112 protein-coding genes (1 of these 112 running past the window's edge) are annotated in these 115,343 nt (G+C 43.6%); 55 read left to right on the top strand and 57 right to left on the bottom strand.

Annotated features, from left to right (window positions below):
- Positions 1 to 470, bottom strand: the 5' portion of a protein-coding gene (locus tag ACLJRH_RS22295; protein ID WP_000254137.1) for a tellurium resistance-associated protein TerZ. Its footprint begins 112 nt before the window's first position; only the first 470 of its 582 coding nucleotides appear in the window; its start codon is at positions 468 to 470; the stop codon falls past the left edge of the window.
- 320 nt (positions 471 to 790) lie between these two features.
- Here ACLJRH_RS22295 and ACLJRH_RS22290 point away from each other — a divergent pair, with 320 nt between their 5' ends.
- The 13 genes from ACLJRH_RS22290 (at position 791) to ACLJRH_RS22230 (ending at position 14,198) form a co-directional block, all read left to right on the top strand.
- The gene (locus tag ACLJRH_RS22290) at positions 791 to 1,849 is read left to right on the top strand and encodes an ATP-grasp domain-containing protein (RefSeq protein ID WP_012477371.1); all 1,059 of its coding nucleotides are present in this window, start codon (positions 791 to 793) and stop codon (positions 1,847 to 1,849) included.
- A 9-nt stretch (positions 1,850 to 1,858) separates the two neighbouring features.
- The gene (locus tag ACLJRH_RS22285; RefSeq protein WP_001280115.1) at positions 1,859 to 3,001 is read left to right on the top strand and encodes a phosphoribosyltransferase domain-containing protein; all 1,143 of its coding nucleotides are present in this window, start codon (positions 1,859 to 1,861) and stop codon (positions 2,999 to 3,001) included.
- Positions 2,994 to 3,767, top strand: a complete 774-nt coding sequence (locus ACLJRH_RS22280) for a hypothetical protein (protein ID WP_001040058.1) — start codon at positions 2,994 to 2,996, stop codon at positions 3,765 to 3,767. The genes ACLJRH_RS22285 and ACLJRH_RS22280 overlap by 8 nt, the downstream gene beginning before the upstream one ends.
- 1 nt (position 3,768) lies before the next feature.
- Positions 3,769 to 4,848 (top strand): cysteine protease StiP family protein, encoded by a 1,080-nt coding sequence (locus ACLJRH_RS22275; RefSeq protein ID WP_001585166.1) that lies wholly within the window; start codon positions 3,769 to 3,771, stop codon positions 4,846 to 4,848.
- On the top strand, positions 4,848 to 5,804 hold the full coding sequence (locus ACLJRH_RS22270; protein ID WP_011152965.1) for an HpcH/HpaI aldolase/citrate lyase family protein: 957 nt from the start codon (positions 4,848 to 4,850) through the stop codon (positions 5,802 to 5,804). The genes ACLJRH_RS22275 and ACLJRH_RS22270 overlap by 1 nt, the downstream gene beginning before the upstream one ends.
- A gap of 10 nt (positions 5,805 to 5,814) precedes the next feature.
- The gene (locus ACLJRH_RS22265; protein WP_011152964.1) at positions 5,815 to 7,023 is read left to right on the top strand and encodes a DUF4236 domain-containing protein; all 1,209 of its coding nucleotides are present in this window, start codon (positions 5,815 to 5,817) and stop codon (positions 7,021 to 7,023) included.
- A gap of 17 nt (positions 7,024 to 7,040) precedes the next feature.
- Entirely contained in the window at positions 7,041 to 7,508 is a 468-nt protein-coding gene (terW, locus tag ACLJRH_RS22260) for a tellurium resistance protein TerW (RefSeq protein ID WP_001176767.1), read from the top strand.
- A 462-nt stretch (positions 7,509 to 7,970) separates the two neighbouring features.
- Entirely contained in the window at positions 7,971 to 8,609 is a 639-nt protein-coding gene (locus ACLJRH_RS22255; protein ID WP_001253657.1) for a vWA domain-containing protein, read from the top strand.
- 22 nt (positions 8,610 to 8,631) lie between these two features.
- A complete protein-coding gene (locus ACLJRH_RS22250; RefSeq protein WP_000116681.1) occupies positions 8,632 to 9,273 on the top strand; it encodes a TerD family protein in 642 nt (213 codons plus the stop codon).
- On the top strand, positions 9,273 to 9,911 hold the full coding sequence (locus ACLJRH_RS22245; protein ID WP_001253658.1) for a vWA domain-containing protein: 639 nt from the start codon (positions 9,273 to 9,275) through the stop codon (positions 9,909 to 9,911). Before ACLJRH_RS22250 ends, ACLJRH_RS22245 begins: the two co-directional genes overlap by 1 nt.
- A gap of 84 nt (positions 9,912 to 9,995) precedes the next feature.
- Positions 9,996 to 11,036, top strand: a complete 1,041-nt coding sequence (locus tag ACLJRH_RS22240) for a TerY-C metal binding domain-containing protein (protein ID WP_001253656.1) — start codon at positions 9,996 to 9,998, stop codon at positions 11,034 to 11,036.
- The gene (locus tag ACLJRH_RS22235; protein WP_000081059.1) at positions 11,036 to 12,673 is read left to right on the top strand and encodes a PP2C family serine/threonine-protein phosphatase; all 1,638 of its coding nucleotides are present in this window, start codon (positions 11,036 to 11,038) and stop codon (positions 12,671 to 12,673) included. Before ACLJRH_RS22240 ends, ACLJRH_RS22235 begins: the two co-directional genes overlap by 1 nt.
- Before the next feature lie 25 nt (positions 12,674 to 12,698).
- Positions 12,699 to 14,198 (top strand): helix-hairpin-helix domain-containing protein, encoded by a 1,500-nt coding sequence (locus ACLJRH_RS22230; protein WP_001284315.1) that lies wholly within the window; start codon positions 12,699 to 12,701, stop codon positions 14,196 to 14,198.
- A 165-nt stretch (positions 14,199 to 14,363) separates the two neighbouring features.
- Here the strand turns inward: ACLJRH_RS22230 and ACLJRH_RS22225 are convergent, their stop codons facing one another.
- Positions 14,364 to 15,446 (bottom strand): hypothetical protein, encoded by a 1,083-nt coding sequence (locus tag ACLJRH_RS22225; protein ID WP_001232447.1) that lies wholly within the window; start codon positions 15,444 to 15,446, stop codon positions 14,364 to 14,366.
- A 360-nt stretch (positions 15,447 to 15,806) separates the two neighbouring features.
- Positions 15,807 to 16,019 (bottom strand): Hha/YmoA family nucleoid-associated regulatory protein, encoded by a 213-nt coding sequence (locus tag ACLJRH_RS22220; protein ID WP_001285422.1) that lies wholly within the window; start codon positions 16,017 to 16,019, stop codon positions 15,807 to 15,809.
- Between the two features lie 169 nt (positions 16,020 to 16,188).
- Here ACLJRH_RS22220 and ACLJRH_RS22215 point away from each other — a divergent pair, with 169 nt between their 5' ends.
- Positions 16,189 to 17,364 carry a tyrosine-type recombinase/integrase gene (locus ACLJRH_RS22215; protein WP_000795949.1) on the top strand — a complete coding sequence of 392 codons (1,176 nt, stop codon included), beginning with the start codon at positions 16,189 to 16,191 and terminating at the stop codon, positions 17,362 to 17,364.
- A 301-nt stretch (positions 17,365 to 17,665) separates the two neighbouring features.
- Here ACLJRH_RS22215 and ACLJRH_RS22210 read toward each other — a convergent pair whose 3' ends face one another.
- From ACLJRH_RS22210 to trhI, 23 genes are all read right to left on the bottom strand, one after another.
- Entirely contained in the window at positions 17,666 to 18,571 is a 906-nt protein-coding gene (locus tag ACLJRH_RS22210; protein WP_001198595.1) for a hypothetical protein, read from the bottom strand.
- A 9-nt stretch (positions 18,572 to 18,580) separates the two neighbouring features.
- Positions 18,581 to 19,543, bottom strand: a complete 963-nt coding sequence (locus tag ACLJRH_RS22205) for a DNA replication terminus site-binding protein (protein WP_000119428.1) — start codon at positions 19,541 to 19,543, stop codon at positions 18,581 to 18,583.
- A gap of 90 nt (positions 19,544 to 19,633) precedes the next feature.
- On the bottom strand, positions 19,634 to 20,080 hold the full coding sequence (locus ACLJRH_RS22200) for a hypothetical protein (RefSeq protein ID WP_000549069.1): 447 nt from the start codon (positions 20,078 to 20,080) through the stop codon (positions 19,634 to 19,636).
- Between the two features lie 16 nt (positions 20,081 to 20,096).
- Positions 20,097 to 20,633 carry a hypothetical protein gene (locus ACLJRH_RS22195; RefSeq protein WP_000107167.1) on the bottom strand — a complete coding sequence of 179 codons (537 nt, stop codon included), beginning with the start codon at positions 20,631 to 20,633 and terminating at the stop codon, positions 20,097 to 20,099.
- Between the two features lie 73 nt (positions 20,634 to 20,706).
- Positions 20,707 to 20,964, bottom strand: a complete 258-nt coding sequence (locus ACLJRH_RS22190) for a hypothetical protein (RefSeq protein WP_001371933.1) — start codon at positions 20,962 to 20,964, stop codon at positions 20,707 to 20,709.
- 7 nt (positions 20,965 to 20,971) lie between these two features.
- Positions 20,972 to 21,562: a hypothetical protein gene (locus ACLJRH_RS22185; RefSeq protein WP_000578891.1), complete on the bottom strand. Its 591-nt coding sequence runs from the start codon at positions 21,560 to 21,562 to the stop codon at positions 20,972 to 20,974.
- Between the two features lie 44 nt (positions 21,563 to 21,606).
- Positions 21,607 to 21,882, bottom strand: coding sequence for a hypothetical protein (locus tag ACLJRH_RS22180; RefSeq protein ID WP_001004201.1), 276 nt, complete (start codon positions 21,880 to 21,882; stop codon positions 21,607 to 21,609).
- Between the two features lie 263 nt (positions 21,883 to 22,145).
- Positions 22,146 to 23,102 (bottom strand): hypothetical protein, encoded by a 957-nt coding sequence (locus tag ACLJRH_RS22175; protein WP_000149830.1) that lies wholly within the window; start codon positions 23,100 to 23,102, stop codon positions 22,146 to 22,148.
- A 171-nt stretch (positions 23,103 to 23,273) separates the two neighbouring features.
- Entirely contained in the window at positions 23,274 to 24,212 is a 939-nt protein-coding gene (locus tag ACLJRH_RS22170) for a hypothetical protein (RefSeq protein ID WP_000472041.1), read from the bottom strand.
- Positions 24,213 to 24,278: 66 nt separating this feature from the next.
- Complete coding sequence (locus tag ACLJRH_RS22165; RefSeq protein WP_000991697.1) at positions 24,279 to 25,199, bottom strand: hypothetical protein; 921 nt, start codon at positions 25,197 to 25,199, stop codon at positions 24,279 to 24,281.
- Between the two features lie 68 nt (positions 25,200 to 25,267).
- Complete coding sequence (locus ACLJRH_RS22160) at positions 25,268 to 26,203, bottom strand: hypothetical protein (protein ID WP_000691119.1); 936 nt, start codon at positions 26,201 to 26,203, stop codon at positions 25,268 to 25,270.
- A 69-nt stretch (positions 26,204 to 26,272) separates the two neighbouring features.
- A complete protein-coding gene (locus ACLJRH_RS22155) occupies positions 26,273 to 27,151 on the bottom strand; it encodes a hypothetical protein (protein WP_000762003.1) in 879 nt (292 codons plus the stop codon).
- A gap of 78 nt (positions 27,152 to 27,229) precedes the next feature.
- Positions 27,230 to 27,751, bottom strand: a complete 522-nt coding sequence (locus ACLJRH_RS22150) for a hypothetical protein (RefSeq protein WP_001011130.1) — start codon at positions 27,749 to 27,751, stop codon at positions 27,230 to 27,232.
- 269 nt (positions 27,752 to 28,020) lie between these two features.
- Positions 28,021 to 29,253 carry a toprim domain-containing protein gene (locus ACLJRH_RS22145; RefSeq protein WP_000220379.1) on the bottom strand — a complete coding sequence of 411 codons (1,233 nt, stop codon included), beginning with the start codon at positions 29,251 to 29,253 and terminating at the stop codon, positions 28,021 to 28,023.
- A 113-nt stretch (positions 29,254 to 29,366) separates the two neighbouring features.
- Positions 29,367 to 29,588: a hypothetical protein gene (locus ACLJRH_RS22140; RefSeq protein ID WP_000192120.1), complete on the bottom strand. Its 222-nt coding sequence runs from the start codon at positions 29,586 to 29,588 to the stop codon at positions 29,367 to 29,369.
- 72 nt (positions 29,589 to 29,660) lie between these two features.
- Complete coding sequence (locus tag ACLJRH_RS22135) at positions 29,661 to 31,667, bottom strand: VWA domain-containing protein (protein WP_000762700.1); 2,007 nt, start codon at positions 31,665 to 31,667, stop codon at positions 29,661 to 29,663.
- Positions 31,668 to 31,744: 77 nt separating this feature from the next.
- On the bottom strand, positions 31,745 to 32,872 hold the full coding sequence (locus tag ACLJRH_RS22130; RefSeq protein WP_001447808.1) for a DUF3150 domain-containing protein: 1,128 nt from the start codon (positions 32,870 to 32,872) through the stop codon (positions 31,745 to 31,747).
- A 63-nt stretch (positions 32,873 to 32,935) separates the two neighbouring features.
- Positions 32,936 to 33,109 (bottom strand): hypothetical protein, encoded by a 174-nt coding sequence (locus ACLJRH_RS22125; RefSeq protein ID WP_001176645.1) that lies wholly within the window; start codon positions 33,107 to 33,109, stop codon positions 32,936 to 32,938.
- A 131-nt stretch (positions 33,110 to 33,240) separates the two neighbouring features.
- Positions 33,241 to 34,299: an ATP-binding protein gene (locus tag ACLJRH_RS22120; protein ID WP_000063335.1), complete on the bottom strand. Its 1,059-nt coding sequence runs from the start codon at positions 34,297 to 34,299 to the stop codon at positions 33,241 to 33,243.
- Between the two features lie 57 nt (positions 34,300 to 34,356).
- Positions 34,357 to 35,334 carry a hypothetical protein gene (locus ACLJRH_RS22115; RefSeq protein WP_000810361.1) on the bottom strand — a complete coding sequence of 326 codons (978 nt, stop codon included), beginning with the start codon at positions 35,332 to 35,334 and terminating at the stop codon, positions 34,357 to 34,359.
- Between the two features lie 60 nt (positions 35,335 to 35,394).
- The gene (locus ACLJRH_RS22110) at positions 35,395 to 35,772 is read right to left on the bottom strand and encodes a hypothetical protein (RefSeq protein WP_000120822.1); all 378 of its coding nucleotides are present in this window, start codon (positions 35,770 to 35,772) and stop codon (positions 35,395 to 35,397) included.
- Positions 35,773 to 35,829: 57 nt separating this feature from the next.
- On the bottom strand, positions 35,830 to 36,702 hold the full coding sequence (locus tag ACLJRH_RS22105) for a hypothetical protein (protein WP_000041927.1): 873 nt from the start codon (positions 36,700 to 36,702) through the stop codon (positions 35,830 to 35,832).
- A 394-nt stretch (positions 36,703 to 37,096) separates the two neighbouring features.
- Positions 37,097 to 38,881, bottom strand: a complete 1,785-nt coding sequence (trhI, locus tag ACLJRH_RS22100) for an IncHI-type conjugal transfer helicase TrhI (RefSeq protein WP_410958104.1) — start codon at positions 38,879 to 38,881, stop codon at positions 37,097 to 37,099.
- A gap of 179 nt (positions 38,882 to 39,060) precedes the next feature.
- Here trhI and ACLJRH_RS22095 point away from each other — a divergent pair, with 179 nt between their 5' ends.
- Complete coding sequence (locus ACLJRH_RS22095; protein ID WP_000771834.1) at positions 39,061 to 39,933, top strand: hypothetical protein; 873 nt, start codon at positions 39,061 to 39,063, stop codon at positions 39,931 to 39,933.
- Positions 39,934 to 39,961: 28 nt separating this feature from the next.
- Here the strand turns inward: ACLJRH_RS22095 and trhN are convergent, their stop codons facing one another.
- The 10 genes from trhN to parM form a co-directional block, all read right to left on the bottom strand.
- Positions 39,962 to 43,150 carry an IncHI-type conjugal transfer protein TrhN gene (trhN, locus tag ACLJRH_RS22090; RefSeq protein ID WP_000776701.1) on the bottom strand — a complete coding sequence of 1,063 codons (3,189 nt, stop codon included), beginning with the start codon at positions 43,148 to 43,150 and terminating at the stop codon, positions 39,962 to 39,964.
- An 18-nt stretch (positions 43,151 to 43,168) separates the two neighbouring features.
- Positions 43,169 to 44,224 (bottom strand): IncHI-type conjugal transfer protein TrhU, encoded by a 1,056-nt coding sequence (gene trhU / locus ACLJRH_RS22085; RefSeq protein ID WP_181231580.1) that lies wholly within the window; start codon positions 44,222 to 44,224, stop codon positions 43,169 to 43,171.
- Positions 44,225 to 44,368: 144 nt separating this feature from the next.
- A complete protein-coding gene (locus tag ACLJRH_RS22080; protein WP_001256132.1) occupies positions 44,369 to 45,880 on the bottom strand; it encodes a TrbC family F-type conjugative pilus assembly protein in 1,512 nt (503 codons plus the stop codon).
- The gene (gene trhF / locus ACLJRH_RS22075; RefSeq protein WP_001286760.1) at positions 45,867 to 46,379 is read right to left on the bottom strand and encodes an IncHI-type conjugal transfer protein TrhF; all 513 of its coding nucleotides are present in this window, start codon (positions 46,377 to 46,379) and stop codon (positions 45,867 to 45,869) included. The genes ACLJRH_RS22080 and trhF overlap by 14 nt, the downstream gene beginning before the upstream one ends.
- Before the next feature lie 277 nt (positions 46,380 to 46,656).
- The gene (gene rsp, locus ACLJRH_RS22070) at positions 46,657 to 50,961 is read right to left on the bottom strand and encodes an IncHI-type conjugal transfer protein RSP (RefSeq protein WP_001232109.1); all 4,305 of its coding nucleotides are present in this window, start codon (positions 50,959 to 50,961) and stop codon (positions 46,657 to 46,659) included.
- A gap of 119 nt (positions 50,962 to 51,080) precedes the next feature.
- Complete coding sequence (locus ACLJRH_RS22065; RefSeq protein WP_000235773.1) at positions 51,081 to 51,635, bottom strand: plasmid transfer protein; 555 nt, start codon at positions 51,633 to 51,635, stop codon at positions 51,081 to 51,083.
- Between the two features lie 8 nt (positions 51,636 to 51,643).
- Positions 51,644 to 52,069, bottom strand: coding sequence for a hypothetical protein (locus ACLJRH_RS22060; protein ID WP_000836981.1), 426 nt, complete (start codon positions 52,067 to 52,069; stop codon positions 51,644 to 51,646).
- The gene (hdtA, locus tag ACLJRH_RS22055) at positions 52,059 to 52,511 is read right to left on the bottom strand and encodes a H transfer determinant A (protein ID WP_000952689.1); all 453 of its coding nucleotides are present in this window, start codon (positions 52,509 to 52,511) and stop codon (positions 52,059 to 52,061) included. Before hdtA ends, ACLJRH_RS22060 begins: the two co-directional genes overlap by 11 nt.
- 402 nt (positions 52,512 to 52,913) lie before the next feature.
- Positions 52,914 to 53,552 carry a hypothetical protein gene (locus tag ACLJRH_RS22050; protein WP_001107538.1) on the bottom strand — a complete coding sequence of 213 codons (639 nt, stop codon included), beginning with the start codon at positions 53,550 to 53,552 and terminating at the stop codon, positions 52,914 to 52,916.
- An 11-nt stretch (positions 53,553 to 53,563) separates the two neighbouring features.
- The gene (gene parM / locus ACLJRH_RS22045; protein WP_000818954.1) at positions 53,564 to 54,601 is read right to left on the bottom strand and encodes a plasmid segregation protein ParM domain-containing protein; all 1,038 of its coding nucleotides are present in this window, start codon (positions 54,599 to 54,601) and stop codon (positions 53,564 to 53,566) included.
- Between the two features lie 363 nt (positions 54,602 to 54,964).
- On the opposite strand from parM, the gene ACLJRH_RS22040 reads away from it, so the two are divergent.
- From ACLJRH_RS22040 to ACLJRH_RS22025, 4 genes are read left to right on the top strand one after another with little or no spacing between them, the layout of a single operon-like run.
- Positions 54,965 to 55,912 (top strand): metallophosphoesterase, encoded by a 948-nt coding sequence (locus ACLJRH_RS22040; protein ID WP_000718595.1) that lies wholly within the window; start codon positions 54,965 to 54,967, stop codon positions 55,910 to 55,912.
- Entirely contained in the window at positions 55,909 to 56,745 is an 837-nt protein-coding gene (locus tag ACLJRH_RS22035) for a hypothetical protein (protein ID WP_000700976.1), read from the top strand. The genes ACLJRH_RS22040 and ACLJRH_RS22035 overlap by 4 nt, the downstream gene beginning before the upstream one ends.
- Entirely contained in the window at positions 56,738 to 57,259 is a 522-nt protein-coding gene (locus tag ACLJRH_RS22030) for a hypothetical protein (protein ID WP_000598517.1), read from the top strand. The genes ACLJRH_RS22035 and ACLJRH_RS22030 overlap by 8 nt, the downstream gene beginning before the upstream one ends.
- Positions 57,256 to 57,645 carry a hypothetical protein gene (locus ACLJRH_RS22025; RefSeq protein WP_000815011.1) on the top strand — a complete coding sequence of 130 codons (390 nt, stop codon included), beginning with the start codon at positions 57,256 to 57,258 and terminating at the stop codon, positions 57,643 to 57,645. The genes ACLJRH_RS22030 and ACLJRH_RS22025 overlap by 4 nt, the downstream gene beginning before the upstream one ends.
- A gap of 61 nt (positions 57,646 to 57,706) precedes the next feature.
- On the opposite strand, the gene ACLJRH_RS22020 is transcribed toward ACLJRH_RS22025, so the two are convergent.
- The 14 genes from ACLJRH_RS22020 to ACLJRH_RS21955 all read right to left on the bottom strand — a co-directional run bounded on the left by ACLJRH_RS22020 (position 57,707) and on the right by ACLJRH_RS21955 (position 75,186).
- Complete coding sequence (locus ACLJRH_RS22020; protein ID WP_001278838.1) at positions 57,707 to 58,711, bottom strand: ParB family protein; 1,005 nt, start codon at positions 58,709 to 58,711, stop codon at positions 57,707 to 57,709.
- Positions 58,708 to 59,961 (bottom strand): ParA family protein, encoded by a 1,254-nt coding sequence (locus tag ACLJRH_RS22015; protein WP_001050364.1) that lies wholly within the window; start codon positions 59,959 to 59,961, stop codon positions 58,708 to 58,710. The genes ACLJRH_RS22020 and ACLJRH_RS22015 overlap by 4 nt, the downstream gene beginning before the upstream one ends.
- Before the next feature lie 1,128 nt (positions 59,962 to 61,089).
- Positions 61,090 to 61,251, bottom strand: coding sequence for a hypothetical protein (locus ACLJRH_RS22010; RefSeq protein ID WP_001371949.1), 162 nt, complete (start codon positions 61,249 to 61,251; stop codon positions 61,090 to 61,092).
- A gap of 2,299 nt (positions 61,252 to 63,550) precedes the next feature.
- Positions 63,551 to 66,232, bottom strand: a complete 2,682-nt coding sequence (locus tag ACLJRH_RS22005; RefSeq protein WP_000387412.1) for a TraC family protein — start codon at positions 66,230 to 66,232, stop codon at positions 63,551 to 63,553.
- An 8-nt stretch (positions 66,233 to 66,240) separates the two neighbouring features.
- Entirely contained in the window at positions 66,241 to 67,191 is a 951-nt protein-coding gene (gene trhV / locus ACLJRH_RS22000; RefSeq protein ID WP_001022588.1) for an IncHI-type conjugal transfer lipoprotein TrhV, read from the bottom strand.
- A gap of 9 nt (positions 67,192 to 67,200) precedes the next feature.
- Complete coding sequence (gene htdT, locus ACLJRH_RS21995) at positions 67,201 to 67,953, bottom strand: protein-disulfide isomerase HtdT (protein WP_182911723.1); 753 nt, start codon at positions 67,951 to 67,953, stop codon at positions 67,201 to 67,203.
- 118 nt (positions 67,954 to 68,071) lie between these two features.
- Entirely contained in the window at positions 68,072 to 68,554 is a 483-nt protein-coding gene (locus ACLJRH_RS21990) for a hypothetical protein (RefSeq protein ID WP_000377632.1), read from the bottom strand.
- A gap of 7 nt (positions 68,555 to 68,561) precedes the next feature.
- Complete coding sequence (trhB, locus tag ACLJRH_RS21985; RefSeq protein ID WP_000351841.1) at positions 68,562 to 69,917, bottom strand: IncHI-type conjugal transfer protein TrhB; 1,356 nt, start codon at positions 69,915 to 69,917, stop codon at positions 68,562 to 68,564.
- On the bottom strand, positions 69,907 to 70,368 hold the full coding sequence (htdO, locus tag ACLJRH_RS21980; protein ID WP_000521242.1) for a plasmid transfer protein HtdO: 462 nt from the start codon (positions 70,366 to 70,368) through the stop codon (positions 69,907 to 69,909). The genes trhB and htdO overlap by 11 nt, the downstream gene beginning before the upstream one ends.
- 1 nt (position 70,369) lies before the next feature.
- A complete protein-coding gene (locus tag ACLJRH_RS21975) occupies positions 70,370 to 71,641 on the bottom strand; it encodes a type-F conjugative transfer system secretin TraK (protein ID WP_000592092.1) in 1,272 nt (423 codons plus the stop codon).
- Complete coding sequence (locus ACLJRH_RS21970) at positions 71,641 to 72,429, bottom strand: TraE/TraK family type IV conjugative transfer system protein (protein WP_000783153.1); 789 nt, start codon at positions 72,427 to 72,429, stop codon at positions 71,641 to 71,643. Before ACLJRH_RS21970 ends, ACLJRH_RS21975 begins: the two co-directional genes overlap by 1 nt.
- Positions 72,430 to 72,440: 11 nt before the next feature.
- The gene (locus ACLJRH_RS21965; protein ID WP_001447770.1) at positions 72,441 to 72,791 is read right to left on the bottom strand and encodes a type IV conjugative transfer system protein TraL; all 351 of its coding nucleotides are present in this window, start codon (positions 72,789 to 72,791) and stop codon (positions 72,441 to 72,443) included.
- 17 nt (positions 72,792 to 72,808) lie between these two features.
- Positions 72,809 to 73,162, bottom strand: coding sequence for a hypothetical protein (locus ACLJRH_RS21960; protein WP_000423602.1), 354 nt, complete (start codon positions 73,160 to 73,162; stop codon positions 72,809 to 72,811).
- A gap of 1,148 nt (positions 73,163 to 74,310) precedes the next feature.
- Positions 74,311 to 75,186: a RepB family plasmid replication initiator protein gene (locus tag ACLJRH_RS21955; protein WP_000594611.1), complete on the bottom strand. Its 876-nt coding sequence runs from the start codon at positions 75,184 to 75,186 to the stop codon at positions 74,311 to 74,313.
- A gap of 476 nt (positions 75,187 to 75,662) precedes the next feature.
- Here ACLJRH_RS21955 and ACLJRH_RS21950 point away from each other — a divergent pair, with 476 nt between their 5' ends.
- The 4 genes from ACLJRH_RS21950 to ACLJRH_RS21935 all read left to right on the top strand — a co-directional run bounded on the left by ACLJRH_RS21950 (position 75,663) and on the right by ACLJRH_RS21935 (position 78,737).
- Positions 75,663 to 76,715, top strand: a complete 1,053-nt coding sequence (locus tag ACLJRH_RS21950; RefSeq protein ID WP_001065778.1) for a hypothetical protein — start codon at positions 75,663 to 75,665, stop codon at positions 76,713 to 76,715.
- Between the two features lie 19 nt (positions 76,716 to 76,734).
- Complete coding sequence (locus ACLJRH_RS21945; protein WP_000594930.1) at positions 76,735 to 76,935, top strand: hypothetical protein; 201 nt, start codon at positions 76,735 to 76,737, stop codon at positions 76,933 to 76,935.
- Positions 76,932 to 77,648: a zinc finger-like domain-containing protein gene (locus ACLJRH_RS21940; RefSeq protein WP_000838219.1), complete on the top strand. Its 717-nt coding sequence runs from the start codon at positions 76,932 to 76,934 to the stop codon at positions 77,646 to 77,648. Before ACLJRH_RS21945 ends, ACLJRH_RS21940 begins: the two co-directional genes overlap by 4 nt.
- A gap of 234 nt (positions 77,649 to 77,882) precedes the next feature.
- The gene (locus ACLJRH_RS21935; RefSeq protein ID WP_000970401.1) at positions 77,883 to 78,737 is read left to right on the top strand and encodes a hypothetical protein; all 855 of its coding nucleotides are present in this window, start codon (positions 77,883 to 77,885) and stop codon (positions 78,735 to 78,737) included.
- An 8-nt stretch (positions 78,738 to 78,745) separates the two neighbouring features.
- On the opposite strand, the gene ACLJRH_RS21930 is transcribed toward ACLJRH_RS21935, so the two are convergent.
- Entirely contained in the window at positions 78,746 to 79,558 is an 813-nt protein-coding gene (locus ACLJRH_RS21930) for a DNA adenine methylase (protein WP_001121574.1), read from the bottom strand.
- Between the two features lie 369 nt (positions 79,559 to 79,927).
- Between ACLJRH_RS21930 and ACLJRH_RS21925 the strand changes: the two genes are divergently transcribed.
- From ACLJRH_RS21925 to ACLJRH_RS21905, 5 genes are all read left to right on the top strand, one after another.
- Positions 79,928 to 81,091, top strand: a complete 1,164-nt coding sequence (locus ACLJRH_RS21925; protein WP_000114860.1) for a hypothetical protein — start codon at positions 79,928 to 79,930, stop codon at positions 81,089 to 81,091.
- A gap of 247 nt (positions 81,092 to 81,338) precedes the next feature.
- A complete protein-coding gene (locus ACLJRH_RS21920; protein WP_000096325.1) occupies positions 81,339 to 83,030 on the top strand; it encodes a DUF4942 domain-containing protein in 1,692 nt (563 codons plus the stop codon).
- Complete coding sequence (locus ACLJRH_RS21915; protein ID WP_000070862.1) at positions 83,027 to 83,203, top strand: hypothetical protein; 177 nt, start codon at positions 83,027 to 83,029, stop codon at positions 83,201 to 83,203. Before ACLJRH_RS21920 ends, ACLJRH_RS21915 begins: the two co-directional genes overlap by 4 nt.
- 60 nt (positions 83,204 to 83,263) lie before the next feature.
- The gene (locus ACLJRH_RS21910; protein ID WP_001805248.1) at positions 83,264 to 83,707 is read left to right on the top strand and encodes a hypothetical protein; all 444 of its coding nucleotides are present in this window, start codon (positions 83,264 to 83,266) and stop codon (positions 83,705 to 83,707) included.
- Positions 83,694 to 83,975 (top strand): hypothetical protein, encoded by a 282-nt coding sequence (locus ACLJRH_RS21905; protein WP_000535423.1) that lies wholly within the window; start codon positions 83,694 to 83,696, stop codon positions 83,973 to 83,975. Before ACLJRH_RS21910 ends, ACLJRH_RS21905 begins: the two co-directional genes overlap by 14 nt.
- 57 nt (positions 83,976 to 84,032) lie before the next feature.
- On the opposite strand, the gene ACLJRH_RS21900 is transcribed toward ACLJRH_RS21905, so the two are convergent.
- A complete protein-coding gene (locus ACLJRH_RS21900) occupies positions 84,033 to 84,659 on the bottom strand; it encodes a hypothetical protein (RefSeq protein WP_000966518.1) in 627 nt (208 codons plus the stop codon).
- A gap of 372 nt (positions 84,660 to 85,031) precedes the next feature.
- Here ACLJRH_RS21900 and ACLJRH_RS21895 point away from each other — a divergent pair, with 372 nt between their 5' ends.
- Together ACLJRH_RS21895 and repHI2 are read left to right on the top strand one after the other, a co-directional pair.
- Positions 85,032 to 87,488, top strand: a complete 2,457-nt coding sequence (locus ACLJRH_RS21895; protein WP_001232713.1) for an Ig-like domain-containing protein — start codon at positions 85,032 to 85,034, stop codon at positions 87,486 to 87,488.
- 1,107 nt (positions 87,489 to 88,595) lie between these two features.
- On the top strand, positions 88,596 to 89,684 hold the full coding sequence (gene repHI2, locus ACLJRH_RS21890; protein WP_000159528.1) for an IncHI-type plasmid replication initiator protein RepHI2: 1,089 nt from the start codon (positions 88,596 to 88,598) through the stop codon (positions 89,682 to 89,684).
- Between the two features lie 2,077 nt (positions 89,685 to 91,761).
- Here repHI2 and ACLJRH_RS21885 read toward each other — a convergent pair.
- From ACLJRH_RS21885 to ACLJRH_RS21865, 5 genes are all read right to left on the bottom strand, one after another.
- The gene (locus tag ACLJRH_RS21885; protein WP_000681217.1) at positions 91,762 to 94,182 is read right to left on the bottom strand and encodes an Ig-like domain-containing protein; all 2,421 of its coding nucleotides are present in this window, start codon (positions 94,180 to 94,182) and stop codon (positions 91,762 to 91,764) included.
- Positions 94,183 to 94,415: 233 nt separating this feature from the next.
- Positions 94,416 to 94,859 (bottom strand): hypothetical protein, encoded by a 444-nt coding sequence (locus ACLJRH_RS21880; protein ID WP_000491821.1) that lies wholly within the window; start codon positions 94,857 to 94,859, stop codon positions 94,416 to 94,418.
- A 43-nt stretch (positions 94,860 to 94,902) separates the two neighbouring features.
- Positions 94,903 to 95,166, bottom strand: a complete 264-nt coding sequence (locus ACLJRH_RS21875; RefSeq protein WP_000149862.1) for a hypothetical protein — start codon at positions 95,164 to 95,166, stop codon at positions 94,903 to 94,905.
- 93 nt (positions 95,167 to 95,259) lie between these two features.
- Entirely contained in the window at positions 95,260 to 96,021 is a 762-nt protein-coding gene (locus ACLJRH_RS21870) for a methyltransferase (RefSeq protein WP_001447802.1), read from the bottom strand.
- 80 nt (positions 96,022 to 96,101) lie between these two features.
- Positions 96,102 to 96,866, bottom strand: a complete 765-nt coding sequence (locus ACLJRH_RS21865; RefSeq protein ID WP_000277498.1) for a hypothetical protein — start codon at positions 96,864 to 96,866, stop codon at positions 96,102 to 96,104.
- A 331-nt stretch (positions 96,867 to 97,197) separates the two neighbouring features.
- Here ACLJRH_RS21865 and ACLJRH_RS21860 point away from each other — a divergent pair, with 331 nt between their 5' ends.
- The 25 genes from ACLJRH_RS21860 to ACLJRH_RS21740 all read left to right on the top strand — a co-directional run bounded on the left by ACLJRH_RS21860 (position 97,198) and on the right by ACLJRH_RS21740 (position 115,318).
- Complete coding sequence (locus tag ACLJRH_RS21860) at positions 97,198 to 97,713, top strand: hypothetical protein (RefSeq protein ID WP_012695482.1); 516 nt, start codon at positions 97,198 to 97,200, stop codon at positions 97,711 to 97,713.
- 103 nt (positions 97,714 to 97,816) lie between these two features.
- Entirely contained in the window at positions 97,817 to 98,248 is a 432-nt protein-coding gene (locus tag ACLJRH_RS21855; protein WP_001251242.1) for a hypothetical protein, read from the top strand.
- A gap of 236 nt (positions 98,249 to 98,484) precedes the next feature.
- On the top strand, positions 98,485 to 98,673 hold the full coding sequence (locus tag ACLJRH_RS21850; RefSeq protein ID WP_001107529.1) for a hypothetical protein: 189 nt from the start codon (positions 98,485 to 98,487) through the stop codon (positions 98,671 to 98,673).
- A gap of 32 nt (positions 98,674 to 98,705) precedes the next feature.
- The gene (locus tag ACLJRH_RS21845) at positions 98,706 to 98,957 is read left to right on the top strand and encodes a hypothetical protein (protein ID WP_000115760.1); all 252 of its coding nucleotides are present in this window, start codon (positions 98,706 to 98,708) and stop codon (positions 98,955 to 98,957) included.
- A 401-nt stretch (positions 98,958 to 99,358) separates the two neighbouring features.
- Positions 99,359 to 101,749, top strand: a complete 2,391-nt coding sequence (locus ACLJRH_RS21840) for an Ig-like domain-containing protein (protein WP_000694552.1) — start codon at positions 99,359 to 99,361, stop codon at positions 101,747 to 101,749.
- A 433-nt stretch (positions 101,750 to 102,182) separates the two neighbouring features.
- The gene (locus tag ACLJRH_RS21835; RefSeq protein WP_000170639.1) at positions 102,183 to 102,653 is read left to right on the top strand and encodes a hypothetical protein; all 471 of its coding nucleotides are present in this window, start codon (positions 102,183 to 102,185) and stop codon (positions 102,651 to 102,653) included.
- A 49-nt stretch (positions 102,654 to 102,702) separates the two neighbouring features.
- On the top strand, positions 102,703 to 102,999 hold the full coding sequence (locus ACLJRH_RS21830; RefSeq protein ID WP_172692814.1) for a type II toxin-antitoxin system RelE/ParE family toxin: 297 nt from the start codon (positions 102,703 to 102,705) through the stop codon (positions 102,997 to 102,999).
- A 44-nt stretch (positions 103,000 to 103,043) separates the two neighbouring features.
- The gene (locus tag ACLJRH_RS21825; RefSeq protein ID WP_000339750.1) at positions 103,044 to 104,189 is read left to right on the top strand and encodes a hypothetical protein; all 1,146 of its coding nucleotides are present in this window, start codon (positions 103,044 to 103,046) and stop codon (positions 104,187 to 104,189) included.
- Positions 104,190 to 104,594: 405 nt separating this feature from the next.
- On the top strand, positions 104,595 to 104,972 hold the full coding sequence (locus ACLJRH_RS21820) for a hypothetical protein (protein ID WP_000645320.1): 378 nt from the start codon (positions 104,595 to 104,597) through the stop codon (positions 104,970 to 104,972).
- Positions 104,973 to 105,063: 91 nt separating this feature from the next.
- Positions 105,064 to 105,492, top strand: a complete 429-nt coding sequence (locus ACLJRH_RS21815) for a hypothetical protein (protein ID WP_000069824.1) — start codon at positions 105,064 to 105,066, stop codon at positions 105,490 to 105,492.
- A 64-nt stretch (positions 105,493 to 105,556) separates the two neighbouring features.
- The gene (locus tag ACLJRH_RS21810; RefSeq protein ID WP_001290639.1) at positions 105,557 to 105,814 is read left to right on the top strand and encodes a hypothetical protein; all 258 of its coding nucleotides are present in this window, start codon (positions 105,557 to 105,559) and stop codon (positions 105,812 to 105,814) included.
- A 155-nt stretch (positions 105,815 to 105,969) separates the two neighbouring features.
- A complete protein-coding gene (locus ACLJRH_RS21805; RefSeq protein ID WP_000833775.1) occupies positions 105,970 to 106,578 on the top strand; it encodes a hypothetical protein in 609 nt (202 codons plus the stop codon).
- A 170-nt stretch (positions 106,579 to 106,748) separates the two neighbouring features.
- Positions 106,749 to 107,999, top strand: coding sequence for a site-specific DNA-methyltransferase (locus ACLJRH_RS21800; RefSeq protein WP_000104394.1), 1,251 nt, complete (start codon positions 106,749 to 106,751; stop codon positions 107,997 to 107,999).
- Positions 108,000 to 108,293: 294 nt separating this feature from the next.
- Positions 108,294 to 108,614, top strand: a complete 321-nt coding sequence (locus tag ACLJRH_RS21795; RefSeq protein ID WP_000834113.1) for a hypothetical protein — start codon at positions 108,294 to 108,296, stop codon at positions 108,612 to 108,614.
- A gap of 242 nt (positions 108,615 to 108,856) precedes the next feature.
- Complete coding sequence (locus ACLJRH_RS21790) at positions 108,857 to 109,183, top strand: hypothetical protein (protein WP_000556023.1); 327 nt, start codon at positions 108,857 to 108,859, stop codon at positions 109,181 to 109,183.
- Positions 109,184 to 109,248: 65 nt separating this feature from the next.
- Positions 109,249 to 109,506, top strand: a complete 258-nt coding sequence (locus ACLJRH_RS21785; protein ID WP_001052325.1) for a hypothetical protein — start codon at positions 109,249 to 109,251, stop codon at positions 109,504 to 109,506.
- Positions 109,507 to 109,735: 229 nt separating this feature from the next.
- A complete protein-coding gene (locus ACLJRH_RS21780; RefSeq protein WP_000774871.1) occupies positions 109,736 to 110,527 on the top strand; it encodes a hypothetical protein in 792 nt (263 codons plus the stop codon).
- A 50-nt stretch (positions 110,528 to 110,577) separates the two neighbouring features.
- Positions 110,578 to 110,778 (top strand): hypothetical protein, encoded by a 201-nt coding sequence (locus ACLJRH_RS21775; protein WP_022646497.1) that lies wholly within the window; start codon positions 110,578 to 110,580, stop codon positions 110,776 to 110,778.
- 1 nt (position 110,779) lies between these two features.
- Complete coding sequence (locus ACLJRH_RS21770) at positions 110,780 to 111,748, top strand: IS5-like element IS903B family transposase (RefSeq protein WP_072223036.1); 969 nt, start codon at positions 110,780 to 110,782, stop codon at positions 111,746 to 111,748.
- A 116-nt stretch (positions 111,749 to 111,864) separates the two neighbouring features.
- Complete coding sequence (locus ACLJRH_RS21765; protein WP_000140246.1) at positions 111,865 to 112,194, top strand: hypothetical protein; 330 nt, start codon at positions 111,865 to 111,867, stop codon at positions 112,192 to 112,194.
- 153 nt (positions 112,195 to 112,347) lie between these two features.
- Positions 112,348 to 113,760 (top strand): hypothetical protein, encoded by a 1,413-nt coding sequence (locus tag ACLJRH_RS21760; RefSeq protein WP_022646499.1) that lies wholly within the window; start codon positions 112,348 to 112,350, stop codon positions 113,758 to 113,760.
- A gap of 249 nt (positions 113,761 to 114,009) precedes the next feature.
- The gene (locus ACLJRH_RS21755) at positions 114,010 to 114,249 is read left to right on the top strand and encodes a hypothetical protein (RefSeq protein WP_001180999.1); all 240 of its coding nucleotides are present in this window, start codon (positions 114,010 to 114,012) and stop codon (positions 114,247 to 114,249) included.
- 62 nt (positions 114,250 to 114,311) lie between these two features.
- On the top strand, positions 114,312 to 114,623 hold the full coding sequence (locus ACLJRH_RS21750) for a hypothetical protein (RefSeq protein WP_000172888.1): 312 nt from the start codon (positions 114,312 to 114,314) through the stop codon (positions 114,621 to 114,623).
- Positions 114,620 to 114,814: a hypothetical protein gene (locus ACLJRH_RS21745; protein ID WP_000159617.1), complete on the top strand. Its 195-nt coding sequence runs from the start codon at positions 114,620 to 114,622 to the stop codon at positions 114,812 to 114,814. The genes ACLJRH_RS21750 and ACLJRH_RS21745 overlap by 4 nt, the downstream gene beginning before the upstream one ends.
- Before the next feature lie 54 nt (positions 114,815 to 114,868).
- Complete coding sequence (locus ACLJRH_RS21740; RefSeq protein ID WP_000241453.1) at positions 114,869 to 115,318, top strand: HNH endonuclease; 450 nt, start codon at positions 114,869 to 114,871, stop codon at positions 115,316 to 115,318.
- Positions 115,319 to 115,343 lie beyond the last annotated feature (25 nt).

The raw sequence follows: 115,343 nt of genomic DNA, 5'->3' as shown, positions 1-115,343 counted from the left end.
GAAATAACGATCCCGGTATGTGAGCCCTGCTCAGTCAGCTTGTAGCGAGCCAGCTCTTTGCCGGTTTGATCGACAACGCGGCAGAACGCGTTTTCGACGTCATTGAACGACTGACCACGGAAGCTGTTTACCGTAAACGCCAGGTATTCAACGTTTGCAGGCAGTCGGGAGAGGTTGACATTAATCACCTCATCGTCACCGTCACCTTCACCGGTCAGGTTATCGCCACTGTGCACAACAGCGCCGCAGGTGGATTCCAGTTTGCGGAACCAGATGGTGTCAATTGTTTTACCGGTGCTGTCCATTAATACGCAGCCAGCATCGAGATCGATTGAGTCGTTGCCTCCAAACAATCCTCCAAGAAGACCTTTTTTCTTAACCGGATCCCAACCGAGACCGAAATGAAGCTGGCTTAATGCAGATGATTCTTTGCTGAGTGATACCGTCTGGTTCTTAACTAATGAAACCATGTTTTATTCCTTAAAATGGTAATGACCGAGACAATCAAAGGTATATTTAGTAACTGACGAAGAAAATCATATCATGATGAAGTTCTCTGACAAGGGAAATTTTGGTAGTTTTCTGTAAAAACACAAAAAGAAATCCTTTTCAGGGTGTTAATTTTCTAAGTTTAATTTAAATATCAATGTGTTATCAGGAATCCAAAAAACCTGACGCACTCCATAACCACAGGAGTTATTAATCATATTATGATTGACATGTAGCTTAGACACTCATAGACTCACTTCTCAATCATAAATTTGCATGGCGTTCCGGATAATTAAAAAAAATGAACAAGAAAATTTGGTTTATGGAAGGTTTATCCTCCCAGCGAGATATTATTCAGGGGGTAAAATCATTTGCAAAAAAAAATAATTTTGCCATTACCGTTTTTGCCTCCCACCGTAACGAAAGAAATGAAATCCTTTCCGTTGCCGACTATTCTTTGACTGAACCTGAAGATCCTCAAAAACGTCTTCAGTTTATCCAGGAAACCATTCAGTCCTACGGCATCCACCATATTCATACTGGCCGTAACAGCCAGTGGTTTGAAGAACACCGTTCAGCCATTGAATCGACCGGTGCCACCCTTACTACCGGTGCAACGGGCGTCGACTGGTTAACTCTGGCTGACGAAAAAGTTACTTTTGCTCAGTTTATGGAGCAAAAGGGTCTCCCGGTCGTACCATCCTGGCGGGTGAATACGCTGACAGAATTAAAAACACACCTCGCGGCCCCGCCGTTCACTGACAGCCCGGTATGCGTGAAGCCGGTGACGGGTATCTATGGCATGGGATTCTGGCGCTTTGATGACAGTGCTTCGCCTATGGCCGTCTTTAATCATCCCGAACATCGTCTGGTCAGTCCGCAACAGTATATTGCAGCAGCATCAGCTGCTGAGTCGTTTAAACCCCTTGTTTTGATGCCGTACCTGCCAGGCCCGGAATTTTCCGTCGATATCCTCGCGGATAAGGGCGAAATACTCGCAGCCGTGGGACGCCGTAAGGAAGGGGTTATCCAGTATCTGGTAAACGAAGGAAGCGCCTGGGAACTGGCGTGTGACTGCGCCAGGGTTATGAAGGCCGACGGGCTGGTGAATGTTCAGACGCGAAACGATGTGAATGGCAACCCGGTGCTGCTTGAAACCAACATGCGTCCGTCAGGGGGGGTGGGTTATACCCTTCACAGCGGGGTGAACCTTCCTGGGTTATTTGCTGCCTTTAAGCTCGGTCTGATGTCTGAAGATATGGTGCGCCAGAGCGCTAAAAACACCTTTTCTCCGGTTGCGGTGAGATCCATTACGGATGTAATTGCATACCCGGAATCACTCTCTAACCTTCTGAATTAAGGCGTATTTATGTCTGATATCCTCGAAGATATGATTTATCGCCGTACCCTCTCATGCGGTACGATTCAGGTAACCCGCGACCAGGGTGAAGTTTCGCTCGATGACCTGTTTGACATCGCTGAAAGACGTAACCCGAAACGCGCCTTTCTGTTTGTCAGCAAAGTACTCGGCAGGCACATTCCCGTGCCACCCTCAGTCATGCGGCAGGCCTACAGACAGCTTGCCAGCCAGTTCCCCTCGACACTGACAGGACCCGTACTGTTTATCGGTATGGCTGAAACCGCCGTTGGGCTTGGGGCCGGTGTATTTGATGAAGTGCGCCACCAGCATCCTGAATCTGTCTATCTGACCTCTACCCGTCACCCGGTTGATGGCACGTTGCTTTGCGAGTTCAAGGAAGAACACAGCCACGCCACCGATCATCTGATCTATCTGCCAGATGATGAAGAGAAAAGACGTCGTGTTACCAACGCACGAACGCTGGTTTTGATTGATGACGAGGCAACCACCGGTAATACCTTTATTAACCTGCTTTCAGCCCTGCGTAATACCGGCAAGCTTCAACATATTGAACAGGTTATAGCCGTTACGCTTACCGACTGGAGTGGCAAAGCCTTGTCCGAGCGCAGCACCTTACCAGTCACTTCGGTTTCTCTTGTAAGCGGTAAGTGGGGATGGACCCCATTACCTGATGCACCTGTCCCGGACATGCCGAAAGTCAACGTAACTTCACGAGGAGAATGGGACATCCAGGGAAAACAGTCCTGGGGCCGACTGGGGATGCTCGCACCTGCGGCCGATCTCGGCCATGAGGTCTCCGTCCACAAGGGGGAACGTATTCTGGTTCTCGGGACCGGGGAATTCGTCTGGGAGCCGTTCCTGCTTGCTGAACGGCTCGAAGCTGCCGGAGCACAGGCATTTTATGGATCGACCACCCGCTCCCCTATCGCCGTTGGTTATGCCATTGAGTCCGCCATTTCCTTTACGGATAACTACGGGCTGGGCATCCCCAATTTTGTCTATAACGTCGCCCACCAGCAGTTTGACCGCATTCTTGTGTGTACTGAGACACCCGCAGAAAGTATTGACACGCAGCTTCTTAAAGCGCTGGCTGAGGTTGCGGCCGTCGTGGAGATTGTTACCTATGAATAAACCCGTTGTTCTGAGCGACCTTGACGACACGCTCTTTCAGACCCGTCGTAAAATGGTGGACGAGCTGGCCCTGGAGCCATTCCGTACCGGTGCCGTTGATCGCACCCTGAATCCACGAAGCTTTATGACGGAAGAACAGTCCATGTTGGTGGACTGGCTCCTGGAGCAGGCTGAACTCATACCCGTTACCGCACGGGGAACTGAAGAAATCAGCCGCGTACGGATCCCTTTCCACTCCTGGGCAATCACCACTCACGGGGCCGTCATTCTCACGCCAGAAGGCAAACCCGACGAGGAGTGGAAGGCCCATATGCTCGGCCAGCTGGCTCCCTATCAGGAAAAGCTGACATCGATGCAGCGTCTGATCACTGAAATGATGGACGCAAAAGGGATCAATGCCTGGGCAAGGCTGAACTTCGAATACGGTGAAACGGCGGTTTATATGGTGATGAAGCACCGCGACAGCACCCGCCTTGACGAGCTCAATGCCATTGCAGATGAGATAGAAACGGTGTTTCCGACCGAGGGCTTCTACATCCACCGCAACAGTAATAACGTGGCCTGGCTTCCCACCGCGGTTGAGAAAGGGCTGGCAGTCAGATGGCTGCTTGAAAAACTTCGGGCTGAACGCGGAGTCTTCCCCGTAATTGGTCTGGGCGACAGCCTGAGCGATCATCGTTTTATGAAACTGTGCAGCTGGTTTGGCATCCCGCGTCAGAGTCAGTTTGCAGATGCCATTTCACAGCGAATTTTTGGAGAAAATTAAAATGCAGCCACATGACACATTTACCGGCTCATACCAGCCCGGTGACGTGGAATTTCTGCTAAAGCCGGTAGTCATTGAGATGACGCCGGTTGAGCAAAAAGAAGAGCTGATTCAGTCAGGGAAGAAACATTATTCGGACATGCTCAGTCAGGAGCCAGCGCCAACACAATGGCATCTTGATTTGTTTCACCGGGCGCTGGATCGGGGCGCAGAGAGACTTGCAAAAGAAGTCACACAGCTCGCTATTGCTCTGGCCGAACGCTTCGGTGATGAGCCCATTGTACTGGCCAGTCTCGTCAGAGCTGGCGTGCCGCTCGGCGTTATGCTGCACCAGGCCCTGCGTGACATGGGGAAAACCTCATGGCATTACGGTATCAGCATTATCCGGGATCGTGGAATTGACGGTGCAGCCCTCGACGTCATTGAAGAGCGCCATGGTACCAGCGGTATTGTCTTTGTTGACGGATGGACAGGTAAAGGCGCAATTACCGGAGAGCTTGTACGCGCACTGAAAGATCGCCCGGGCTATCCTGAGCAGCCGCGACTGGTTGTCCTGGCCGATCCCTGTGGCTGCTCCTGGCTTGCAGCCAGTGATGATGACTGGCTCATTCCTTTTGGCATCATGGGTGCGCCGGTATCAGGCCTGATCTCCCGGTCAGTATGGTCCTCTGAAGGATTACATGGGTGCATGGTTTGCGAGCATCTCAGTGAATTCGAATGCAGCCGGATGCTTGTCGATACCGTCGCCCATTTCCGTAAGAAGTTAACCCCGTCATCCCTCGCTACCCTGAGCTGGAATATGGAGTCAGCCCGGGTCTTATGGCAGACAAGTCGCGACGTTATCGCGTTCCTGGCCGATGAATTTAAAGTGGACAGCGTCAATCGTATTAAACCCGGTATTGCTGAAGCAACCCGGGCTGTATTACGTCGGGTACCGGACCATGTATTTGTGCGTTCTATTGACGACCCGGACGTTGCCTTGCTTGTAGGGCTTGCTCGTGAAAAGGGAATAGTTGTTACAGAAATGGGGGGAACCCTCGGCCAGTATCGGGCTGTAACCATTATCAAGAAGGTACTCTGATGAAAAATCGTCTTTCTCCCTGGAATCTGGGAGCCACGCTATACATGCCTGCAACACGGGAAGATATTGCTGATGCCGTCCTGCACGGGAAAATCCCGGGTTTGCGCTCTCTGGTGATTTGCCTGGAGGATGCTGTCAGTGAAGCAGACATCCCCATCGCCCTCAAAAATCTGGAGCACCTGCTGCACGAGCTCAGTAACAGCATGCGTAGCCTGGGTAAAAATGACTGGCCTCTGGTGTTCATTCGCCCTCGGCATGCCGAAATGGGCAGATGGTTAAAAGCGCATTATGATCTTTCCGCTGTCGATGGGTTTGTGTTGCCGAAATTTACCCTCAGTTCGTTAGCTGAATGGTGGGATATCATGGGCGGGACTCACCTGTGCATGATGCCAACGCTGGAAACAGAAGACGTCTTTGACGTGGTTCAGATGCGCGAGCTGGCCACTCGCCTGGTGGAACATCCCTGCCACGACCGCATTATTGCGCTTCGAATCGGCGGCAACGATCTTATGAACGTTGTGTCGCTTCGCCGCCCCCGGGACCTGACGCTGTATGACAGCCCGATGGGCTACGTCATCAAAATGCTCGTTTCAGTCTTCGGCCCGCGTGATTTTGCCCTGACCGCGCCCGTATGTGAGCATATTGACGATCATGCCGTTATGGCCAGAGAGCTGGCTCTTGATATGGCACATGGGCTTGTTGGGAAAACGGCCATTCACCCGGGTCAGATAGAGGTCATTCAAAACGCGCTGATGGTCACTCAGGGTGAGTATTCTGACGCTCTGCGGATCCTGAACTCTACCCAGGCCGTGTTTAAGTCGCAGGGAGCAATGTGTGAACCCGCCACACATCGCCGCTGGGCGGCTGGCATTCTGGACAGAGCTCGTTTTTATGGGTTACAGAACGAGCAAAGCGCTGATGGAATCAGATTACTTACCGTGACCCAGCATCATTAAGGAAATCATAATGGGGTTCAGGTTCAGAAAGTCGATCAACATTATTCCTGGCGTTCGCCTCAACCTGAGTAACGGTGCACCGAGCCTGAGTGTCGGGCCGAGAGGTGCTTCCGTTTCTTTTGGTAGCCGGGGGACCTATGCCAATCTGGGCTTGCCCGGTACCGGGCTGAGTTACCGTACCCGGCTTGACCGGGCCGCGCGTTCCGGAGGTGGAAACCGGACGGCAACCGACCCGGGGCTCAGACAGGCGCTTGAGCAGGAAGCCGCTGAACTCATGTCAGCGGTAACCGCAATCCGTAATATTCACGAGCTGACGCCGGATCCAAAAACAGGCATCAGCTGGGCAGAGCTGGAAGCAGTATACCTGCATAACAGAACGTCGCCTTTTCAGGTTCCGGCACCGGTGCGTCCAGAAAAGCCAGACTACCTTGCATTGCCGGAAAAGCCTGCCGAGAGCGAAGGCATTAGTTTTCTGGGTAAATGGTTTGAATCGGAATCAGCTAAAGCTGAGCGCCACGCCGAAAATCTTCGCCGGTGGCAGCAGGAGCTGATTGATGTGGAGCGTGAGAATACCCTTCGACAGCACCGGTACCAGCAACAACGGACGGCCTGGGCCGAACAGTATGCAAACTGGAAGTTTGAAGCAGAAGAACATGAAAAACGGCTCGCCACGGCTCAGGCAGATGCCCGGCAGCAGTTCCGGACAGACGCCGCGTTTTTCGAATCATACCTGGCGGGTGTGCTGGCAGAAACTGAATGGCCGCGTGAAACGATTGTTGCATTTGAAGTAAAGCCGGAGCTATCAGCAGTCCTGCTGGACGTTGATTTAGCTGAGATTGAAGATTTCCCTGATAAGATTTACGGCGTTAATGCCCGGGGCACGGAGCTGACGGAAAAAGCCATGACGCAAAAAGCCGTACGCGAAAACTATGCCCGCCACGTCCATGGCTGCTTGTTCCGCCTGGTCGGTATCGTTTTACATACGCTACCTTTCGACAACGTGATTGTGTCAGGCTTTACGCAACGGGTCAGTAAGCGGACCGGCTATCTGGAGGATGAGTATATCCTGTCCTGCAAATGCACTCGCAGCCAGATGTCGTCAGTAAATTTTGCAGGCATAGAACACATTGATCCGGTTGAAGCGTTAGGCGATCACCCGGTTATTCGAAAGATGAGCAGTACCTTCATTTTTCAGCCTATTGAACCACTAACCCTTTAAGCAGGCTAAATCTTACGATGCAATTAAATACCAGACAGGCCCGGATTTTTAAGCTTGCCAACTTACTGGGCACCGGCAAGCCCGTTTCCGCTGCCGACATTATAACCAGTCTGGAATGCTCAGAGCCGACATTAACCCGGGCCCTCAAAGAGCTACGCGAGTCATATTCTGCGGAGATCAAATACAGCAAGGCAGGTCATTCCTACCATCTCGTTAATCCGGGCCAGCTGGATAAAAAGACCCTTCGCCGGATGAATGAAGCGCTCGCACAGAATGCTGAACTGAAAACCGGTGAGTCTACAGGGAAGGTCGTACTCGATAAGGATAAAAAAACAGCCGTGTCCTTATCGCTACGCATGCGGATCTTAAGAAAAATTGACCGTCTGGCTGCGCTGAGTGGCTCGACCCGAAGTGAAGCGGTAGAGAAGCTGGCTCTGCACTCCGTTGACGAACTGATAAAAGAATACAGCGCTAAAAAGTCCTGACGCTAAATCTCAGACCGGGGTGAAAACCCCGGTTTTGTCATATTTTACCTCTGTATTGGCGTGACGTAGTTTTGATCTATTCTCCTCCCGCAATGCCAGCAGCGCCTTACTGACTACAAAACCTGGTGTCTTGACATCCTCTTGTGCTACACATCAATCTTTGGGCGTTTTACACTCCATTCATGCAGATCTGTGATGTATGATGAATTTCATACATAAGACAGTTTATTTGTCCGAGTTTTTTCAGAAATCTTATATTCCAGTCCGGTCTGAATTATTTTTCTGTTGATAAGAGGCCATTCACATGTCGGTAATTCTATGGTGGTTAACTTATTTCTTTAATGCCGCTTCTGAGTATTTAATCTCCACCCGACAGATGTCGTGCCGTTTTATCAAATCAACAAACCCTGGCCTCTTCCTGAAACTACTCTCCTCTTCCGATCTCTTAAGAAGGAATTACATTTGAGACGCTTACCCGTATATCTGCTACTCGACACGTCCGGCTCTATGCACGGAGAGCCTATCGAAGCGGTTAAAAATGGCGTTCAGACGCTGCTTACCACGCTGAAACAGGATCCGTATGCACTCGAAACGGCTCACGTGTCAGTGATCACCTTTGATTCTTCAGCCCGACAGGCAGTCCCCCTGACAGACCTCCTGAGTTTCCAGATGCCAGCACTAACAGCCAGCGGCACCACGTCTCTTGGCGAAGCGCTTTCCCTCACGGCCAGCTCCATTGCCAAAGAAGTACAGAAAACGACGGCTGACACTAAAGGTGACTGGCGTCCCCTTGTATTCCTGATGACGGATGGAAGTCCGAATGATGACTGGCGTAAAGGCCTGAATGACTTTAAAGCGGCCAGAACCGGCGTTGTTGTGGCATGTGCAGCCGGGCATGATGCCGATACCAGCGTCCTCAAAGAAATCACTGAAATCGTGGTTCAGCTCGATACAGCTGACAGTTCGACGATTAAAGCTTTCTTTAAATGGGTCAGTGCGAGCATTTCGGTAGGCAGTCAGAAAGTGGAGTCCAGCAAAAAAGAAGTGATCGGTCTTGAAGACCTGCCACCGCCGCCGCCAGAAGTAAATGTGGTCTTATAATTTTATTGATTAAGGGGATATCATGTCTGTCAGTCTGAGCAAAGGCCAGGGCGTAAGCCTGAAAAAAAATGAATACGATCTCTCGTCCGTTACTATCGGCCTCGGTTGGGATATTAATGAGGAAAAGAAAGGTTTTCTCGGCGGGATCTTTGGTAAAAAAGAAGAAGAATACGACCTTGATGTGATCGCTTTCCTGTGTAATTCAGCCGGAAAGGTGACCGATCTCGGCAATGTGGAAAATGGTAAACCAACGCTTGTGAATGGCGATATCATCTTTTTCAACAGCCTTCGCCATAAGTCAGGCAATATCTGGCTGACGGGCGATAACCGAACCGGAGCCGGTGACGGTGACGATGAGCAAATTATTGTGCGCCTGAATTCCCTTGACGCTCAGTACGAGAAAATTGTGTTCATCGTTCAGATCTACAATGGTGAAAAGCTCCAGCAGCACTTTGGTAAAGTTCAGAATGCCTTCATCCGGGCAGTAGATGCCCGTAATATTGAAATGGCACGATTCGATCTTTCTGGCGGACCCGCCTTCGCCAGCCAGCGCTCCATGGTCTTTGCCGAGCTGATACGCGAGGCTACAGGCTGGAAACTCAGGGCAATTGGTGAGCCTTCAGAATCAGATTCGTTTGTCTCGCACCTGAGGAATTACATGTGATGCGCCGCCTGCCTGTTTACCTTGTTATCGACACATCCGGCTCGATGCGCGGTGAGTCAATCCATTCCGTTAACGTTGGAATTCAGGCGATGCTTAGCGCTCTTCGCCAGGATCCCTACGCCCTCGAAAGCGTTCATATCTCCATTATCACCTATGACAATGAGGCGCGTGAGTTCATTCCTCTCACGCCGCTGGAAGACTTCCAGTTTTCTGACATCGTTGTGCCAAGCGCAGGCGGGACGTTCACCGGTGCTGCCCTTGAATGTCTGATGCAGTGTGTTGAACGGGATGTACGTCGCTCAGATGGTGATACCAAAGGAGACTGGCGTCCTCTGGTATTCCTGATGACTGATGGAACCCCTTCTGATGCCCTGGCGTACGGTGAAGCGGTAAAAGCGATTCGCGGCCGGGGATTCGGATCCATCATTGCCTGCGCCGTTGGTCCTAAAGCAGGCCATGAGCACTTAAAACAGCTCACCGATAAGGTTGTGTCTCTGGAGACGCTAGATTCAACCGCGTTTGCAGGTTTCTTTAAATGGGTATCGGCCAGCGTGTCTTCCGGCAGCACAAGCGCGGGGATCAATAACGGAACTGATACCCTTCCCCCTCCTCCACCAGAAATCCAGCTGGTGCTCTGACAGACAGAAAGGTGCTGTTTCCGGGCAGCACCTTTCTGTACAGCAACGTTTTCTGCTGGCCGTACCAGCCGTACGAGGAAAATTATGAGACGCCTTCCCGTGTTTTTTGTCCTGGACTGTTCAGAGTCCATGATTGGTGAAAACCTGAAAAAAATGACTGATGGTCTGCAAATGATCGTCGGAGATTTAAGAAAGGATCCACACGCACTTGAAACAGCCTGGGTCTCGGTAATCGCATTTGCCGGTGTAGCCCGTACGATTGTACCTCTTCACGAAATTGCCTCGTTCTACCCTCCCCGCCTTCCCGTTGGCGGCGGTACGAGCCTTGGAGCTGCATTGCGTGAGCTGACCGTGCAAATTGATACCCAGGTCAGAAAAACCACTCATGAGGCTAAAGGCGACTGGAAACCCGTCGTGTATCTCCTTACCGACGGACGTCCGACTGACGACACAACCGCAGAAGTGAAGCGCTGGAAGGATCACTACGCGAGTAAAGTGAATCTCATTGCCGTTGGCCTGGGGCCGTCAGCGGACCTGAATATCCTGCGGCAACTGACAGAGAATGTCATGCTGTTCACCGAATCTCAGGAAGGGGACTTTACCCGCTTCATCAAATGGATCACGGCCTCGGTTACGGCGCACAGCCGCAGCGTCGGGGACGACAAACAACCTGAGCTCAGCCAGACTGAATACATAGTCCGGCTGGCCAAGGACGAGCCAGTAAAAGCGTACGACGAAAACTGCGTTACGCTTACCGGCCGTTGCAGCAAGACCCGTCGTCCGTACCTGATGAAGTATGAACGGCCACCAGCAAGGGTTTCCGGGCTCGATTTCAGTCTGAACCTGAACAGCTTTAATATTGCCGGATGCTATCCCATCGATGAGGACTATTTTGCGTGGTCAGATGCCACCGCTACCGGTTTGCAGGTAAATACCAGCGAACTGCATGGCGTACCGGGTTGCCCCCACTGCGGTAATGCCAGTGCGTTTGCCCTGTGCTCATGCGGAAAGTTGCTGTGTATTGACGGCCCGGATGACGTGATCTGCCCGTGGTGTGAAACAGGCCTGTCATTCAGCAATGATGGCGGAAACACTAACTTCGACGTAAACAGAGGGAGAGGTTGATGTCGCAAAATGCTTTACTTGAAGAGAAGATTATCCGCTTAGTTCTGTCTGAGCTGGGCCACCCTGTTGAAGGTGAGCGGCTTTTACTTCTATCGCAGGACCCATCCCTTACCGAAGAAATTATGCGGCTTAAAGAGCGGATTGAGAGCCTTGCACAGGGTTTATCTGCGCGGGTTAGCGAAGGTGATAACGACGCAGAGATTGCCGCCTCGTCAGCATCCAGTCTTTCCGATCAGCAACAAACGGTCGTAAGTGTTGCTGATAACCCGGGCATTGACGCTACCGATACATCAGCACTGCAACCCCTGCCAGAAAATGAGCCTCATCCTCCGTTCTGGAAGCTGATGCCTTATTACGAATTTGATAAACCAGCACAGAGGGAAGACGAAAACCTGTCTTCCCTGGTATTAAAACCCGGGCAGATACCGACAGGCCAGCAGCGGGCCAGCTTAGCTGTGCCACCTGCCGTTCCCCCGAGAGCTAAAATAACGATCCCCAACGCCCGCGCAGGCGAACGTTTCTCTTCGCCGGTTGCTATCGTTCTGGGTGAGGGCCAGCAGGCTACTGTCAGGGACGTTGTCTTTCCCCGGAACATTGGCCTGTCTTTTGACAAAGAACAGGAGTTGCTGACAGGTACTCCCACCGAAAGCGGCGATATAGAGCTTTCAGTAATCTGGTCATGCACGTCGCACGACGAATGTGAAACAAAACAGCTATTTATAATCAATCCCGATCCGAGAAGCCTGTGGAAGGTGGTAGAGCCACCAGCAGACGCTCCCTACCCTAAGTCCCATCTGGACGCTGCTGGCCTGGTCAGGGGTGATATACGTATTGCTGCCGCCAGTCGCCGGGGACGCTCTCATGAGCATGCCGGAAGCTTCAGAGATGACGACTTCTACATCAACCACTGCCAGGAAACAGGATGGTCTGTCATGCTGGTCGCAGACGGAGCCGGTAGTGCGGTAAATTCCCGGGAAGGCTCCCGGATTGCAGTCAAAACGGCTGGCGATTACCTTTTAAATCAGCTCAGTGGTGTGAAAGGCGTCCATTTAAAGCAGCACATCACGGCGTGGGAAGGGAGCGATCAGCAGGCAACAATAAACGCCATGCTTCATCATTTTAAACAGGCAGCTACGCTCGCGGTCAACAGTATCCAGAACGAAGCCATTTGTGCAGAACAACCTGTGAAATCCTATTCAACAACCCTTCTGGCAACTGTAGCGCTACGAACTGATAACGAGCTGTTTGCGGCTGCATTCTGGCTTGGTGATGGTGCGATAGGTGCATACAGCCCTTCCGGTAAAGTCAGGATACTGGGAAATCCCGATAGCGGAGAATACGCAGGACAAACCCGTTTCCTTGACCAGAGCATTATCGCAGACCCCTCGTTTAGCGGCCGCATCAGCGTGGGTAAATGGAATGATGTATCTCACTTGATCCTCATGACAGACGGCGTCTCAGACCCTCTGTTTGAGACGGATAATGGGCTTCGCAGTGACGAAAAATGGACCCGTCTCGTTGATGAGCTCAACCCTGTCCTTACAGACGCCAGTATTGCGCCTGAGAGGTTAGGCGACTGGCTTAACTTTTTCTCCACAGGGAACCATGATGACCGCACTATTGCGGTGTTGTGGTAAGGGATACGCTTTTTCGGTGATCAATATGGCAAATATCGTTACGTGCAAAACAAAGGACGGCGAAACAGTCCAGTATGTTGACGAGGTAATTGGTTCGGGCTCGATGAAGGATGTTTACTTTTCGCCTGATAAATCATACGTCGTCGCTTTTTATCATAAACCGCAGAACGAGCAGGCCCGGGATCGGATTGATATGATCACCGGACGCTACAGGCAAAACATTTTTGGCCAGTCCGGAGGTGAATACTGGAAGGACCTGTTTTGCTGGCCGACCCATGTTGTTGAGCATGGGGATAAAATCGGCATCGTGGTTCCAACCTACAAAAGCTACTTTTTCTTTAAATACGGCTCTAAAAACGATGATTTTCTTGGCATAAAAGGTCGTGAAAAGGAAGGCAAATGGTTTGCCAGCGCCAGCAACCAGAACAAATTTCTCGACCCACGTGAACGAGGCAATACGCTTACCTATCTCAAGGTCTGTCTGCTGCTGACAAGAGCCGTCAGAAGGATGCATGCGGCAGGTCTCTGTCACAGCGATCTAAGCTATAAAAACGTGCTTATCGATCCAGAAATGGGACATGCCTGCATCATTGACGTAGACGGCCTGGTTGTCCCTGGAAAGTATCCTCCCGACGTGGTGGGCACCCCGGATTTTATCGCTCCGGAAGTGGTGAAAACCAGTCATCTTTCCAAAGAGGATCCGAACCGCGTATTGCCAAGCATTACTACTGACCGTCATGCGCTGTCGGTGCTTATCTACATGTATCTGTTCTTCCGTCATCCGCTACGTGGCGGAAAAATACATGACATGTCGGATGAAGTACGTGATGAGACCTTATCTATGGGTGAGAAGGCACTCTTCATTGAACATCCGACAGACAAAAGCAATGCAGTCAAAGTCAGTCAGCTATCGTCCTTTTCACTGCCCTGGGCTGACCCGGAGAAAATTCCTTACACCATCATGGGCCCTTATCTGACACCTTTGTTTGAGCGCGCCTTTATAGATGGCTTACACGATGCCACTAAACGCCCGACCGCCGATGAGTGGGAAAGCGCCCTGGTTAAAACAGTCGATCTGATACAGCCCTGCCAGAACAAGGCGTGTGAACAGAAATGGTACGTTTTCTCGGGTAAGACAAAGCCGGTTTGTCCCTACTGCGGTACGCCATACAAGGGTAAATTACCGGTTCTAAATTTATATTCTTCCCGAAAGGAAGGCAGTTATCGTCCTGACGACCACCGGTTGATGGTGTGGAGCGGGCAGTCAATCTATGCGTGGCATGTGAATCGCCTCATTGCGCCAAATGAGCGTACAACCGATTTGCAAAGGAAACGAGTTGGGTATTTTGTTTTCCATAACGATCAGTGGTGGTTAGTAAATGAAGGCATAAATGGGCTTATGTCATTACCGGATAAACGACAGATTGCCATTGGGGAAAAAATTGAACTGACGAATAACGCTCAGTTTGTTCTGTCAAAGGAGGAAGGCGGCAGGCTGGTCGTCGTTCAGTTAGTAGAAAACTAACGGACGCCCATAACGACTAAAACGTTCTGGCAGCATACTGAACCTGTTTAATGAATCACTATATTAAGCTGTGTCAAATTTAAGCTGCCAGAAAAACTGACTGTCTGTGCCGGATATGCGGTACACCTCCTGCGGCAAGGGTTTAATGCGCAAAGCCCAATTTATTTATAAGAGTGAATAGTTTTGTGGCTCTACCCTGCCGCTCTCCTTTCCTGTGTCATGGTTTTTAACATCTGAAATACTGACATTGTTAAGCCGGTGATTGTATAAGGCGATGCGGACAATCTCATGAAGATATTCAAGTTCGTTTTGTGTCAAGGACTGGCCTTCCTGGGTTTTTGAAATCATTTCCTGCCAGCAGATCAGTCTTTCGTAACTGACATGTTCGCTGTTTTCCAGGCAGTGCAACCTGAAATAGCGAAGGAACAAAGGAAATTCATCGGTCTGAGCGATGTCATAAGCCCGAACCGTTAACCGACACAGACATACAATCGTATCCTGCTGTAACCTGACTAACGCGTTATGACTGCCCGGAAGGATATCAGGCAATTTCATCTTACAGTCAGCAAGGCGCTGAAGAAGAGGCCCTTCCTCTGAAGGCTCCCGTCCCCGATACTCCTGAAGAGGTTCAGATTCAAGTTCATGCATTAATGGATGATATAGCCATTCCCGGGAACTGGTCTCATCAATGATCAGGCTTTCAATGCACTCACTGTATGTTGTTTTACGTCGCCCGAGCTGCACCTGACTGATTTCATATTCAATATCTGGAAGATCGATACGCAATGCGGCAACTCTTTCGGAAGGATGAAGGTGGTCAAAGGTTAACTTCGCAGAAATGCTACGATCCCTGTCCAGAAAGACGGCCACACATAAATCATTAACCTTTACGAACAGATCAGCTGTGCCTCCGAACATACTGCCGCTTCCAATAACCTCATTCAGTGAAACCGGCCCACCATCGTCGCCAGCGAGAAGATTTGGGAAACCAAGAACCTGGTGCTCGTTGATGACTTCAATAATTTTTCCCCGGATGGCTTCCATCAGACCATCACAGTCACCGGCTACAGCAGTACTGTGTGAGAAATGCCAAAGCTTGACCTCCCCCTGCTTTGCTAACAGATCAGTTTTGCAAGCGGGGCAGATGCAGTTACAGTCGATACCCCGGCTGACCTCTGTAATATCTAAAAAGAGTCCTGATTCTCTCTGGAGTCCAAATGGAATACCAAATGTGTAACTCTTACGCATGGCTGCACCCCGTTTTTGATAATTATTCAAACTATATCCGAAATAACGGAGGAGGATTTCTGTAAAACGAATTAAAAGAAATGATTTTTTAGTTTTCCAGATTAATGTTTGACAAGAATCAAATGAGAGCCTTACAAATATGGAGAGAGAAGTTTAGGTAAAGTAACTTTTATCACAACTTCTAAAATTAAGGAGAATATCGGATGTATTTAGCAGTGGGCTTGGCTTATGATTAAAGTCTTTCTCCGAACTTAATAAGAAAGTTAAAAAGACAGGCTATTACAGTGCCTTTAGCCCCGAAAGGGGCATAAACTATTTTCAAATCCAGACACAGTCTTTTTGTTGTGCCAATATCAATAATTACTCGCGAACAAAGGTCCACACACTCGCAGGAACTTTGTCATATAACTTTTTCATTGTCAGTTCAGCTTTACGATGATCATAAGCACCAGAAATTTCAAGAGAGGCGACACCCGAGTTTTTTTCACATAACCTTTCAAATACTTTTTCGAGCGTTTCGAACGAACTACACTTACGGAATTTCATTAAATAAGACTGCTTTGTGTCAGACATAATCAACCTTCTTTAGACAGGCCTCAACTGGCCAGGGATAATCTTAATATCATTTTTCACTTAAGCCTAACGATTTCACAACCTTTTTCGTTGTTTCCACCCTGTTCATAACCAGGTACATGAGTGCTAAAATGACTGTAAATAAAACCAGTGTATCCCGGTGAGCAGGATGAAGAATCAATCAGTGATCAGACAGTTTTCGGAAAGCGAATTGCATCAGCAGCTGGAAACGTTCGGCAACCATGATAAACAGCTTTCACGCTTGATCCGTTACTTTTCCCATCTGAGATACAACACAGCTAAAACCTATCTGCACTGGCTACGAGTATGGAACGAATGGTATCAGGCGAATGCCCGGTTGCATACAGACTGGCCAGTAAGTTCGCTCCCCGTGTCTGAGGAAGCTCTGCTGGCGTTTATGGGGCATCTTGAAGGCAAATTGTCACGAAGCAGCATAAACAGCTGTCTTCAGGCCTTAAACAGTATCCATAAAAAAGGGCTTAACCTGCCCGGGATTATTACGTCTGAAGCATGGTACATGCTGGAAGCCTTAAAACAATCGGAAGCCCGGAAGCGAAAGACGACTAAACAGGCAACTCCCTTTCTTATTGGCGATCTCAAGGCTCTGATAAAGTTACGCAGTACTACAAACTCAGTTCGTAAGCTTCGTGACCTGTGCCTGATCTGGACAGGCTTTGAAACACTGCTCCGTTCATCCGAAATTCGCCGTATACGTCTGAAAGATCTGTCTCTGGATAGTATGACCGGTGAATTTAACCTGACGGTATACCGTACAAAAACGAACATCAGTACACTTCTTACCTACCGGCTGACACGTCAGTTAACTAACTGCCTCTTGAGATTGATGAACCTTGTGAAAATGGATCAGCACAGTCATCCGGATGAATACCTTTTCCAGGCCGTAAATTTCCATGATACAGGCTATATGCCACCCGGCTGGAAGCTTCGGAGTAAAGGGAATGAGCTATCTGAGCTTCTTAAACGGCATAACCTGCCCTACCGTGCTAAACAAAGTCTTCTGAACGATGAAGATGAGGAAGACACTGTGGACGATGCCGGTATGCTCAGCAAAAATTCCCTTTTACGGGCATTTAAAGAAATGTGGAATGAGCTTTATCCAAATGAGACTAAAACCCGTTACTGGACAGGGCACAGCGTTCGTGTAGGCGGTGCGATACAGCTGGATATTGAAGGTTACTCGCTACCACAGATTATGGAAATGGGGAACTGGTCGAATGAAGAAATGGTTATGCGCTACATTCGCAATATTGAAGCTGGTAAAAAAGCCATGATCAAGCTTATGCGAAATGCCTTTGATGAATAGCGCCCTCACGGGCGCATAACTTTATTTTTTCTTGAACGGGTTAAGTCTGGTGAGATTAGAGAGTGCCCCTCCCGGAGGCAAAATTCCCGTCCTTTTATATTTGTACACGCCATTTAATTTCATTGTCTGGATTCCAAGATTAATAAGCGTGACAAGTTTAAGGGTATACAGGAGTGTAAATTGGGGAGCAACCTGAATAAAAACTAATAACAAGCCTGCACACATTACACGTAGCCATGCCGCGTACTCCATGCTCAGCGGACGCTTGAAATAGAATCTTTCGAGCAAATCAACTGTCTTATTACTGATCCACGCCGCCGCCACTGAGAGTAACAACACGATGCACACCATAATGCCCAGTTCCATTTTCACTCCCTTCTCTTTTAGTCTGTTTAAGTTGAGGCTTAGCCACAGTAGTTTTGTTTTTTGCTTTTTTCTTAGGTTTGGTATGGTGAAACAGAAAACAATCCACCATTACCCAACCATTTTTATATCGAGCCACCAGCATCTTCTGGCTGGGGTAATGAGCATGAAACAGCATTTTCACGTCCATGGTGCCCATCAACGACTGTTTGCGCTTTAGCTCATCCTCAGCCATCTGAAATTCTTGTAAGAATTCTGAAGACAGACGCTGACGCAGAATTCTTATGGCACTGGAGTTTTCATCATTCTTTGCCAGGTGCCCGAAGCGTACAAGTGCCTTGTGGGTTATCTGGATGGGTCCCAGATGAGAGCTGAGCTGTTCGTACTGCCAGAAGTAGGTCAAATCCACCTTAACCCAGCTGATGCTGTCCAGCAGAGCCTCGTTCATGATGGTTCCGGACATAGGTACCATTGTCAGCCTGGCCAGACGCATATGTATGTAGTCCGTAAGCAACCTCAGCGACTCAGGAACGTTTTTATTGAGTAGGAGATGCTGAAGCACCGGGGTTGCGGTCTGCCAACACAGATTGCGCCCGTCAGGCAGGAAAGCAAACTTTTGATCGTCAGGCGCAGAGTTCGAAGCGTTTTCCTTACGAAGCAAAAAATAATGGCCGCACAGCAGCTCTGCTCTTACCTGGTCCTCGTCAGGGTCATGTCGGGCTTTACTTAGATCAACGGTTAGCACAACGCGGTTAATCGCATCAGCGTGATATTTTTTTACCCAGACGCAGACACGATAGAGACGCTCATCGATTTTCTGGCTGGCTGTGGAAATCCATTGCATTGTTGTTCCTTAATTTTCGGGGCTGACAATGAAAATGCCCAGCTCAGCCCCCGGCACGAGTTCTGTATATTTCAGGCTCAGCTTCCGTTGGTTGGACGGACCCTGGCTGTTTTCAGGAGCCCAGTCAGAGAGCGTTTTTAATTGAGGTATGTTGCCTGCTGCGAAAATGGGCAAGGATGCTTTTACTACTGAATAATCAGTCTCAGCATATTTATTCCCGTTTCGTTCCTGCCCTTCAGGCCTAAATGCAAAAATGTGAGCAATCGGAACAGGGAAAGAGTTAGTTCGACAAAGGCGATAAGATTCGCCCTGCTTCAGTGGGTGAAATTCAAGACGGTGTAAAGCCTTATCGATATTAGACACGACATTCAAATTGGTAGTTGCTACATTTTTTACTTCTGAGGCTCTCCTGCGCTCCAACAAACTCACAAGTTGCTCTGCTGTTTTAACTTCCTGGTTTCGGTTTAGCCGCCATGAAAAAGTAACTTTTTTAAGCTGGGACTTGATGAAAAGGATATTTCTTGTTGAGTGCATAGCGACAAGGCCCGGGAGCTTCTTGTGCACTTTATCAAAACGGACATTCTTTTTATTATCGATACGCCTCATTGCCGCAGCAAAATCATTTTTTGCTTCGTTTATAGAAGTGATCAAGCTTTCGAGAAGATCTGCTCTTTCGGGGACAATGATTAGACCCGGGTATTTAGTGGTTACTTTGGTGGAATCATGACTTAATGACTCTATGTCATCCACACAGATGTCAGTAAGTGCCTGAATAATTTCCTCAACCGAAGCATCGTCTTTAATACTAACCCTGATGGGTTTAACCTGCTTCAAGCGCTCTTCTGTTCTAGATACGGTGGAGACAGTCATCAGGTTTGCCATCATCGGGGGGGTGTTCGAAAGAAAACACTTGAGCGAGTCGATGCGTTCCAGAATCTGGTCACGAAAATAGGGCAAATCGTCATAACTCATACGTTTCTCCAGGCTCATGTTATTTCCAATCAATTTTGCTGCCCAGGCTGACCTTGCAGAACATAAATGTCATGTAAACCTCTAAAGAAGTCATTTTGAAACAGCTTTCACAGCATGCGATTTATGTTCGATAGGGCTCATGAACAAAGGATGATAATGGAGACGCCATGGATAGTGGATAGTCTTACCCACCTGGGTGATCCGATTGAGGCGAAAACGACCATTTATACAGTCAACTGACCAAAGCCCGGGAGAAACTAACCTCTTCCAGCGGTAAAAAGAGAAACCTGCAACACAGAGGTCATGCTCCAGGAAATGTTGAGTTTCGACGACGCGAACTTTTATCAAAAACCCCAGCATTGGCGAAAACCAGATCAACAACCATGTTGGCGGCAGGATGACTTTGTTCAGGAGATGATCTGTCATAAGCAAGGCAGATAACATCAGAAAACTGATAGTCAACCACAGGGCCATCCAACCGGCCCATACGCGGCTCTGACAGGGTTTCCATTCGAGAAGAAAAAGTTTTTTATGCATTCTGCCCCGCCTAATTTTAATGTATTGCCGAAGTATGCTGCATCATGATGGTGGTGCGGGGAAAGATTTCAAACTTCCACAATTCTGAAGCCGTGTTCCAACCATGAAAGATCCCGTCTCCACAGCGAGTGTTAAAAGCAAGAATTTCATCCCTGACCTGGTAAGCGAGCACTTCTGGCATATCAATAAACTCAGGTAAGGAAAGAAGAATTCCATGGATAACTTCTCCGGTTAACTTACTCATAACCTCTTCCTCAGACAGGGCAGCGTCCGGGAACAAACACAACGGAAGTGAAAAACAACATAGGTCAAGACCAATAGCAGCCCTTCCTGCGTCGTAGCCTTCTTCATTAACGACAAAACGAAAGAATTTTTCTGTCTCACCCCGTAATGATGACGGTCCTTCAGACGGAACTTCAATACCACTGAAGACTTTATCGGTCCAGTTGGTAAAAGGACTGGTGAAAACCCAACAAATTAAGGATAACGCCAGCTCTTCCTTAAACATACGTTCAGTGCCGGTAGTTCTGGAAAGTTGCTTTTGAGTACTCATGTTTTACCTGTTGCATGAAATTATTGATGTTATATAAACACAACCGGCATTTTATCTAATAGGTTTGAAAACACTAAAAATCGCAAATGCTGGTACCTTTCTGTTTTAAGAGATTTTCAAGGTAAAGTGAGGCTAGATCAATTGGCTGGTTCTCTTCAAGACAGGCTCGAACAAGATCTTCAATAGAGACCGAATCAACCCCCCTTCCCTGTAAAATTTCTTTAGCAGATGCCAGCGTTTTATGAACGCTTCGACTTAGTTGTAATCTGACTTGTGTGCGGGTATCAAAAAGACAATCTTCTGTGACACTTTGTGAAACGGTTCTACTCATTGAAAAATCACTCCATTTCTGGGATCGAATGAAAATTAACAGCTATAGATGTATCAGGTTTCCCATTTTCTACGATACTCAACCACGTACGCGCTGAGATTTGTTGTTCACAGACGAGTATGTAACCTGTTCCCTGTTGATGATGTAGCTCAAGAGCTTTTAGGATAGGCTCTGAATGAGGTCCGAGAGCATCACGCGTGTGAATAAGCGTTTGCTCTGGCAATACGTTGCTAAGCATAGACAGCAGAACATTACGCTCATCCTCATTATCCGACAAAACAAGAATTATACGAAAACCCGTTTTTATACGAAATCTGATTTCTGAAACTAACTTTCTTAATCTTAATTTATATATGACCAGGCGGAATCGAGTCATCAGTAAAGAGACCACTGTGAAGATAACGATTACTGCGCCATATTTTGACCTGTAGAACCACCAGTTAAGGCCTCCAGCAACTATCAGGATTAACATTAAAATTAAACTCCCATAGAAAAAAAGTGCTGGGTAGCGAGTTGTCTTTCCTTCAATTAGTGCTGAGGCAAATATCAAAATGGATATTCCGTAAATTACCCAGTCAAAAATACTTTCTCCAATCATTCTTTAGTGAACATCCTTAAAAGTGGAAATGTAGGTTTATGGGTTTATGCATTTTCCTGATGGCCTTGACAACCAAGGATTTCACAGAAATTGTCACAGTGTGAAGCTGTAACAAAGCGCTCTCCACGTTCGAATCGCTCAACCAAATCCTTTCTTACTTCACTTCCAGGTTTCTGGAAGATGTACTCAAGCTGGAGATCCTCGGCCGTTGAAAGTAGTCGTTCTATGCTGAAATCAACATGGTAAAAGCAAAACTGATTATCAACCGGGGGAAAGTTGCTTTTGGTACTGTTCTCGTTTTTGGATTTTAGTTCATTCATGAGCTCTCCTTGGTTGAGAACAGTATACAAATCTCTTTAGGGATTTTTTTTCGTTAATAGCACTTTTTTGAGTTTAAAGAGTATGTTCATACCAGAGCATTAGAGGCTACGAAAAGGATAATGGAATTAGAAAGATAGATTTTAAGTGGTGATGTAAGGTGGGATAGGTAGAAGAGGAGTAGACGCTTGTAAGCGAGGCAAAAAAAAGGCACGGAAACCGTGCCATAAGAGTATGTGAGAAAAAATCAAAATCAGGGAAAGAATCAAGCAGCTTGTGAAACTGAATCTCCAACTGCAAGATTTAAATTTCTTAGGTTATCGAAAACTTCAGATACTAAGTCATTACGGTCGTGGATTTTAATCCGCCCACCGGTTAACTCTGAAACATAAACGGTATGGCAGAGGTCAGTAACCACTTCGCCGTATTCATCAACGACTTCCAAAGATGCAATCATCGGAATATAAGAAGCCGCAGCATAGCTCTCATAAATACTTATTATGGAGTCATTGTTGCGTCGAGAAATTACCCTACCAGAAGGTAAAGCCTCATCTTCCATATAGCAATCAGATAGGTCCTCACAGAAGTCATTTTCTTTAAGTGAAATATTAAGGGTCAATTCACTGTTGATAGAGCGTGAATAAGAATATTCACTCAGTTTATAGCAAGCCAAACTTATATCACTAAAAGTTTCATAAGCTTTATAGAGGCTCGATGTTATAGACTCAGATACAAATGTTATTAGTCCAATAAAATGAGTATCCCAGAACTGTTGCAAAGCAAAACGGGCAATCATAACCTGACCATCAACCTGCATCAGTCTGTTATATTCATCCCGGTCATAACCTTTCGACTGAGAAACATCATTAGACATGCTAAGAACTTCACTACAAACATCATCATATTCAAAACGGCTAGTTGCAAAGTGTTTTCCTGAAATCTCAAGGTACTGACCAGAGACTGCGTCAAACACCTCAAGAAAGTAACAGAGTCGAGATTTTAAAGATTCTCTGTTTAAAGCTTCTATTTCATTCTCAGAGATACTATCGACATATAAATCAACAGCATTCTTGAGTTCAATAGCTTTGATATTACAGGTAAAAGAAAGCTCGTCACTTTGACAATGGCAAACACTTAATACTATATCCGCCTCATCAAAATCTATGCCAAGATAGCTCAGAACTGCTCGGACATAGTTTTTATCATCAGATGAATGTGTCATATACACTACCTCAAATTTGAGAGGAAGTGCCCCAGAAGGGAAGCGACTTCCCCACTGGGTTAGATAAAAGTTTGGTTAAGCTAAAAGAAGATGCCAGCGACAGATTTTACATTGTCATAGACAAGTGTCTTCAGCCAACCAAAGTTACTTTTTTGGACTGAAGCAAAAGGATCATTGAGACGCGTTACGAAAATCGTCAAAAGCTTCAGTTATTAGTAATGTGCGATCAGTTACTCTGTATCGGTCATTACTTTCGAGAGATACGTAAGTTGAATGCGAAGAATCACAGACAACACGCCCTCTTTTATTGATCAATCTTACTTCCATCATCACCGGCACATTGATAATTGAAGCAACATCGGTATAGAGGGATATGAGGGCATCATTGTCACAATATAACGCCCCGTTCCCATCAAATGTATCGTTAAACTTAATATATATATCTGGCATATTTGCCGGATAATCATCAGTATTGAAATCAATGCATAACTTTAAGTCATCATTAATACGGCGATTAATCTTATGCTGCCCAACACGTACAAAGCCATGTTCAACAGCTTTGATAATCCTTAAAGTTTCATTAAGACAATCTGTAATTCTTTTCTCGACAAATGAGATAAAGTCACCAAAGTCGGAATGAAAAAACTGTTTAAGTGCAAATTTCGCAACTAACACTTTCCCATCCACCTTCATTTTATCGAGATAAAGATTTCTTATAGCATCAGTAGAAGAATTAGCTTTAGATAACTCTTCACAGTCATTAATAATCATTGAAACAATATCAATAACTTTAACTGGGCTTAAAGTATTACTATATCCGCGAATATCAAACGTAAAAAATCCGAAATTCTTAAATACTCCAAGAAAATAAATTATTTTTTGTTTCAAAAGAATAGAATCGGAGTAAGATGCGTTGTGCTTTATTAGTTCAGATATGTAGAGATCCAACATACAATTTAAATTATCGATATCTACATCGTAATCAAAGGTTACTTTGTCGAACGAAGTATCAGATAATTGAACGGTTATATCGTCAGCGGGAACATTAAGGCCTAAATTTTGATAAAGAAAGGCACTAACAAATTCCACGTGGTCAGATTCTTTAAACATTTACACTACCTCATGACTAAAAAGGAAGTGCTTCCCACCGGGAAGCAAGTTCCCGGATGGGTTAGATTAATTATAAAAGAGTTCTTCAGAAGGTACATGCATTTCTGGTTTGAACTGTTTTAAGGAGTTGTTTATAGCTTTTCGATATAACCCTGAAGAGTGTGGCTTAAACATTTGATATTCCGTAACGAGCAGAGGAGACGTAAAGCATCCTAAGTTCACTAGTGAAATATTTGATGTTTCTTCACAAACATCTAATTCAGCGTATATCCGCCTCTTCATTACCCTGCCTGCTAAATAGCGACGAACATGATTTATAAACTTGTCCGCATCTGATATAGAATTAACTATATAATCAGATGTGACTATCTGATTAGATACAGTTTCAGGTATAGCTTCGGCTATTATTTTTACGTTCATTTCATAATCAACACTATGGAAGCAAGCAAGAATTTGTGGCTTCGCGCTTTCTAAAATCTTTTCAAGAACAGAAAAAATCAGAGAGAACTCGTTTAAAATTCGCTTTTGTATAAGTCCATGTAGATGTTTTATGAAAGGAGAACCGTGTTCAACAAGGCCTAGTATAAGATCCTTAGAGGCCAAATCTGAGCGGTAATAAACGTATTCTAGATTATCCCGGTTAAATCCTTTGATAAGCAAATCAGGCTGCTCTGAGACCAGTCGTAAATGAGTTGAAGCTATAGAAACTTCAAAACGAAAGTTCGCGAGATTTACAGGGCCTGCTTTTAATGTAGCCGCTTCGGAAAAATAAATGAAAAGAGGATGCAAATCATCGTTACCACAGTAAAGATGGTCTGCGCCCTTAAGATATTTCACCAAATGAGGTAGAAAAGATATTACTGGAATATCAGCCACAAATCGAATATGCCGAAATGGTTTTGAATCCAAATATATATTTTCCACTACAGCGCCAACAAAACCCATTTTAACAAGAATAGATTCAACTAACTTTTGTATCGCATTCATTTAAATACCCTCTTAATAGAGGGATTTCTCCCAAAGGGAGAAATCCCTATGGGAGAAAATAATTTTAATTAATAATTGTAGCGAAGCGCATGTTCTTTTTCACTAAGATGGTTTTCATATTCCGACTTACCAGAACTTAAACACTCTTTGAAAAAGACCTTTGAAAAATTCTTCAAGTCACTTCGGTTATTAATTTCTTTGTCAGACATCAACTTAGCTGAGTGTGAGGTATCCACAGGCCCCAACCACCATTCATATTTAATATAAACACAATTGGTTTTTGTATGTCCATTTAGAAATCGTTTTGCATTTCTAAGTATTTTTCTACAACCGTTAAGGTCTGAAAGTAAGATATCTGGAGCAATGAGCTCTTCCAGAATATGACCAGGTAAGCCTTTCCTAAAAAGCTCAACATCGTAACTACAATACCAGTCACGATAATTAAAAGCTTTAATAAGTCTTTCAGGTGTATCCAAAGATATCTTATTCAGGATTTTTAATGCAAAGCATACAGCATCTTTTAACAACTCGTGCACCTCAACATTGATAAATGAGAAAAACGAGCTTAATTCTTTCTCTAAGGAATTATACAACTTACCGTAAATATCCTGAGAAAAAAGATACTGCAATCTTTCTTTATTATAAGTGCAATTCGAAATTGAATAGACTTCTCCTCTTTCGATTTTGCACCCTTCCCTTAAAACTATAGGAAACCTCAAATGGTTAACAATGAAAGAATGATTCTTTCTTTGCTTCAAAGCATCTAATTGAAATTTCGTAATTTCCTCCAGATTTGCATCTTCAAAACCTGGAAAGGGAATATCACAGAAACAAGAACTATATGCTTTTGCTGATTCATACATAAACTCCAGTGAAACATCAGCATCAAAAGACATACCAGAGAACATGCCCTGCCCATTGTCTAAAAATGTAATGTTTTTAACCTGTATTTTTTTATGTTGAACAACCAAAAAGGCATTAATGATTTTTTCGATAATTTTCATGTGATCCTCTCTCAATAAAAAAGGGATCACTCCCATATGGGGTGTGATCCCCACATGGGTATAATTTAATTAAAAATCTGTAAGACCTAAATCTTTATTTCTACCACAAACTGTAGAAGATATAAGACGTTTTACTCGCTTTCGAGCACTTCGGCCTGACGTATCTTTCAAGTACATCGGTAATGACAATGATGAGATTTGATTACTTCGCTTATGATGGCAGACTATATAGCCCTGCCTCCACCCCGAACGCACAAACTCACGGATGCGGTTAATATATGCCGAAGCTTGAGATTTTGTACTTATCGATTCAGAACACTTTAAGTTCTGTTCGATAGAGTAAAGCTCAGCCGCCATTAATTTCACCTCATACAGGTCATCCCCATAACTTATAGTTTTCAACAGCTCTTCCTTTTCCCGAATGAAAAATACTTGCTGCATTCCAAGGATCAGGTCATAGGCCTCTCGAAAGAGGTCGATAAGCTTATTACGAACATAAATCATAAACTCCTCAAAGTGCTGAAGCCAGAAATAAGCCGCATTACTTATTTGTGAATTGTGAGAACAAACAAGCCCTTTAGCAAGCTCGACCTCTTCCTCCCGAAAAGTAAAGTTACTTTTCTTAAACCGACTTTGTTCAAAAATGCTTTGATGCATTTCTATCCATACAGAAACAAAACCGAGGGATTCAAATTCTTCGTTTAACAAATGTAAACTTTCGAAGATTTTCTGAATTTCGATCCCGATGTCATATGACAGTGGACATTCTTTTATAGAATAAACATAACCGGGTAGGAAGTGAGATAAATGCTCAGTTCGCAAATATAAACTGAATTTAAGTTCTGTCAGTGGTTGTTTCAAAGATAATTTAGATGATTCGCTTATATTTACTGGTTCAACACCATTTCTAATCAAAATAGCTTTTACCAGGTCCGTAGCTAACTTCATACAGCCTCCAGTCGTTATTGAGGCCTCCCTGATGCAGGTTGGCCATCAGGGAAAATATGTAAATCAATTAGCAACCAATCAGACCGTTGCCATTACATTGTCAATGTATCTGACAAGGGATGGGCGGTCGTCCTGTAAGGCAAAACGGCGAAGGTCATCAAGATTATACGCAGGAAGATAATCAGCGTAACCTCGAATACGAAGGTCCTCAACCACAACTTTTATATACTCAAATCGTCCAAGATTTCCTTTTAATGGGGGTTTTCCTGGACTAGACAGCATATCGTCTGCTTGCTCCCATGTGATTTCTTTAGCTTCACCACTATGTAGATCAAGATGGACATATATGAATGACTTATAATCTCCACGGCAACGAAGATAATATTTCGGATAGAAATATTTGTCACAACGCAACAAACACGTTCCTGAAGGACGAACTACGTACAACAGGTTTCTGTCATTTTCTAATATGCCATGTTTCAAAATCGTTATATCTATCTCATTATCATGCAGCAAATAGCATGACGATGGTTCATTGACGATGCGCGATTTTATAACAGCAGCAAATTTATTAAAAACTTCGTTAGTTTGAAAATTCATTAAAATGCTCTCCGATGTAAAACGACGAGCATCACCATAACGGTAATACTCCCGTTATGGGTTTTAATAGTTTATGGAATAACCATGTCATACAACCGACCATAGCCAGTAGTACCGCACATTTATTTAACTGAGCAAGCATCTCAGCCGTGAAAAGACCTTAAAGGCAGGTAATTATCACGAAGGAAAGCGGTTATCTTATCAATACAATTTAAAAAATAATATTGATAAGATAACCCCCCCCGCAAAATGCGGGGGAGTTATCGTTGTTACAGCTGATTAAGACATTCAGGAGCCCAGTGAATCGGGAATCCATCCTGCCCTGTTAACTGGAGAACATCGTTCCAGTCGATACCCTTTTTCCCATCAGGAATATCTTGTGCTGGTTCGAAGACTTCAATTGTCAGCTTTGATGCGGGATATCGTTTAGCCAAAAACTCAACCATGCGGCTTTGAAGTCGCTGAGCAGCTTCGATACCGGCACGAGTGCCTTGTGAGTTAGCAATATCCTTATCTGCCCAGATATAAAAGTTTATATATTTTACATCCGGCGGAGGCAGTAAAAAATCAGGAACAGTAACGTTTTCAAGGCACCATGCGGAGCTGGCTGCCCAGCATGGTGTTGAAGTCGCTTCTACAACAGAAAGCGCATTCTCGATCCCTTCAGCCACTCCCAGTGTCCAGGTCGAACTACCTGAATCATAGTGAGGGTCAAACAACTGAATTGAGCCACCTGTCATATCGGCAGGAGGCTTCATCATCAGCTTTGGATTTTCTACAGGTGCCTTATCACCGTTTTTGTCTACGTATGTTCTATGGATAGTCAGAGGCCGACCTCGGGTGTCACGATAGATTGCAATCATTCCCGGATAGATAATCGATTTCTGCTTATCTTTATCCCAATAGTAGATCCGGTTATTAAAGCCTAAATCCTTTGGTAAGTGACTCAGTAAGCGGGAGATCCCACGATTACGGAGGTACAAAGCAACAGGAGTATTAGGCTTTATTTCACCGGTATAGTGATACATCACATCAAGTTTTCGCATTCGCTTTGCCACTTCCTCTCGGTCAAGAGTTTCTGTGGCACGAACTGCTGATTTATAGCGTCGTTCATTTTCAATGTCGGCGTCAGTTAACGGAGCATGCAGATCCATCCCGAAAAAATCTGAGAGAATCTTTTTGCAAGTCTGCGTTTTACTTAATTCATAATATTTCGCCAGAACATCAATTCCGTCGCAAAACTCATTTACCGGAAAGTCATTATGGATCGCACATCCGGTATAAAGGTCTTTTTGTCGGAAACGAAACTTCGATTTCCCTGCGCCAGTAAACGGGCAAGGAACCTGGCTCGGGGCTTTTGCACAAGCGTCTTTGAAAGCAGGTATTCTTTCGAATATATACTTCCAGCCAGACACTTCAGCAATTCGAGCATGAACGAGTTTAATAAAGTGTTCAGATACTTCCTGTGGTTTACGACGAAGAGCCGGGGATGCATAAGTCATGATGATCTCTCTTATCTGGCATTGTGAGTTTCTCAATGCCTTCTGCGGTGCAGAAGACAGGGAGAAACCCACAACGCAGAATTTAAGAAAGAGGGCCCGGGGGCCCTCAACATTTATGCTTCAGTCGTGAAGCCATTATTCTCAAGACGCTGTATGTAGTTATCTACAAGTAACGCAGCCTGCTGGCTATTACCCTCCGCTATAGTGACTTCGCGGAAGATTCTTTCCTGAGGGCTATCATTGCTTATAACTTCACCAACACGTCCGAAAATACGGACTTTATGCATCGCACCGACTTTTTCATGTTCTACACGGTAAGTTTTTATCTGAGTCATATTTTGCTCCTTATTCCTTCATGGAGCAAAAAGACCCACCGGGGCCTTTTTGCCCCGATTGGGTAGAGTTTATTAAGAAAGTATTTGATGAACTAGCTTACTGACTTCAATAGACAATAAAGAAGTATCATCAACTGTTACGAAAGTGTCCGTTTCAAAACCAATTATTTCATCAGTCTTAATACCAACACCAACGATTTCTATTCCATTACATTTAGCCTTTTCCATAACTTCGACGATAGTAAATTCCGATTTATTCGGATAACCATCAGTTATAAGAAAAATTATTTTCCTATCGAATTGGCTGTCAAGTAACAGATCAACAGCTGCCATTAAAGCAGATCCCGTAGGGGTATAATAACCCTTACATCCAAGAGTGAATTTCGATAGAGATTCCTCAACGCTTTGATCAAACGTTTTGATAATCTCAAATTCACTTTCCTTGAAGGGAAAAACTATATTGGAGACATGCATTTTTGACAAACTTTCAGCGGCCATCGATAAAGCAAGATCTGACTTAATGGCATGAATATATCTTTCATCATTAGCCATTGACGCTGAAATATCACGAACTAATACGAGGCCAACATGCCCTCTATTTTTAGATTCGCTTTGAGCTCTGAAGACATCACGAACTCCCATTTGTGACAGAATTAATCGATTTCCATCGAAGGTAATTCCACGCTCATGAGTTTTGTTTCGGCCACGCATTTTAACCTGCTGTAAAACAGACAAGTCGCTACCGATTGAATGACTCAGAGACAAAGCCTCATTGTAAACATTCAAATCGATAAGGAGATCAGGGATATCCCATTCAGAAGCACCGAATTCGGCTTTCACGTCATCGGATACTTTTGATGCAATACCTTCAATCTCTTTAGCCAAAGCATCGTGATAATCTTCGCTATCCTCATCACTGCTAAGAAAGGCATCCAACAAATCTGCCAGTATCTCCCATTGAGCCGATGAAAAGTTACTTTCATCTTCAACGTTAGTCGAACTGGCTTCATCTGATTCACTCTCGGAAGGGTTAATCGCATCAGTATCGTCTTCAATAATGTTATCACCCGTGGGATTGCCACCGGTGGGTTCATTATTTCCCTCGTTATCTTCAGCAAGTTCTGAAGGCTCAGAACATCCCTCTTGAGCAAGATCAGCGTTATCGGAAGTATCTGCCTGACCTTCACTATCGTCCTCAGAATCATCCTCACGACTATCAGTCGACGTAAGCGATTTATCTTCTGATTCGGTATCGGTATCGGTCTCGGATTCATCATATGCCTCCTGCTCCTCCTGCTCTGTCTGCTGCTGTTGTTCCTTTGCCTCATCCCGCAGTCTCTCTAAAAGAGCCAGGGTCTTACGAGCAAGGGATTCACAGCCCTGAGTATTTTCACAACCAAGAGCATCATGAAAAATTTCCTCAACATCAGAAATTACTGGAGAAAGTATCTTTTGGGCATAGTCAAAAAACGGATCGAGGGTTTCTTTGTGACCTACCTGCTGAAGGACTTTTACTCGCAATGAGTTAAGCAGATACCACTCAATAAATAGGACAGGATTTTCCGGACGAGAAGATATATCAGGAGTCATCCTTCCGGCTTTAACCATCAGTGCGTAAGTGGCTGCAAGCCGCCGCTTTGCATCCGGATAATCGTTACCAACCTTCTCTTCCATCTGTACATCATCGAACAGATTTATAAGCCCGGTAAGACGTTTTGCCCTGCTATAAGCTTTACGTTTCTCAGCGAGGCTCTCAAACTCTGCATTCATTCCGTCATCGAAGCGTGTAAACCCTTCAGATGACATGAGAACACTATTAAAGGCGTCACTGTAAACCTCACTGACGGTATAGCGACCATGACCAGCTTCATGACAGGTAAAACCTTCAATCAGACTGACAAAGTCATCATCGCTATAATCGCCGTTTGGTAAAACACAAACTTTATTGACAGGATCAAAATACGGTCCTTTGGTATTGTCGTCTATTACAACTCTTACATCGCCTAAGCCGCTAATGACTTTTGCTATATTCTGTAAACGCTTAATATGGCGCGGCGATGATTTAAGATCTAATTTCATAGAATACCTCTTTATAAAAAAGGGGTACTCACCCAGATGGTGAAGTACCCATCTGGGGTTTTTAATAAAGCAAACAGTTACCAGCCTTTGAGCTCGATATCAAAACCATTTTCAGCATTGTCTTCCTGTTGCGAAACTGATTTCTCAGGTTCAGCTACAGAATCAGTCTTTGAAAACGTGCTGTTTTTTATATCGTTCTCTACGACAGGTTCAACCTGAAACACATTTGTTGAATCTAAAATAGCTTCAATACCTGTGTTCTGTAGCGCGTTCGGTTCTGTTTGTGAGCTTTGATTAAATGATCTGGTAATAGATTCCAACCAGTCAGTAACCTTTTGCTCTCCTGAAATAATACGCTTTAACATTGAAGCATCACTCATGAAATAAAACCACTGCTGTAACACCGCAACGTCGCGAGGTTCAGAAATGGCACCTTTAGGTAAATTATTCATTATGTGTTTTATAGCTTCTGCAAGTACTGCCGCCTCTTTATGTATAAACATGAAGCTAATGATCTTATTTTGCATTTGCTTCAGTCGGTCAATAGTACTTGAGCGCAAATTATTATTTTTACTAATTTTTTCATAAACCCTCATTGCTTCTTCTGCCAGATCTGTTATCAATTGTTCCTGATAGTAGTCCTGGGTTTCATCACCTTCAACGCTAATAGGCGTAAAAGGAATAAAGTGAGCAATATTAAATCTAAAGGATTTTATGAAATCATCTTTAGTTAATTTCAACTGATCAATCAAAGAAGACATTCTTGGGCTTCTATTTTTTTCAGCCTCAATATGCATCTCATAATTGTCTACAACGTTTTGAATACCTGCCTGAAACTCTCGTTCAATCTCTTGGGCCCCTTCCAGAAACTCTTCCATACTGGAAACTGGTAAAATCCACATATTGCTATAGCGGATGCACAAGCGTGAGCAAAGGGTTGATATTCTGCTGGTAATCGTACTTTTGAAGCTAAGGGCTTTTATGTCAATCCAACGTACTTCGCTTTTAGATACGCTTTTTTGATCCGTAATATCATCTCCATCATAAGACAAATCGATTTTATCGGTTCGACGCGATCCTTGACAGCCACTTATTTCAATTTTTGTTATAACTGCACCTTCCAGTAAATCTGGATATGATTTTGCAAAATTCTCAGAGATTTGTTTTGCAGATACTTTGTTAAGCATTGAAGTATTTAAAGTCATGGGTTTCTCCAAAAAAAAGGGGAAACCCTCCCCAACGGGAAAGATTTCCCGATAGGGTTGATATTAAAGCTTCTCTGGTGCAATTAAAAGAATACCGGGAAACTCAGCGGCAACATCATCATTGCCCATTGCTCCCTGATACATATAACCTTTTAATTCCATTTCTTTAATTAGACCTTCCATATTTATTTTACCATCATGATAAAACAATAAAGAATAGTCGTTATTCAGTTGCATAAGTCCAGTAAAATTAGTTCCGTTTTTTGCTATAGCAATGGTAGCAGCACCATCCGTACTTAAAAACGCACTAAATTCAAGATGGGATAACTCTGAGATACAAATATCAGAGGTTTCATAACAAATCCCATCTAACTCGACTTTTTTGCTGTGAAATACTCCAGCGATTTATCCTTGTCTTCGCCAAGAGAAAGATCTATAGCTTGAAGAACAAGATCGACCACATGTAAAGGTAAAGCAGAAGCAAAAGCTATTTTGAAAGTGTCAAGAAGACTAAAGGTTTTTAACGTCATCGACGTGCCAACCCAAGCTACTAATTGACGAATATCCATCACACTGTCTTCTGTACCAGAGTCATTTACTGCAATCGCTACTCTTACGAACTTCTCAATGACCTGAAAAGGCAAAGAGCTATATCGTTTAGTAAGCACATTGGTTAAAGCAACTTTGTCGGGCTTCTCCATTTCAACTATCAAGAACCGCTTTATAAAAGCTGCATCTTGACGTTGAGAAGAAACGAACCGGCGAGCGCCTCCACTCATGTTTGTGTTTGCAGTACCAATAAATCGCGTGTAGCCATTAGCAGTTATAACCTCACCACCATTAGCACTGAGTGACCAGGGCTTACGTTCAATGGGCATGTGAAGTTTTGCTGCCGTATCAGGATCGATTTTGTCCACTTCATCCAGAAGAATGAGGTGACCATTACGAAATCCCGTTACCAAATCGCTGTGTACAAAACCTGTATTACCACCATTAAGACTGCGCTCACCTTCAAGCTCATCAACTCGAATATTGCTGTTGATCTGCTTAATTGTCAGCGGCCAATTCATCATGTGGCTAATGTACATTACCATTTCAGTCTTGCCAGAACCGGACTCACCTTTAAGACACACACTTAAATCTATATCCGGACTGATAAGCAGTTTAACCACTTGTTCAAGTATTCGGGGATTTGGTATGTAGTCTTTGTTCAGCGGAGCTCGATACGAGGTTTTAGTTTTGAAAACAGGCACAGCCATCTTTGGATCCATTTCTGGAATACCAAAAAGGTCCTTTGCTAGAACTAAAAGATACTCACCTTTATCCACATAATGTTTTAACTTTATAACATCCGGGGAAAGAAGAGCTTCTAATTTTTCATAAGCATCAGAAGATGTTTCATTTAACTTCATAGCGGCATTAGACATTTTTAACTCCGGTAAAATGCAAACACCGCCCTCTGGCAGATGTTTGCCAGTGGCATTTTATTTGAGATTCATTTGGCAAATAGTTGCCATCAGTTTCCTGATTTGAGGCACATTATAACCAAGATGATTTCCCACTATTTCAAAAGCTTCAGACATGATCCATTCAAAATGATTTTCGAATATTGGATTTATTTCTAACTTGCCAAAAGCGTTTCGTTTAGTTAACAGATCACATGAAACAAGCTCGTCAAACAACTCTAATGTGGATTTAAAAGCTTTTATGTAAACATCCATAATTTCCCTGTCAGTCCATTTAACAGCCAGTTTTTTTTCTGACATTAAATAATCCTGATCAAAGAAGATGTCCCAGCCCATATCGTCATTGCAATCATGCAAAATGATTTCATCATCATTCCTGCATTCAGCTAATTTCGTGTTTTCACTAATCGAACGATGCGAATGATAATAGAGCCATGATTTTAATTCCGCTCTAAATTCACATGCATCAAGTCCATGAGATAAACAAGTGTATTCAAATGATTTTGACATATACCACCGTGTTTCAGCTTCTAAAAGTGGATTCACTGTGATATTACCATTGTCATCTTTGAAGAATAACTTTCTCCTCAACACTAGTTCTTTAATGATTTCCAAAGACTCTTCCATAGCGGATAGAAAAACAACATACACATCCTCAGGGGTCCATTCTATTACCAGACCACCCAAATCTGGGTTATATTCTTCAACCGAATATAGATAATCTGTTTCTGCTGCAAAATTAATTGTATGCAAAATCTGATTTTTAAGTAATTTGGATTTTTCATAAAGGTGATTTTCACGCCTTTCAGAATCATAATTTATCTCAGAAATGTTACTTTCATCTGATTTAAAGTTTAATCCGGACGTGTATGCATCATTTAAATGCTCTTTGGGTGAATCAACTATTTGCGTTATTTCATCTTCATCTATATCGAATATAGAAAAAAAACTAAGTTGATTACTACTTATTGCAGTAGCCCTAAATTTTTGTTTCATGGGGACTCCAAAAGGAGAAATCCCATGAAGGGATTTCTCCCCTTTAGGGTGGGTTTAATGTCAGATCTGATTAAAGCTACTTTGTCCAAAACCTTTTAGAGGTTTAGGTATGTGAGCCAACTTACTTGTTGCTACCACTCTCATGTAGTCAAGAGGATGTTCTCTCCCTTCAATCATAATAGTATCGACAACAATATAACCGGAGACCATCAACTCATCACCCTGATTTATACCAGTGAAACAGGTTGAATACATTTCAGGCGACACCTTGATTTGAACTGAAAATTCTCTCTCAGTGATTTCACCATCAACTTCTGTCTTCATCCTATTTTTGAGCTTTATTAACAAACCTATACTCTGGTCAGTCATTTTTTTCTCCACAGCACTGATAACTATCCCGGACACTTTTACTTCATTGATATATTCAAGATATGACATTTTCCGCTCCTCGATTTGTTCAAAGAGAAGCCCCGTTAGGGTTCCCCCTTAACAGGATTAAATAAATTTATTAGTTACATACATGAACGTGCAGACTACCAAACAGGCAATTCCGGCAATATGTAACCAATTTCTTGTTGGTTTAGTTGGTGCAATCGCTAAAGAGTTCTCCAACTTCTCTGTTACAAGACGTCGATTCTCTGCTTTAGCCGCATCATCTAAATATTGAGTTTCACGCTTAGCGAGAGTCTCAATTTTCGATTTTATTGCATGGTCCCATCCTTTAGTTTCAAAAACGCTTAACTCACTAAAGGTGTGCGTCATGAGATCTTCTGGGAAACCCAGTTTTTTCATTAACGGACGAATGGTATCATACATTTTTTCTACATTTTCGTAGTGGGCCTTTACTGCGACATCAAAACGCTTACGTAAAGTTAATTTTTCACGTTTGCAAATGATGTCCGAAACCCAATTTATTAACTGCTCATTTTTGAGTTCACTGGCTTTTTCAAGTGAGTAATCCAGATTATCCACGTCAAGAAATGAATTTAATCCGTATTTTTCAAACTCCTCAACAAGATATTTATCCAGTTCAGTTAAGCTTTTAAAAAGTGGTACATCTGGGGAAGCTTTAAGAAGCTTATAAGCTCCTTCGAAATCAATTTTCTTGACCACGAGCTCCACAACATCCACATGATAATAGCTTGAATAAGCAGAAAGCTTTTCGGCCAACAAAGACACAGGCTTAAGAGACTTAAGTTCAATGATATTTGGGCCGTCCTCATTCAAAATAACAATCAGTTCATTATCACGTTCTGTATATTTCATCAGAACTTCTAAGAGCTGTTTGTTTAGCGCCTTATCCATCTCTGGAATAATTTCACTAAAGGTTTGATGAAGGGCTTTACTGCGAGCTTTATTTTTAGACATTTGGGGTCACCTATATATAGTAAGAAGGAAGAAACAAATTTTCGTTTCAACACGAAGGCAAAGCCTGTCATTCATCTCCCGTAAGCTATGAACCGCCTGATTTATACTATCTGGCATTAGAAGTACGCAACAAAAATAGCCCCAGGAGGAGCTAAATTAGTTACGGTTTGGTAAATTCAGATTGCCTTTTGCAGGCATGGGAAGTGCACCAGCGACAAAGGTGACATTTTGCCGGTGGTGTCTTACAGCTTGTTTAAGCTGGCCGCTTTTCACGGCTAAATCAACGCTTAACGCGAAAGTAACTTTAAGCAAAGTTACTCAAATTTGGGAGCTGATATTTAAGCTCATTGTTTTTATACTATAGCTTTAAGCATAAGTAAATGCCCATATCGAATTATTCTGTATAAAGTGGAGAAATTCGAATATTAGCTGCTTCTTTTATCTTTTCTTCACTGCATTCTCTTAAAAAGAAAGAAGGATCACCATACCACATTACAAAAATTTGCTTTTCTGCACGCGTAAATCCAACATAAAGCAAACGTCTTTCTTCTTCTATTGCCTCCTCCCCAACTGATCTTTTACTTGGTATCTGATCCGCATTACAACTCATTATTATTACTTTATTCCACTCAAGACCCTTTGAACCATGCAAGGTTGATAGGACTACTTTCTCTGGGCTGTATTCCTCGTCCTTCTTCCTAGGGCCTAATGACATTGCAGCAGCACGATTTATCATATTCATCCAACCAGTCTTTTCTGCCCACTGTTTACAAGTGTCTAAAGCAATTTTTGTTAAGGTTGCTGTACCTTTATTACTCCTCATCTTGATTGACGACGATTCCATCCATTTCGTAAGGTTGGCGAAACGTTTTGCTATCTCAACTTTATCAGAACTTTCCTGGGTAAAGCGCACGAAGTTTGAATGTAATGTTTTTGTTTCGAGAGAACTGTCCTCCGGGATGGCAAGGTCGCCAAAAGTAACTTTTCTTCCTCTCATACTCAATGCCACTTCATCCAAAACTGATTCCTGTTCTCCAAACAATGCCAATACTCTCTTCATTAAGCGAGGATCATTTGATTGTCGGAAAAAGGCCATAAGGCTTAACACATCGCTTGTTTCTTTTTCATCCCAGAATGATTTACCTCCGTAACGAATTACTGGCTGTTCGATCAAACTTTCTAGCTCATCCAAGTGAGCATTATTGCGGCTTAGAATTGCCCATCCATGTGGATCCTGATTTATAAGGCTTAAAATACCCTGTATCTGTTCCTCCATATCTACATATGAACGAAAAGTGACCTTTCCCCCTCCCTTTTTTGCCGAGCGTAACTCTTTGGCATAACGGTAAACATTCTTTCCTATCAGTGCTCCGGCCACCTCTAAAATTTCAGGTTCACACCTAAAGCATGTGTTTAAGTAAAATATGTTAGGTCTGAAGTGTTTTTCAAACTGTTGAAATATTTTGACTCCTCCTGAGGATCTGAAGGAGTAGATGGCCTGATCATCGTCTCCAACTATACTCGTATAGACTCCAGCTCTTGTATGCAATGCTATCCATGAGAATTGTATAGAGTCAGTATCCTGAACTTCGTCTACTATCAAATGTGTCAAATCTAACGTGCGCATTTTTCCCGAATGCATTTGACCGACAACAAATTTTGAAAGAGCATTGAGGTCCGCCACATGGTCTTTCTGGCATAACGCCTGATAGGTATTAAACAAATGGATCTGTTGTCTGTTATGCCGAACTGAAATCACATCCGTATCCATTTCTCTGCCGATAGCATCAATAACGAATTCAGCTTCAGCAAACTTCATCGTTACACCGGATTCTTTCAAAGCCCGGTGAATGACAGATCTCTGTGCTGGCCCTATCAACATCTTTCCCGGCCAGCGAATCATGTCCAGTTGCTTCTTAACGAGTCCGTGAAAAGTATCCACCAGCACCCGGTCAAGATCCTTCTTGCTCAATCGCTTTTGTAACTTTGCTGCAAGTGCGTTTGTTGCAGCGCGAGTAAAGGTCACCATCCCGATTCTTGCATATGGATACTTTTTGAGAATCGATATAACCGCTTCTATCATGGTGAACGATTTGCCTGATCCAGGCGCTGCTATCACCATATTGTTTGCGCTAGCATTCTCGATAACAGGTCTTTGCTCTTCTGTTGGCTTACCCATTTCAACCTCATTACTTCGTTTTAATAATTATACATTTTTATAAAAGCGCTTTTCTTGTGTACTGCTGGTTCTACTGGAAATCACTTTTTTTCCTTTTTTATGCAATCAGGTTGTTTGTGAAACGCGTGACTATGGAATAATGGTTCCATCTCCAAAAGACATTACAAAAAGGGCTTTAAATGAAACTTTTACGTTTAGTATCTCTGGTCTCTTCTGTCGTCATTGGTTTTTCCCTATCGGGTTGTGCCGGTGACACCGGCACTACGCCAGGCACCGCTCTGAATGCGTACAGTCACGGCCAGTACTGGCATGCTAATGCAAATGATTCTGTCGCCAAGAATGCCTATTCGTTTGCTGGTTTCGACGTTAATTTTAAGGAGCAAGAGGTTACTCCTGGAGGGGATGCCGACAACTTTCTTTCTAAGTATCTCATCAATAGTTCGATGGGCTACGTAACAGGCGGTCTAAAAGGTTTTGGGATCATGAGCCTCAGCTCTTTGTACAGTTCTTCTGACGCCGAATACATCCAGGTCAATCAATACCTAGTGTTCGTCCCCAATCCAAAAAAATTGCCTTACAATGATGAAAGTTTGGTACGTGAGGGAGCTAAGTATGTTTTTGAGCATACAAAAGCAACTCAGGCCTCATTTGGATACAACCCTGAAAAACAGAAAGCAGCTCTGGCCACATGTAAAATTGATATGGCAGTCGTCAATAAATGGAGTACCTGTGATCTGCCCTCTAAGCCTGATGCTGATGTTTTCCCTACAGATTCAATGTACAGCTTTCAGGCGATTCGCCCCGCAACAGGAACCGAAATTCCTGAGCTAAACCTTCCCGCTGGTGATTACGCTGTAATTCGTTATGTGTTCATCCCATTTAAAGGAAACGAAACAAGCGCTGATTTTTCGGGTATCATTTTCCGTTCTGATAGCCCAAATACAACAACTCCAGGGGGTGTTGCAGCCTCCATCAACGGAAAAGATTATTACCTCTTTACCGGTGAATACGGTAAAAAAGGCTTCCCAGAAAAAACATTGAAAGCCAAGTAATTAAAAAAGGGGCCTAACGGCCCCTTCTTCAATATTTCGGCAACTGCTTGCCCGTAACCGGATCCAGCGTAGTTGAACCTACCTCACATATGGCCGGTCGAGGTAAATAGCTACAATCTACATTTTCCTCTTTTATAGCCTGAGCATTTTCTTGTCTGGCCTTTATCATATTTTCTTCACCGCCCATTGCTTCCTTGGTACGTTCTGATGGAAGTTGATAGTTCTCATTCTGGAATGGTAAGTTTTCCACAATTGATTCTTCGGAGAATTTTGAATATTGATCAGGAACTTCTCCTACCTGAACTGCATCATTAATCCACTCCGTCAGATCAATTTTATCGAAATCCAGTTGCTGTATTTGCTTTATTGATAGCCCCACGCAATTAGAGGCGACAGGGTCTATTCCTAATTGCGGATAAGCTTGTTGCATAATAACGCGTGACAACATGGAATTATAACAGCACATGTCTGTTGCTTTTTTAACGCATTTCTTTGTGAAACCAACATTCAGATATTTGACGCATCGTTCCGTATCTAATGTAAAACAGGATTTTTGATTCTTATGAATAGAAGCTTCCATCTCTTTCTGGTCGCATGCTACCAACATTTCTAAAAGCATTTTAGTGACCTGATAGGCTGTATAAATCCAACCGATCACGTTTAATGCAAGCATAAAGTTTTGAACCGCAGCCGAGAAGACAACCTCTCCTCCGGTAGTAGCAACGTTCTTAAAGACAAAGTCACGAACTGTATCTGGTAGCAATTCGTAGGCTTTCTTCATTGCCATCTGCTTAAGCTGACCTATACCGAAGCTGGACATTGTTTCCTGTGCCAACTGGCCAGCACCTCCTGCCCCTCCAGAAGTTGCGGAAGACCCAACTGCCCTGCTTAGATTACCAGCGACGTTTTCATATACGCTCGTTAAGGAGCTCGTGACGTTGTTCCACATTTGCCCTACTGTTTTACCAGCTGATGCAGTCCACTCTCCGACCGCATTAGACATAGAAGCCCATGTACCTGTATCACCGCCGGTCCATTTTATTAGCTGAGCATTAACTCTGGTCCAGTTTGTGTTTCTGATCATAGATCCGGCAAGCATGATACCTTCAAGTGCTCCTGCGGTTCCCTGTGGTGCTTCGCAGCAGTCCGTCTTTGCCAGGCCATTTACAAAGCCTACTGAACGACCACACCATTCAGGTTTTCCTTCAAAGACGGAACATGAATTGGCATCGTTAGGGTCTTCGCATTTGGCTTCGCCCTGCATGTACTGAACCATGTTTGAATAAGCCGCAACTTTTCCAAAATCGTTGTTCTCTTCCTTTGGCCCAGTTTCGCATGTTCCACCTGAACATGGGATCATGCCAACACAGGCATTTGTAGAAGATTCAACCTCCCGAACTACATCCTTCCCTCTGTCACAGGTGTATTTCTGTTCATACATGTAGCAACTGTTAGTGCCCTCATCGAACCAACCCTCTGCACATGTTTGTTTATCGAGTACACATGCTGCATCATTTTTATAAGCACTACATGCATCAGGCATACTCTTTATTTCTTCATAGTTGTAACAGAGGTCCTTTCCATTAGCGTCTTTCATAATTTTTCCACTAGCGTCATAAGAGCAAATTTTGTCTTTGGCCAATGGATCACAAAAGTAGCCTTCAAGGTTTGTCTTCCAGGTAAGAAATCCTTTATCACCTTCATACAGAGGCTTTGCCAATGAAAGCACGCTTTCCGGAAGCCGTTTTGTGCCAACATCCATATCTTTAAACCGATCGAAACGGCAGAATGTATTCGGAGCTTGTACAGCATCGTAACAACCAGCTGGTTCCTGGACGTGCTTATCTTCGAGCTTCATATTTTCAAAAGTCAGCTCAACCTCAAAATACCCTTCACCCTTCCCACCAACCCATACTCTGGATGCCATTGTCACTTCTCGATCAGGCTCCTCATACACCGATTTTCTGACCTTATCAGTCACATCGTAAACCTTGTCGAGTTTCCACGATTTTTTTAACTCCCAAGATCCCTTAGGAGCCGGATAGTCACTTTCTCGATATGCACCATCTATGTGAGCAAAAATCTGCGTGCCATCAAGTGTTACCCGCATGTGGTCATCCCACTCCGCGTTAACAATCTTTGCTGAGGCCAATTTTGCATCCGGATGGAATTTTAATGTCAGTTCGTTATCATATACCCCGTCACTCCAGTAGTTGTCATCACGGCGACCAAACCATATACGCACACAATTATCGCCGCACATCGACATGTCTCCGTTTCCGCCTGAAATGTAAACAGGGACTGAAAAATCACGGGTTATCGTGCAGCTGCTGAAGTTATCTTGCTTAGGCGAGTTACAGTAGAACTCTTTGTAATCAGGATAGTGTGTGGTTACTGTTTTTTTAGAGGTCTCAACATTACAGTTCTGAAGCCAGTTTCCAGTACCAGCAACAGCATTTGTTATCTCATTTCTCCCCGCAGTAAACATGGGATCGTTAGGCTTTATAGATGATGCCGGGTTGTCCTTGTTAGCATTTACGAGGGTGCGGTAGGCAACGCCATCATAACTTTGAGCATCAAATAACTGGCTTTTCCGATTCTTTATATCGTTTACAAAGCCATCCTCATCCCCATAACGATCTGCGGCATTGAACTTAATATCGCTGTGCTTTTGCTCTGAGCTGAAAATCTCTCCGGTATTTGTTTTGGTTCCAGGAGTAGTATTGGGATTACTGCTTATACCAATGTTGCCATTAGCATCCCGAGAGAGCAGCTTTGCCCCTTCCTTGGTATAGTTTGAATTGATTGTCCCTCCAGACATACTCGGCAGTTGTACGGCGCTACCAATGGACTTTCCATCGGATGCGGCATTTTTCATGACACTTTCATTTGAGTTCCCTGCCCCATACTTTCCGAGATTAAGATTAGCGGATTCGGCTTTACCCACGTATTTCTCGGTGATCTTCCCACTGACATTCTCGCCTGAATCCGCATTCTTGTACTTCTCAACAATGTCCTGAGCACTGGTTGTCGCATTGCGATTTGCGTTAGGATTAGCAAGATTAAAGTTACTTTCGAGCTGGTCAAATATAGCGTCTGCCGCATAAATACGAGGAGTCATTACCATATTTATGAGAGAGATATAAAAAGCCCAACTCATAGTATTGGCAATCATTGATGCAATAATAGTTGAAGCTATCGTTTTTCTAAGTTTCATTATTTTTACCCTTAGAAATCAAGCGCCTGGTATATATCTGACGCAACAGTCATTGTAACGCCACAACATATAGACATAATTATCATTGCCTATTTTTTTGCGCCCACCTTTAAGGGTTGACCAGTCATGTACCGAATCACCAAGACGATGACAGCAATCCGGCCCTTTCGCCTCAGGAGTTGGGAAAAGCATTGAAAGCCGATACTGGGAACGAGGTGTAAAGTATTCCCACGTTTTCTCACACATTGCGTCTGCTCCCATCGTTCGCATCAGCATTCCCTGGCGATGTAGTTTAGTCAGAAGACGCTGGGTTATCAGTGAACTCGTCCTTACAGCGTCATCATTTGCGTAAATGTGGCCGGTTAATGGATAAAGGTTGCCATCGCATCCGGCACAAAAGTATGCAGCGAGATTATCCTTTCCTGCTGTTACTGCTACACAGTCAGCAGCGCACACCATTGAGGCAATTGGGTTTGCAAAAACTACTGCCTCTGGATTCAGGACGAGTGTAAGCAGATCACTTTCCCACATAGGGTCCACTTCGCTTATATAGGTCAGGCTGGCATCTATATAGGGTTCAGCAGTGCACTCGCCAATAATCAGTAATTTGAGCATTGTCATGATTGGGAACTCCCAAAGATGAACATCGTAAAATCCGGCTTCAGTTGCTGTCATTGGCTGATTTGTGTTGCTTTTACCAATATCAAACTGCGATTTTTGAAGCATCGTGCCTTCAAGAAAGGGGCTGCACCAGGGGCTCTTTACAACTTCTACAATCTTCACCGGCTGAAAGAAGCTCAATTGCCAACCTATTTCCGGTACGCCGTTCTGATCTGTGCAGTAGCAACCCGGACGTGAAGGAGCAGCGCCTTCTGGAGCTGCCCCTATGCCCATTATCCTCATGGGAAAAATGCAGCTCCAACAGATATTCTTAATCAAGCCCTGCCACACTCCAGCTGACTGACACATAGCCCCAGGGACTCCAGCATCTGCTGCCATAGCCATACCCGGTATAGAAAGCGAAAGCATAACTGCTACAATGAACTCTAAAAGTAACTTTTTGAATTTTTTCACCATCATGCTCACTTGGATGTAATAAATGTTGCAACACTTTCGATATAGTCGACGGCTTTGGTAAAATAACTTCTCATCTGGTCCGGATAATTTAGCGTCAGCCATGTTGCAAAGAGAGCGCCTATAATAAATCCGAGTTTCATCTTATTTTTCCTCTGAAAGATTTGGGGCTCCGATACCACGGACTTCTGCCTCGCTAAACAGGGTGATCCGGAATTTATCTTGGTCAGTAGTTATAAGCGCAGGTGTGTTTTTAATCTGAAAGCGTGAGATAATCTGTTCGTTAACTTTAAACACCTTACCGTTAAATTTTTCACGTAAATCATTTAGGTGATCCCATCCATTATCTTTTTGGATACGGGTAAACATTGGCATTACTTTTCCACTACCCAGACGTTGTCGATACTGCTGCTCAGCCCATACCAGCTGGCCCGGATTGAGTGGATCGAAAATTATCATCGTCAGGTTTTGAGGAAATCTCGAAAGTGGATTAATCAACTCACCGGCGGAAGCTATTACACGGCCCTGCTTATCTTTTACGTCCTGAGTGACCCTCACTGTAGGGTCAATTAAAAATTCTTTGTGTTCCTGGGCAGGAGGGAGGTCGACCATCCATTGATTTTTCCATGTGTCAGAAACGGCCCTTTTTTTTGCACCTTCCCAGTCATATTTTTGTGCACGTTCTTCCAGTTCTTTAATGATGCTCTTTTCTTCAACGGGATAAGTGGTACCAGCAACCGGGAAAATATCCTGATCGGGTTTTTTAGCAAGTTCTCGCTGAAAAAACTCAACGTTGAAGGAGCCTACCATTTTTGCAAAACGAGCTTGCTCCCTAGAAATAATTGTCGGTACTTGAGTTACTTGATACTGACTGAAGCTATCAGGATCAATTGTAATCAAAGGAGATTCAAATTTTCCTTTGACAATCATTTGGTTTATTGCTGCCTGTGTCTCTGGTAGCCGAGTAGTTCCTTTCTTTAGACCATTGAAAACTACACGAGCTTTATGCTCTGAGGCCGTACGTAGAAGGTCTTCCAGTACATAATCCGGCAAGCTAAATGAAGCAAAGATCGTTATTCCATTTTCAGTTGATAGTGCTTCTTCACGTGTGCTATCCATTTTTCTTTCGAAGTCAGCAGCTGTGATGCCCGAGGAACCAAACAATTTTTCGATATTTTTAGATTGTCCTCGCATGACTTCCGGCTTATTTTCCACAGCTTTCAGAGCCGCTTCATTAAGGCTGGCGTTTTCTTGAATTTCATCACGTCTTCTAATTATATCGTTGACAGCTTCAGAGTTATTACTTTGGGCCCTGATAGCCTGGGTATGGTCTATAACTGCTTGAACACTATCCGCATTCATACCGGGGACGTAACCACGGTTTATTTGCTTGCTCAGGTCCTGGTTTTTTTGGAGTGCTTCAGCTTGCGCTATGTACTTCTGCACATCTGGTGATTTTAGCGTAGCATCAAGGCTAAGAGCCCCATCTGGCTGCTGTGCACCTTTAGCCTGTGCCCCAAGCCCTTTTGCTTGCTGAGCGATTAGGTCAGCATCATGTTGATACTCAGTGCTTGCATTTGTATTACTTAAAACTGCACATAACGCAAGTCCAGGAAGTATTGGTAAATATTTTTTATTTACATTAAAAGATCGCATATGTTTTCCCAATTACTGAATTCAGCTTTACTGTTCCCCAAAAACGGGAATCCCATGAGTGATCGGTTTGCCCAATTAGGAAAACTTCGCCTTCAGGAATTATCAATTCTTTTTCAATCAAAATGGACGGAATATTGTATTTCTTCGAAATACGACGTGCATTAGCTTCAAAAAATTTGTCCCCGTTATAAACCCCATCCATTGTTACTTTAAGTTTGTCACCGCCCACACCGGCAACAATTTTTATGACTCGTTCATTTTCTGGGATAAAACGTACCGATTTCGGCATGTTAAATGCTATGAGTTCACCAGTTTTAATACTTTTATCCGAATGATCAATCATATAAAAATCAGCAGGCAGGCACCCATTCAATAAACCGTATCCAAATGTATAACGGGTGAAAAAGACACACATAACGAGAATCAGCAATAAAATATTAAGGGGGACATACCAATCCAGTATAAGCAGCCCTCTCTTTTTAGGTATGTAGTCGCTCATATTTTTCTCACTGGCACTGAAGAATATTTTTACTAGGCAGATGCACCTCTATCCAAGTAACTATTATCCATGTTTTTCAACGCTCGGAAGTCTGCAAACTAACCTAATATTCACCTATAAGAATGTTAATTCCTCAGCATGTATACGCAGCTTTGTTAGCGGCCATGAAAGATGCCTTTGGAGCAAAGTTACTTTCCGACATTAATTTTTCAAAGGTCCAATTATTGGGTATAAAAAAGCCGGGACATAATGTCCCGGCTTTATATTTAAAAATTAACTACTCACTGCTTGGTATTGATACAGTGTTTTCAGACTTACTTGCCTCTTCAGCCGGTCCGAAAACTGTCACGTGCTGTGTTGCAAAGTCTCCACTATCATCATAAGCAATTACTTTTATGTCCTGCTTACCACGGTTAAGGTTTTTAGAAAGTGTAGCCGTACTACCGAAAACGTTCCTTAATTCGCCGTTGATGAACCATTCATATCTAACCATTTTTCCATCAGTATCATCACATTTATTGGTAAAGCTCCAGCTTAGGTTGGTTTCCGTGTAGCTCAATGTACAATTAGGCACTGCGTTTTTAACGACATCAAACTCAACAGATGCTGAACCTCTCTGTCCAAGTTTACTAACAACATCAATTGTAATCTCGTATTTCTTTTCTTTTAAACCCGAGATCAGTTGAGCCCAATAATTTTTGCCGCTGGGTATTACTTCACCGTTCACCTTGTATGTGACCGTATCTATCGAGTCCGCCGAATGAGATAGCTTGATGTTTGACCTTAAGGTTACATCGAGTGGAGCTCTCATATATTTGTTAGAGAACTTGGGTGTCATCTCAACGTTCATTGGCGTTTGTTCATCGACAACAAAGGTATTTTCGATACGCTGTTCATTGTTTCGGTTATCTTTGAAAACAACCATCAATGTATATTTGCCAGGATTTTCAATTGTAAATTCTTTGGTGTCACCTTCATCTTTAGTGATTACCAGATTCTCTTTGTCGTAGATCCATTCACGGGAATAAGTAACACCAGGATAGTCTCCATCCTTAATACCGCTCAACGCAACGCGTAGGGTGGTCGGTGCCATGTCGTATTTAAGTTTGGAGCTTATTTTCATCTCGGGAAATTTATAAACCCACGATTTGACAGAAACTCTACGGGTAGAAACCGTATTCTCCTTATTGTCCGCTAACCATGCACTGTATTCAAAAGCAGCATATCCCTGTTTATCCAACATTTGCTCAGTAAGGGTAACAGACAGTGAAGAGCCCTTAAATGTCTGGCCATCCGGTGTTTTCCATTCTTCAACTACGTTATTACCATTCTGGTACTTACTGTTAGGGTTCGTGAACTTACCTTCCAAAGTAACTTTTTGACCAACCTCTACCTTTGAAACCCCCGTTACCGAGACAGAAAGGCGCTTGGGTTTTGCGGCTGCCAACCGAGCAGACGTTTCCTTCCATGAAGACTCCTCTGCCAGTTCATCGGAATCAAGGTAACGCATCCGGGCATAAATCGTAGACGGTAGGGTATCAGCTGAAGCCACAGTGTAAGTTGTATCTCCCTGCACCCAGTTGACTTTATCCTCTGACCAGAGAACCTCAGCGGTGCCTGCTGGTATAGGTTCATCGTTATCAAGCAGGGTTACAGGTATATCTGAGCCCTGAAGAATGTCTGTAACATCTATACTGAGCTTAGGCTGCTTGTAGGTAACTACCGTTAAGGCATCTGTGTAGGAAATCTTGGATGTGAATTTATTAGTCATTTTTGCCCTATAAAGCCACTTTCCTACTTCTGTCTTTTTGATACTTACACTTCTCTTTCCGGTCATGTCGGAAAGCATGGTCCAGGTTTGACCATTATCAGAGGACTGCTGCCATTCGGTGGGGGCGAGTGCATCAGAGTTAGCCGTACTGGCAGATTTGAAGCTTACCAGAGTACTAAGTGGGATCCTTCCGATAATAAGGCTTTTCGACAGGTTACCCTCCAGTTCCTCACCTTTATAGATTCGAATGCCTACAGCACTGGTCTCACGTTTCATTTCAAAATCAGAGAATGGCGATCTGACCTTAGCCACACCAACCAGACGCATATTACCCAGATCCATATTTTCAATTTTAATCTTGGTTTCGACAATGCCCGCATCATTGACCGGCAATGCTTCAGTCAGCGCAGTTCTTTCGTATGTAGTTTTATAACGGCCTGTTTCTGGATCTTTGCCGTATACACTTTTTTGAGAGTATATCGTGACGTCCCATTCTCCCATTGTTTTACGGTCAAATGCACTTTTACGTGTGGAGTTGTTATAACGCCCCACTGTTACCTTTAAGGGCACTTCAAGAGATGTGGCTGTTTTTTTGTCATCCACTTCCATCGATGCTCGAATATTGAAATCAGGCACCGTATATACGTTGAGGGTGTCTGTAGTTCTTAATTCTGGATCCTTTGAGTATTCTACAGCTATGTCAAAGACGTTCTTTGTCCACAATGGTGCAGCAGCAACCTTGACCCTTTGTACAAAGGTCGTTGCATCGTTGTTTGAGGAACGATTTTTAAATGACGTTTTGACAGCCTCAGAGCCGTTTTGAGAGACGATCATCGTAACGTCAGCTGGTACCACCTTCGCTAATATTCGAGCGGCCTCCCCCCCGGTCGTATAAGCCAGAGCAGTGTTCGGATTGATGCCTGCTATGACTTTATTCTTTTTGTAAGAGATGATCGGGTTGTATGGTAATTGTGTGGTCAGAGTACGGCGATTCCTTGCGGAAACCGCTTTAGAGCCCTTCCCGTTAATCATATAGACTTGATAGTCGAGCAGATTCTCACCTGTTTTATTAAAGAATCCAGTTAGACCCGGGGTACGTCCTTTAAAATAGAACTCCAACCCATCAGGGACATTGTTCCACTGAGGGTAGCATGCTGTAACATCTGATTTTTCCCCATACCAGGCGAGGTAAGCATTCGCATTTTCCTCTGTGGTAAACAGAGTGCATTTATCACCAGCTGTTTGACTAAGCAGGTCCGTATACTGACGTACGCGCGAGTAAAGAGTTACGTTTTTTTCCAGATTCTTAAGAGTGAATCCAGTAGGTTGATAAGTGAACACGGTACTGAAATTTACGTTTTTTCCATAAAGGTTTTCAGCCACCACAGTAATCTCGTGATCCGAATTAACTGCTAAATCGTCTCCAACCGGCAGGTAGTAAATACCTTTATAATTTGTAGGTGTTAACGAAACTACTTTGTTGTCTATTGTTACTGATTTTATGTCAGCAACCCCAGCCTGCCCCTGGAAAGCTGCAACGATAATCTCGTTCAGGAAGTATACGGGTGCTCGTTTAGTTAATACCTGCCCATCTTTGAGAACCATAAGCGTTGGGTTATCAGACAGCATCAGTTTGCTTTCAGGCTCAGTGTACGTAGAAGAGTTTTTGCTCGTATTTTCTACTGTAAAAGTCGCTGCGTAGGACCCGTTTATAAGATCCGTTAAGTCAAAGATATAGAGGTACTCATCACCGACTTTTTGAGGTCCACTTACCGGCTGTAAAGTTCTACGTAAAGGGGTTGCCCAGGACTGTTTGAAATCAATCTCAGTGCCATCATCTAAAGTCACTTTAGTCGTCGGCTTAAACACGCCATCCGGAGTCATAGTGAGCGACATAGCTGTTGGGAGCCACCATTCACCTTCTGTTTCTTGCTGGGGTACCTTAACGGCCACAGCAACGGTTTTGGCTCCGGTATAGATGTCCTGGCCACCTACTTTGATTGTTTTAGCCTCATCGGTAAAATTCCAAAGTGTATGGTCTACTACAGGAGGCCGATAATCCCAGTTAACAACAAGCTTTTTGGATTCAGGAGGTGCGAAATAATTATTCTTAGAGTTTGCTGTAATTGTGATATCACGTGAACCCAAAAGTTCATCTGTATCACTGGCCTTAATGCTTCCAACTTCAATGGTACAGGAAGTTCCGCCAATAGGTACTTCACAGGCGGAGCCTGAACCTATTGAGATGTATTGAATATAATTGCGGGGTTCAACAGAAACAGCGATATCTTTGATCGCTTCATCCTTTAAATACGATTTGAAAGAAAAGCCGTCATAGACTAATCCGTTCAGGGATGATTTAAGACCGGTGATAGTTGGTTTTACCGGTGCCACACTTTTGATTGAATATTCACCTTTTACTATTTCAACTTTTTTCCGTTCAGAACCAGAGAAGTAAGAAATCTTGTAAGGTAGTTTTAAATCACCGGTGGTGTTGGGAACGCCTGAAAGAGTGAAGCCGTTAGAAGTTAATCCCAAGGTATTGGGTAACCACTCAAAAAAACAAACGAGGTTATCAACAGAGGAAGTCGCTCGATCATCAACCGTTACATTACAGGCTGTGCCTGCACCTGAGGCAGTGATAGTGTTAGAATTAACGTATGCAACAAAGTCGCCCGGCCCCGGGTCAAAGGATACGGCTGGCAGATCAGCCTGTAGCTTTCCTGAAATCATAATCGCTTCAGCATAGACCGCTTTAATCGGAGCAATTAAAGAAAACAACAGGGCTAAACCTAAACCTGATTTTCTCATGACGAATACCTGTTTTTCTGAGCAAAATTAAACTCACTTTACGATGAAAAACAGAAATATCCGTTCGTATAACATTTAAAAAAACCTGTATTTTTCCGTATATTCCGTATGTTAATGCGCTATTTTGAATTCTTGGCTTCAGATAAGCGAAGCGCGGTAATTATAGACTCGGAGCTTACCCAGGGCGTTTTTTGAGCAAGATATCCAAGTATGTAGAGGCCAATTTTAACGCAATCCATTTGTGAGACGGGGACCATGTGCATGAAGGGTTTTAAGCCATCTTTATCGACTGGAACTATCCCTGCGGATAACAACAAACCGCCCCTCTCGTTTGGGGTAACGCTTATATTTTTGTATACGACGTGGCCATGATGTGAGGTTTTCCTCTTATCAATCTTTAAAGTATGCATGATTCTAAGAAATACAGATGCCATCTGCATAACTTCATTCGTCGACAATTTTAGAAGTACAGAACGGTTTGAGCCCCAGTCATAATCTTTTTTTGCGTTCCTTGGAGCGACGTGCAATGTAAGATAATAATTATCAATCTCATTTGAAAAAGGTGAAGGTTTTGATGAGCTAACATCTTCATTGTTCATCTCAATGACAAGGGCTGCATCCTGACCAAATGCTTTAACATTATGGTTTTTAAGAGCGAAGTCTGAAGTTGCCATATAAAAAGTCACTTTTGATAAAACCACATACCGCCTAATGATTCATCATCGGCAAGATGCTTGAAATTTGATAGTGTAAATCCTGTTTTGGTTTCAGAAATCACCAGGCTGTAAGATGCCGTATGTACAAGGCGAGAATTGTTTAGATCAAGATCATCACAAAAACCAGGGCTTTTGACGGGGTCAGCCTTTTCAACAAAAGTTACTTTTGAAGCGATGCCGTTGATCACGATTTTCTCGTTATCAGCAATTTTAATGTTTAAAGAAGGCGAGCTTTTATCACATGGCAGGAAGAGTGATGTCTTTTTAAATGTGTTTCCAGTGAAGTCCAAAAGGTCAGGTTTAACCGGAACATTGTTTAGGATTTTATAAACTCCAGCAAATGCACATAACACAACAAAACCAGATAAAACATATCTAATCTTAGACTTCATCCCCCAGTTCCTCTCCTAAAAGTTTTAACGCGCTTACGCACATAAGCCTCAACTGATACAGTAAGTTATCAGCGGTTATTCCACCAACGAAGGTAACTGTACGTCGTATTGATGCTCCGCCAGGCTCGCACTGGATATGGCCAATACCAGAATCACGGAGGAAGTCATTTTCTGCACTTACAAGGTCTGACTCTACAGGTGGAATGATAACTTCAATGAGTATTGTATCAACTGGGGCCCACTCCCAATCGAACTTAAGAGAGGAAATTGGGGATATAGAAACAAGAAGCTCATCAATATTAAAAATTACGGGTTTTATTCCCATAACCTCAGACTGAATGAAGTGGCTTTCTACCATAACTACCGGAAACTCTGAAATAGTCAGAACTCCGATTAACTGGTCTCGGCGTAAACCATGTATTAGTGAGTTGCGAGATAGCATTCGATCAGCCTTTATTATAATAATCAATCATTTGGGACAAGGACAAAAGGGATTACAGAAACGAAGATTCTACATGAACATCGTTGTCAGTGACCTTAGGTCCATCGGGTATAAGGGTATCAAAAAATCCTTACATAACCATTAAACCACAAAGACTTTTTACGTAAAATAATAATTAAGTACCAGATTTATTAAGATAATTCTTAGGTTTTTTACAAATTTAGGAAAAATCCGCACTTCCTGTAACAGCATCCAAATTAACCTAAAATACCGTTTCATTAACAGTAATTTTACAGATTCAGCTGAAGCCTGAGTTTATTATAACAAAAAAAAGGCCAGCAAGTATGCTGGCTTTACTGGTAAGACAAGTTGAACTCAGAAGTCGATTGTACTGTCTCTCACCTATCTTGCCAAAGTCGCTAGTCGCTTGTTTGCCTTAGCTTTAGATTTTATGCTTATGGAGGCGGTTTGATTTTCATCCGATACTTTTTCTAGCACTGGCACCACAGAGGAAATGGACTTTTCTTTTGAAATTTTGGATGCACCTGAAGAAAGTGGGCTTTCAGATGGTATAGAGGTATCGCTTCCCTCATTTTCAATCTTCACACCAAAGCAGGCATGTTCCTTTTGTACAAGGAAGGTTTCTTTTACAGAAACAGAATCCTGCTTTGAATTATCTAATTGTAGAGGTGTTAAATACTCCTTAAACTTTTGATCTAAGACATTCTCTAGCAATACATTAATAGGAGGCTTAGGTTCAGTATCTATAGTATTTCCATCATTCAGAAACCTATTAAGATCTGCAAGTGTTAATCTTTCGTTTAAACCATTTATAAAATTTGCCAAGTCAGGAAATAAATTATTTAATACCAACCCGGTACTAATAGCCGACCTAATTAAATCCAGTTGGTCACCCCTATGAGAAAGTTCTGTTTTTTTCAAGAAACTATAAACATAGGGTGCTTTTCTTTCGGATATCCAGAAAGACCGGATCTGAATCCGGTCGTTATCTGCCTTATTTGAGATAGGGTTTTTAGCCATGTTCTAGCTCATTATTCTGAATAAATAGTATCAGCAATTGCCAAAGATAATGCGAACTGCGGATTGTCTACCATGATAACTTTAGCCGTTTCAAAATGTTTACGAATAGCTGTTTCGATGAGATATGAACCTCCCCCAACAAGGAAAACATTATGAGGCCTCTCTTCGACTTGTGTAACCGCTCTGATTACTTTACTTTGCAACTTCTGTACCGCAGAGTTTACCGCATCAAAAACACCGTCACGCTTGTCCTCTGCAACCTTCAAAGCTGATTTATCATGACGATTATCAACAAGATGATGAATGTAAGCATTACTCGTATTCAGTTTCTCAGATTCAAGATACCTGCTGATCTCATCGTAAACAATAGAACAACCAATACGGTCAAAACCTTTTACTTTCGAAATCTGTTCTAATTGCCCAGTAATACTTGCAACATCAAGAGTAGTACCACCAAGATCAATTACCAAACTTGATTCAAATGAAGCAATATCCTCAATTTCATCTGCCCGGGTCACAGCTGGTAAAGATTCAGGGAAAACAGTCACAGACAAAACGTTAAAAGAATAGCGTTTACCGTCAAGATAACGCTCTACTGGTTTCATCAGATTATCTTTTTTTCTCTGAATATTTTCAATATTCGTTTCCCCTAAAGCAGTATAGAACTGGCTAAGTGGTAAAGTAACAAAGAGGTGAACATCCTGAGGAACTAAACCAGAAGCATGAAGTGCATGGTGAACATTTAACCGGCTAATTTCATCGTATTGGTGAGATACATCAGTCGATTCCAGTGAGTTACTAGATTCGCTGTGATGCGAAAACCTTTCCAGCCCATCAATAAGATAGTTAAAAGGATTGAGACCCTCATGGCGAACACGGAAATCTGGAACAAAACTATTTTGTGTAAGCAAGGGAACTAATTCGTTTCTTTCATTAAGACAAACCAGTTTTGCAGCTTTACTTCCATCATCGACAACGATTTTTAAAGCTTCAGTGATATCCTGCACTGATGGTGAAACAGGACTTTCAGATTTTAATAGTTCAGCCATAAAAACTCTCTTTTATTAATAGGACCATATTAGATATTAACTTTATACATTAATGGTGACCTATTATCAACATTAACACTATTAAAAAAATACGTAAGTCTATGTTATTTCAGCATCCTTCCATTTTAAATACCTTACCGTTAAATTTCCTGTATTCATGTATTAACCATGTTTATAAAGGAGCCAATTATAATCAGAAAGTTACTTTGCATCCTAAGTATGAACTGTTTGAGAGCCAGGACTGGGGCCTTTACCTGTAAGTAACAAAGGTCCTTAGGCTTAGAATCCAAAATGACGCCTTTTTGTAAAAAAATCATAGTTCGAAATACCGTATCATCGATGTAAACATACGTAGAGGAATTTATGGCAGCTGAGCACGTCCAAACTATAGACCTTACAAACTTCTCCGGAAGGATTTTCTTTCTGGCAGATCCTCATGGACATTACTCTGCGCTGTGCAACTTGATCCAATCAGTTACAAAGCCAGAAGAAGAGATAGTAATTTTCTCTACTGGAAATTTGTTTGACTATGGGCCGGAACCCATAGAATTGATGAAGGCGATAAACAGTGGCTTTTTCGATGGACGTTTTGTGAGGCATTTCTCAGCTGCCGGAGCCGGAGAAGAAATGTTAAAAAAATTGTTACCATTAAACAAAGACCGGAGAACATTTTACCCCAGCACATACCTCAATGAGAGATGGTGTGTAATGGGCGGAAAGTGGCATAAAGCTGTGAATCGTTACTATTTAGAGGAAGAGGTAAAAAAACTTCTTAATACCCAGCTTGGTACGATGATGCAGATTTTACTAAAAGGCGATATAAAAATTGGGGTTTGCCCTTCTGATTACGCCCCTATCCGCACATCATTCACTGATACTTATAATGCGCTTCAAGCATTCAACTATGCCAATGTGAATATTTTTCAGAGCCAGTTTCTATTCGGTATGGACCATGCCGTAATACCAATGATGATAAATGACGTCAACCTTATGGTCCTAGGTAGGAATCCTGTAAACAGCATTCGAAAAGCCCATGGTCGTACTCAAAACAATCTTCCAGTACTGATCGGTAATTGTTTGCATATAAATACTGGATCACTCTATATGTCAAAATTAGAAGACCAGGTAATAGTTGCTCCGGGTATACCGCAAACTGACTCACCAGCACTTACATTAGTAGAAATAATCATGAAGAACAATCCAGTTTTATTGTGTCATCAGCTAATACAAACAACAAACAAGTTTTATTCACTTAAAACCTATCCTTTAGAACTCGATTCGATTGAAAACAACATTGAGGTAACAAGATGAAGATAAATTGGAAGATTATCTCAATTTCAACATTACTTTTGCATCTTCACGCAGCAGCTGCACCACATCAAGAGAAAGAGCATAGAAAAGATGCTTTTTCTTCTGCCGCACAGAAAAGTGATTCACTTATATCTGCTAAAGCGGAGCTTATAAACGGAAGGTGGTTTATAAATGGTAAATATAGGCCTGTTCTAAAGACCAGCATGACCAAAACCAATTTCTTAGAAATCATGAATGTTTCAAATAAAGAATCACTTTTTATTGTGATACCAAAACTTGAGTATAATATCATTGCCAAAAATAAAATCTTACTAAATGAAAAAATTGCATTAAGCGAAGGCACATCCGGAAAAAGCATTGTTTGGGTCGAGCCAAAATCAAGTCTAACTATATCGTTTATAAATGACCTTGCTAATACGCCCCTTCAGGCTATCGTTTCGATCACAAGAAACAACAAAGATATAATTGCCATCTTTGGACCGGATCAGGGTAAAGGGTTTACTCTTCCCGGAAATACGTCTAATGATCAAGTGTCCGTTCCTGACTATTCTGACCTAAATATAAAAAAACTTAACATACCTCAAAGTGTTGGTAATCCAGTAACCATCAATCCTAAAGAGAAGAATTACCTCTTAGTTGGACAAGGAAAATATGAAATCTTATCTCTTCCTAAATATCAACATTTAGTATTTTCTGAACCCGTTTATATTGAGAAAAGAAAAAATATCCTCGGTGGTTATGGTTATTGGACGAAAGAAACAATTCTCTACCCCGGTGAATCATTATCTTTTATAACGAGCGCCAAAAACAATCTAAGGAAGCGGGATGATTAAAGTTATCACACTTTTATTGTTTGCATTACTGACTGGTTGTCAGTCAGTAGAAAGTAAAATCGAAGAACTCCCGACAGTTGGTTTTGACCCTATTCTATACAATAAAAGTGAGGCCTTTACTGACGGAAAAGTTACTTTACGTGTCGAAAGTTCAGGAACTGATGTTTGGCTTGTCGCCAAGAATGGAACCAGAAGTTTTATTGAGCTTTCAGGCCTAACGCTAGGTGGTAGTCGTTGTGCTTACAATGCCCGTAGTAAGCAACTTTTGCCCCCAGGCAGCGTAAGCACATTCGTAGTTCCTACGGTTGGAATGCTTGGACTTTGCTTCAACAATGAAGATCAACTTATGTTTATTAACCGTGCTTTTAGCAGAATCTCTCCCAAAGCAAAAGGAAAAGATTCGCTTTCGCTTTTATTTTCTGTTAGTTACGATTTTCCCGGAAAAGCGGACCTAATTACTAACCACGATTTTCAAGAGTTATATCTTTTATTTTTGAATGAGGATAATCTATGAAACAAACATTAATTGTTATTTTAATATGTTTTTGTCACACGGCTTTAGCATATCCATACCGTATCTATACTGTCCCGGAAGGGGCATTAGTAAAAAACATACTAACTAATGAATATCTAGGAAAAACCCCTGTGGTTGTGGACGTGAGCAATACCGAAGCTGGTTCTACTTTTGGGATTTCATTATTTAGACATGAAAATGTTGCTATAAAGATTTTTACAGTAATGCCTTCAGCAGAAAATAATTTTGCTGTTTCTGGACCTGACGTTGCAACTATGTCATTGCCGGGAAAAGCACCTTTAAACGTAGTAAATGATGGGAATGGCGCTTCTGTTCATATAGAACTAAGACCTTATATGTCTGAACCTGCGCACACCCCATATTAATATAACAAGAAATTAAAAATATAAATCATATGAACTGCATCATAAAGATGCAGTTCAATATTTATTCTGATACTTTTAATTTTTCTTTTATGAACTCCTCTAGTTCCTTAATAAAACCCGCATTTATCCTATTGAATTCAAAGCGAATTTTTCTACCAGTATTGTTTTTACTGATTCTTGCATACTTATCTTTGTTATCAAAAGTAATAAGATCACTTGTTTCCCATTTTGTGGAATAAGTTTTTTCACAAACACTTTCCACAGATTGTGTGATTTTTTCCATTACAACTTTTTGAGCAACCTGGAGATCTCCAATGTCTAAATCTTTTGTTTCCTCTTTAACATTATCTATTACTTCATCTAAAGGAAATAGATTTTTTTGCACATATTTCTGTAAACGAGACAAGCGACTATAATAGGAGTTCGGGATTCCTTCATAATCCGGGAATAAAGAGATCAATGTTTCGTCAATACGGGCCGCCTGGATTCTTTTGGCTACCGATACATGACTAATCCCAAGATATGCTGCGAGTTCTTCATTAGTAGAAAATCCTTTTTCTTCCATTTTTTTGATAAATTGAAACCCAACTTCTCTATATGAAAATTTTCGAGATGTTTGTGCTGCGGATATAATTGAATTTATATCATCTTCGGTTAGTTCATCCGGAAGAACCCACAGGGGGAGATCCTTTTCTGCCTTTATACAGCAGAAACGTCTGCGACTTCCTTCTATTAATAAATAAACCCCATCTCTTTTTACAGCGATCCCTTCGGTATCGACCCCTCTTTCTTCAATCTGCTTAAGAATATCTCTAACAGAATAATCTGTAAGGGCTTCTTGATTTCGTGGGTTCGCTGGATGGACTAAGGTCTCCTTCTCCACTCTCTGGGCTGGAACAATCACATGTTCCGCTTCAAGTCTCCGGCCCTTATGAAGAGTGAATAACTTTTTTATGCGAGGTGCTGTTTTCAAACCCGCAAGACCTGAACGGTGACCGACTTCTGTCCGCTTTGGTGCGTTTAAATATCGAGATTTATCATTCCCGATATGTTGCTCATCGCTCATGCGTTAACTCCTTGCTTAGCTGAAAAACTTTTTATTTCATTTATAAATTGCTGATATACCTGTAATACAGATTCTTCTGCGACATCAAGCTGCTTTGCGGAACAAAGTTCCTCTGATTTTTTGATATCAAGCACTGTACGCCCTTTGGAAGCAGCTGCCTTAAATGCTTCAGAATTTTTTATGTTAGCGGACATCAAAAGGTCCTGAACAGTTCTGATTAATTTATCCAAAACTATTCTTTCATATGGACTTTTGTCATCTACATTGACAGCAAGAACTTTGAACCATTTTAAATTGTCGCCCTTACTTGGTGATTGTTTAAACCTTTCACTTATTGTAAGCATGAAGTCTGTAGTAGAGGCGTAATCATATTCACGTGGTGACACTGCGACAAGAATCCCATCGGCCGCTTCGTCAGCAGCCCAGATCAAAGGTGAATCTTCAGGTGGAGTGTCTATAATAATCAAATCATAGTTCTGCTTCAGTACCGGTAAGATAACTTCCTTGAAACGTAGTAACAAAGACGTACGTTCTTCTCTAGAACATTGCCAGTATTTATCTTTAAAACGAGCATCTGTCGGAAAAGCCGTTATTACGTCCAAGTTTGGCAGATGCGTTGAAAAAGGCATATTAGTGATGATTTCTTCTTCAGAGAATCCTGAATCTAAATATTTTTTATACTCAGAATTTTCTTCATAAATTCCAAGGATTGCATCAATTGCTGTAAGGAAGACATCATCTTCTGAGACACTTTGAATCATGCTGCTTCCAATCGAACCTTGTGGGTCCCATTCGATCATTAATACACGTGCATTGAGTTGTAGATCTAAAGCAGCTGCTACTGCTAAAGCTACAGATGTAGTGCTTTTCCCTGTACCGCCTTTATGATTCTGAGTAACAATAGCTCTGCTAAAGTAATGATCGCGGTACTTGGGATAACCCAGGGCATCCATTATTTTTTGAACATCCCAGCGGGTGTAAAGATGATTTTTGTTTTGATAAATAGGTGCACCAACAAGTTCTTTTTCTTCTAAGTCCGAAAGTATTTTATTGAACGTTACTCGTGACTTCCCAAAAAAATCAGAGAGATTTTTTTTATTCAAACAGTGGTTATAGATCAGTCTATCAACACCATCAACACTATCATCAGAAACAGATACTCTTGATGAAGCCATCAGAGATTCCTTTAGAGAAATCTGCTCGCTTTTCATGCGCTGACCAACGAGGGCGATCTTTTCAAGTAAATTCATGGTTATGACCTTTTTGCACTGAAAACCGACTTTTACGCATATATGTAAACTTTACGTATAATGCGTCCATTTCCTTGTTATGCGTACAATTCTATCCTTAGTTTCAATCTTAAGCTAATGTTTGTTTACTTTTTTATGATTTTTTGTGAGCTTAACTTGCAGATGTGAGCTCAGACTCTCTAGTCCATACCTAATGCACAACCTGTTTAAACCACGATTCTTGTCTCCTTCTCTACGCTTTGAAGTTAAGAGCTCCATTAATGAATCTTCACGCCTACCCTATTTCTTGCTTAGACCCTAAAATCTATCTCACCGGTGTGCTGATATACGTTTCCTAACTGTGAACCGTTGTCGTCAGTCCAGTCTAAAGATATGAGGTGTTAATCTCTTGAGGAGGCACACTACGAATTATGGGAGCAGAGTTAGCAACCTCACCCCGAACTGAAACCCAACTTAAGGAGGCAACCCCAGTGTGGAGATTAAGGGGGTTAAATCTGCCAGCGGCTGACAGTGTCCCAGCTGCTGCTCAGTCACACCACGCCCTGATTTAATCCCCTGCCCGGTATTGTAATGACCGAAAAAAACCCGTGCACTGGTGTCGGCAGACCGGCATGCATGAATATGACGTTAATCTGTATCAGCAGGCACTTTTCGCATAATGGGAGCAAGTGATAGCAACGCCGCCCAGAACGGAATGCCAACATCAGGACTGAACCCAAGTTTGGCGATTAAGGGGGTTAAATTTGCAAGCGGATGACAGTGCCCCCAGCTGCTGCTCAGTCACACCACGCTTGATTAAATCTCTCGCCAGGTCTTGTTTTGACCGAAAATAGCCCAAGCACTGATGTCGGCAGACCGGCATATAGGAATATGACGTTAATCTGTATCAGCAGGTACATTTCGCATTATGTGAGCAAGTGATAGCAACCCAGCCCGGAACTGAAGGCCAGCATGAGGACAGAACCCCAGTTTGGCGATTAAGGGGGTTAAATCTCACAGCGGCTGACAGTGCCTTCAGATGCTGCTCAGGCATACTACTCTCCCTGATATAATCTCCCATATGTTCTTGAGATCGTCGGAAATCGCCCATGCACCGGTGTCGGCAGACCGGTATGCAGTAATGTGAATTTAATCTGCATCATCAAGCACATTTCGTATTATGGAAGTAAGTGTTAGTAAACCAAAGCCCGCCCAGAACGGAAGGTCAACATCAGAACAGAATCCCAGTTTGGCGATTAAGGGTGTTAAATCTGCAAGCTGCTGACAGTGCCCCAGTTGCTGCTCAGTCACACCACGCCCTGATAGAATCTCCTGCCCGGAAATGTGATGACCGAAAAAAGCCCGTGCACTGGTGTCGGCAGACCGGCACGCAGGAATATGACGTTAATCTGTATCAGGAGGCACATTTCGCATTATGGGAGCAAGCGATAGCAACCCAAGCCCAGAACTGAAGGCCAGCATCAGGACAGAACCCCAGTATGGCGATTAAGGGGGTTAAATCCGCCAGTGGCAATAAGATCCCGAGCGGTGTTTAAGAAATATTTCCCGAAGGACAATCTTCCGCTCGTACGATGAATATAGTGTTCAACCCGGGAGAGGGATCACTTAACCTGCTTAGCCTAAATCTTACGTCATTCTCTAAACGGAGTTTAAGCTTAATGGTCCTGAGAAAGTTAAAAGGACTACCCATAATGACGGTTTGAGATGGCGAATAAGGGTTTTTTCTGCCAGCGGCTGACATTGCCCCAGCTTCTGCTCAGTCACACCACGCCTGATTAAATCTTCCGCCAGGTCTTGTTATGACCGAAAATTGTCCGTGCACTAGAGTCGTAAGACCTGCATACAGGAATGAGGCGTAAATCTTTATCAGGTGGCAAGGTTCGCATCATGGGAGCAAGGGTCTTGAACTGGAGGTTAACATCATAAAATCCCAGATTGGCGATTAAGGGTGTTAAATCTGACAGCGACTGAAAGTGCCTTCAGATGCTGCTCAGGTATATTACACCCTGAAAAAATCAAGCATCTGTGCTTGCGAATATCGGAAAAGGCCATGCACCGGTGTCGGCAGACCGGCATGGGCAATGAGACGTTAATCTGTATCAGCTGGCGCATTTCGTATCATGGGAACAAGTGTTAGCAACCCTCTCCAGGACGGAAGGACACTATCAGGACTGATCCCAGTTTGGCGATTAAGGGGGTTAAATCTGCCAGCGGCTGACAGTGCCTTCTGATGCTGCTCAGACATACTATGCACAGATATAATCACCCGTCCGTCCTTGTGATTATCGGAAAAGGCCATGCACCGGAGTCGGCAGACCGGTATGCAGTGATGTGACTTTAATCTTTATCAGCAGGCGCATTTCGTATTAAGGGAGCAAGTGTTAGCAACCCTGCCCAGGACGGAAGGACACTATCAGGACTGAACGCCAGTTTGGCGATTAAGGGGGTTAAATCTGCAAGCGGATGACAGTGCCCCAGCTGCTGCTCAGTCACACCACGTCCTGATAAAATCTCCTGCCCGGTAATGTGATGACCGAAAAAAGCCCGTGCACTGGTGTCGGCAGACCGGCACGCAGGAATATGACGTTAATCTGTATCAGCAGGTACATCTCGCATTAGGGAGCAAGTGATAGCAACCCCGCCCAGAACTGAAGGCCAGCATGAGGACAGAACCCCAGTTTGGCGATTAAGGGGGTTAAATCCGGCAGCGTGAGTAAGTGCCCGTGCTGTGTTAAAGAAATATTCCCTAAGGACAATCTTCCGCTCGGCCTTTTGTATAAAGTTGTCACCCCGGGAGCGGGGATCACTTTACCTGCTTAGCCTAAATCTTACGTCAATCGCTATCCGGAATTTTAGCTTAATGGTCCTGAGCAAGTTAAAAGGGCTACCCATAATGACGTCCCCAGATGGTGATAAAGGAGTTAATTCCGCCTTCGGCTTACAGTGCCGCAGCTGCTGCTCAGCAACACCACGCCCTGATTAAATCTCCCGCCTGTCCTTGTGATGACCAAAAATAGTCCGTGCACTGGCGTCGTAAGACCGGCATACAGGAATGAGGCGTTAATCTTTATTAGGTGGCAGGATTCGCATCATGGGAGCAAGGGCCCTAGAACTGTAGACTAACATTAGAAAATCACAGTTTGGCGATAAAGGGGGTTAAATAAGTTAAAAGTCTTCGGTGAGCAAATTGGATAAATTTTCAGAAACCAAACCGTTAATAATAAACTTTTAGAAGAATGATTAAAGGATATTAAGTTTTGTATGCAAAATGACACCAGTGATCTGTTTTCACTAATAATGCCGCGCTACTTTGATTACCTTTGGTAAACAAAAATGTAATTTACGTGATTTTCATCTTATAATGTCAGTATTGAAGTTATAAATTTTGTTTACTTAATGCGTACACAACCTAACTGCGATTTGTATTTATGTCACTGTTTTTACACCACATTAATTATAAAACCAAAATTTGCAGCACAGTGATGAACTCATTAAGTCACAACCTCATTTGTTTACTTAAGGCATACAATAAAAAACCAGATTCTTATGAGACATCTGGTTTAATTATTTTTGCTTGAAGATATTTACTCTACGCGGCCAAACCCGCTGCTACTTCTTGAGCATAGAGAATTTCTATTGCCTCGCCATAGCTACAATTCTCGCGGCTTTGAATTTCCCATAATTTACTCCTGTCAGCACTATCCGTAGTAAAACAAAGCTCCATTTTCCGGTCTACGTATAACCGACAGATCTCTTGGAAGTTTTCGAACCTGACTAACATCTCTGAAAACACCTTTTTGACTGTACGAATATTTTTCATACGTTCATATTCTGCATCTGAAGTAGAAAAATATTTATTAGCCTTCATTGCTTCAATGCTTTCTTTTTCTTGTTTCATGATTATCTTCCAAGGCGAGTTAGCAGTCAGGGCCCGGCCAACAGAAGAAGTAAAATAATCTTCAAACGACTGTGTGATACAGATGCCAGCGCAGTTTGTTTTCCTGAACCTACGCCATGCCGCTTCGAGGAAGGAAGAGAAGAATTGGTTTGATTGATTTCCGGCACCTGATGAATTATCAGGACGAATGTACTCCCATGCTTCATCAAGGATGAACAAGCGACGACGCCCATCTTTTTTGATGAACATTGCATGCTGAGCAGCCTGAATGATAGACATTAATACAACTGTCTGAAGGTGGGGGGTGCCTTTTAGCTCCTCCAGTTCCAAAACAATAAATCTGCTGTCGAAGTTGATTGGAGGCAACGTATCGGTAAACCGGTGCCCATAAATTCCACCTTCGCACCATGCTCCGAGTTGCTCCCCAATATCCTTTATACGTTTGTCTTCATGCTTCTTGCAACGCAGAGCAAAGCCGGTTATTGAACCGGTCCGACCTGATTTTCTGGATTCTTGGTACTCTTCTGCAATAAGCTGAAGCATCACTGATTGTTGATAATCATCGATAAGGCCTTTCTCTGAAGCCATAATTTTTAGCTGATTCAAAACCATTATGGTCTGAGCAACTTTGTCTTTTTCTGCATCGTTTGAAGTTGATTCACCGGTAAATTCAGGTGCTTCGTTAAATACATCGTCGTTAACAGTGATGTCAGTTAGGAAGGCAAAGGGATTTAGGGTGAAGTCAGGGGTTTTACCGAAATCAATAAATTGACTGTTTGTATATTGTTCCGCAATCCCCTGGTAAGAACGGCCCACGTCCACAACAAATACTTGAGCACCGTCAGGATCATCATCTGGGTATTCGTTTTCTAAAAAATGCTTAAATGTTGAGCGATAATGAACGAGGTTATTAGATCGCGGTCCAGCTCCAAGATAGTTATTGATTAGATATGCTGTCCAGAATGACTTCCCTGCACCTGACGTTGCACCAATAACCATGTTATAGCTTGCAGAAGTCTTGAAAATATCAAGTCCCATGAGTTGACCTTCACGAGAAACTAAACTCAGTACTGGTCTATCTGTATTACCTTTCCAGGGCCCAAAGATCGGTGTCATATGAGCCGCTCCGGTGTTGCTCACTACTTCGGAACGGTCAAGGTCGAAAATTGTCTTTGGGTCATTGCACATTGGCAGACATGACATAAATGACGGGAAAACGATAAAGGAATCATCTGCTACTTTGACCCGGCTTTCGAGGTAAAAGGATTTGAGATCGTTAGCTGCTGTCTGCACAGAATTGGCATTACTACCCATAACAGTGAAAGTAAGATACCCTCTTAAAAGCTTTGCGCCATCCTCAAGCTCGCGAGTTACGGCCATGTAGTCATTATCCATATCCCGCAGGCGAGGGCAGAATGTGACAACTGAAGGTATACTTGCCTGTTTATTAGTGATTGCTTTGTAGCGGACGTTTTCTTTTGACAACTTGAGCGGATCGGCAAACTGAACAGTCTGAGTGATCATAAATGGGCTGAAAATTGTCTTACGTCCATGCATCCAGTTAACTACTAACTCATACATACAACCGAAATTGACGTATTCAGGAAACTTTACAACGGAAAGTTGTTTGAAGTAACGATGCTCAGATTCGTCGTCACTTTGTGTGACTGATGAGAAATGATTTTCTGTGACTGTATACTTACGGCCGGGAACGTTAACTTGTTCATTAAGCCTTTTCATAGTGTTAACGTCTATGAAACCTTCAGCCCACCGGGAGTTCTTTCCGGGGTTTACGACCTTATCTATACAATAGAGCCAGTTTTCTGCATCGACCTTAAACGGATGCAATCCAATCGTAATTAACTTACTTACAAGTTCAGAGTAAAGTGAATCGATACGCGAATGTTCCAGCTCGGTAGGAAGGGCAGACTGTAAAGGAATCGATAGCGAGATCCATACCTGAAAATCCCTCAACATAAGGTTATCATGATCAGGTTTTAAAGGCTTATGCATACTTCTGTCGTAGTAGTCCAACTGATAACCATTAAGCAGATCTGCTTTAAGCTTATCGTTCCCAGTCATACGCCCACCTCGCACAGCTGACCAAGCACTAAGCTGTAAAGTCAGGTCTGGCAATGCAGTCAGAGATATTTGACAGACAGTATCTGTAGGGAAATCCATTTTGAACATTTCAGCAAGAACATCTTGCTGATTATCAAAAACTCCAGGGGATGGATTACAGATAAACATAAACCCTAATCTGTTGCCATCAATCAAAAAATAGTGAGTCCCTGCTAATTGATCGTAAACAGGGATAAACCCACCTAATTGATGGCGATTTAAACCGCTATTGTAATTATTGATAGCTTCCATATTTGACCTTACAGTTGTCTAACAATGCCGTTCGAAGAGACAGCTTTAGTTGCTTTTTGTTGCTGCTGCATATTTTCCCGGGCCGCATCCTGTACTTCTAAAGGAACTATGCGAGCTGGGTTTGAGGTCGAATTCTTGCCAGCAATCCATGTTTGCGGTTTTACGTTGACATAAACGTAGCCGGGAAGATTAAGCGCATCGTTATCATCGGTATAAGGTGCAAAAGTAATTCTCATTACTTTCCCCTGTTGCAGAACAGCAAGTGGTTCAGGAGCCACTACAGCTTGTTTATAACCTTGCGAACGGTATTGCTGGATCTGCCCAGGGTTGAGAGTCGGGTTAACGGGCTGGCCATTGTAAAGAGAGTACATATCCTTACCAGGGCTGATATCAGAATTAGGTGCAACGTAGCGTGGGGCATTTCCAGCAGAAACCGGATAGCTTGTTTGTTTAACGACTTCCGCAGCCGGATGAACGAAAGGGTTACCAGTTGAAGAGGCAGTGCTATAACTGCTAGTCATCCTTACGTTTGAATTAACCGGTACACCAGAAATAGGCCGTGGTCCAATGGATGAAGTAGGGGCACCCATTTTTAAAGTTTTATCGTACATGACAGGTAACTGACCAACTGGCTTAATTTCGGTTTTTGAATAAGCCACAGGCTGATTTTTAAGGGTAGTAGACTGTGGATATTTGACTTCCCCTGGAGGGCTAATTTCAGTTGGATAACGGCTGTCATTGACAGCCGATTTCTCCTTTCCCGATTCCGACTCTTCCCCCGCCAGTGCAGACAGATCATCTCGATTATTAGTTAACTCCATAACTTCGCGAGGACCTTTACAGATAACGCCCTTTTCAATGCCTGGACATTCGGATTCGGAACTACCGATGGAGCACCCCGTAAGATATGAGGATGTACCTACAACCAGAGCACTGAGTACCAATCTTTTGATGTTCATAAACTAGCCTTAATTTGTCTCAAATGGATTTTTTAAGAGAGGTTCAACGCTTTGGTTCAACCAGTAGTCGAAATCTTTTGGAATGCCATTACCAGCCAAACCATCCTGTCTGACAACTGAAGGTACACCCTGCAATTTATAAATTCCTGCGAGCATCAATGACGCTACCAAAGGTTCCGCCGGACATTCTTCTGCTTCTTTTTGAGAGAGCAATCTTTTTTCAATGTCGGATTTGCTTCCCATTAGCCAACGAAGAATATCGAGGTTGTTTATTTTTCCTTTTTCTTTACTACACCAGAGCCTTCTAAGCTCTTCTTTTGGCTCACCGGGTGAGGGAACTAAAACAATATCTATCCGATACTTGTCCCGATCTGCATAGAATTTCTTAACAAGTTCCATGCAACCGTCACAATCAAGTGTTATGAAAATGGCTGCTTGTCTTTTAAGCTTTGAATTTCCCAGAGGAATGGACGCTACAGTTTCCAGAGGGAAGGGGGCCTCATCAAGACTAATAAAATAGGAATTCCTGATTTCTTCTACAGTCAGAACAGGTTTACGTTTAATTACATCAACAAGGCTTCCCCCAGTAAGGGAGTATCGGCCATCGGTCGTTACTGCCATTAGCTGCGAACGTTCGTCCTGAAAGAGGTATAGCCCACCAGAAGGAATGTATATGGCATCCTTAGGTTTATATCCTTTCATTTTTGATAACACACCCGAGATCTGACTGGGTGAAACGCCACCTTCCTTTGCCTTTGCCATTAACGCAGCAGCATCACTATTAGTTAGGACCTGCTCTGAAGCATAAGTGACCGTATTCGCCATAATGGCGAAAGCCGCCATTAAAGGGAAAAGTAACTTTTTCACTATTGGGTGCCCTCTACTTCTTTGCATTATAAGAACTTGATTGTACCGCTTCAGAGCTATCTTCAAGTTCCATATAAGTGACGATTTCAACACTATCCGGTACAGTAACGGCAAGCGTTGCATCAATAATTAAATAGCCACGGTCACGGTAGATCTTCATTAATGTTCTGAAATATTCTTCGAATTGAGATCTATCATTGTCAGCAGTACGGCCTCCGTGATGCTTGAAAAATTCCTTACGTAATTCAGGCATGTCAAGCACTGCAATCTTGTACGAAGGCTGGGATTGTTTATTGAAGTAATCGTAAACATTCATAAAGCCTTTATAACCATAAATAATGACCAATACGGCAAAGGCGAAGAAAAATAAATACTTCAATATTTTTTCAATATCAATTTCGAAGGTAATTTTTTTTGTTGTCCTTTCTCGCACCATTTTTTTAGTGATTTCAGGTCCAGCTGATTCAGGCGATTCTTTTTTTTCTAAACTATCCATTTAAACCTCAGCGACTGGTCAGATTCGTTGGAATTGTAGTTCCGGTCTGAACGACAAATGTAATAGCTCGGCCAGGGCTAATTTCTACGATTGGCCACTGTTGTTCTGCAATTGCGGTGTAGTAATCGACGAGTCGATTAAGACCACCTTGAGCTGCACCAGCCCCGGCTAATGCCCCAAGTGCACCAAAATTAGGGGACTGATACTGAGCCTGTGAATTAGGGTCGATGTTAAGTGAAGATACCTTACTGGGACTTAAGCTACCGGCAAGTGAAGAAAGTCCACCGGCAAATGCAGCTCCTGCAATTGCGTTACCATTTCGGCTGATAAGCGTGCCTCGGATCCCATTTTTTCCGTCATTTTCACTTACAGCATATGCTTCCAGTTTTACGTCAAAAGCTTTCCCTTTTGAATTAACACAAGAGATAGAAGTGGCACGTATGTAAGCACGCTGTGACGCCAGATCACCAACAGCTGAACCCAGAAGATTACAGTCACGCAAATCCATGGTGAAATTATTGGGCATGATGACATCTTTTTTAATACGCATCGTTACTGGCATTGGTTCTGATTTGGAAGAAAGGCTTGTAGGCGCTTCAAGCCCGGTAATCAGAACACCAGTGATAATAGATGTTGCCGGAAGAAACATTTCATCTTTTCGGGCAGCATGCCGCGCTTTGCTATCAACTGGCGCAGTACCATCACCTCGTACAGTCCGAGTTGGCGCTTTATCTCCTGCAATGACCTCTCTGCCTTCCTTGATTCTGTTTTCAGACACGGGCATAACCTGAATGACACCATCGGTACCATTAGTCTTAATGGAACTTTGTGTGATTGTTCTCATTGGGCTATTACGCGTAGGTGTGATAGAAGCGTAATTAGGGTTTACGCCATTAATCGGCGCATTAGCATTAAGCTGATAAGGAGCTGCCGGTGCCTGCTCATTAATCGTTTTACGCGAACTACCAGCATCCAAGTTACGATTGCCGTTTCGATTTGTCTGCATATCATTAATTTGCTGAGACAGCTGCTGAAGTTGAGAAGTTAAACTTGCAACTTGGGCTTTAGTTTCCTGTTGGGCTTTTTCTGCTTTTTCGCGGTCCTCTTTCGCCGCATTTTGGTCAAGTCGGTTTTGCTTAACCATTTCTTTATATACTTTCTGGCTTTCTTCATTACTCAATTTGTTCATTTGCGAATCATCTAACAACAAATTGGTCTGCATGTCTTTTTTCTGTGTTTTCTTTTCTTTCTTAACTGGTGTGGAAAAAATAGACTGGCTAATAATATAAACAATCACTACCAGCAGAGCGCCAATAACAGAAAGTCTGACGGTCTTATTTTCCCAGGCCTTTTTAATGTCCATGATTAGCTCCACTTGTAGGTTTCTGGAATCGTTTAATTTTTAGATTTCGTTCGCTGTCAGACATCTGAGGAACGATATAGGGTTCACCTGCTCTGGCCCAGTTTTCACGAACAGATGGATGATTCATTTCAGCTTTATCTATCTGGCTCGTTCTAGATATTTCATGTTTGTAATTAGGTTCCAAAACGTTACTTTTGTGATAGTCAAAAGCATTCTCCTCATTAATATTGCCCTCTCCTACAAATTTATCAATAAGAGTTGGATCGTTCATTATTACTGTCTGAACGGGAAAAGCGTTACTGCCATCTTCGATACTAATGGGTGCGTCCGGAACGATTAATACACTCCTTTTTGGTATATATTCTGACCTGTAGTAAAAGCTGGTTAAAGCAAATACGACAAAACCAATCACGGTGGCCCCAAGCAGAGCAGGCAAAGTAACTTTTCCCATATTATTTTCTGATTAGACTTGGTCTGGTTGTAACCCGGGCCTCGCGTTCCTTGAACAATTTATCCCGGACTATGTAAAGCTCTGTTTCTTCTCCCGGTTGCAGGTATGCTTTATCAAATAAAGCACTTGCAATAACGCCTTCTGCCATACACTGCTGATCAGCAACGATTTGACCGTATGGTTTATCGTTTTTCACAAGAATTACATCAATAAGTTCACGTGAGCCAACCAGTCTCTGACCGAGCTTTGCATACATATTAAAGTTACATGGTGACTGCTCTGGCGCAGGAATACGAGAAAGTCGGTCCTGTTGTAAACTGAATCCTGAAGGGACCTCACCAAGAGCCACAGGAGTCAATAAATCAATGATTCTTTGTTTATGATCGTCTTGTTTTGGATCCGTTGGAGCCAGTTCTTCTGACTGGGAGCGGGCCAACATTTCCTCATAGTTTTGCTTATCCAATGAGGTTTCACGTTTGGCTTGCATAGATGGGCTTAAAGATGTAGTAACTGAAATCATCGCACCGGGAACATCAAGCGGTACCAGGGTCAGGTTATAGGTCGATTCAGGTACCTGATCTTCAGACAACATAATCCCGATTGGTTTATCGGTATTAGTTGAAATAAAGACATCGCCACCATTAACAAATATGCTTGCCTCTTCAGCAGGGGTAGAAGTACTGACAGAAGCATTCTTGAAGCTGGTCGATATTCTGTTTTGAAGTCCTCGTGAAACTGGCAGTACCACATTCCCACCAGGCGGCACATTTACACGCTGAACTTCTTTATATCGGTTACGAGCTTCGACATAAAGTTCATCGGCTTTTGACGTGGCGGTCGCATTGGTTGCATTCTGCTGGGAAGAGGTACCTGTTGGTCTCCCATAGCTATCAATTGCACCAGATCGGGTCTGTGCGTCAAATCCGGGGAGACTAGGATTATTTGATAATGCTCCAGTAATAGCGCTTACCGCAGGCGAAGCATTGCTGGCTGGGGAAAGTTGCACGGTAGGGAGATCAGTTGTAGGTTTTTGTCCCTGCGCATTACCGGCTTCACTAAGGTTTGTTTGTGCACCTGACTGTTCAGAACCAGCTTGACCCGGAATAATGGCTTTTGCAGCTCCATTCTGAAATCCGTCAGCACCAACTGGCATTACAACCGGGTTATTAATTGTTGCTGGCAATTGGTATTCTTCAGCGATTACGCAGTTCGAAGTCGTGAGCATGATCAATGCTGTAATTGCGTTGAAGCCTAAGCCCTTTTTTTTAATCATCACTTGTTACCTGTAGACGGTGGCGGATTATCCAGCGTTGCCAGTTGCTCTTTGCCGTTTATCGTAATTTTTTTAATATTCGGTGTTCCGGAATATTGATTTACATATGCAATTCTTGGGCGACCATTTTTCATCCCGAGAACCCATTCATAAGTCCATTTCGATGATTCAGTTTTGTCCGGAACATTTACAAGTCGAGTCGTTTTGGTACCCCAGACATAGACCATGTCATTTTTTGGATCAAAGTAAATATCATTAGGCTTAAAGGTCTGCTCAACACCACGAGCCTGCATGATATTTATCTGCTCCTGTAAAGACTCACTCGTTTTAGCCTGTAGTTCAGGTGAAAGGGCATCGAGGACATAGGCCGTCACAAAGGAAATATTAGTTGGATTAATATTCCCTAAAAGGGTACTAAAAAAGAGAGCCCATTGTGTTTTATAAGATTCCGATGCTTTGTTACCAACAACCGTGATCTCTTCATTCATGTTTGGAGGGGTAACAATCGTCACTGGGTCAGTGAAAAAAAGAATCTTTGCAACCAATAACCCAATGACGGCTATTGAAACAGTATTAATGCGGATAAGTTTTGTATCACGATTAATCAGGGCGCTGTATGTAATTCCAGCACCTGACGCTTCAGCTTGTGGGCTAAATCGTTTTTTAATGTCCAAAAAACGTCCCTTAGCACTTTCATCTTTCTTTACGTATGACTGTTCAAGATCACCGTTTTCATCCTTTTTAGATTTTTTGAAAAAAGGGATGTTAATGCCACTTAGCATTTTCATTCATAGCTCCATCAAGAATACAAATCTCTGATAAATGGATCGTTGAAATAACGGCTACTAAAAACTGCTTTACCTGGCAAAAAACCGAGCCACCAGAGTTTGTGTTTTAGCAATCCTCTTATTCCTGACTCAGCTGCTTTGTTATACGCAATCCAATACACAACCGCTGCTACAACAGAAAACCCGAAGCATTCGAAGATATTCCCAAATGCAACCAGAATGAATGCAAGCCCTAATTTTTTGGCATCCCAAAACAAAATCAGTAGAGGCATGTTGATCCTGAAAGGGAATCTATAGGTATGCTGAGGAACGTCGTTCTGCTTACTCATTAAAAATCCAGAGAGGGGGATGAACCCCCTCATGCATGATTAACAATAAATTACAGCGGTACGCCAGCATCCATAAAGGTGCTGATAATTTTCTCGCCGTTGGCCATTACCAGCATCATGAATAATGAAACCAGTGCCAGGCCCGGGTTAGGCTTAAGGACAGAGAAATATACGCTTGAGATCAACATCGCGGCTGCCAGAATTTTGCCCGGAGCTCCAGTCATACTTTCACTCATGTATGACCAAATATCTCCCAGTGCCCCATCATCTGAACCCGCATATGCCAGACCGCAAAAAAGCACGGTCAGCAGAACAAACAAAATCACTTTTGCGCTTTTTGTTTTAAAAAGTGCAGCCGTGTTAGATTTCTTTTCACTAAGGCCAATATTTAAAGAAAGTTCCATAATTACTCCGTGTAGATTTGAGTTCACGTAAACGCGAATGAATAATACTTTTTTATTCCGATCCTTCCGTTCGCATAAACCCCCTTTTTTTAACGTTTAGCGATTGGTGAATTTTTAAGCAAAGGGCCTAAAGCATAATCTTTGAAAGGTACCAGTGAACGCTTAGTAAAAGTTTGAAAGAGGGGAGGGGGTAAGATTACGTTAAGCTCAATCCTGAAGCTGATGAGACTCCTCAAGCATAAAAGTCACTTTTGATGGTTTGAAAAGCTCTAACTAGATATCGGGCAGGTAACTAAGCTTCATATCTAATCTTTTTTGTTCCCTTATTATCTATCTCTTGATTCTGAGAAGGCCGCATATCACTGTGCTCCCTGGTTCGGCAACTATCAGTTGGAGAAACTACATACAATCCTCGGGCCGGTGCGTCATTCATCTAAATGCCTTTTACACCTCTGGGCGTGAGTGGGACTTTGTCTTGTCCATACGAACATCATTCATTCGAATGCTTTTGGCCAATGCTATTTAAGCAAATGCTTTCTGGCTGAGTCCTTTTGCGAATGAGTCTTTGATATAACTGCATGAATTTTGGGTTGTTTGGTGTACTAACAAAACAAAGGCATTTCTTTGAATGCCATTGGAGTTGTGATGCTTCTGATATTTTTTTGATCTCATATCAAGCACATAGTCCTTCTGATGCCCAATGTCATAGATGTCTTGGACCATTCTCGCTCTTAACAAAGCTGAACTGTGTGTCATTCGACCTAATGCCATTCACCAAAATGCCTTTTTATACCACTGCATAGCTATGCTCGGGATACAGTGGCAAACAAAAGCATTTCAATGAATGAATTTTTGGGATACCGACATCAAAAGCATTTGTATGAATGTAAGAGGCGTAATCCACAAAAGGCATTCACGTGAATAGAGTGCGCACGAAACCATCTTGCTCAACGGCATTTAATGAATGGGCTAGCATGTACGCTTGAGTCAGAAAGGCATACAGATGAATAGTCAGGAGTTCGTTTGAAAAGTTACTTTTTTGCACATTAAGCCGAGATGTAAGACCAGTAGTAAAAGAAGCACTAAGCATAGCACTGATAAATAACTTATTTTTCAGCAGGTTATAACCAGTGCATACCAGATAGCTTTCAACCTTGTTTGGCAAGGGCCAGCTTAGGGCTTCTTTTGAAGATCTGAAATTGTATGTCGCGACCTTTCTTAACTTCTTGATAATCGAGATATCCGATAGATTCAAGTTCCCGCATTGCTTTACGAATTATCTGGTTTTGCGTACGAATAGGGGTTGTAAGAAGCAACCTTTCCCTCAACCGTTTCATATTAACGAACAACGTACCAGCTGGCATTGCTTCAAAATAAATATAGAGAGATTGCGCAGCTTCTTTTTTAGCCAAAATGTATAGAACCTGAAGGCTTAACAATGTCTTATGGTCGTAACGATACAGTTCCCACATAGAAGGATCCCCAACCAGCTCAACAGTATCGCTTTTTGGATCAATCATAGCCTTCTGCACCAGATGCGTTACTGTGAACCGACCACTACGAGAGTCTGAGAAGGCAAGCACTACCGATGCAAGGTTCATTAATGACTCTTTAAAGCGCGCACGAGTTCGTTTGTTGATGTTTGTTGAACTGATACCACACATCTTCGCAAACTCGTTAAAAGTCAGGCTAATCTTCTCGGAAGTAAAACCATATTTACTGAAAGCCATGATGATCCCGAGCCAGCACTTAAAGTCGGTAGACATAGATAGTTTGACACCAGTTATCTTGATGTCGTCATAACCCTCCGATCTTGCAATTTCCATACACGAAAGCTCATCAGAGGCATCAACTTCAAAGTTTCGGTCGCGGTTTTCTTTTGTGCCGACAGGGGTAAATACACTCAATCTCAGCAGGGCCACGGGCTGAACCGACTTGGACGAGTTAGGCGTCAGTTGATAAGTCTTACCTGATTCATTACTGGTTACGTCAAAAGGATGGATTAACTCGTTGTTTTTAATCATTAACTTAACTCGTCGGTGATAAGATTTTCATTTGGCAAACTGTTTATAACATATTCTTGCAAATGCTTTTTACGCATTTACCTAAATGCCATAAGCATTCCAGTAAATGCCTTCCTTATTCATTCAAATGCTTTTCGCATGCATCCGAATGCCGGATCCTTTCATAAAGTTACTATAATCAATGAGTTAAAGATGCCGTGATCTTTACTTGAACTCTATTGATCTTTAGTGATCTAAAGAATTGATCTAACCTGTTGAAAACAATGATAAGTCCATATAAAACAAGGAATAGCGCTCCTTTATCAATATCTACAGATCGCAAACGGAAATGAAAGTGGGTTTACTATCATTGTTTTATTCAAGACAGTTTTTATTTTAATTTTATTAAGCAAATTTTTTGAGTTTACCTTTTAGATGTATCAGCCCTATTTGGCAAATTTGAGGTTCATGTATCATGTAGTAAACAGGAGGAAGATATGAACAACAGCAAACATACAGTCATTGAAGTGGATACTAATCTAGTTGAAATTGAAAAGGGATTTAATCCCCGAGAGGCGGTAATCGGAGATTTGTGTTACGAACAAGAACCTGTCAAATCGATGATTGTGTCAATCAAACAAGCCTTTAAGGAAGGAAGGCAGGTTGATATGATCAAGGTCGTAAAAAGAAAAGGTAAATATTTAGTTCGTCAAGGTCATACTCGTTTTCATGGCTTAAAATTAGCAATTTCTGAAGGTGCTAATATTCCAAAATTATCTGTTATCTTAATCGATTATAAAAACGAAATTGAAGAATACCTTGAGAACCTCGATGGTAACAGAAGCAATGGGCTAAATCCGGTTGGGCAAGCTCATGCATTAGCTCATGCTGTTAGTCTCGGGTATTCGGTTGAAGAACTAGCAATGCGATATCAACGATCAACTACCGCAATTCGTAATATGCTAAAAATCCTTGATATGCCATTAGAGCTTCAACGTTTGATTAGCCTAAATCTAATCAAAAAAACGCTCGCCATTGAAATAATGTTAAAATATTCCAACGATCACAAAATGGTTTTAAAACATATAGAAGGTTTCTTACCTGGCGTTAAGAATATTGAGACTACAACGAGCAAAATTGTAGGCATACCTGAACACAATGCAGCTGGAGCAGGACCAGACACCTTAAATAAAGGCGGACCAGAAAAGAAAAATTCGGCAGTCACACGTAAGACTTTGGGTATTAAGCGCCTCTCGCATAAGAAAACAGAACGGCTAAAATCTGAATTTCTTGAGCTTGTGGAAAGTACACATACGGAATCTATAACGAATACTCAAACAGAACTAAAATTTGGTAGAGATAGTGCACACTTGTTCAAAAATGTTGATAGTAAAAATGTAATATTTTCTGATGATGGTGTTCAAATAATCTTGAATGATGAAAAGCTAAATATTTTATTGTCTTTACTTAACGACGAAAATACAGCAATCATTCTTTCTAAACCAAAATTAGAAGAGCTTCTGGAAATTCGAGATCTCCTTAAGGAATAAAAAACCGAGGATTAGTTGAGTGATTAAACCTATAAAGCTGACTCTTATCGATAATTATAATGATTTGCTTCTAACTCATGAAGTCCTTAAACGCAACATGGAAGAGTTAGAACACGGTAAACGTTTTGACCAATTTCCTGAAGGGCATGACCACTATGAAAAAACTGTGAAAGAAGCTGTAGCAATCGTAGAGGCACGTTTGGAGGTGTTTCGAAAATGAAATCTCTTTTCTTTACTCTTGATGGTCATATGGTACCAGCCTCAGTGAATGTATCCCTTAACGGAGATGGAAATTATTATGCACCTATCGAAAGAGAATGTAACGAATGTGCGGGCACAGGCCACAAAGGGGCTGATGTATGTGAAAAGTGTCATGGGGTACAAACAGTTGGACCCATTATTGAAAAATTAGTGGTACTAGAGCCAATTACCTTTCTCGATAACATTCCGGAACTGCGTGTTAACCCAACACTCGAAGCATGGAAATCCAGAAACCACGTACTTATTGAGAAAGCAAAAAAGGCTAACACTAAGTTTTCTAATAGTATATTGGCGCAACTAGACAATAACCGTTTTTTGACAGAACGCCAGCTGGATTGTTTCTTTACAACCTTTGATGTGATGTTGTCTGAAACTCCGGAAAATGAACAAGAAATTTTAAAACATAGCTACAATATCGGCCAGGTCATAAGCATTGAACTAACATTTACTGAAGTCAGGGCCGCGTACGCAAAAAGTAAAGGGAGTTATTTTTTTACATTTACTGGTAAAGTTAGAAATGACGGGATCGCTTTAACGGCCGATAAACAGGATCACATTTTATTGGGTGAACGTTATCATTTGACTGGAAAAGTCAGAAAATTCTATGATTTTGATTCGAAAAATTATGCTGCAATAACAGTTTTTAAGTTAAGTAAACTCCAAGACAGTTAAATGTTTTACTGCTTAAATATAGAGCCAAGACTTAAACTGTCGTTAGGACTCACTCACGTAATATTGTTGCTTACGCAATGGGTTTTATCCCTCATAAAGATCTGCGAGTATAAATCTTTTACATTTAAATTCCCCTCTATCACAACCTTTTCAATAGTAAAAAAATGATAATCTTATTAATTATAATTTTTAATTTTTTGTATACCAATACCATACAGTTAAGGCTAAAAGGTGATGATGGAGATGGACTTTAAAATGCACAATGATCTGGGTCTCGGTTTCATTTGTAAAAATGCAAGAACATCGTCAAAGCCAACGTTAAGAAAAGTTACTTTTCCGGTAAGCGCATATGAAACGTCTAAGCTTTCTTTAACCGGTTTTCAATGCCCCACAGCCTGCCGATTTCCTTTTTTTGTGCTATGCATGATAATCCATAACCATCTTTCGTCTGCATGCCCTATCAACCAAAATGAATGTTCAAATCATATATCGCAATTTTCTATCGACATTAAAGTACAAGATTGGCTTAGCCGTTCAAGAGTAGCGTTTATTGATTTCCATAATCTAAGAAATACAGATAAAACCACATTAATAACAGTGGAACATCTTGAAGCTTTACTTACTGTTATGTCAACTACTCTTGTCGCTTACGCTCCATATTCAAAAAAGAGACTTAACTTTAGCTTTCTAAATTCATTTACTTTGTCTAAAACTTCTCAAAGTTACACATTAACTTTCCCGGTAGTTCTCAGTCCGCTTTTAGATGCTCTTGGCGGTTTCATTCAGGAATGCATAACCGAAAAATTGTTAAAACGACGAAATTCGAATTTCATGGTTTACGAGTATCTTAAACGTTCAGGCCAGAGCTCTCATAAAGTGGAGGACATTAATAACGACTTACAGCTTAAAACTCTAAATATAAGACTTATGAGCGTCCTTACTGGGCTTTCTCAGCAAGGACTCATTTCATTTATTTGCGAAGGAAAGAGGGGCGACCGGAGAATAGAAGAGCTTCAGTTTATACCTTATGTTCAACGAACTCACCCTGAGGTATTAACTTTTCAGGAATGGATTAGCCCCGTTGATTAGAATTAACTCTATTTCAGCACGGCCAGTATTTCTGTTTCCGTTTTCCGTGTATTTGGCTTACTTCCTACGGATCGGTAAGCGCTGAGTCTGTGTATGACGAATCCACGCTCTTCATAGAGGCCCAAAGTGAATGGTGTCAGGCTATTTGATATCGCAACAGCAGCGCCTTTTCTGTGAGCGTCAACGAGCATATTTGCTAACAGCACGTGGTCGCTTTGGCTGAACGGTTTACCATCGTAACTGACAAAACTAGTTTTGCTTGTTTTGTCATATGGCGGATCACAATAAATCTGATCTCCTTCGCCGGTTGCGGCCAGAGTCTCCTCAAAACCAGCGGTGATCAGTTCAATACCTGAAAGACGAAATGAAAGGTAGTCTATTTTATTGAAGTCAAGCTTCAGTTCTGTATGTTTCCCCCAGGGCACTGAATAGATTCTTTCTGAGTTATAGCGGCACATACCGTTATAGCCCAGGCGATTCAGGGAGTAAAACAAAGCCGCTCTTTGAAGCGGTTGACCAGAAATACAGGTTTTGTTGAAACGGTCCCTCATCTCATAGTAGTCCTTTTCGACAAAGGTTTTATCCGCTAGGTTTTGGACCTGATTTATAAAGTTAGTTTTCTGTCTTTGAATAGTCCTGTATAGGTTGATCAAGTCTGGATTGCTATCTGCAAGCAATGCATTTTGTGCAAACATGTTCAGAAAAACGGCACCACCGCCTATAAAGGGTTCTACCCACCGGCAACTATGATCGTGTGGGTAGTGATGGCTGATGAAAGGCATCAGTTTCGTTTTTCCACCAGCCCATTTGATTATCGGCATGTGTCTGAGATGTCGAGTCAAAGTGTCTATACCTGAGAGAGAAATTTAGGTGCTGGTATCGTACCTAACCACGGGCTTTAACTAATAACTTAGGGAGCAAAAAAAAGTTGTTTAAGACGCACAGTTTTGACTTTCAGCATTGCGGATTTATAAGATTTTTCCTCACTGATACCTGAACTTTATGTTTTGGATTTATGTCTTTGTTTATGAAGCGATTTTGATGCCATCACAAGAAATGGGGAGCCCTCTTTTTTTGTGAAAAATCAGAATAGGCTCAAAAAGTACCTTTTTTGCGAAAAATTATGGATTTTTTTTTCGGTAGTATCCCCGCTACGCAGAAAGTAAGCAGAAAAATGTAACGGAGCCCCTATGAGTGTTTTACTGACAGAACCTACACAGCAAGCTAATGACAAGGTCTTTAAAACGGCCCATGTTGCCTTTTCAGTAGTTACTGGCACAGGTCGTTACGTCACTGGGCTTAAACAGTTCCGTGATGCAAACCCTGAACTTTGTACTGAAGTAAGTGACCAGAAAGCATGGGCTATCCACCCTTCAGTAATTCAGGTCACGCCAGGCTTCAACTCCCGCGAAATGGGAATGGGTGACGATTACTATAAGCTCCCTGAGGTTGAAGAACACATCTACAACATCAAGAATGCCTACATTCGAGGTGACTATGTAGACCCTATCCGAGTACGTGTCATTGATGGGGTACCTTTTGTTCGCCAGGGGCACTGCCGTTTAAAAGCCGCAATGATGGCATGTGATGAAGATCATGACATCACAATCCTTTGCGTTGAGATTAAAGAAGATGAAATTGGCTGTGAGCTCGCGACCATTGATGGTAACCGTGGTCTTGCGCTTTCTCCTGTTGCGCTTGGCGAGTCCTATCGTCGCCTACATTCTCTTGCTGGCTGGTCACTCGAACGAATTGCTCAACGTGAAAATAAAAGCCCGACGACCATCAGTTCTCTTATCCGCCTGACAACCTGTTCTGTTGTTATCAAGAAATGGATTCATGCTGACGCTATTTCGTATGTTAACGTGCTTTCACTGATCGATGAGCTCGGTGAAACAGAAGCAATTTCACGTATCAAGAAGATGATCGCGGAACTTGAGCAGGCCGATGCGAATGGCATCACGGTGAAAAAAACCCAACATGGTCAGGTACGAGTCAGACCTTCAGACTTCAAGCCAGCACGGATTCCGCCGGTTATTGCCACAAAAGCCGTAGAAGGCGTCAAACTCATCACCACCAGCTTATTACAGAAACTGGGGGATATTGAATTGCCGGAGATGACAGATTCAAGTGCTGACGAAGAAATCAACATTACGTTGAACCGCAGTACTCTGGAGATGCTGAGAAATCTTTCAAAAGAGATCACAGAATCAGAGAACAAGCAGCTTCGCCGTGCGGAGAATCGTCAGGCAAAACTTAATGGTGAGAAGCCAAAATACCCACGTAAAAAAAATGCTAAGAAGGCAGGGGAAGAGACCGATCAGGATACTGACCCACAGCCGGACGCAGAATAATTTACTTTTGGCAAAGTGTTGGTTTTGTCAGAGTCATTAAGGATTCAGGCTTTTTGCCCGCCTTTTTTAAACCTCCATGTATCGTTCTTGCCCCGTTTATGCGGGGCTTTTTTTTTGCTTCTTTCTATGAGTTGACATCTTTAAGTTTTATTCAGAGACATAAAAAACTTTTTCGTGTCACTGAACCTATTAGGTTACAGAGCGACGTTGCTATCCTGGTAAAAGTTTTTTCTAAAGGACCGGTAAAATGTCATCTCTTGATTCTGAAGCTAAACCCGATAATGCAGGTCACAGCGTACTGGCTTTAACAACCTCTCATAGCCTGGTGGTTAGCTCTTCTGAAACATTTCTTCCAGATATGCGCAAAGAGCTCGGCATTATCGCGGATCTTGTTGAGTCCTATAATGATGAACTCTGCTTGTTGAAACACATGGCTGTCCAGTTCAAAACCCACAATCACCAGAAACTTTATTCTTATCTCTCAGGCTACAACCACAGTATCTCTGAAGCGGATGCCTTGTTCGCGGAAAACGCTCTGAGATCTGAATACTGGAAACGCGTTATGGCACTCACTGATGTTTTGCCTATCATGTCGGATGCCAAACGTAACGAATGGGATAAGCAGTTTACGGCCGACCGCTATATTATGCCGCCTCAGGTGATCCCTGATTTCACAGCTGACGCTGTAGTAGGCACAGTCGTTGCTTTGCTTAATGACCGCAATCAATTTATTAAAGAAAGGGTTTACGACGTCTTCCAGTCTCTGAGCCGCAGTCATAAGACAAACAAAGCTTTTGGGTTCTCCACCCGCATGATCACTACCGGAGTTTGCGAGCCGTCTAAATACCCCTGGCAGAAATTAAGGGTGGATTTTAAAGAGTCTGGCATTTCACCACTGAGCGAGCTCCGCGTTATATGCGCATTCTTCCGTGGCGAACAGGTGAAGGCGATCCATAACACCAAATCATTGGTTGAGGCGTTGGTCGAACATGAGGGGTTCAGAAAATGGATCTGCATCGATGGCAACAGTATTCGTTTCAGGGTTTACAAAAATGGATCAATGCATATTGACGTCCACCCTGATATCGCCGAGCGGCTTAACAATATTTTATCAGCTATCGTACCGCTGGCATTACCTGCCGACCGCATGGCTCATAGCAAGAAATCTTTGGAGGCATTCCCTGTACTTAAGCAGTGCATCGACTTTGATACCCGGATGCAGCTTTCTGAACTAATGTTTAAAAATGACGGGGACAATAAATGGAGTTGCTGGACATCTTTAGGGTCTCTCGCCGAACGCAAATCTTCGAGTGTTGCCGCTGACACCCTTCGGTTCTTAGGGGCAACAGTAACAAAATACGATGTGACATTTTCCTATGATCCGTGTGAGGTTATTCGTTACATCGGCCAGATAGGGGAGATGCCTGATATTGTATCGCATCAGTTTTACCCTTCATCTTGCCGAATCAGCGAATATGTATATTCCCTGCTCGGTGCAGGGGAAGGGGATACCCTCCTGGAGCCTAATATTGGCCATGCGGATTTGCTTAAATCATTCCCTGCCGGTGTGATCGTTACTGGCATCGAGCTTGATACTTTGAATTGCCTTATCTCCCGGGCTAAGGGATACGATACGACAGAAGCTGACTTCCTCACATGGTCTAAGTCTAATCAACAGAAGAAGTTTGATTATGTCGTGATGAACCCACCTTTTGCCGATAACCGGGCCAGGCTGCATCTCCAGGCAGCTGCATCTCATCTCGCAGCCGGGGGATCTCTAGCAGCCGTTCTTCCATTATCTCTTCAGGGGCTCGATAACCTTCTGGGGGAAGAATTCCGGACGGAATGGATGGACGTTTTTGAGAACGAGTTTGAAAACACGACCGTTTCGGTTCGCATCCTGTACGCCGAACGTATTCAACAAGAGGAAGTCCTATGAGCAACCAACCCACCAGCCTGCCAGAAGAAGATATTGAGTTTGTTATGGATACCTTTCAGAGGAGCATGGGTAAATCCAAACCTGTCAGGGATACTCAAATAGAGGGCGAGAAACCGCAAAGTAAAGAGTCCGCAAACTCAACTGAAAACCCCGGTTATGAAGAATTCTTTTAATTACGCTCATGATATCCTGGTGCAGTTATTTAGAATGATATTTGAGGGATGGGGGACATTGTGATTAAAAGGCGTAACATTCGACGATCAGTTTATGGATTGCTTATTGTTCTTATCGCCGGAAATGTGTGGTTAGGCCTTAGAGCTGATAAAATTCATAAAGTGCGTTATCAGGATTTCTGGTCACCGGCAACTGTGATTAAAGTAACTGTAATGCCTTCAACGAATGAAATCCAGCTCAGTGGTAAAATCCCTAAATCGGTAAGAGTTTCAAACAATTATGTTGAGTACTCGTTACCGGGCACACTCTCGGACAAGACCATTTACCGAAGCGTGTTAGAAGATGAGATGCTCACTTTGCTTAATGCTGGAGGTCAACTTGAAGTTAAATACACTCTGGACAAGCAGACAAATCGAACTAAGGTATGCACTAAGTGCTTACGGGTGATTAAAGATATTAACCATCAATATTCAGCCACTGAGGTAAAGCATGGGCAGTCCTAAATTTGAAATTGCTGAGCAAATTAAAATGTGGATCGTTGTTTATCTAGTTTGCTTTTTAGCACTTTACTGTGTGTTAAGCGCTCTACATGCGCTTTATGATCCGCTAAATTTACCTGCCCTGACGTGGCCTATCAGCTGGTTCGTGGTGCCTGAAATGACAAGTTTTGGCAGTGCATTATTAGCTTTTGTCCTAACGCCAGGCCTTTGCTCTATAATTGCTGTTTTATTCGGTAAGTCTACCTTTAAAAAAGCTAAAACAAAAATATAGAGTTAATTAGATTGGTGGCTCAGGTTTATAAAACCTCTCACTAGAGAGGTTTATTTATTATTTTTGACTGAGATTAACAGCGTTTTCCATAAATGTATCAATAACAACCGTAAGAGACTGGCTGGTACCATGGCTATACTCAGGCCAAGGTAAAAAAGGATATGAAGAATACGCCATCAACATGATACTGGTTGGGCAACGCCAGTCCGTTGGAACACCTTTACTGTAATGGACAATCATAGCCGGGCGACTACAATCAATATCTCCAGCGTTTTTATCGAGTACGAAAGTAGCCAGAACGCCGGTGTCCTTCTGGGATACGAAAACAAGGCTGTCAGTAAAAATAAAGGCCATTAAGGAAGAGGCCAGGAAAGCGCCAGTAAATAAGGACTTCTTCTCTTTCCAAACGCGTCGAGCATATAACCCCATTAGCGCTACCGCTGAAACCATTCCGGACCACTGAGCACCCAAAGAAAAATCTGTTACTGTTTTAGATGTCATACTTTCATTAATAGTAATCATTGCGACAATGAATGGTGATGCAATTCCAAGTGTTGCTAGGACTATCAGCGATATTTCAGACCGGTTTTCTTTAGCGGATCCTTTACTTATTGCAGACATTGCTCTGAACATAACGAATGTACTGTTGAGCATCAGAAAACAGCATAAGAGCATGTATAACATTGGGTTTCCTCAACCTAGAAGTGATGGTTACCCTGTTATTTTACATAAATTTGACTCAACAGATGCTTTTAAAATCTCGCTTCCTTGAATTTAAAAACATATCAGCACAATTGGCAAACATAAAGGAGCAGCGTCTATCAAAAGTTACTTTTATGATTGGTTGAATACTCATTTTGAAGGCTAAAATCCAAAAAAGTGGGTACAAAAAGTTACTTTTGCGTCATCCAGATGCACTGCCGCCATTTTGCATTCTGTACGTTGGTTGCTTTCTCACTTGATGTCTCTTTTAACAGGCAAATTATCACTTTATCCGACCGGACCTTGTAGGCTGAATCCGTAGAATAAGGCTATAACCTATTCCCGGAGCATCATATGCGTAAAACTCTAATTGGCTGCATGGTTGCAACTGCCCTTGCTACTGTATCTTCGGCACATGCTCAGGTATTTAGCTACTCATTTACAGATACCAATAAGGCTGTTCGGAATATTAAGCCTGCAACACAAACATATCTTAATCCCGCTGGTGTTTTGACTCTGAACTTGATATCGGGTCTTGATCGGTACGAGCGAGTGACGGTCACACGAGACAGCGATAAAAAGGTTATGTATTCCTCCGTCTCGACCAAAACGAGCGTTGCAGATCGTATCGTTGCTGCCGATGGAACAGAATACTATGGAAAGGATATGGTTCTACCGGCGCTCGGAGAAGGGACCTTTACTGTAGTCAATGAAACTCTGGATATTCGCCAGACTGTAGTGAGCACATCTACTTATCATTTCATCGTTGATACAACTCCTCCACGCTATAAGAGTATTTATCCGAGTCAAAACGCAGGTTACGACATGGTACTTTCTGGGCCACTTTGGGAGTTGGGCCGAGGCGGTAGTGGCCAGTTTTCTATATTTGCAGACGGTATTGAGGATGCTAGTGGAATTGCCAAGATCCGTCTTGTCATTAAACGAAGTAATGGTTCTGTGGTCTCCGACAATAACCTGAGTTATGACACAGCCAATAAACGTGCGTTCTATCCGTGGATTAAAGATATGAACACCCAGGCTGGCATGCCCTCAAGTGATCTTGATGAAGAATTCACCTTCAATTTCATCGTTACGGACCTGGCAGGAAATACGCTTAACATTCCTCCCCAGCGGTTTTTATATGACGATCAAATGGGAGAATTTACGCCATTTGCAGTTCATGACTCACGTGTAAGCACCAGTGTTGTACCCGGCATTTCTTCGGGATACGTCCCGTTTAAACGAGGCCTTACAGTGCTGGAAAACCCCTACAAGTTGGTTATACGTATCCCAAGAACTAACTGGAAGCCATATCGAAATGGTGGCATGAGCATTACCAATAACTATGGCGGAGTACAGGTCCTTTCCGAAGATGCCACCTATGTCTACGTGGAAGTTAAGCTGCCACAGGGTGCCTTAGATGGAAACTACTATAGACCTGTGAATACATATCAATGGTCTGGAGGAGATCTTGGTCAGTATGCCAGCTGGCTCAACTGGGATCCTGCCTCTGTAAAGAGTCCGGCTTGGGGAAGTTCACCCATAGAACGACAAAAGGCTGATGGAACATGGTTCAACAGCGTAAACTGGAACCTGTTCAAGGCATCTGATATGCCTATAAAACTTACTAATATCCGGTTCAATGTACAGGCTAGGCCATATGATCAAAAAATCACTGGCGGAGCAACATGCAGTATTCCAGCTGGCTCAACAACCTGTACCGTCTCTTTGCCCCAGGATATTATAAATGGCACTACCGGCTATCTTCATAGTGGCTATGAAGTAAGGTCAACCACCGAAGCAACCTTCTTTGCCCCTATATGGGAGAATATAGCCTGGCATACACTGGGTCCCTCCGTCACTGGATTTGATTACATTGAAACCACCAACATTCTCCAGGTTTACGTGAATCAACCTGGAGATGGTTCATATTTCGACCATGTTTATGTAAATCGAGTTTGGTTGTCAGATAAAAACCGTAACAACGCAGAAATAAGCGTAACCGGCAAACAAACAGGTAGAAATATGGCGTCTGGGAACTACACGTATGAGTTCAACATGAAAGAGGTACCAGAAGGCAGTTATAACGTGGTAATTAATGCCCAAGATACATTCAACAATACCGGTAACCTCCCTTATCAAACTGTTGTCGTTGATAATACAGCACCATCTGTAAGTATTAGCTACGAAGGAAAACCGATCAGCAAAAACGTAACAGTATATGGGCTGGAGAACGTCCGTATACAGCTCACCGATGCTCTAACTAAACCATCCTTAAGCCGTATGACTCTTCGCGGTGGCCCTGTTTCTGATGCGGTGGAATTGTCTTGGGTGAATCTGGGAAACAACCTGTATGCACCTAATTATCCCAAGATCTTTCCGTCTCTTAATGAAGGCGAAACATACACTCTCACAGTTCAGGCCAAAGATGAGATGAACAACGTTAAAGAAAGCTCAGTCGAATTTAACTACCTTCCAAACAATCTCGTCAGGCTAGAGAATCTGAAAACCTTAGCTGTCAATGCTTCTCTCAAAACATCTGACAATACTCCTCTGGCTGTTCTGTATGCCAGCCAGCTGCGTAAAAAGGATGGTTCAATCGCTACAGGGCTTCAGGACGCAGTGCTTACTGTCCGTAAGGACGCTGCATTCGGCGTGACTGTAAATGGTGTTTCTGCGATGCCAGGTGAAAGCAAAGAGCTTCAACTGGATTTGGGGCTCGGGGACAGCCGTAGCTTTCCTATTTTCCCTGCTGTATCCGGCCTTACAGGCAGATCTGAGTTCATGATTAACATTGAAGAATTAAAATAAAGCAGGGCTGTTTTGCTGAAGCACAACGGCCGTCTTCTGATGCGCCGTAGCCCATGTTGTTGCAAATCAGTCCGACGTTCATTGCGTAAGTAACGCTTACTGCGGACCATGGTAGTGATTAGACTCACTACCATGGTCATTTCACCACATATCTTCTCTGCATTGCTCTTGTTGGGCAGACTAGTAACTCGTCACTAAATTGCAGCTTTTGTCTTGCTAAGTCGCTGGTATAACTGCACTACGAAATCGTCAAAAGATTTTATCCCTCATGTAGATCCAATAAATGATCCCAAAGGTGCCAGAGAGTACAAAGAAGATCCCGGTACGCTGTAGGCCGCATGGTTACTGGGCTGGAGCATTGTCACTGACAACAGTAGCGACATAAGTGACAACGGGAGTGACTTAAAAGACAATGGTAGAGACTATTTCGACGTTGGTAATGATTTTAAGTGACAATGGTAGTGAGGTTAGACTTAAACTTCCACTGTAAGGTAAGGTGACTCGCATTATTTAAATAAATTATTACTTTCAATTACTTGCGACACGAGTCTGCATGTATGCTTCTATTTCTCAAAAATTTATCCACCGAAAATGCCTGTGGCTGTGATTTAGCTTTGACGACAGTTTTTATCAGGGAGGCAAGTTGAGACCTGTATAAGAACTAAGCATTTATTTATCCCCATTTTCCACAAGGTAGTTCCAATAATTAGTACCTTAGTGTTCCTGATAGATCAAAAGAGATCCCCGCTGCCTCCAGGCCAGACGGCACAAGGCCTGAGACGTGATCAGTGACAACAGTAGTGATTATTTTGACATTGGTAGTGATTATTATAACGTTGGTAATGAGTTTTTTGACATCAGTAGTGATCAGAGCGACAATAGTAGTGACTTTTCATTAGATCTTTTTAACTTGATCTGATCCGTTGTTGATAAGAGTTGCAGGTCATTGTATGCAAAGAGTTTTTGCCAAGTTTTAATGAGTGGAGTCGTTTTTTTAGGTAGAACTTATGCACAGATATGGATCATCACAATGATCCATCCAGTGACATAGAGTTCGCTGGGGCTTACTATTCACCAATCTGTTTACACATTCAGTGATAACTTATTATGACTAAAGAGAAAGATACTGAGCAGCAGGACCTGGTCACCAGGGCTTTCTCTGTTAGAGAGAAAGAATCAGGTAAAGACATCATTTTGCGTCCTAACAGCAACCGTACGGTGCAGTCTATTGCTTTGATGCGGCTCGGGCTGTTCGTCCCATCACCAAAGAGTGTGGGGCGTCAAAATCGGGAATATAAAACGGTTGGCTTTGACGCAACGAAAGAGTTACAGACGCTCTCTTTAATGGAGAGCGAGGGGTTCACCAATATTTCAATTGTCGGTGAGCGTCTTGATATGTCAGTAGATTTTAAGACGTGGATGGGCATCATTCGAACCTATGCCAATCATCCGATTAACAATGACACGATAAGCTTAAAATTCACTGAATTCCTCAAGCTATGTACGCCTGAAAATTATCGCTCATCTACAGCGTCCAGAAAACGTATAGACGCCTCCTTACGCAGGTTAGCATCCGTTACCTTGTCGTTCACCAGTAATAACTCGTCCAAAGTCTATACAACGCATCTGGTACAGTCTGCCCTGTTAGACCCGGAATCAGATCAGGTTGTCCTTCAGGTTGATCCTAAGATTTTCGAGCTCTATCAATACGATCATAAGGTTTTGATGCAGCTGAAGGCAATTAAGGAGTTGGCCAAGAAGGAAAGCGCCCAGGCTCTCTATACGTTCATAGAGTCATTACCGCCAAATCCTATACCGATATCCCTTACTCGGCTGAAAAATCGTCTGAACCTCAAAACACGAGCAAATAGTCAGAATGCTACCGTGAGAAAGGCTCTTGAAGAGTTGGCATCGATAGGATACCTCCAGTACACCGAAATTAAGAAAGACGGAAAAGTATACTTCCAGATTCATAAGCGGGATCCCGATCTGAATTTGAACAATACTCAGCCTCCTTTAGAAGTGGTTGAAGATGAAGAAGAGAACTCAGGGTCTTCTGTTTTAGAAGGTGAGTTATGCCCACCAGCTGACCCGATAGACGGCGATGATGTTCTTACCGTCCATGATTTAACCGCTGAAGAACTGCGCTATATTCGTAGTCTTCGAAGCCAGAAAAAGAACAGCAACGCCAGCTAAAGTTAACCCGGCGGTTCAGGCTCCGGGTGCTAAATTACTTCTTCGATTTTCGTTAGTCCCAGCCCGCTCTTTCACGTCAACGGTAATGAGTCAAAAGTCATTACCGTTGTCATTGTTCTCTACCACCCTATGTAGATCGAGATTGCGAATTCAACGCTTTCTCCTGAGTCACCTGTTAACACCCGGTTTCTACGCTTTACTTCATTGGCCAGTACATCCAACGGAAAATATCGTAACGGGGTGACAATGGCAGTGAGTTGACCCACTCACTACCATCGACATTCAAATCCCGGCTTCTCTGGTAGCTATAGTGACAATGGTAATGATGTGTACCTTACTGGCATTGTCATTGTCCTCCGAGTGTGCGTTCAGCTTTGGGAGGACACCGGAACTTAATGCGGCGAGTCACGGCCATTGTGAATCTCGATTGGATTGGCGAATACGGCTTCCGGTTGGGCCAGATGTCAATGGTTATGCTTCATCCAGCTCATTACTGTAGTCATTGCCGTTCAGCTGAGCTGATGCTCCTCTCATTCTATGTGGCGACAACGGTAGTGAGCCCAGAAAGTGACTACCGTTGTCATGGCCGTCCAGTAGAGCGGGTCAACCTCTTAAATCACAGGGTGACAACGGTATTGAGCCCAGAAAGTCACTACCGTTGTCATGGACGTCTGGTTAAGCGGATCTACCTCTCAATTCACAGGGTGACAATGGTAGTGAGCCCAGCAAGTCACTACCGTTGTCATAGTCGTCCCGTTGAGCAGATCAACCTCTTAACTTACAGGATGACAACGGTAGTGAGCCTATTAAGTCATTACCGTTGTCATTGCCATCCAGAAGAGCGGATGATCCTCTCAATTCATACGGCGACAATGGCACTGAGCCCAGCAAGTCACTTCCGTTGTCATAGCCTTCCAGAAGAGCAGATGAGCCTCTTAATTAACAGGGTGACAACGGTAGTGAGCTCATTAAGTCATTACTATTGTCATGGCCGTACAGCTGAGCTGATCATCCTCTCAATTCACACGCCGACAATGGTAGTGAGCTATTAAAGTCACTACCATTGTCATAGACGTCCAGTTAAGTGGACCATCCTCTCAATACACACGGTGACAACGGTAGTGAGCCATTAGAATCACTACCGTTGTCATTGCTTTTCAGGTGCACTGATAAGGCTCTCAATAGACACGACGACAATGGCAGTGAGCAATTAGAGTCACTTCCGTTGTCATTGCTTTCAGCTGAGCTGATAAGGTACGTCATTTACACGATGACAATGGCAGTGAGCCAATCGAGTCACTACCGTTGTTAATGCCGACCAACCGAGGGAAGGGTCCGCTCAAAGAACTGAGTGACAACAGTAGTGAGATCATCCAATCACTACCATTGTCAGCTTAAACCTGTAGGACGAAGAGGCTTGTCCGATAAAATGACGACAATGGAAATGAGCCTATCCATCACTACCACTGTCATTAAAGTCCAGCGGTTCAACGTTAATCAGTAGCTCCGGATGACAATGGTTGTGAGTCAGGCAATTCCCAAGCATTAAGTGACAGCAGCGTAACACCTCTAAGCTCACTCCTGTTGTCAGGGGTTAGGGTATTGAGTCTCTACCGTCGTCAGTGTTTCTGAGACACCAGTATTGCAGATCACTACAATTGTCACTTAAGTATCGACGGGGGAATAGATGCAAGTGACTGGCTAACCAGTACCAGTTTAGATTCAAAACGATCCCATCTTTGTGGATGCACTTGAGTAAGCTCGTATGACGATATGTCAGAGAAGTGACAACGGGAGTGAGTTGCCGGACTCACTACCGTTGTCATCCCCGGTTGAAGGAAGAGGATCCCCGGGGCTGTATATTTACCGGGTATCCTTACTCAAGGGTTTCGACACTCACTCCCATTGTCGTAATCAACGAGTGTGCATTGTCTTTTAAAAGCATCGCTGGAAACGTACGATTAAAGTAACTTTTCTTTCGGTTCTTCCTTGCGAATCTCTGAAGACGTACTGGCTGATCGGAGTCAAGGAGGGCAGTAAAATTGAAGCCGTCAGTTTTACTGTCGGCTCCGGGTAGTTACTTCAACTCGTCGATCTGAATCATGAATTCTGAGGTGCCAACTTTCCCATTTTCGGAAGGATAAACGGGTAACAGAAGATTATCCCCCTGGCCCATATCTATTTGCACCTCAACTGACTCACCTGGAGCCGCCTGTGCCCCGTTAAATTTAATACCGAAGGCTGCATCCTTCCGCACAGTCAGCGTTGCGTTCTGGACCCCTTTAGCAATTTCTCCATTTGTCTTACGCAGAACGTTAGTGGACAGGTACGCAAGGGGTACGCCATCTGTCGTTTTGAGAGGCGAACTGACCGATAATGTGCGTAGATTATGTAACTGCACAAGGTTATTCGGTAGATAACTGAACTTCTGAGTATAGGTTTTGGTATTCGACTGACTATCGGCAACTGTTACGCTAATTGAATAATTTTCAGATGGTTCGAAATTTGGGAACAGCCTCGGATACTCAGGCATGTATGTATCTTTGCCTGCCGGTGACCACGTAAGCTCAACGTTATCAGCTGTGGGGCCACCTACGAGCTGAAGACGGGTTATCCTCGGGGTTGTCAGATTATCTGCCAGAGCGATCCTGAGGTTCTCCAGGCCGTACACTACCGTATCGTCTTTTACCGGCTTTCCGTCGAATGTTATGGCCACTGTCGGAGGAGTGTTATCCAGAGCAATTTCTCCGAAAGTTTTATTGGTCTGGTTCTGGAAGAAGTCCCTGATGTTGACCTCAACGTTGTATTTTCCTTCAGACTGACGGGATAAATCATAAGCAATCGTGTAGTTACCTGAGATACGAGATTTGATTACGCCTGTGGGTGACATCCGGGTACCGGTGTTCTTATCGGAAAGATAAAATTCCCTCAATGAGACCGAGTCGAACCAGTTACCATCGCCTTCAAGTGACGCCAGTACATCCAGCTGCTTGTTAGTCTCGTCATATGATATCGAGTTTATTACCGGCAGTTGTTTATTGTTCCAGCGTGTCATAATCCATTGCTCAGACCGCAAAATGGGATTGCTGATGCTGCGAACGAAGTAAAGGATCCTATTGTAGCCCTGGGTACCCAAGGCCATATCAAACGTCTCAGGCGCTTCACACGAGGTTTTTCCTGCCGGAATGGTGCAGGTCGCCTTACCGCCGATCTCTTGTGCAAAGGGCCGGGCTTCAACGTTAAAACGAAGTCGGGAAATTTTAATTGGCAGTCGTGATGAAGCCACACTCTCAAAATCCTTCCACTTAACCCAGTTCCCCTTATCATCGAGGAAATCTACCCAGGTACCCGCAAATGCAGGCGTTTGGTTTGCAGATGGGTTTAGAACGAGGCTGTATGACGGATAATACCCTCCCCACTGGCCAAAGTTCGCCATACGAGCCATATCCCCATTAATTGAGCCATAGGGAAGAGTCATTTCAACATAAGCATAAGTGCTGTCTACAGCTATCTCTTTGGGGGCGGAATATTGATTGATGAACTGAAGCCCACCTTCTGAATAAGCACGGTAGTTAGATTTTGGGATCCGGTAGACTAATCGAATAGGGTTTTCGTTAACGACCATACCGGCTTTGTAAGCCGGATAATTAGAAACCCCGGGTACGACGCTGGAAGACGTATTTGGATCATGAACGGCCCACAGTGTCATCTCACCCAGCGTGTTGTCGTAGCGAAATTTTTGAGTTGGCAGCGTTCGGCTATTACCTGCGTTATCGAAGATAACAACTTTTGCAGTAAAGTCTTCATCCAGGTTGCTGTCTGGTATTCCGGTTCCCTTAACTGAATTCTTAGAGTAAGTGTGGTACATCTTTTGGCCGGATACGTCATACTGCATCTGTGTAGTGCTGTAGAGGCTACCGTCCTGCCTGTAAATATATATTAGGCCCTTATCAATACCATTTGCATCACTTACGCCCGAAGAGGTGAAGTCATACTGCCCCGTTGCCTCTAATCCAAGCTTCCACACGTCACCAGCGGTAGAGCCAGAACCAGTATTAGCGGTAAGAGCATTTGCCGCTGGAGGGGTGACATCAATTAGCCAGTTATAGTTATAGGTCGCTACAGGCTTCTGATTGAGATCTAACACGTTTATCTGAACGACAAATTTGCCTTCACCCAAAGCAGGCAAAGTTACTTTTTTGCCGTAGAACTCACTACCGTCAGCAGCTGTTAGTCGGTCTGATACACCCGTCCGTGTAGTCGTAGTATTAAGAATGACAGTTCCAGTGTCTTTCGTGACTTTGACATTAACGAAACGATCAAGACCTGAAATAAGTGTCAAAGTTACCGGTGATGCCGGATTAAGCATAAGACGAGAAGACGGGGCGTGGATCTCAATACCGTTCGTGTCTTTAAAGGCCGATTCATATATCTGAGCTGGGGCCTGAACAGACATACCGAGTCCGGCTACAGCAGTAATAAAAGCGAGATGTTTCATTCTTATTCCCCTTTAGGTTTGGTGTTATTTTAAGCTTTTCCTAAAGGTCACTATGTTCGTAAAAGTATAAAAAACTTCTCCATATGGTGCTCGAAATTACAAATCTATAATTTGCCTTTCGACAAACCTTATTGTGCGTTCAGGACGGAAATCTTTCTTTTTGGAATTACATCTGACATTTCTGTGGTGTCCAAACTGGCAACGATTGCAAAACTTATAACATTAGCCTGAAACTATCGGCATCCACATATCGCATTAGCTGCGCGTCGTAGCTGTTCTGGAATGTCATTCCACATTCCCGCACCACTTCTGTCTTTGTTAGTGAGCAAGTCTTCAATAGCAGATGAAGCCATGTTAAGCAGGTCAGCCGAAACTAAAGGCATCGGCGGGGCGGTATAGAGGATTCGACGTCTTCCGCGTCTGTCTGGATCGTATTTATCATAAAAAGCTTTGTTCACATCTTCCCAGTGCCACTGAAGTTGCCCGGTTGCGTCATGGTGGCAAAACTCGCACTGATAAACAGGCGCAATCGACATAACTGCCTTTCCAATACGTGCCAGTACAGCAACTTCGTCAGCTCTGAGACTCATTGCTTCGCTTGGGTTACTACCCTCGGCAAATTCCAAAATTTGTTCAATACGTTCTGGTGTGAAAGTGGTCATAGGCTTTGAAAACATATTTTTCCAGTTGTGCTTACCATATCATCAGGCATTAGGAGCGTTAGCGAATAATTAACAGGTCAGGACCAAAACTAAATCCTTCCCCCATACGGTCTTCATGACGGGAGACATATGCCTTACCGTATTTCTCCAGATCCTGTAAGCGATCTTTTGCCAGATTCCACGAGTATTCCTGGCCCCACACGGGTCCGTCACGCCCGTCAAAGCGGTCAGGTTTACAATTTGCTTTCAGAAGAGCGTAGACATGCTCCACCGTGGGTAGCTGCAAAGCACTATTAGCCTGAGAAACGGCAGTATGCGTCATTTCTGTTCACTCTTTATTGATTTAGTCAGTTAAGCCGGTCAGGTAACTTTAACCGGCTACTCGTATTAAGATTTCTTTCCGGTTGCTTGTCAGTTAGCGGCGAAGATCAATTTCAAGGCGGGCTGTTTTGACCTTTGTTCCGGACTCCCTAAATGTATCATCCGGAAGAGGCGAAATTTGTCCGCCAAGTTGTTTGACTCGCTCCCTGAGCGCTTTTGTCAGTGTGTCTTCCCGGAACAATACCCCAGCTGACAGAATGGCCTGTAAGCGACCTCGCTTAGCGAGCATTGCGATGGCATGCATGACATGTTTAACGTCAGAGCGTTTAAGGAATGGTGGATTCATAACGATAACATCAAAAGTTTCATCGGGCTGGTACCCAAGAAAGTCGGTATGCACCAGCTCGACTCCTGTGCTAAGGACACTATCGTTCTTCACTGCAAGGAATCGCTCATCGTTCAATTCGATCCCGGTAATCAATGCATCCGGAGCCGCCAGTTTTAAGGCTTTCAGAATGCGGCCATCACCAAACTCTGGCTCCAGTACACGCTCCCCGGCAGCTGGTTCAGCGCGTAGAACCATATCTGTGACTAAATTCTCAGGTGTAGGGAAGAAATTGAACAGATCTCGTGGGATGTCAACCGAACCTGTCAGAATGATTTGCTCGATACGCTCAGCTGCATCCGCCGTAAAAATATGTGCCTGCTCTTTTCGGTTCCATTTGCCACCGGCGGCTTCGAGCACTTTGTTTGTCTTAACATAAATGCTGCGGTCGAGCTGGTCGGCCAGGAAAAGAAAGTTCCCTTCAGCACGGCAGCGAGATAAGACGTTCAGAACTTCAGTTGAGATTTGCATTAAAACTCCATTAAGAGGATTTACCCGCCTGGCGGCAGCGGGTTGGTTACTTAAACGGGACAATTCAGATTTGGCCTTGGTTAGTCGGCAGACAACAGCAGGGATGGGCTGTTATAAGAGAAGCGGTCAACGGGAGCCTTATCAAATCGCTGACCGCTTGCATCAGGGGTCAGAACGAGTCCGTTATGGGCGCAATGAATGTGGAGCAACATATCCCCGCCGGTGTTGATGTGTAAGGCAGGCACACCCTGATCGATTTCGAACATGACACCAAAACAGGGGTTACCTTCCTTGTTAACAACTTCACAGTGGATGTTATGTTGGCCGGTAACGCTGACCTGATAGGCCTGACTGTCCTCTTCTGGCAGTGTTTCCTCCTCCAGGCGCCAGTCCTGAAGTGTGAGGCTAATTTCAGGGGTGTCATGCTCTTTCTGAAGAGCCTGGATACCTTTACGGAACAGCTGCATCATTTCAGGAGTAAGGCAGTCTTCCTCAGCTCCAAAATGTTCTTTCCAGCCTTCAGGATCTGCATACATCCAGACGTTTTTAGCGAGCGAAGGTAAGGAAGCATCAGGCTCTACAAGGAGGTGAGGGATGTTCTCTTTGATTCCGAGATAACGTACCGGCTGGCCATTAAGCGGTAACCCATCCGACACTGTAACTTCTGTTCCTGGCAAGACGACGCTGTTTACCAGACCTCCACAATGTTCGGCCACCACGCGGCCTAAATCTGCCATAAACATCCGATGCTTTTCTGGTGAGTCCAGCTCACCAAGGAGTTCAGGTTTAAGCAGTAAACCGGTAATAATCTCAGTCAGTTCACGAGGAGATACTAATTTATACATTTTGTTTTCCTTTTCTGTGTTGGCTTTATATTACCAATCCAGATGCACGAGCTAATAACCTCCAGACAACTTTTTCAAAAATTATTTACTTAAAGCAGGGTGCTAATATGCGCAAGAAATGAATTTAGGAAGGACGGCTTCAAATTTAACTTTTTGGTTTTTTATTTTAGACGGACTTTAAAATAGCATCGTTGATAAAATAATAAACATGGTTTGTTTTTTTGTTTGTATTGACAATCAAATGGGTATAAATTAATTTACTTACATGGCGTATATTTAACGCCACCGCCCCGGCGGCACCGGGCATAAAAGGAAAACCATTTTGAAACCGATGCTCAAAAAAGATTTTTTTTCAGCTATTGAAAACCTTCTCAAAGCTGGCTTTCAACCTCGCTTTTACACTGTTAACAGTGGCCGAATCGGTCTCATTACATTCACTGATAAAAATGGAACAAAACAGGTCGAACAGGTTTATTCCTGCACTTCTTTAGCCGCCAATACTTTTGGAAAGCGCTTCACCACTTGGTTAGAAGAAATTTTTCAAAAGCATAATGAAGAAAAAGTAGCTGATTCCGGGTTCGAGGTTGGTAGCCGTGTCTGGGATAAATTGATGTATACGTTGCGCACCATTTCAGAAATTCGTGCCGGGGGGGTGCTGGTGCTGGATAACGGTGCACAGCGTACACTGGATGAAGTGCAAAAAACGGCACCTGAAACAAACCAGGTGGAGCCAAAGGAAATCTCTTCACTTCAGGAGCTGCTGAACGCTTCCAAAAATCTGGAGCCGACTTCGCCTGAGCTAATTGCGGCTCTTAATGAGGCTCTGTCAACCGCCATAAAACGGTGAATGCAACGGCAGTCTGGCACATCAGGCCTTGTCAGAGATTAGGCCTGAAAAGCACTTACGTACCGATATAACACCTAATTCCCCTCTAAGGAGATTGCCCTAAATGGCGATGAATAAAAAAGAACAAGCCGCGTATGATGAGCTGGTGGCACAGGCCAGAATAAACCGCGCTTTACGCTGGTCTGACTATGGCGTTGAACGCGATATGCCCGTACCAGAGGTCTCGGGGGAATACCAAAACGGCTGGAGCTTCAACACCGCCACTGGCACTGTTTATCCGACATGGAGCGGAACTACGGTTCACGGCACACGGGAAGAGGGAGAGGTTGTCGATGCAACCTCCCGCCGCATGCGAGGCATGAATGGTAGCCAGAACGGCATACCACAATACAGCACCAAAGAACGCGCCCTGAAGGCATTACGCTGTTCGCTTGAAATCAAGTTTGCCATGCAGCTGGATGCCATAGATAAAGCTATCGCAAAAGAAATAGAGCTGTCCACCGCTCGCCGGGAGAGCGATACATCAGATGCCTAGCGGTAAACCATCAATTCAGGCCCGTGATCAGAGGGGCCTTAACGCCCTGAAAGAGGCGGTTCCAGCGACGGCACAACTACAGATGCGGGTTACCCCTGAACGTAAACTGCGTTACGTCAATCAGGCAAAGGCCGAAGGTCTGGGTCTAACAGACTGGGTCCAAAAGCATATGGATAACGTGTGTGATCTGGCAGGCCAGCCTGAAATAACCATGTACAAAGATGATGGAGAAACAAGTGGCCAAAAATAACAACAGTCTCAAACAGCATGTCTTCAATATGCTGTCGGCTGGCAGCGAACTTAAAGAAGTGAAGCGTTTTCTCACCAGCAAGCGAGTTAAAGCCCGCCTGGCAGTGTCAATGATCCACGAGCAGGCGATTGCTGTGCAGAACACTGAATACCAGAATTATCCGGCTTATAGCTAACTGGTAACAACAATTACAGAGAGATACTTAAAATGAGCGTAAACCCAGAATACACCAGGGTTCAGCATGTCCAGATTATTCGCGAGCGAGATGGGCAGAAGGAAGTTGTTCGAGTCTATGATGAAGATGGCGACGTGGTTCTGTGTTTACCTGCCTACATTCAGGATGAGGAAATAAATCTTATTCTGCGCCGGTTGAATGACGTATATTCAGTCGGATATCGTGTAGGTGATGCAGCCCGCCGCCGCGCCATCAAAAAAGCGCTGGGGGATGATGAGGAGTAAGGCCATTTTTACTGGCAAGATATCTGTATACCGGAGTCTTTAGAGTACGTTCTAATGGCTCCGGATTATTAATACTGTTTTACTCATGCAATAAAAAGCAAACCAAAATTCTTTCGCTAATTCATTTTTAAATGCTCAAATCATTAAATGTAAGGAGCGTTATTTATCAATAGGTATGGCGTTCTTAATGGCTATTAAGCTAGTTCTGCTTTCGCTTGCTTCTGGAAATTAGGGAAACCTAATTTTACCCTATCAAAAAGTAACTTTTCTGGTTTTGTTGCATTCACGTAAACAAAAAAGTCCCGCCGGGCAGAAAAGAAAAACATCAAAAATAGCTATTTTCCCGAAAAGATCACGAACACTGAAAAAGTATCATGGGGAACCTGATCAGGAGACAACCCATGAAAATCAAACTAGCCCTGCTTATTGCATTTGCAGGTTTCAGCGCAGGAGCTTCCGCTGAAATCGCAGAATTCAGCTTTAAAGATACCCTGAACGTTAAAAAGACCGTATCGCCTGCATCCGTATGGATTAATCCGGTAACGAGCTTTGACGTTGCCGTTATTTCCGGTCTGGACCGTTATATTACGCTCAGTCTGCTGAAAAGTGACGGGAGCCTCATCTGGAGCACGAAAAGCAGCCTGGTTACCGTTGATGACCGTACCACATCTTCGACAGGCTTTGATTATTACGGCAAGACTCTGACCGTACCAGCGATGGGAGAAGATAGCTTCACCCTCAGAGAGGTGATTACCGACTTGCAAGGGAAGGAGGTCTCCCGGCAGGATTACCCGCTTGCAATTGACCGAACGCCTCCGGCAACGGGTACCATAAGTTATACGAGAAATGGGTGGAACTTTGGCAGCGAAGCGATCTTCACTTCAGTACCAGCCGGTATGCAGTACGCCAGCGTCCAGGCACTGGTCTTTAATGGACTGAGTGATAAAGGTTCCGGGCTTGCTAATGCTGAATATTTCATAACCGATGCCGCTGGAGTGGAGCGTAAAAAGCCAGCGGAAATTAATACAGTGGAAGGTAGCGTAACCGTTCAAGTCGCCGACGCAAGCAGCAATGCCCTGGCACCGGAAAACCGCTCTGAATATAAAGTGGGGATCTACCTTTATGACAAAGCGGGAAACAGGAGCGAACTAAGCCGCCGAAGCGTAATTGATCGGGTTAAGCCTGACGATATCATCCAGGTGCAGGACGCCACTACCGGATCATGGGTCTCCTATCAGTCTGGCATGACCGTCTTCCAGAACCCTATTTCCGTACGGGTATTAAGGAAGAAAAGTGACTTTACTGCTGTTAACGGTTCCAAATATGGCTGGGCGGACTCGAATTTCCAGACGTCCGATAGCACTTATAATATCTATACTTTCAAATACATATATCCAAATGTGGGGGATACTTATCATGAATTTCAGACTCTGGCGGGAGGAGTAAGACGAATTCATCATAACTCCCTCAACTTCACTCCAGCCCCGGCGATGGAAATAGCCCCGAAGATAGTGGCTAAAGAGATGTACCGGAGTGATACCAGTGAGTGGTTAACTCAGGCCTCAATCAGCGTTAAAACCGCCACCATTAGCCGCATAAAGGTAACCGCAGAACCCCGACCATACGTGCAAAAGTTCAGAACGGTAAAAAATGCAGCCTGGTTCTGCACTATTCCTGTCGGACAAAGTTCATGCGAGATGACGGTTAACTTCAACTACACCAGTGACAAAGGATTTGAGTATCTGCATCTTTACTCGGGAAAAGATGGTGACAGCATATTCGATGCGCTTGCTGGTAATTTTACGGTTATCTGGGATAACAACCCACCGGTGGTTAATGTCGCTCAGGTAAACAAGGCCTCCAAGACAATCACTATGACGGCCACCGATAATGATCGCGTCAACGCCTGGAACATCAGCTACTGGGATACCAAAGTTTTCGAAGCCACCCTTAAAAATGCCCGGGGGGAAACTTTCACCCTGAAGCCTGTGACTGTCAGTGAAAGCGATTATAAAACCAAAAACGCCACTTTCTCATACGCTGGTCTACCGGACGGGGATTATACGGTTGTTAGCGTGTCTGCCACGGATCTTGTTGGAAACACAGGAACCAAAACGCTTAATGCACCGCTGAAAATTGACTCAACGCTTCCGGTTATTGCGTTCAGCTTTAATGGCGCAGACGCAGAAGGAAAACTGGTTAAAGGGCTTGAGAACCTACGCATAAGCGTTACTGATGCCTCTGGGGATGCTTCCCTGATATCGCTTCAGCTCGCTGGTGGACCTAACTCTGAAAAGGTCACCCTTGCATTCACGCCGCTATCCAAGGATGTCTTTATTCCTGAATACCCCAGAATCTTCCCCAATACTGACGAATCGGGACAGATGTATCATCTGGAGGCTCTGGCTATTGACGAATCAGGTAACCGGACCACTAAAACGCTTAATTTTACCTACCAGCCAGCTAACCTGATTATGCTGGATAATCTCAAGACGCTGGCCACAGCCGTAGCACTGAAAGCAACGGACAACACGCCGCTGGCCATCATCCGAACCAGTGTGTTGCGTCGTCAGGACGGTTCTATCATTACCGGACAGTTAAACGGAACCCTGACTGTTCAGAAAAACGCCCAGTTCGGCGTTACGGTTGCCGGAGTTACGGTCCAGCCTGGTGAAACTAAATCGCTGTCACTGGATCTTGGTAATGGTGAAGAGCGCACATATCCCGTTACTCCCGCTGTAAGTGGTCAATCTGGCACGGCCACATTTACTATAGAATTCCCTCAAACATAAACCCTACACAAGGGTACGGTAGTATGCCGTACCCTGTTACGCCATCCTCAATGTAAAATGTAGAGTTGAGCATGACTTAATTATTACTTTCTCATTAAGTGTCTCTTAAACTGCAAACGGGAAAGTAATATTCCCGAGACGGGAAGGACTCCTTCCTTTTGGTTATAATCTATGATGCTAAACTGTGTAATTACACCGGAACAATGTCCTCGTTTAAATCGCTGGCACCAGTACATGATTTATCCATGAATGCTTTTTGATGCAATTTTACTTCAGAATGCTCTTAATTTTTTAAACAAATTATATTTGAATCCTTCGTGTATAAATTTGCAGCCCCTCTCTCAATGTTTTTTTAAAATATTTACTCTCAGGTTATTAGCCAGTAGATTCATTCTGTCATGATTACTCCAGAACTAACCGGAGGAATCACATTATGACCAAATATTATGATCGCAGTGGAATTGAAATCTCCAGCGCAAAAATCCGCTGTGTTGATTCTGTAAAAGGTACTGCGGAATATACTTTTCGTATTGTTTGCGATAAATGCAATGGGCGGGGAGAGCGTAAGCATTTTTATAGAAGTCGCTGTATGGCTTGTAAAGCCACGGGTTACAGCCTCGAAACGACCCGTACTGCTTACACGCTGAATGCGCTGTACCGCATTAATGCGCAAGCTGCCCGCAAAGTGTCAGCATCCCTGCAAGACGAGCGTTTAAGGACTGAAAGCGCCCACAGTTCTGCGTTCACAGCATGGTGCAGGTCTCATCAAAAAATGGTTGATGCAATCACCCAACAATCCAGTAGTAATAATTTTCTGGAAAGCCTTAAGTCTTCTTTAACCCACCAGCGTCAGTTAAGTGATAAGCAGCTGGCAGTTGCCGCCCGCATTTTAGGTATTCATTAATTCAAAGCCCTTTTAATTTAATTTTAAGGTCAATTATTACGGAGGAACTATGATCCATTCATTTAAAGACAGACGGCTTGAAAAGTTCTTCCGTAATGGAAAAACAACGGCAGGTATTCCTTCTGAAATTATTAACGCGATTCTGTGTCGACTTGAAACGCTGGATAATGTCAAGAGTGAGCGGGAGTTATTATCCAACAGCTTGCGTTATGAACGCTTAAGAATGACGTCAAACCGTTATTCCTCCATTCGAGTAAACTCTAAGTATCGATTATTCTTTGAATGGAATGATGGCGCACATAATGTTCATTTGTCTGCACATGACTATAAATCGCTCATCCATTAAGGTTAAAAATGAAGCTATTTTCAATTTCATCCCGGGATACAAGCATGGACGCGATGTTTTATATCCAGGCCAGTACTAAACAACAGGCAAGTTACATATTTAGTACCCTTTCCCCGAAGCCTACTGCGAACTGCCAGCTTACAGATTTGCAGAATGAGACGGTCGTCCCTTCCATAAGCCCTATTTCGCTTTCACTTAACCCCTGGTCGATCAATTCCCAGTCCCGAACCCGGGAACTGCGTATGGCCACGCATGGTCTTAACCTGATCTGTGCAGTCACGGATGAGCATACCCGTCAGATAGTTGACTTTTGCGATAACCTTGGACAGCAGCTTAAGGATCCGGACGACAAAAGCGCCTGGGTTAAGCTCATTAATTCTGAATGCGCTTTGCTTAATTCTCCGCGTCTCTATCCCGTTCTGCTTGAGCCGGATACACCGGCACAATTTGAAATCTTTGTGCCAGCTCCGGAAGATGGAGAACACGACACGGTCATAGCCAGCGTTGTTAAAGAATGTTTCGGAGATGAATGCCGGTACAGAGTAACGGACAAAGCTTTTGCAATGTCGGAAAAGCCAGTCATCAGGCTGGAAGCTCATTTCAATGACAAACGCGAAAAGGTTTTAGAACTGACCTTTTCCTGTTTCAATCTTTCACTCTCAGCGTCCGTGCATGAAAACCAGCTACGTCAGATTTTGTTACTTTGCGAAGACTTTGGCGTAAGGCTTCAGGGTAGAGCAGGGGCATCCTGCCACGTTAATATGCGCAGTGCTTACCGTCGTCTTGCTCATGTTGGCACCGGCTCTCGCCCAGGTGATGACAGTGATGTGCGGGTCTATACCTCGTTAAAAGAAGAAAAAGATGTTAAGAGGCTGCTTGATAAGTCAACCAGGGGAAGTGAGCTTGTACCGGCGAGGCACGGGCAGCAGTTTAACGGGGTCTTAGTGAATGCCACACCCGCATCGGCCACTACTGGTTTCATTTACCTTTCGCATGATTTTCCGGAAGGCCAGTTTATGATGACAGCCGAGGTGTTGCATGTTGGAATTACACCAGGCGGTATTTACTACATTGAAACACTGGACGGTTACCGGTTTATCGTGACAGCGTTTGAGAAGGGATTAATGAACGGTTTGAGGGAGTTTATAGCTGCAAATGAGGAATATTTTAAGTATTACCGCTGGTCTTAGTATCTGAGCTGAAACCGGTAGGCCAGGGAAGGCAACCGGGAAAATGCAATTTAACCTGATCCTATACCTACGACTATCTTTATCCACTTATAATAGCCTCACCAAATTATAATGCCCGATCACCGCATTTGCTTAAACCTCACATATTCTTCTTATGCTTCCCCTGATAATCTACGACCGAAAGACAAAGGAAAGTGAATACGAAATAAGATTTATGAGCACATAAAAGTTACTTTTCCTTGGTGGCACATCACAAACATTGTGGGTTTCATAATCCTTTTTGTTATTTAAAAAGGATGTGTTCAATTCTAATTAAAGGTGGTATTTTTTTTGAAAGTTTGCTGGGAGGTTATTAGCTGGGGGGATGGGTAACAGTATAATAAGTACAGATGAAAAGGAGGTTTTATGAAAGCGTTAGACGTGGTTTCAACTCAACTCAACTTTATTAATCTGTTGGATCAGGCAGGATATGCTCTTTCAGAAATTGTTGTAAAACGCTTCAGTGCTGCACCAGCCTTTAACGAAGGGCACTGGTTGTTCATTGCAGAGCAGGATAACCGCTACATTGAAGTGGTCTGTATTCTCTCTTTAGCTTCAGAAAGCGGAGAGCAGCATATTGATGTTTTTATTAATATGTTCGAAGACCCGATTGATGATGTTATTTCACGAAACATTGAAACCAAAACCTTTGCGACGCTTTATAAATACATTGAACGTATACCTTTTACTCCGGGTGTAAAGAAAGAATTCTTGAGCAGTATTGAGAACATCAATTTTAGTTAATCAAAAACCACAACTTTTTGCCACCAAGTTATTAGGTAATGCTATCAACCTGATATAATTACCTTAACATGAATATGAGCGGAGCCGGGTTATGTCTAATAATACTGAAGTCATTAGCTGTGATTTATTTTCAACTCTATCTTCACTTAATTTTAGCACCGAGGATATTACAGGTTTGACTCCGGCCAACTTTCGAAAGGGAGCTTTCTTACATGCAAAAATTTCTGCTAGCCAGGCCACGCGAGCGACTGATATTTCCATTCAATTACTCACGGATCGTGTTTCAGGTGAAATGAACTACGTAATAGTAATTGGCAGGCACGAAGGACTCCTGCAAAGCGAAGCAATTGACCCAAACGCTGATAAGCAATACCGGGAAAACCGTTATTCTCGCCATTTTATCTCAGTAACCGATGCCAATACCAAAGCCCTGAAAAAAACCTGCAAGGTAATGAAAACATATATCAAAGAGCAGGCATTTAAGCCTAACACCTGGGGGCACAGTTTCATTAAGGGTTGATTTATTCTTGCCCCGGTGAGCCGGGGCAACGCTAAATTAACCTCAAACTGTGCTGGAGGCACAAATGTCTGAAAAACACTTTATCGTTAAAATCCAGAACCGAAACGGCGACCATGAGAATAGCTATGTTCGGTTACTCGTCAGCGATTGTGAGAAAAATGCTTGCCAGACGGCACTCATTTCAGAGTGCCATGGCGAGCTTGAACAGCTGAGTTTTGAAGACGGTGGGGTTTACGACTACAACGGCGAAAATCACTACAGTGTCAGGAGCTGCGTGGAGGTTGCTCCAGAAGACGTTGCAACTTTGCAACGCTTCCTTTAACACCTGCGACATTTGATTAAATATCGGGCGTCCGCTACAGGATGCCCGTGATTTAAACGATTCCTCAAAGATCGCTGTCACTCCTGATAACTGTATTAAGAGCAGGTTTGTGATAGGTTCAGCGTAACAACATTACTGGAATTTTGGTTGCCTTGATGAAGAGCTGCTTTTCTGATTTACCCGTTAAAGACGGCACGTCCGGAACCTGGAAACTGGACACATTCGAAATTACCGCAGATAAGGCGATGAGCCTCGCCCTTCGTGCCGAGTATACAGGTAATACAGACGAGTTTATCCCGCCCGGTAGATATCGGCGTTTGTCCAACGGCTGGGATGTGGTGATGTCCAATACCCCGATGGAGATCAGAACCTGCCAGGATTTTTTAGAGCGAGCCACCGGGCGCGTGCTCATTAATGGTCTTGGTCTGGGGATGGTGCTTCACGCCATTCTTCAAAAAGAAGATGTAACCCATGTAACAGTAATTGAAAAAGAACAGGACGTTATTAACCTCGTTGCGGCCTCGTTTGCAAACGATCCTCGCGTTGAAATTATCCATGCTGATGCAATGATGTATTGCCCACCAGCAGGCGTCACGTACAACGCATGCTGGCACGACATATGGCCAGACTTCGCAACAGCTAACCTCTCACAGATGGATAAGCTGGAAATTAAGTACCGGGACATCTGTGAATGGCAGGGCTCGTGGGGCAGGGAGGAGTGTGAGCAAAAGCACATTGAGTTTCAAAATCTTGGGGCTGATTGAGTACAACTTTTGAAGGTGTCTCCGCTAAAGAAGACTGGGTCTCTTTGCGCATGCCCAGCTGTGCTGCATGACCTGACAAAGCCTATAAATAAACAGATCGGTTTGATTTAGTAATCCCCCTTCCAACCATCAGGCCGATATTTAAACTGCATCTCCATTAAGGATGGCTGATGAGCACGATTTCTACGGATTTAATTGCACGGATCTACGCAGCCTCCGAATTGCCGTTGAGCAACGACGAGCTTTATCGCGAAGTGCAGCGTGAAACTGGCATGTCGGATGCCGAATTGCACGAACTGAAAGAATTTGGGTCAGATAAAACCAGAACCAGCGGCGTCAAACACAAAGTACGCTGGTTTCAGCAGACTCTTCGGCAGGCCGGAGTCATCGAACGCGTTCCAGAAAAACGGGGCGTCTGGAGATACTCCTCTAAGACGAAAACAAACCTACACGAGTCATGGGAAAAGCTCTGTGTTGTCGGTTTCTCAACTTCTCTTGGGGCATCGGTTTTTGGAAACGCCTATGCCTTCTTCAGCAATATCACAGAGCAAATTCATCTTTGCCTGACCTCGCCGCCTTACCTCCTTCGAAATTCAAGAGACTACGGGCATGGCGGGGGGCGTGGCGAGCAGGTTTATATTGACTGGCTTCTGCGTATCCTCGAACCGATCGTGAAACAGCTTGTACCCGGCGCAAGTGTGGCATTGAATATCACTCAAGATAGCTTTAATAGGGGCAGGCCTTCACGTTCTCTGTATCTGGAGCGTCTGACACTGGCATTATGTGACAAGCTGGGGCTTGAGCTCATGGACAGGCTTCAGTGGGTGAATCGCAGTAAGCCCCCATCGCCAACGCACTGGGCATGTAAGCAACGAGTGCAGCTCTGCTCATCGTATGAGCCTGTGCTGTGGTTTACCAATGATGCGAGTAAGGTTCGTTCAAACAACTTACGTGTACTGCAACCGCATTCAGAGCAGCATCTTAAATTGCAGGCAGCAGGCGGTGAAAATCGCACGACCTTTTATGGTGATGGGGCGTACCAGCTTAAAAGCGGATCCTTTGGAAATAAAACAGAAGGAACGATCCCCAAAAATACTTTGTTTTACGGCAATAGCTGCGCTGATACGAGATTTTGCCATTCCATTGCCCGCGAGCTAGGTTTTCCGCTGCATGGTGCAACGTCTCCTACCAGGCTTGCAGCGTTTCTGATTGAGTTTTTGACAGAGCCGGGAGATGTTGTTGTAGATCCCTTCGCTGGCCTGCATAAAGTTCCCATCGCAGCCGAGCGACTTGGCAGACGTTGGCTGGCGACGGACAAAATCATGGAATGGCTGGCGATTTCCCGAAACCTTTTTACGGCCGCACCGGGATATAAGAGTAACCCCATGCTGGACGAGCTCGCCGAACTGTATCGGGCTTAATGCAAGTTAACGGTTTTGATAAAGTGGTTTGAAGCGACAAGCGGTTTATTCATTTTGCATTGTTTCTACCATAAAATGACAATATTAACGGCTTAGCATACGCCGCAGAGATAATTAGGGTGCCATTCATTTCCGGTTGTCTGTATTAACGAGTGTATTCAATATTCACTTGTTTCTCCGATATAGACCCAACAAAAAAAACTGATGGTTGTGATACAGAACTTGTTGAATTAACATCCGGTACATTAACTATATTGGTAATTTAGACGGTTTCTAAATTAAAGGTGGACAGATATGAAGTCAGATACAGAAATGGTTTCTCCTATCGAGTTGCACATTGGCGATCATGTCCAGCGGCATGGTGCTTTATTTGAGGTTATGCATATTGTTGAATCCGAATGCGATATTCCCGGCGGCATCCGGGTAGCAGCATGCATTTCACGGGTTATCGGTGACGTTACGGGCAATATTCCTCGTGGTTGGCTGGAAACACCGAAGCGTATGGCTGAGCGAGGAGTTAAGTGGGCGACGAGTCTGCCTGAGGGGCTTTACTTTAACATCCAGGGGAACGCACATGCGAAAGTAAGCCGGGTTATTCGTAATGTGACTAATTGAAACTTTTTTCTGAATTGCGGTGTAAAAGTTACTTTTCACCGCATCGTTTTCCCTAACTACTAAATCAGAGCTTCTCTGAAATAAGCGGATTTAACCGCTAGCGATTTATTCAGGCCATTTTATTCTAATCATTATCCTACACTTCAAAAATATTCATTATTTTTTCTTCTGACCTATTAGCCAGAATTCTCGATTCGGTATCATTTACTTACGGTAAATCTTTTGAAAACGAGGTAAATGGCATGCATTCTCAGGATCCTATCACGAAATTAACCCAGACGTTGCAACGCGACGATGGTTCTCAGGTTCGTGTTGTAGCGCAGCGGGGATATGGAAGTGGGCTTACAGCCTCGCTTGATGTGTACGTTCTCCGTCGTGATTCCTCTGAAAGCAACTGGTCACTGTGCGGAAAAGATCCTCACCCAGAGTGGAGAAAGATGTCAGTAGATGAGTATCAGAAATTTGGACGCTCTGAAATGCTGCGTTATGCCACACCAGGTGAAATTCTCAGGGTGGCATCCGCTATTGGCCAGCCAATGAGCTTCCTCGATGGCAACCCTGCGTTTTAGCCCGAACCCTGGCGACGCCTTTTAAACCGGCGTCATTCTTTTTACGAGCAACAGACGGAGAAAAAATGAATCTGAACGAACGAAGCACGAGCGCAGCAACGCCAGATTTGAGCCGACTTTATCTCATTTCCGGGCGCATTATGTTTGATGATGATGATCAGGCCTACCTGGTCGAAGCCGACTCCCCTGGTGATGCAGAGGAGGCTTTCCGGCATCATATTGCTGACAGTGCCGACGACTTAGAAAAGGTGATTATAGTTTCCTCTACAAGTTTCGCTTCAGCTCACAGCAGTCGCGTAATTTGTCGGCCTGCCGTGAAGTAATTTCAACTTCCAATGATATTTCCCTCTTTATAAAAGCCGCCGTCTGGCGGTTTTTATTTGCAAAAATGAATATTAATCCTGAATGATATTAATTTAAGATGAGGTAGTGTTCATATTCTTCTTCTTAATATTTTTTCTAAAAAAACGCCTTCAGGTTATTAGTTGGTATTAGTGTATTTGTTATGATCTTCTCATCAAATACATTAATTAAATAATCAAGGAGTCAACTGTGGCAGATAATTATACTCAGGCGTCGTTTATTATTCCCTGCACTCAGGAGCAGGCAAAAATGGCACAAGAAGCAATCACATTCGTTACCGAAGCAGAAATTGCAGAAGGTGAGCGTTTGCTTGATAAGCCACTGACAGATTGTTCTCTGACTGAGAAGCTGATCCTCAGTATTATCGAGAACCACCCTGAGTATGACCCTTCTGAGCCGAGCTTTGGGCAACCATCCTGCCCAGACTGCAATTATGAACTGTTGTTCGCAACAGAAGTTACCAGCAGTGGGCTGGCAGTTTTTCATGGAGAGACCATTGATCTTGACCATGCAATTTGCCTCACAACTGCCGTGCTGTCGGTATTCGACCTCTCGGAAATGGTAACAATTACTGCTGCATTTACATGCAGTAAAAGCCGGACAGATGAATTTGGGGGTATGACTATTCTGGTCACAAAGGATACCCACTATTACCAGGATGGCTGTCAGTTTTCTCGTCTCATGAATGAGGCTCACAAAGCCGGTATCCAGTATGCTCTGTGTAAAGTGACGCATTACCACGGTGAGAGCAGCTATGTGGCAAGCTATGTCCTGAGCTGCGACGTAGCGGATTCAGCCCAGGAGGTCGTTAACAAACGACTGAAGGCATGTGCCGGAAAAGAGCCAGAAGACGGAATCTATATTCTGTGTGAAGAAGACAACACTAGTCTTTCGGTCGAACTCGTTACAGAACTGTCTCCGCTCGATTACGACAAGCTGAGCAAGCTTCTCCCTTCCCTTGACACCCTTTGCGGCGCTTAAGCCTGCCAATTACCGTAGCCACCGGTTTCCCCGGTGGCCTGGAGCCTGCCATGACCAATAAATTCATAGTTTCTACCGTTGATTGTATCAATGAATTTGCAAGTGACGTTCCGCAGAGTGTTTCCTTACGGATAGATACAATGCTTGAACAGCGTATCCGCAAATTGGCGGCATACGTGAAAGAAAACGATCTTCATTTAACTGAGTTTTACTTCTATGAGGCTTTGTTGAATAAATCGAACTTTTGCTGAGTTGAAGGATCAGATCACGCATCTTCCCGACAACGCAGACCGTTCCGTGGCAAAGCAAAAGTTCAAAATCACCAACTGGCCCACCTACAATAAAGCCCTCATCAACCGTGGCTCCATAACTTTCTGGCTGGATGATGAAGCTATTCAGGCCTGGTATGAGTCGGCAACGCCTTCATCACGGGGAAGACCTCAGCGCTATTCTGACCTTGCCATCACGACTGTGCTGGTCATTAAACGCGTATTCAGGCTGACCCTGCGCGCTGCGCAGGGCTTTATTGATTCCATTTTTTCTCTGATGAACGTTCCGCTACGCTGCCCGGATTACAGCTGTGTCAGCAGGCGGGCAAAGTCGGTTAATGTCAGTTTCAAAACGCCCACCCGGGGTGAAATCGCACACCTGGTAATTGATTCCACCGGGCTGAAGGTCTTCGGTGAAGGCGAGTGGAAAGTCAAAAAGCATGGCCAGGAACGCCGCCGTATCTGGCGTAAGCTGCATCTCGCCGTTGACAGTAAAACACATGAAATCATCTGCGCTGACCTGTCGCTGAACAACGTTACGGACTCAGAGGCCTTCCCCGGGTTAATCCGGCAAACCCACCGGAAAATCAGGTCAGCCGCCGCCGATGGCGCTTACGATACCCGGCTATGTCACGATGAACTGCGGCGTAAGAAAATCAGCGCGCTTATCCCGCCCCGAAAAGGTGCGGGTTACTGGCCCGGTGAATATGCAGACCGTAACCGTGCTGTTGCGAATCAGCGGCTGACCGGGAGTAATGCGCGGTGGAAATGGACAACAGATTACAATCGTCGCTCGATAGCGGAAACGGCGATGTACCGGGTAAAACAGCTGTTCGGGGGTTCACTGACGCTGCGTGACTACGATGGTCAGGTTGCGGAGGCTATGGCCCTGGTACGAGCGCTGAACAAAATGACGAAAGCAGGTATGCCTGAAAGCGTGCGTATTGCCTGAAAACACAACCCGCTACGGGGGAGACTTACCCGAAATCTGATTTATTCAACAAAGCCTCTTTTCTTTTAAAAATAAATTATTCAGATTTATTTTCTATTGATTTAATGAGGTAGGGAATGACAGAAAGTGCTTTGCTTTTGCGAGAGGCATTTAATGAATCGGTTAACTATATGACATGGTCTTTTTATTCACTGATAACTGCTTACGTTTCGATGGCTTTTTATGATAGAGTTGAGGTTAAGACCCGAATAAATAATTATCTGAATAAGTTACTTTTCGTGATTGCTATGTCCGTTTTTATCCCAAATATGTACTTTGTTTCAATGGTGTTCAGTCAGAAGTTAGGCACCGCAGCTGGCGTTGCGTCATTCATTATTGGGCTACTTTTCATGATGTTAAACTCGGCACCTGTAATTACTGGTATCGTACAGCAGCGCAAAGATTGAGTTTTATGAGTATAGTCAGTTGGGTTTTCATCTGTTTTATCAGACTTAGAAAAATGAAATCTTTCAATTCATTGATTTTAAACGCAAAAAAATTTCTAAATGATCAGAATTATAGGGTGCTCATTTTGCACAGCAGTAGGGGTTGACCATTCAATGGAAACGCTCCTTCGAACTGACCCGGAGAAATACGGTTATCAGGCTGGCCTGAGTCGTCTTCAGCGATTTCTTTCTAAGATCCAGTACGACTGGAGCCTGCGGGATTATATCGGTCGTAAAGTGTTCGAAGGCGGATATGTGCGTCTTCAACCCAATATCTTTTCTTCGTCCCTGACTGAACGTCTTTTTCATGCCTGTTGCAGCCTTGATTATGTTGAAGCAAGACGTGCGGCAGAGCATCGCAGAAAGCTACTTTCCGGCGAGGTTGACGATACGGCTTATAACCGTCGTATGGCTGAGCCACAATTTCGGCTTGTACAGGAAGCAAACGTGATCCACGTTGATTTCCTCTGGTCGTTGCACTGTTTCAACCCTCGCCCGTTTCGGGCAATTGAGATCTATCGCAGGGTCTGGGAAGAGGCCGATCTGGACCTTCTTGAGGATGAGCCTGACATGCAGCCTGTGCCCCGTACACCAATGCCAGCTCCACTCTGGATGAAACTGCCCGGAGGCCGGTTCGGTACAGCTTATGATGGACTGACTGATACGTTGCCGCTGATGACCTATTTTGACGGGCAGGCTGACCCCAGGGCTTCACGTAGCCTAAAGACCGGAGAGAGCAGTTCTGTCGTCGTGGCATTCGAGGAAGAGGATGAGCTGACTGTTGAAGAAGATACGGCGTCCTGGATTATCTGGCATGAATACGACGGGTTACGCCAGCGCATCGCTGACGGTGAGTTTACTCCAACGACTGCTGCTCAGTATCTTCTTCGTTATGGCGCGGTCCGAATTTCAAAAGGCAAGGGCGCTGTCTATCATCGTCTCGCACAGCGGGGACAAACCTTTTCCCGCCTGGGGATAGGCGACAGAGTGTCGCTTCCAGAGCTGGTTGCCAGTCGGCGTTTTAAAATACTCAGTGATTCTGCATACCGTCAGGTTGTAGCCCGGAAATTGCGTGGACAGATAAAAAAGTTCAGATTCTGGGCATGCGTAGCTGCCTGTGTTCAGTTGCACGTACACAACAAGACGGCACTCGGAGAAAGAATTTTAACGTTACTCGAAGGTGAGAGGGAACAGCAACAAGGTGCGATCCAGGCGAAGCTGAAGGCGGGAATGATGGATGCAGTTCTAACTCTGTGTAACCAGCGACTCCGGGTGAAAGAAAATACTAACCAGCCAGAGGAGTTCCGCTATTACCGTGCCGTAAGAGCTCGTTTCATGCGCCATTTATCTGAATGCCTTAAGCCAGAAAATGGCGGCGTTATCCGTGACGTTATCTGGGAACTGAGGGTGCTGAGCAGTGCTCACGGTACGACCAAAACAGGTTTTTACTATGTCGATAGCAATCGCCCGACAGCGAAAGGACTGTTAAACCGCCTTCTGATGAGGATGGTCAAGCAGGTCGTATAAGCGTCTGAAACGCGAAACACACGAAAATGGAGGGGTTATACAAAAAAAACTTAGCTTTGATCGTGATGTAATGTGGACATCATGTCCAAGCGTTGCTGCATCCAGAAAAGTAACTTTAATCCTGTTGATACAGCCCTTGCATTACCTGTTTACGCATAGCGTGGAAACGTTCTAATTAAACCAGACGAATATAAATTTAAATTAATTCACTCACCCCCGGAATCGGGGAACTAAACAAAAGGATCATCAATGCAAAATCAAAATACACCCGCTCAGGAAAAACACACCGTATACCTTTTTAATGCCGAACATGCTGACAAGACAGCCGCCAAGCAAGCCGGGAAACTCTTCACGCTGGACATTGAACACCCAATGACCCTCAACGATCTCTCGCTGCTGTGTGAGTCGGTCGCGGACGCTGTGGGAGCACCTGGCGGAATTAAATATGAAATCACAACAGAGCCTAATGGGGTTCAGGAGGAATACTGAATCAGTGTGGTGTGAGTCCATTTTAATTTGACGTTTCATGAGTTCTATCGAGAGGCTGAAGTATGACTTTGAAAATGGAAAGTTCCCGGACTTCCAAGCCTGAGGGGCCATTTGTATTAATCACTTTTGAGGGGGACGAATTTCTTTTTGATGACAGACATAATGTCGTCAAGATAAATGGCAGGCCTAAAAAAATGGATGTAAAGCGAAATTATTTTGAGTCCGATCTGGGAGAAGGGAAAGCGAAATACTGGACTTTAAATATCGAAGAGGCTCATCGGTTCAATTCGATTGATGAAGCGACAGAACAACTTTGTAAACTGAGTCGCCCTCATCTGATCAAAATTCGCAAAGTTGAGGGGGTATCTGAATGACCAAAGAGATGTTTTTACGCATTTTAAATGAGGCACAGGCTCGTGTGGATAACGATTCGCTTCCGCTTGATGTTCGTATCCGGTCACGCACCACGGTAAATGATTGCGTCATCCGGGCAGATAAAGAGGGGTGGCCTATTGAGTATAAACAGAAGGTCTGGGTAGATGCAGTCAGTGGCTGTTATCTTTAGCGGTTACTTAAGCCAGTTCCTGTGCCCGTGAGCTTAGTAAAGGCGGAAAATGATATGGTCAAGGTGATAAATATCAACGGGAATTTAGTTGAATTACCTGAGCCCTCAGCAAAGTTATCCAAAGCTGAATCACCTGATGGTAGGTTCTCAAAACCTAAAAATAAGATCTCTAAAATACAGCGAGCTGAGCTGCGAATGAAATTTGGGGGGCGTTGTGCCTATTGTGGTTGCAAGCTTCCTGAAAAAGGGTGGCATGCCGATCATGTTGAGCCTGTTCGACGCGACTTTGAACTGGTGAGAGCCCCTGTCGGCAGCGGCGTAACTCATGTTGCCCGAAGTACGGGTAAGGTTATGCACCCTGAACTGCATGCTATAGAAAACTTATTTCCATCATGCGCCCCCTGCAACCTTTTTAAAGGAGCTTTTAGTGTTGAAGGAATGAGAAAAGAAATGGCACTGTTGCAAATAGTCGGTGGTGATAAACTTATCATCCCCTTTTGCTGATGGAGCTGCACATGAACCCATTCAA

It is taken from the genome of Salmonella sp. SAL04162 (assembly GCF_046551535.1).
Lineage (GTDB): Bacteria > Pseudomonadota > Gammaproteobacteria > Enterobacterales > Enterobacteriaceae > Salmonella > Salmonella enterica.
This window is presented reverse-complemented; position numbering and strand designations above follow the sequence as displayed.

Coding starts and splice junctions, on each gene's coding strand:
- ACLJRH_RS22290 (WP_012477371.1), top strand. CDS start 791: ATGAACAAGAAAATTTGGTTTATGGAAGGTTTATCCTCCCAGCGAGAT.
- ACLJRH_RS22285 (WP_001280115.1), top strand. CDS start 1,859: ATGTCTGATATCCTCGAAGATATGATTTATCGCCGTACCCTCTCATGC.
- ACLJRH_RS22280 (WP_001040058.1), top strand. CDS start 2,994: ATGAATAAACCCGTTGTTCTGAGCGACCTTGACGACACGCTCTTTCAG.
- ACLJRH_RS22275 (WP_001585166.1), top strand. CDS start 3,769: ATGCAGCCACATGACACATTTACCGGCTCATACCAGCCCGGTGACGTG.
- ACLJRH_RS22270 (WP_011152965.1), top strand. CDS start 4,848: ATGAAAAATCGTCTTTCTCCCTGGAATCTGGGAGCCACGCTATACATG.
- ACLJRH_RS22265 (WP_011152964.1), top strand. CDS start 5,815: ATGGGGTTCAGGTTCAGAAAGTCGATCAACATTATTCCTGGCGTTCGC.
- terW (WP_001176767.1), top strand. CDS start 7,041: ATGCAATTAAATACCAGACAGGCCCGGATTTTTAAGCTTGCCAACTTA.
- ACLJRH_RS22250 (WP_000116681.1), top strand. CDS start 8,632: ATGTCTGTCAGTCTGAGCAAAGGCCAGGGCGTAAGCCTGAAAAAAAAT.
- ACLJRH_RS22245 (WP_001253658.1), top strand. CDS start 9,273: ATGCGCCGCCTGCCTGTTTACCTTGTTATCGACACATCCGGCTCGATG.
- ACLJRH_RS22240 (WP_001253656.1), top strand. CDS start 9,996: ATGAGACGCCTTCCCGTGTTTTTTGTCCTGGACTGTTCAGAGTCCATG.
- ACLJRH_RS22235 (WP_000081059.1), top strand. CDS start 11,036: ATGTCGCAAAATGCTTTACTTGAAGAGAAGATTATCCGCTTAGTTCTG.
- ACLJRH_RS22230 (WP_001284315.1), top strand. CDS start 12,699: ATGGCAAATATCGTTACGTGCAAAACAAAGGACGGCGAAACAGTCCAG.
- ACLJRH_RS22225 (WP_001232447.1), bottom strand. CDS start 15,446: ATGCGTAAGAGTTACACATTTGGTATTCCATTTGGACTCCAGAGAGAA.
- ACLJRH_RS22220 (WP_001285422.1), bottom strand. CDS start 16,019: ATGTCTGACACAAAGCAGTCTTATTTAATGAAATTCCGTAAGTGTAGT.
- ACLJRH_RS22215 (WP_000795949.1), top strand. CDS start 16,189: ATGAAGAATCAATCAGTGATCAGACAGTTTTCGGAAAGCGAATTGCAT.
- ACLJRH_RS22210 (WP_001198595.1), bottom strand. CDS start 18,571: ATGCAATGGATTTCCACAGCCAGCCAGAAAATCGATGAGCGTCTCTAT.
- ACLJRH_RS22205 (WP_000119428.1), bottom strand. CDS start 19,543: ATGAGTTATGACGATTTGCCCTATTTTCGTGACCAGATTCTGGAACGC.
- ACLJRH_RS22200 (WP_000549069.1), bottom strand. CDS start 20,080: ATGCATAAAAAACTTTTTCTTCTCGAATGGAAACCCTGTCAGAGCCGC.
- ACLJRH_RS22195 (WP_000107167.1), bottom strand. CDS start 20,633: ATGAGTACTCAAAAGCAACTTTCCAGAACTACCGGCACTGAACGTATG.
- ACLJRH_RS22190 (WP_001371933.1), bottom strand. CDS start 20,964: ATGAGTAGAACCGTTTCACAAAGTGTCACAGAAGATTGTCTTTTTGAT.
- ACLJRH_RS22185 (WP_000578891.1), bottom strand. CDS start 21,562: ATGATTGGAGAAAGTATTTTTGACTGGGTAATTTACGGAATATCCATT.
- ACLJRH_RS22180 (WP_001004201.1), bottom strand. CDS start 21,882: ATGAATGAACTAAAATCCAAAAACGAGAACAGTACCAAAAGCAACTTT.
- ACLJRH_RS22175 (WP_000149830.1), bottom strand. CDS start 23,102: ATGACACATTCATCTGATGATAAAAACTATGTCCGAGCAGTTCTGAGC.
- ACLJRH_RS22170 (WP_000472041.1), bottom strand. CDS start 24,212: ATGTTTAAAGAATCTGACCACGTGGAATTTGTTAGTGCCTTTCTTTAT.
- ACLJRH_RS22165 (WP_000991697.1), bottom strand. CDS start 25,199: ATGAATGCGATACAAAAGTTAGTTGAATCTATTCTTGTTAAAATGGGT.
- ACLJRH_RS22160 (WP_000691119.1), bottom strand. CDS start 26,203: ATGAAAATTATCGAAAAAATCATTAATGCCTTTTTGGTTGTTCAACAT.
- ACLJRH_RS22155 (WP_000762003.1), bottom strand. CDS start 27,151: ATGAAGTTAGCTACGGACCTGGTAAAAGCTATTTTGATTAGAAATGGT.
- ACLJRH_RS22150 (WP_001011130.1), bottom strand. CDS start 27,751: ATGAATTTTCAAACTAACGAAGTTTTTAATAAATTTGCTGCTGTTATA.
- ACLJRH_RS22145 (WP_000220379.1), bottom strand. CDS start 29,253: ATGACTTATGCATCCCCGGCTCTTCGTCGTAAACCACAGGAAGTATCT.
- ACLJRH_RS22140 (WP_000192120.1), bottom strand. CDS start 29,588: ATGACTCAGATAAAAACTTACCGTGTAGAACATGAAAAAGTCGGTGCG.
- ACLJRH_RS22135 (WP_000762700.1), bottom strand. CDS start 31,667: ATGAAATTAGATCTTAAATCATCGCCGCGCCATATTAAGCGTTTACAG.
- ACLJRH_RS22130 (WP_001447808.1), bottom strand. CDS start 32,872: ATGACTTTAAATACTTCAATGCTTAACAAAGTATCTGCAAAACAAATC.
- ACLJRH_RS22125 (WP_001176645.1), bottom strand. CDS start 33,109: ATGCAACTGAATAACGACTATTCTTTATTGTTTTATCATGATGGTAAA.
- ACLJRH_RS22120 (WP_000063335.1), bottom strand. CDS start 34,299: ATGTCTAATGCCGCTATGAAGTTAAATGAAACATCTTCTGATGCTTAT.
- ACLJRH_RS22115 (WP_000810361.1), bottom strand. CDS start 35,334: ATGAAACAAAAATTTAGGGCTACTGCAATAAGTAGTAATCAACTTAGT.
- ACLJRH_RS22110 (WP_000120822.1), bottom strand. CDS start 35,772: ATGTCATATCTTGAATATATCAATGAAGTAAAAGTGTCCGGGATAGTT.
- ACLJRH_RS22105 (WP_000041927.1), bottom strand. CDS start 36,702: ATGTCTAAAAATAAAGCTCGCAGTAAAGCCCTTCATCAAACCTTTAGT.
- trhI (WP_410958104.1), bottom strand. CDS start 38,881: ATGGGTAAGCCAACAGAAGAGCAAAGACCTGTTATCGAGAATGCTAGC.
- ACLJRH_RS22095 (WP_000771834.1), top strand. CDS start 39,061: ATGAAACTTTTACGTTTAGTATCTCTGGTCTCTTCTGTCGTCATTGGT.
- trhN (WP_000776701.1), bottom strand. CDS start 43,150: ATGAAACTTAGAAAAACGATAGCTTCAACTATTATTGCATCAATGATT.
- ACLJRH_RS22080 (WP_001256132.1), bottom strand. CDS start 45,880: ATGCGATCTTTTAATGTAAATAAAAAATATTTACCAATACTTCCTGGA.
- trhF (WP_001286760.1), bottom strand. CDS start 46,379: ATGAGCGACTACATACCTAAAAAGAGAGGGCTGCTTATACTGGATTGG.
- rsp (WP_001232109.1), bottom strand. CDS start 50,961: ATGAGAAAATCAGGTTTAGGTTTAGCCCTGTTGTTTTCTTTAATTGCT.
- ACLJRH_RS22065 (WP_000235773.1), bottom strand. CDS start 51,635: ATGGCAACTTCAGACTTCGCTCTTAAAAACCATAATGTTAAAGCATTT.
- ACLJRH_RS22060 (WP_000836981.1), bottom strand. CDS start 52,069: ATGAAGTCTAAGATTAGATATGTTTTATCTGGTTTTGTTGTGTTATGT.
- hdtA (WP_000952689.1), bottom strand. CDS start 52,511: ATGCTATCTCGCAACTCACTAATACATGGTTTACGCCGAGACCAGTTA.
- ACLJRH_RS22050 (WP_001107538.1), bottom strand. CDS start 53,552: ATGGCTAAAAACCCTATCTCAAATAAGGCAGATAACGACCGGATTCAG.
- parM (WP_000818954.1), bottom strand. CDS start 54,601: ATGGCTGAACTATTAAAATCTGAAAGTCCTGTTTCACCATCAGTGCAG.
- ACLJRH_RS22040 (WP_000718595.1), top strand. CDS start 54,965: ATGGCAGCTGAGCACGTCCAAACTATAGACCTTACAAACTTCTCCGGA.
- ACLJRH_RS22035 (WP_000700976.1), top strand. CDS start 55,909: ATGAAGATAAATTGGAAGATTATCTCAATTTCAACATTACTTTTGCAT.
- ACLJRH_RS22030 (WP_000598517.1), top strand. CDS start 56,738: ATGATTAAAGTTATCACACTTTTATTGTTTGCATTACTGACTGGTTGT.
- ACLJRH_RS22025 (WP_000815011.1), top strand. CDS start 57,256: ATGAAACAAACATTAATTGTTATTTTAATATGTTTTTGTCACACGGCT.
- ACLJRH_RS22020 (WP_001278838.1), bottom strand. CDS start 58,711: ATGAGCGATGAGCAACATATCGGGAATGATAAATCTCGATATTTAAAC.
- ACLJRH_RS22015 (WP_001050364.1), bottom strand. CDS start 59,961: ATGAATTTACTTGAAAAGATCGCCCTCGTTGGTCAGCGCATGAAAAGC.
- ACLJRH_RS22005 (WP_000387412.1), bottom strand. CDS start 66,232: ATGGAAGCTATCAATAATTACAATAGCGGTTTAAATCGCCATCAATTA.
- trhV (WP_001022588.1), bottom strand. CDS start 67,191: ATGAACATCAAAAGATTGGTACTCAGTGCTCTGGTTGTAGGTACATCC.
- htdT (WP_182911723.1), bottom strand. CDS start 67,953: ATGGCAAAGGCAAAGGAAGGTGGCGTTTCACCCAGTCAGATCTCGGGT.
- ACLJRH_RS21990 (WP_000377632.1), bottom strand. CDS start 68,554: ATGGATAGTTTAGAAAAAAAAGAATCGCCTGAATCAGCTGGACCTGAA.
- trhB (WP_000351841.1), bottom strand. CDS start 69,917: ATGGACATTAAAAAGGCCTGGGAAAATAAGACCGTCAGACTTTCTGTT.
- htdO (WP_000521242.1), bottom strand. CDS start 70,368: ATGGGAAAAGTTACTTTGCCTGCTCTGCTTGGGGCCACCGTGATTGGT.
- ACLJRH_RS21975 (WP_000592092.1), bottom strand. CDS start 71,641: ATGATTAAAAAAAAGGGCTTAGGCTTCAACGCAATTACAGCATTGATC.
- ACLJRH_RS21970 (WP_000783153.1), bottom strand. CDS start 72,429: ATGAAAATGCTAAGTGGCATTAACATCCCTTTTTTCAAAAAATCTAAA.
- ACLJRH_RS21965 (WP_001447770.1), bottom strand. CDS start 72,791: ATGAGGGGGTTCATCCCCCTCTCTGGATTTTTAATGAGTAAGCAGAAC.
- ACLJRH_RS21960 (WP_000423602.1), bottom strand. CDS start 73,162: ATGGAACTTTCTTTAAATATTGGCCTTAGTGAAAAGAAATCTAACACG.
- ACLJRH_RS21955 (WP_000594611.1), bottom strand. CDS start 75,186: ATGATTAAAAACAACGAGTTAATCCATCCTTTTGACGTAACCAGTAAT.
- ACLJRH_RS21950 (WP_001065778.1), top strand. CDS start 75,663: ATGAACAACAGCAAACATACAGTCATTGAAGTGGATACTAATCTAGTT.
- ACLJRH_RS21940 (WP_000838219.1), top strand. CDS start 76,932: ATGAAATCTCTTTTCTTTACTCTTGATGGTCATATGGTACCAGCCTCA.
- ACLJRH_RS21935 (WP_000970401.1), top strand. CDS start 77,883: ATGATGGAGATGGACTTTAAAATGCACAATGATCTGGGTCTCGGTTTC.
- ACLJRH_RS21930 (WP_001121574.1), bottom strand. CDS start 79,558: ATGCCGATAATCAAATGGGCTGGTGGAAAAACGAAACTGATGCCTTTC.
- ACLJRH_RS21925 (WP_000114860.1), top strand. CDS start 79,928: ATGAGTGTTTTACTGACAGAACCTACACAGCAAGCTAATGACAAGGTC.
- ACLJRH_RS21920 (WP_000096325.1), top strand. CDS start 81,339: ATGTCATCTCTTGATTCTGAAGCTAAACCCGATAATGCAGGTCACAGC.
- ACLJRH_RS21915 (WP_000070862.1), top strand. CDS start 83,027: ATGAGCAACCAACCCACCAGCCTGCCAGAAGAAGATATTGAGTTTGTT.
- ACLJRH_RS21905 (WP_000535423.1), top strand. CDS start 83,694: ATGGGCAGTCCTAAATTTGAAATTGCTGAGCAAATTAAAATGTGGATC.
- ACLJRH_RS21900 (WP_000966518.1), bottom strand. CDS start 84,659: ATGTTATACATGCTCTTATGCTGTTTTCTGATGCTCAACAGTACATTC.
- ACLJRH_RS21895 (WP_001232713.1), top strand. CDS start 85,032: ATGCGTAAAACTCTAATTGGCTGCATGGTTGCAACTGCCCTTGCTACT.
- repHI2 (WP_000159528.1), top strand. CDS start 88,596: ATGACTAAAGAGAAAGATACTGAGCAGCAGGACCTGGTCACCAGGGCT.
- ACLJRH_RS21885 (WP_000681217.1), bottom strand. CDS start 94,182: ATGAAACATCTCGCTTTTATTACTGCTGTAGCCGGACTCGGTATGTCT.
- ACLJRH_RS21880 (WP_000491821.1), bottom strand. CDS start 94,859: ATGTTTTCAAAGCCTATGACCACTTTCACACCAGAACGTATTGAACAA.
- ACLJRH_RS21875 (WP_000149862.1), bottom strand. CDS start 95,166: ATGACGCATACTGCCGTTTCTCAGGCTAATAGTGCTTTGCAGCTACCC.
- ACLJRH_RS21870 (WP_001447802.1), bottom strand. CDS start 96,021: ATGCAAATCTCAACTGAAGTTCTGAACGTCTTATCTCGCTGCCGTGCT.
- ACLJRH_RS21865 (WP_000277498.1), bottom strand. CDS start 96,866: ATGTATAAATTAGTATCTCCTCGTGAACTGACTGAGATTATTACCGGT.
- ACLJRH_RS21860 (WP_012695482.1), top strand. CDS start 97,198: ATGCTCAAAAAAGATTTTTTTTCAGCTATTGAAAACCTTCTCAAAGCT.
- ACLJRH_RS21855 (WP_001251242.1), top strand. CDS start 97,817: ATGGCGATGAATAAAAAAGAACAAGCCGCGTATGATGAGCTGGTGGCA.
- ACLJRH_RS21845 (WP_000115760.1), top strand. CDS start 98,706: ATGAGCGTAAACCCAGAATACACCAGGGTTCAGCATGTCCAGATTATT.
- ACLJRH_RS21840 (WP_000694552.1), top strand. CDS start 99,359: ATGAAAATCAAACTAGCCCTGCTTATTGCATTTGCAGGTTTCAGCGCA.
- ACLJRH_RS21835 (WP_000170639.1), top strand. CDS start 102,183: ATGACCAAATATTATGATCGCAGTGGAATTGAAATCTCCAGCGCAAAA.
- ACLJRH_RS21830 (WP_172692814.1), top strand. CDS start 102,703: ATGATCCATTCATTTAAAGACAGACGGCTTGAAAAGTTCTTCCGTAAT.
- ACLJRH_RS21825 (WP_000339750.1), top strand. CDS start 103,044: ATGGACGCGATGTTTTATATCCAGGCCAGTACTAAACAACAGGCAAGT.
- ACLJRH_RS21820 (WP_000645320.1), top strand. CDS start 104,595: ATGAAAGCGTTAGACGTGGTTTCAACTCAACTCAACTTTATTAATCTG.
- ACLJRH_RS21815 (WP_000069824.1), top strand. CDS start 105,064: ATGTCTAATAATACTGAAGTCATTAGCTGTGATTTATTTTCAACTCTA.
- ACLJRH_RS21810 (WP_001290639.1), top strand. CDS start 105,557: ATGTCTGAAAAACACTTTATCGTTAAAATCCAGAACCGAAACGGCGAC.
- ACLJRH_RS21805 (WP_000833775.1), top strand. CDS start 105,970: ATGAAGAGCTGCTTTTCTGATTTACCCGTTAAAGACGGCACGTCCGGA.
- ACLJRH_RS21800 (WP_000104394.1), top strand. CDS start 106,749: ATGAGCACGATTTCTACGGATTTAATTGCACGGATCTACGCAGCCTCC.
- ACLJRH_RS21795 (WP_000834113.1), top strand. CDS start 108,294: ATGAAGTCAGATACAGAAATGGTTTCTCCTATCGAGTTGCACATTGGC.
- ACLJRH_RS21790 (WP_000556023.1), top strand. CDS start 108,857: ATGCATTCTCAGGATCCTATCACGAAATTAACCCAGACGTTGCAACGC.
- ACLJRH_RS21785 (WP_001052325.1), top strand. CDS start 109,249: ATGAATCTGAACGAACGAAGCACGAGCGCAGCAACGCCAGATTTGAGC.
- ACLJRH_RS21775 (WP_022646497.1), top strand. CDS start 110,578: ATGACCAATAAATTCATAGTTTCTACCGTTGATTGTATCAATGAATTT.
- ACLJRH_RS21765 (WP_000140246.1), top strand. CDS start 111,865: ATGACAGAAAGTGCTTTGCTTTTGCGAGAGGCATTTAATGAATCGGTT.
- ACLJRH_RS21760 (WP_022646499.1), top strand. CDS start 112,348: ATGGAAACGCTCCTTCGAACTGACCCGGAGAAATACGGTTATCAGGCT.
- ACLJRH_RS21755 (WP_001180999.1), top strand. CDS start 114,010: ATGCAAAATCAAAATACACCCGCTCAGGAAAAACACACCGTATACCTT.
- ACLJRH_RS21750 (WP_000172888.1), top strand. CDS start 114,312: ATGACTTTGAAAATGGAAAGTTCCCGGACTTCCAAGCCTGAGGGGCCA.
- ACLJRH_RS21745 (WP_000159617.1), top strand. CDS start 114,620: ATGACCAAAGAGATGTTTTTACGCATTTTAAATGAGGCACAGGCTCGT.
- ACLJRH_RS21740 (WP_000241453.1), top strand. CDS start 114,869: ATGGTCAAGGTGATAAATATCAACGGGAATTTAGTTGAATTACCTGAG.